The 113805-nt window shown below is 72.1% G+C and carries 104 protein-coding genes and 2 tRNA genes (1 of these 106 cut by a window edge); 48 read left to right on the top strand and 58 right to left on the bottom strand.

Annotated features, from left to right (window positions below; all coding sequences use genetic code 11):
• Positions 1-55: 55 nt before the first annotated feature.
• Positions 56-4567: a cation-translocating P-type ATPase gene (locus tag GA0070562_RS01045; RefSeq protein ID WP_091413589.1), complete on the top strand. Its 4512-nt coding sequence runs from the start codon at positions 56-58 to the stop codon at positions 4565-4567.
• Complete coding sequence (locus tag GA0070562_RS01040; protein WP_091413587.1) at positions 4557-5345, top strand: MBL fold metallo-hydrolase; 789 nt, start codon at positions 4557-4559, stop codon at positions 5343-5345. The genes GA0070562_RS01045 and GA0070562_RS01040 overlap by 11 nt, the downstream gene beginning before the upstream one ends.
• Before the next feature lie 8 nt (positions 5346-5353).
• Here GA0070562_RS01040 and GA0070562_RS01035 read toward each other — a convergent pair whose 3' ends face one another.
• Positions 5354-6301: an L-threonylcarbamoyladenylate synthase gene (locus GA0070562_RS01035; RefSeq protein ID WP_091415970.1), complete on the bottom strand. Its 948-nt coding sequence runs from the start codon at positions 6299-6301 to the stop codon at positions 5354-5356.
• 109 nt (positions 6302-6410) lie between these two features.
• On the bottom strand, positions 6411-7001 hold the full coding sequence (locus GA0070562_RS01030; protein ID WP_091413585.1) for a winged helix-turn-helix domain-containing protein: 591 nt from the start codon (positions 6999-7001) through the stop codon (positions 6411-6413).
• A 65-nt stretch (positions 7002-7066) separates the two neighbouring features.
• Here GA0070562_RS01030 and GA0070562_RS01025 point away from each other — a divergent pair, with 65 nt between their 5' ends.
• Entirely contained in the window at positions 7067-7657 is a 591-nt protein-coding gene (locus GA0070562_RS01025) for a dienelactone hydrolase family protein (RefSeq protein WP_091413583.1), read from the top strand.
• Positions 7658-7660: 3 nt separating this feature from the next.
• On the opposite strand, the gene GA0070562_RS01020 is transcribed toward GA0070562_RS01025, so the two are convergent.
• The 3 genes from GA0070562_RS01020 to GA0070562_RS01010 are packed head-to-tail and all read right to left on the bottom strand — an operon-like array spanning position 7661 to position 9098.
• A complete protein-coding gene (locus GA0070562_RS01020) occupies positions 7661-8356 on the bottom strand; it encodes a hypothetical protein (protein ID WP_091413581.1) in 696 nt (231 codons plus the stop codon).
• Between the two features lie 53 nt (positions 8357-8409).
• Entirely contained in the window at positions 8410-8796 is a 387-nt protein-coding gene (locus GA0070562_RS01015) for a VOC family protein (protein ID WP_091413579.1), read from the bottom strand.
• Positions 8793-9098, bottom strand: coding sequence for an ArsR/SmtB family transcription factor (locus tag GA0070562_RS01010; RefSeq protein ID WP_091413576.1), 306 nt, complete (start codon positions 9096-9098; stop codon positions 8793-8795). The genes GA0070562_RS01015 and GA0070562_RS01010 overlap by 4 nt, the downstream gene beginning before the upstream one ends.
• A gap of 51 nt (positions 9099-9149) precedes the next feature.
• Here GA0070562_RS01010 and GA0070562_RS01005 point away from each other — a divergent pair, with 51 nt between their 5' ends.
• Positions 9150-9701: an AAA family ATPase gene (locus GA0070562_RS01005; protein WP_091413573.1), complete on the top strand. Its 552-nt coding sequence runs from the start codon at positions 9150-9152 to the stop codon at positions 9699-9701.
• Between the two features lie 135 nt (positions 9702-9836).
• Here GA0070562_RS01005 and GA0070562_RS01000 read toward each other — a convergent pair whose 3' ends face one another.
• Positions 9837-10229, bottom strand: a complete 393-nt coding sequence (locus GA0070562_RS01000) for an ester cyclase (protein ID WP_091413571.1) — start codon at positions 10227-10229, stop codon at positions 9837-9839.
• Between the two features lie 223 nt (positions 10230-10452).
• On the opposite strand from GA0070562_RS01000, the gene GA0070562_RS00995 reads away from it, so the two are divergent.
• Positions 10453-11034 (top strand): DUF4240 domain-containing protein, encoded by a 582-nt coding sequence (locus tag GA0070562_RS00995; protein ID WP_254663729.1) that lies wholly within the window; start codon positions 10453-10455, stop codon positions 11032-11034.
• A 14-nt stretch (positions 11035-11048) separates the two neighbouring features.
• Here GA0070562_RS00995 and GA0070562_RS00990 read toward each other — a convergent pair whose 3' ends face one another.
• Entirely contained in the window at positions 11049-11519 is a 471-nt protein-coding gene (locus GA0070562_RS00990) for a nuclear transport factor 2 family protein (RefSeq protein ID WP_091413567.1), read from the bottom strand.
• A gap of 119 nt (positions 11520-11638) precedes the next feature.
• On the opposite strand from GA0070562_RS00990, the gene GA0070562_RS00985 reads away from it, so the two are divergent.
• Complete coding sequence (locus GA0070562_RS00985; RefSeq protein ID WP_091413565.1) at positions 11639-12235, top strand: TetR/AcrR family transcriptional regulator; 597 nt, start codon at positions 11639-11641, stop codon at positions 12233-12235.
• Between the two features lie 33 nt (positions 12236-12268).
• On the opposite strand, the gene GA0070562_RS00980 is transcribed toward GA0070562_RS00985, so the two are convergent.
• Positions 12269-12904 (bottom strand): TetR/AcrR family transcriptional regulator, encoded by a 636-nt coding sequence (locus tag GA0070562_RS00980; protein WP_091413563.1) that lies wholly within the window; start codon positions 12902-12904, stop codon positions 12269-12271.
• Positions 12905-13031: 127 nt separating this feature from the next.
• Here GA0070562_RS00980 and GA0070562_RS00975 point away from each other — a divergent pair, with 127 nt between their 5' ends.
• Positions 13032-13811 carry an SDR family NAD(P)-dependent oxidoreductase gene (locus GA0070562_RS00975; RefSeq protein WP_091413561.1) on the top strand — a complete coding sequence of 260 codons (780 nt, stop codon included), beginning with the start codon at positions 13032-13034 and terminating at the stop codon, positions 13809-13811.
• A gap of 76 nt (positions 13812-13887) precedes the next feature.
• Positions 13888-14112, top strand: a complete 225-nt coding sequence (locus tag GA0070562_RS00970; protein WP_254663702.1) for a tyrosine-type recombinase/integrase — start codon at positions 13888-13890, stop codon at positions 14110-14112.
• A 55-nt stretch (positions 14113-14167) separates the two neighbouring features.
• On the opposite strand, the gene GA0070562_RS00965 is transcribed toward GA0070562_RS00970, so the two are convergent.
• The 6 genes from GA0070562_RS00965 to gyrB all read right to left on the bottom strand — a co-directional run bounded on the left by GA0070562_RS00965 (position 14168) and on the right by gyrB (position 20168).
• Positions 14168-14243, bottom strand: a tRNA-Ala gene (locus tag GA0070562_RS00965).
• A gap of 10 nt (positions 14244-14253) precedes the next feature.
• Entirely contained in the window at positions 14254-14382 is a 129-nt protein-coding gene (locus GA0070562_RS30450) for a DLW-39 family protein (RefSeq protein ID WP_013283222.1), read from the bottom strand.
• 43 nt (positions 14383-14425) lie between these two features.
• Positions 14426-14499 (bottom strand) — tRNA-Ile (locus GA0070562_RS00960).
• Positions 14500-14642: 143 nt separating this feature from the next.
• On the bottom strand, positions 14643-15569 hold the full coding sequence (locus tag GA0070562_RS00955; RefSeq protein ID WP_091413559.1) for a DUF3566 domain-containing protein: 927 nt from the start codon (positions 15567-15569) through the stop codon (positions 14643-14645).
• 3 nt (positions 15570-15572) lie between these two features.
• A complete protein-coding gene (gyrA, locus tag GA0070562_RS00950; protein WP_091413557.1) occupies positions 15573-18092 on the bottom strand; it encodes a DNA gyrase subunit A in 2520 nt (839 codons plus the stop codon).
• Between the two features lie 129 nt (positions 18093-18221).
• Positions 18222-20168 (bottom strand): DNA topoisomerase (ATP-hydrolyzing) subunit B, encoded by a 1947-nt coding sequence (gene gyrB / locus GA0070562_RS00945; protein WP_091413555.1) that lies wholly within the window; start codon positions 20166-20168, stop codon positions 18222-18224.
• Between the two features lie 545 nt (positions 20169-20713).
• Between gyrB and GA0070562_RS00940 the strand changes: the two genes are divergently transcribed.
• A complete protein-coding gene (locus GA0070562_RS00940) occupies positions 20714-21268 on the top strand; it encodes a hypothetical protein (protein WP_091413552.1) in 555 nt (184 codons plus the stop codon).
• On the opposite strand, the gene GA0070562_RS00935 is transcribed toward GA0070562_RS00940, so the two are convergent.
• Positions 21253-21753 (bottom strand): MarR family winged helix-turn-helix transcriptional regulator, encoded by a 501-nt coding sequence (locus GA0070562_RS00935; RefSeq protein ID WP_091413550.1) that lies wholly within the window; start codon positions 21751-21753, stop codon positions 21253-21255. The genes GA0070562_RS00940 and GA0070562_RS00935 overlap by 16 nt on opposite strands.
• Before the next feature lie 84 nt (positions 21754-21837).
• Here GA0070562_RS00935 and GA0070562_RS00930 point away from each other — a divergent pair, with 84 nt between their 5' ends.
• Positions 21838-22077 (top strand): hypothetical protein, encoded by a 240-nt coding sequence (locus GA0070562_RS00930; RefSeq protein WP_013283216.1) that lies wholly within the window; start codon positions 21838-21840, stop codon positions 22075-22077.
• Here GA0070562_RS00930 and GA0070562_RS00925 read toward each other — a convergent pair.
• The 5 genes from GA0070562_RS00925 to dnaA all read right to left on the bottom strand — a co-directional run bounded on the left by GA0070562_RS00925 (position 22068) and on the right by dnaA (position 29258).
• Positions 22068-22673, bottom strand: a complete 606-nt coding sequence (locus GA0070562_RS00925; RefSeq protein WP_091413548.1) for a DciA family protein — start codon at positions 22671-22673, stop codon at positions 22068-22070. The genes GA0070562_RS00930 and GA0070562_RS00925 overlap by 10 nt on opposite strands.
• Positions 22663-23796 carry a DNA replication/repair protein RecF gene (gene recF / locus GA0070562_RS00920; RefSeq protein ID WP_091413546.1) on the bottom strand — a complete coding sequence of 378 codons (1134 nt, stop codon included), beginning with the start codon at positions 23794-23796 and terminating at the stop codon, positions 22663-22665. Before recF ends, GA0070562_RS00925 begins: the two co-directional genes overlap by 11 nt.
• A 16-nt stretch (positions 23797-23812) precedes the next feature.
• On the bottom strand, positions 23813-24685 hold the full coding sequence (gene gnd, locus GA0070562_RS00915) for a phosphogluconate dehydrogenase (NAD(+)-dependent, decarboxylating) (protein WP_091413544.1): 873 nt from the start codon (positions 24683-24685) through the stop codon (positions 23813-23815).
• A gap of 40 nt (positions 24686-24725) precedes the next feature.
• Complete coding sequence (dnaN, locus tag GA0070562_RS00910) at positions 24726-25859, bottom strand: DNA polymerase III subunit beta (protein WP_091413542.1); 1134 nt, start codon at positions 25857-25859, stop codon at positions 24726-24728.
• Positions 25860-27413: 1554 nt separating this feature from the next.
• Complete coding sequence (gene dnaA, locus GA0070562_RS00905; protein ID WP_091413540.1) at positions 27414-29258, bottom strand: chromosomal replication initiator protein DnaA; 1845 nt, start codon at positions 29256-29258, stop codon at positions 27414-27416.
• A gap of 574 nt (positions 29259-29832) precedes the next feature.
• Here dnaA and rpmH point away from each other — a divergent pair.
• The 9 genes from rpmH to GA0070562_RS30510 all read left to right on the top strand — a co-directional run bounded on the left by rpmH (position 29833) and on the right by GA0070562_RS30510 (position 38842).
• Positions 29833-29970, top strand: a complete 138-nt coding sequence (gene rpmH / locus GA0070562_RS00900) for a 50S ribosomal protein L34 (protein WP_091100492.1) — start codon at positions 29833-29835, stop codon at positions 29968-29970.
• 34 nt (positions 29971-30004) lie between these two features.
• A complete protein-coding gene (gene rnpA, locus GA0070562_RS00895) occupies positions 30005-30418 on the top strand; it encodes a ribonuclease P protein component (RefSeq protein ID WP_091413538.1) in 414 nt (137 codons plus the stop codon).
• 44 nt (positions 30419-30462) lie between these two features.
• On the top strand, positions 30463-30699 hold the full coding sequence (yidD, locus tag GA0070562_RS00890) for a membrane protein insertion efficiency factor YidD (RefSeq protein WP_208577689.1): 237 nt from the start codon (positions 30463-30465) through the stop codon (positions 30697-30699).
• Entirely contained in the window at positions 30700-31686 is a 987-nt protein-coding gene (gene yidC, locus GA0070562_RS00885; protein ID WP_091413534.1) for a membrane protein insertase YidC, read from the top strand.
• 210 nt (positions 31687-31896) lie between these two features.
• Positions 31897-32487 (top strand): Jag family protein, encoded by a 591-nt coding sequence (locus tag GA0070562_RS00880; RefSeq protein ID WP_091413532.1) that lies wholly within the window; start codon positions 31897-31899, stop codon positions 32485-32487.
• Between the two features lie 341 nt (positions 32488-32828).
• Positions 32829-33581 carry a 16S rRNA (guanine(527)-N(7))-methyltransferase RsmG gene (gene rsmG / locus GA0070562_RS00875; RefSeq protein WP_307800321.1) on the top strand — a complete coding sequence of 251 codons (753 nt, stop codon included), beginning with the start codon at positions 32829-32831 and terminating at the stop codon, positions 33579-33581.
• A gap of 246 nt (positions 33582-33827) precedes the next feature.
• The gene (locus tag GA0070562_RS30845) at positions 33828-35165 is read left to right on the top strand and encodes a ParA family protein (RefSeq protein WP_091413527.1); all 1338 of its coding nucleotides are present in this window, start codon (positions 33828-33830) and stop codon (positions 35163-35165) included.
• 27 nt (positions 35166-35192) lie between these two features.
• A complete protein-coding gene (locus GA0070562_RS00865; protein ID WP_091413515.1) occupies positions 35193-36233 on the top strand; it encodes a ParB/RepB/Spo0J family partition protein in 1041 nt (346 codons plus the stop codon).
• A 1679-nt stretch (positions 36234-37912) separates the two neighbouring features.
• Positions 37913-38842 (top strand): hypothetical protein, encoded by a 930-nt coding sequence (locus GA0070562_RS30510; protein WP_254663701.1) that lies wholly within the window; start codon positions 37913-37915, stop codon positions 38840-38842.
• 2 nt (positions 38843-38844) lie between these two features.
• Here the strand turns inward: GA0070562_RS30510 and GA0070562_RS00855 are convergent, their stop codons facing one another.
• Complete coding sequence (locus tag GA0070562_RS00855) at positions 38845-39840, bottom strand: D-alanine--D-alanine ligase family protein (protein ID WP_013477531.1); 996 nt, start codon at positions 39838-39840, stop codon at positions 38845-38847.
• A 7-nt stretch (positions 39841-39847) separates the two neighbouring features.
• Positions 39848-41161 carry an aminotransferase-like domain-containing protein gene (locus tag GA0070562_RS00850; RefSeq protein WP_091415967.1) on the bottom strand — a complete coding sequence of 438 codons (1314 nt, stop codon included), beginning with the start codon at positions 41159-41161 and terminating at the stop codon, positions 39848-39850.
• Positions 41162-41444: 283 nt separating this feature from the next.
• Here GA0070562_RS00850 and GA0070562_RS00845 point away from each other — a divergent pair, with 283 nt between their 5' ends.
• Complete coding sequence (locus GA0070562_RS00845) at positions 41445-42110, top strand: GNAT family N-acetyltransferase (RefSeq protein ID WP_091413513.1); 666 nt, start codon at positions 41445-41447, stop codon at positions 42108-42110.
• Positions 42111-42118: 8 nt separating this feature from the next.
• Here the strand turns inward: GA0070562_RS00845 and GA0070562_RS00840 are convergent, their stop codons facing one another.
• The 7 genes from GA0070562_RS00840 to murJ form a co-directional block, all read right to left on the bottom strand.
• A complete protein-coding gene (locus tag GA0070562_RS00840; RefSeq protein WP_091415964.1) occupies positions 42119-43279 on the bottom strand; it encodes an N-acetylmuramoyl-L-alanine amidase in 1161 nt (386 codons plus the stop codon).
• 162 nt (positions 43280-43441) lie between these two features.
• The gene (gene trxA, locus GA0070562_RS00835; protein ID WP_013289375.1) at positions 43442-43765 is read right to left on the bottom strand and encodes a thioredoxin; all 324 of its coding nucleotides are present in this window, start codon (positions 43763-43765) and stop codon (positions 43442-43444) included.
• 35 nt (positions 43766-43800) lie between these two features.
• Entirely contained in the window at positions 43801-44754 is a 954-nt protein-coding gene (gene trxB, locus GA0070562_RS00830) for a thioredoxin-disulfide reductase (RefSeq protein WP_091413511.1), read from the bottom strand.
• Between the two features lie 176 nt (positions 44755-44930).
• Positions 44931-45872: a hypothetical protein gene (locus tag GA0070562_RS00825; RefSeq protein ID WP_091413509.1), complete on the bottom strand. Its 942-nt coding sequence runs from the start codon at positions 45870-45872 to the stop codon at positions 44931-44933.
• Positions 45869-46573, bottom strand: a complete 705-nt coding sequence (sigM, locus tag GA0070562_RS00820; RefSeq protein ID WP_091413507.1) for an RNA polymerase sigma factor SigM — start codon at positions 46571-46573, stop codon at positions 45869-45871. The genes GA0070562_RS00825 and sigM overlap by 4 nt, the downstream gene beginning before the upstream one ends.
• A 43-nt stretch (positions 46574-46616) precedes the next feature.
• Complete coding sequence (locus GA0070562_RS00815) at positions 46617-48227, bottom strand: protein kinase family protein (RefSeq protein WP_175438581.1); 1611 nt, start codon at positions 48225-48227, stop codon at positions 46617-46619.
• A 409-nt stretch (positions 48228-48636) separates the two neighbouring features.
• Positions 48637-50385 carry a murein biosynthesis integral membrane protein MurJ gene (gene murJ, locus GA0070562_RS00810; protein WP_091413504.1) on the bottom strand — a complete coding sequence of 583 codons (1749 nt, stop codon included), beginning with the start codon at positions 50383-50385 and terminating at the stop codon, positions 48637-48639.
• A gap of 132 nt (positions 50386-50517) precedes the next feature.
• Between murJ and GA0070562_RS00805 the strand changes: the two genes are divergently transcribed.
• Positions 50518-51978 (top strand): CCA tRNA nucleotidyltransferase, encoded by a 1461-nt coding sequence (locus GA0070562_RS00805; protein ID WP_091413501.1) that lies wholly within the window; start codon positions 50518-50520, stop codon positions 51976-51978.
• A 177-nt stretch (positions 51979-52155) separates the two neighbouring features.
• Positions 52156-54192, top strand: coding sequence for a S8 family serine peptidase (locus GA0070562_RS00800; RefSeq protein ID WP_091413498.1), 2037 nt, complete (start codon positions 52156-52158; stop codon positions 54190-54192).
• A gap of 58 nt (positions 54193-54250) precedes the next feature.
• Here the strand turns inward: GA0070562_RS00800 and GA0070562_RS00795 are convergent, their stop codons facing one another.
• Positions 54251-55759 (bottom strand): flotillin family protein, encoded by a 1509-nt coding sequence (locus GA0070562_RS00795; protein ID WP_091413495.1) that lies wholly within the window; start codon positions 55757-55759, stop codon positions 54251-54253.
• A gap of 27 nt (positions 55760-55786) precedes the next feature.
• Entirely contained in the window at positions 55787-56329 is a 543-nt protein-coding gene (locus tag GA0070562_RS00790; RefSeq protein WP_091413492.1) for an NfeD family protein, read from the bottom strand.
• A gap of 71 nt (positions 56330-56400) precedes the next feature.
• On the opposite strand from GA0070562_RS00790, the gene GA0070562_RS00785 reads away from it, so the two are divergent.
• Positions 56401-56880 (top strand): methylated-DNA--[protein]-cysteine S-methyltransferase, encoded by a 480-nt coding sequence (locus GA0070562_RS00785; protein WP_047892731.1) that lies wholly within the window; start codon positions 56401-56403, stop codon positions 56878-56880.
• A gap of 63 nt (positions 56881-56943) precedes the next feature.
• Here the strand turns inward: GA0070562_RS00785 and GA0070562_RS00780 are convergent, their stop codons facing one another.
• Together GA0070562_RS00780 and GA0070562_RS00775 are read right to left on the bottom strand one after the other, a co-directional pair.
• The gene (locus GA0070562_RS00780) at positions 56944-58023 is read right to left on the bottom strand and encodes an inositol-3-phosphate synthase (RefSeq protein WP_013289364.1); all 1080 of its coding nucleotides are present in this window, start codon (positions 58021-58023) and stop codon (positions 56944-56946) included.
• Between the two features lie 23 nt (positions 58024-58046).
• Positions 58047-58685, bottom strand: coding sequence for a PadR family transcriptional regulator (locus GA0070562_RS00775; protein ID WP_013289363.1), 639 nt, complete (start codon positions 58683-58685; stop codon positions 58047-58049).
• A gap of 174 nt (positions 58686-58859) precedes the next feature.
• On the opposite strand from GA0070562_RS00775, the gene GA0070562_RS00770 reads away from it, so the two are divergent.
• From GA0070562_RS00770 to GA0070562_RS00760, 3 genes are all read left to right on the top strand, one after another.
• Positions 58860-59306, top strand: a complete 447-nt coding sequence (locus GA0070562_RS00770) for a DUF5318 domain-containing protein (RefSeq protein WP_091413490.1) — start codon at positions 58860-58862, stop codon at positions 59304-59306.
• 194 nt (positions 59307-59500) lie between these two features.
• Positions 59501-62326 (top strand): transglycosylase domain-containing protein, encoded by a 2826-nt coding sequence (locus GA0070562_RS00765; RefSeq protein ID WP_091413487.1) that lies wholly within the window; start codon positions 59501-59503, stop codon positions 62324-62326.
• A 120-nt stretch (positions 62327-62446) separates the two neighbouring features.
• Complete coding sequence (locus tag GA0070562_RS00760; RefSeq protein WP_091413485.1) at positions 62447-64003, top strand: glycosyltransferase family 87 protein; 1557 nt, start codon at positions 62447-62449, stop codon at positions 64001-64003.
• Positions 64004-64024: 21 nt separating this feature from the next.
• Here GA0070562_RS00760 and GA0070562_RS00755 read toward each other — a convergent pair whose 3' ends face one another.
• Positions 64025-66034, bottom strand: coding sequence for a hypothetical protein (locus tag GA0070562_RS00755; protein ID WP_091413482.1), 2010 nt, complete (start codon positions 66032-66034; stop codon positions 64025-64027).
• Positions 66031-66813 carry a deoxyribonuclease IV gene (locus GA0070562_RS00750; RefSeq protein WP_091413479.1) on the bottom strand — a complete coding sequence of 261 codons (783 nt, stop codon included), beginning with the start codon at positions 66811-66813 and terminating at the stop codon, positions 66031-66033. The genes GA0070562_RS00755 and GA0070562_RS00750 overlap by 4 nt, the downstream gene beginning before the upstream one ends.
• 635 nt (positions 66814-67448) lie before the next feature.
• Here GA0070562_RS00750 and rpsF point away from each other — a divergent pair.
• From rpsF to rplI, 4 genes are all read left to right on the top strand, one after another.
• Positions 67449-67739, top strand: coding sequence for a 30S ribosomal protein S6 (rpsF, locus tag GA0070562_RS00745; protein ID WP_013289357.1), 291 nt, complete (start codon positions 67449-67451; stop codon positions 67737-67739).
• Positions 67740-67819: 80 nt separating this feature from the next.
• Positions 67820-68350 carry a single-stranded DNA-binding protein gene (locus GA0070562_RS00740; protein WP_175438580.1) on the top strand — a complete coding sequence of 177 codons (531 nt, stop codon included), beginning with the start codon at positions 67820-67822 and terminating at the stop codon, positions 68348-68350.
• Positions 68351-68391: 41 nt separating this feature from the next.
• Entirely contained in the window at positions 68392-68631 is a 240-nt protein-coding gene (rpsR, locus tag GA0070562_RS00735) for a 30S ribosomal protein S18 (protein ID WP_007073789.1), read from the top strand.
• A 14-nt stretch (positions 68632-68645) separates the two neighbouring features.
• On the top strand, positions 68646-69092 hold the full coding sequence (gene rplI / locus GA0070562_RS00730; RefSeq protein ID WP_091413477.1) for a 50S ribosomal protein L9: 447 nt from the start codon (positions 68646-68648) through the stop codon (positions 69090-69092).
• Positions 69093-69158: 66 nt separating this feature from the next.
• On the opposite strand, the gene GA0070562_RS30505 is transcribed toward rplI, so the two are convergent.
• Complete coding sequence (locus GA0070562_RS30505; RefSeq protein WP_254663700.1) at positions 69159-69926, bottom strand: hypothetical protein; 768 nt, start codon at positions 69924-69926, stop codon at positions 69159-69161.
• Positions 69927-71228: 1302 nt separating this feature from the next.
• On the opposite strand from GA0070562_RS30505, the gene GA0070562_RS00720 reads away from it, so the two are divergent.
• Positions 71229-73910 (top strand): replicative DNA helicase, encoded by a 2682-nt coding sequence (locus GA0070562_RS00720; RefSeq protein WP_091413473.1) that lies wholly within the window; start codon positions 71229-71231, stop codon positions 73908-73910.
• 6 nt (positions 73911-73916) lie between these two features.
• Here the strand turns inward: GA0070562_RS00720 and GA0070562_RS00715 are convergent, their stop codons facing one another.
• The 5 genes from GA0070562_RS00715 to GA0070562_RS00695 form a co-directional block, all read right to left on the bottom strand.
• A complete protein-coding gene (locus GA0070562_RS00715) occupies positions 73917-74597 on the bottom strand; it encodes a maleylpyruvate isomerase N-terminal domain-containing protein (RefSeq protein WP_091413472.1) in 681 nt (226 codons plus the stop codon).
• Positions 74598-74691: 94 nt separating this feature from the next.
• Positions 74692-75087, bottom strand: coding sequence for a TFIIB-type zinc ribbon-containing protein (locus tag GA0070562_RS00710; protein WP_091413470.1), 396 nt, complete (start codon positions 75085-75087; stop codon positions 74692-74694).
• 23 nt (positions 75088-75110) lie between these two features.
• A complete protein-coding gene (locus tag GA0070562_RS00705; protein ID WP_091413468.1) occupies positions 75111-75743 on the bottom strand; it encodes a phosphoribosyltransferase in 633 nt (210 codons plus the stop codon).
• Positions 75740-77083 (bottom strand): glycosyltransferase 87 family protein, encoded by a 1344-nt coding sequence (locus GA0070562_RS00700; protein ID WP_091413466.1) that lies wholly within the window; start codon positions 77081-77083, stop codon positions 75740-75742. The genes GA0070562_RS00705 and GA0070562_RS00700 overlap by 4 nt, the downstream gene beginning before the upstream one ends.
• 40 nt (positions 77084-77123) lie before the next feature.
• A complete protein-coding gene (locus GA0070562_RS00695; protein ID WP_419779963.1) occupies positions 77124-79610 on the bottom strand; it encodes a putative bifunctional diguanylate cyclase/phosphodiesterase in 2487 nt (828 codons plus the stop codon).
• 635 nt (positions 79611-80245) lie between these two features.
• Between GA0070562_RS00695 and GA0070562_RS00690 the strand changes: the two genes are divergently transcribed.
• The 5 genes from GA0070562_RS00690 (at position 80246) to GA0070562_RS00670 (ending at position 86210) form a co-directional block, all read left to right on the top strand.
• A complete protein-coding gene (locus GA0070562_RS00690; protein WP_091413464.1) occupies positions 80246-83260 on the top strand; it encodes an AfsR/SARP family transcriptional regulator in 3015 nt (1004 codons plus the stop codon).
• Positions 83261-83493: 233 nt separating this feature from the next.
• The gene (gene moaC, locus GA0070562_RS00685) at positions 83494-83985 is read left to right on the top strand and encodes a cyclic pyranopterin monophosphate synthase MoaC (RefSeq protein ID WP_091413463.1); all 492 of its coding nucleotides are present in this window, start codon (positions 83494-83496) and stop codon (positions 83983-83985) included.
• The gene (locus GA0070562_RS00680) at positions 83958-84452 is read left to right on the top strand and encodes a MogA/MoaB family molybdenum cofactor biosynthesis protein (RefSeq protein WP_192580700.1); all 495 of its coding nucleotides are present in this window, start codon (positions 83958-83960) and stop codon (positions 84450-84452) included. The genes moaC and GA0070562_RS00680 overlap by 28 nt, the downstream gene beginning before the upstream one ends.
• Before the next feature lie 37 nt (positions 84453-84489).
• Positions 84490-85749 carry a molybdopterin molybdotransferase MoeA gene (locus GA0070562_RS00675; protein ID WP_091413461.1) on the top strand — a complete coding sequence of 420 codons (1260 nt, stop codon included), beginning with the start codon at positions 84490-84492 and terminating at the stop codon, positions 85747-85749.
• Positions 85750-85784: 35 nt separating this feature from the next.
• Positions 85785-86210, top strand: a complete 426-nt coding sequence (locus tag GA0070562_RS00670) for a molybdenum cofactor biosynthesis protein MoaE (protein ID WP_175438624.1) — start codon at positions 85785-85787, stop codon at positions 86208-86210.
• A gap of 4 nt (positions 86211-86214) precedes the next feature.
• On the opposite strand, the gene GA0070562_RS00665 is transcribed toward GA0070562_RS00670, so the two are convergent.
• Positions 86215-87639, bottom strand: a complete 1425-nt coding sequence (locus tag GA0070562_RS00665; protein ID WP_091413457.1) for a glycosyltransferase 87 family protein — start codon at positions 87637-87639, stop codon at positions 86215-86217.
• 206 nt (positions 87640-87845) lie between these two features.
• Positions 87846-88391 (bottom strand): DoxX family protein, encoded by a 546-nt coding sequence (locus GA0070562_RS00660; protein WP_091413455.1) that lies wholly within the window; start codon positions 88389-88391, stop codon positions 87846-87848.
• 135 nt (positions 88392-88526) lie between these two features.
• Here GA0070562_RS00660 and GA0070562_RS00655 point away from each other — a divergent pair, with 135 nt between their 5' ends.
• Complete coding sequence (locus GA0070562_RS00655) at positions 88527-89072, top strand: GNAT family N-acetyltransferase (RefSeq protein WP_091413453.1); 546 nt, start codon at positions 88527-88529, stop codon at positions 89070-89072.
• 37 nt (positions 89073-89109) lie between these two features.
• Here the strand turns inward: GA0070562_RS00655 and GA0070562_RS00650 are convergent, their stop codons facing one another.
• The gene (locus tag GA0070562_RS00650; protein ID WP_091413451.1) at positions 89110-90345 is read right to left on the bottom strand and encodes an ATP-binding protein; all 1236 of its coding nucleotides are present in this window, start codon (positions 90343-90345) and stop codon (positions 89110-89112) included.
• A 185-nt stretch (positions 90346-90530) separates the two neighbouring features.
• Positions 90531-91346 carry an LppU/SCO3897 family protein gene (locus tag GA0070562_RS30965; protein WP_091413449.1) on the bottom strand — a complete coding sequence of 272 codons (816 nt, stop codon included), beginning with the start codon at positions 91344-91346 and terminating at the stop codon, positions 90531-90533.
• Positions 91347-91431: 85 nt separating this feature from the next.
• Between GA0070562_RS30965 and GA0070562_RS00640 the strand changes: the two genes are divergently transcribed.
• Entirely contained in the window at positions 91432-92439 is a 1008-nt protein-coding gene (locus GA0070562_RS00640; protein ID WP_225853288.1) for an EamA family transporter, read from the top strand.
• A gap of 11 nt (positions 92440-92450) precedes the next feature.
• Complete coding sequence (locus GA0070562_RS00635; protein ID WP_091413447.1) at positions 92451-93077, top strand: prepilin peptidase; 627 nt, start codon at positions 92451-92453, stop codon at positions 93075-93077.
• Between the two features lie 87 nt (positions 93078-93164).
• On the opposite strand, the gene GA0070562_RS00630 is transcribed toward GA0070562_RS00635, so the two are convergent.
• The 5 genes from GA0070562_RS00630 to GA0070562_RS00610 form a co-directional block, all read right to left on the bottom strand.
• A complete protein-coding gene (locus GA0070562_RS00630) occupies positions 93165-96350 on the bottom strand; it encodes a UvrD-helicase domain-containing protein (protein WP_091413445.1) in 3186 nt (1061 codons plus the stop codon).
• A 94-nt stretch (positions 96351-96444) separates the two neighbouring features.
• Positions 96445-97707 (bottom strand): metallophosphoesterase, encoded by a 1263-nt coding sequence (locus tag GA0070562_RS00625; RefSeq protein ID WP_091415948.1) that lies wholly within the window; start codon positions 97705-97707, stop codon positions 96445-96447.
• 20 nt (positions 97708-97727) lie between these two features.
• On the bottom strand, positions 97728-97973 hold the full coding sequence (locus tag GA0070562_RS00620; RefSeq protein WP_091413443.1) for a MoaD/ThiS family protein: 246 nt from the start codon (positions 97971-97973) through the stop codon (positions 97728-97730).
• A 2-nt stretch (positions 97974-97975) separates the two neighbouring features.
• Complete coding sequence (gene moaA, locus GA0070562_RS00615; RefSeq protein WP_091413441.1) at positions 97976-98989, bottom strand: GTP 3',8-cyclase MoaA; 1014 nt, start codon at positions 98987-98989, stop codon at positions 97976-97978.
• Positions 98986-99900 carry a fructosamine kinase family protein gene (locus tag GA0070562_RS00610; protein ID WP_091413439.1) on the bottom strand — a complete coding sequence of 305 codons (915 nt, stop codon included), beginning with the start codon at positions 99898-99900 and terminating at the stop codon, positions 98986-98988. Before GA0070562_RS00610 ends, moaA begins: the two co-directional genes overlap by 4 nt.
• Before the next feature lie 152 nt (positions 99901-100052).
• On the opposite strand from GA0070562_RS00610, the gene GA0070562_RS00605 reads away from it, so the two are divergent.
• The gene (locus GA0070562_RS00605) at positions 100053-101255 is read left to right on the top strand and encodes a DUF4192 domain-containing protein (protein ID WP_091413437.1); all 1203 of its coding nucleotides are present in this window, start codon (positions 100053-100055) and stop codon (positions 101253-101255) included.
• A 44-nt stretch (positions 101256-101299) separates the two neighbouring features.
• Here GA0070562_RS00605 and fdhD read toward each other — a convergent pair whose 3' ends face one another.
• Entirely contained in the window at positions 101300-102154 is an 855-nt protein-coding gene (fdhD, locus tag GA0070562_RS00600; protein ID WP_091413435.1) for a formate dehydrogenase accessory sulfurtransferase FdhD, read from the bottom strand.
• A 123-nt stretch (positions 102155-102277) separates the two neighbouring features.
• Between fdhD and mobA the strand changes: the two genes are divergently transcribed.
• From mobA to GA0070562_RS00585, 3 genes are all read left to right on the top strand, one after another.
• The gene (gene mobA / locus GA0070562_RS00595; protein WP_091413434.1) at positions 102278-102934 is read left to right on the top strand and encodes a molybdenum cofactor guanylyltransferase; all 657 of its coding nucleotides are present in this window, start codon (positions 102278-102280) and stop codon (positions 102932-102934) included.
• Positions 102931-103188, top strand: a complete 258-nt coding sequence (locus GA0070562_RS00590; RefSeq protein WP_091415945.1) for a DUF6457 domain-containing protein — start codon at positions 102931-102933, stop codon at positions 103186-103188. Before mobA ends, GA0070562_RS00590 begins: the two co-directional genes overlap by 4 nt.
• 65 nt (positions 103189-103253) lie before the next feature.
• The gene (locus GA0070562_RS00585) at positions 103254-104381 is read left to right on the top strand and encodes a T3SS (YopN, CesT) and YbjN peptide-binding chaperone 1 (RefSeq protein WP_091413432.1); all 1128 of its coding nucleotides are present in this window, start codon (positions 103254-103256) and stop codon (positions 104379-104381) included.
• A 7-nt stretch (positions 104382-104388) separates the two neighbouring features.
• Here GA0070562_RS00585 and GA0070562_RS00580 read toward each other — a convergent pair whose 3' ends face one another.
• Together GA0070562_RS00580 and GA0070562_RS00575 are read right to left on the bottom strand one after the other, a co-directional pair.
• Positions 104389-105345 carry a zinc-binding dehydrogenase gene (locus GA0070562_RS00580; protein WP_091413430.1) on the bottom strand — a complete coding sequence of 319 codons (957 nt, stop codon included), beginning with the start codon at positions 105343-105345 and terminating at the stop codon, positions 104389-104391.
• Positions 105346-105400: 55 nt separating this feature from the next.
• A complete protein-coding gene (locus GA0070562_RS00575) occupies positions 105401-105859 on the bottom strand; it encodes an Lrp/AsnC family transcriptional regulator (protein WP_091413428.1) in 459 nt (152 codons plus the stop codon).
• A gap of 59 nt (positions 105860-105918) precedes the next feature.
• On the opposite strand from GA0070562_RS00575, the gene ddaH reads away from it, so the two are divergent.
• Positions 105919-106752, top strand: coding sequence for a dimethylargininase (gene ddaH, locus GA0070562_RS00570; protein WP_336624794.1), 834 nt, complete (start codon positions 105919-105921; stop codon positions 106750-106752).
• 65 nt (positions 106753-106817) lie between these two features.
• Here the strand turns inward: ddaH and GA0070562_RS00565 are convergent, their stop codons facing one another.
• On the bottom strand, positions 106818-108038 hold the full coding sequence (locus GA0070562_RS00565) for an ABC transporter substrate-binding protein (protein WP_091413423.1): 1221 nt from the start codon (positions 108036-108038) through the stop codon (positions 106818-106820).
• Between the two features lie 49 nt (positions 108039-108087).
• Positions 108088-108915 (bottom strand): alpha/beta hydrolase family protein, encoded by an 828-nt coding sequence (locus tag GA0070562_RS00560; protein ID WP_091413420.1) that lies wholly within the window; start codon positions 108913-108915, stop codon positions 108088-108090.
• Between the two features lie 57 nt (positions 108916-108972).
• Here GA0070562_RS00560 and GA0070562_RS00555 point away from each other — a divergent pair, with 57 nt between their 5' ends.
• Complete coding sequence (locus tag GA0070562_RS00555; RefSeq protein WP_091413417.1) at positions 108973-109569, top strand: bacterial proteasome activator family protein; 597 nt, start codon at positions 108973-108975, stop codon at positions 109567-109569.
• Between the two features lie 35 nt (positions 109570-109604).
• Here GA0070562_RS00555 and GA0070562_RS00550 read toward each other — a convergent pair whose 3' ends face one another.
• The 3 genes from GA0070562_RS00550 to GA0070562_RS00540 all read right to left on the bottom strand — a co-directional run bounded on the left by GA0070562_RS00550 (position 109605) and on the right by GA0070562_RS00540 (position 112137).
• Positions 109605-110417: a Cof-type HAD-IIB family hydrolase gene (locus GA0070562_RS00550; protein WP_091415940.1), complete on the bottom strand. Its 813-nt coding sequence runs from the start codon at positions 110415-110417 to the stop codon at positions 109605-109607.
• Positions 110417-111238, bottom strand: a complete 822-nt coding sequence (locus GA0070562_RS00545) for an HAD family hydrolase (protein WP_091413415.1) — start codon at positions 111236-111238, stop codon at positions 110417-110419. The genes GA0070562_RS00550 and GA0070562_RS00545 overlap by 1 nt, the downstream gene beginning before the upstream one ends.
• A gap of 167 nt (positions 111239-111405) precedes the next feature.
• Positions 111406-112137: a hypothetical protein gene (locus GA0070562_RS00540; RefSeq protein ID WP_091413413.1), complete on the bottom strand. Its 732-nt coding sequence runs from the start codon at positions 112135-112137 to the stop codon at positions 111406-111408.
• 118 nt (positions 112138-112255) lie between these two features.
• Here GA0070562_RS00540 and GA0070562_RS00535 point away from each other — a divergent pair, with 118 nt between their 5' ends.
• The 3 genes from GA0070562_RS00535 to GA0070562_RS00525 form a co-directional block, all read left to right on the top strand.
• Positions 112256-112684 (top strand): OsmC family protein, encoded by a 429-nt coding sequence (locus tag GA0070562_RS00535; protein WP_013289315.1) that lies wholly within the window; start codon positions 112256-112258, stop codon positions 112682-112684.
• 89 nt (positions 112685-112773) lie between these two features.
• Positions 112774-113118, top strand: coding sequence for a metallopeptidase family protein (locus tag GA0070562_RS00530; protein WP_175438623.1), 345 nt, complete (start codon positions 112774-112776; stop codon positions 113116-113118).
• Between the two features lie 95 nt (positions 113119-113213).
• A protein-coding gene (locus tag GA0070562_RS00525) for an AIM24 family protein (RefSeq protein ID WP_091413409.1) crosses the window boundary here: on the top strand, positions 113214-113805 show its 5' portion. Its footprint extends 128 nt past the window's final position; 592 of the gene's 720 nt are visible here — the first part of the coding sequence; its start codon is at positions 113214-113216; its stop codon lies beyond the right edge, outside the window.

The following is a 113805-nucleotide window of genomic DNA, read 5'->3' as shown; positions in this document are numbered from 1 at the left end:
CATAACGGACGCCGCGCCGGGAAGTCGGGCCGCCGGGACGAGACCGGGAGGCGAGATGGCGCTGGGACGGTTCGCCGGTCTCCTGCTGTCGCCGACGGTCGTACCGGAGGCCGCCGCGCGCGTCGCGCGTACCGTCGGTTCGGCCCTGCCCACGGACGCCGTGCCGGCCCGGGTCACCGAGGTCGCGGGCAGCGTCGGTACGGCCGCGGCCCGGCTGGCCCGCCTCACCGGGCTGACCAGCCGCCGGGTGTGGTCGCAGGACGGCCGCCACCACATCGAGGTGCACGGCGTCTGCCAGGACGGCGGCGACCGGCTGGCCCGCCAGGTCGAGGCGGCGCTGGAGTCGATGCCGGGCGTGACCTGGGCGCGGGTGAACGCGCCGTCCGGCCGGGTGGTGGTGGCGACCGGCGATCCGGCGCCGAAGCTGCGCGACCTGATCGCCACAGTGGCGCGCGTCGAGCGGACCTGCCCGTACGAGCCGGACCCGGAGATCGAGCCGCCACAGCCGCCCGAGGACGGCCCGCGTACCGCGCGGACGTTCGGCGCGCTGCTGTCCGACGTGCTCGGGCTGGGCATCTCCGCTGCCACCCGGGTACTGCCGCTGACTCCGATTCCCGCCGAGGTGGCCGGGCTGCTGGGCGCTGTCGACCTGCACCCGAAGCTGCACGCGCTGGCCGGGCTGGGCATCCGCGCCGACCCGCGCGCCGAGCTGCTCTTCCCGCTGGCCGAGGCGGTGGTGCAGGGTCTCACCGGCGGCTGGGCCGGCATCGTGCTCGACGGCGCCCAGCGCGTGGTGCAGTGGGGCGAGGGTGCCGCTCAACTGACCGCGTGGCGGCGGGCCGAGCCGCACCTGACCGGCGACCCGGAGCGGGCGGTCGCCCGGGTGCCGGACGGCGAGCGGCCCTGCCCGGTGCCGGACGGACAGCCCGAGCGGTACGCCAAGCGGGCGCTTCCGGCCGGCGCGGTCGCCGGGGCGGCGGCGCTGCCGGTGCTGGGACCGAAGCGAGCCGCCGCACTGGCGCTGTCCTCACTGCCGAAGGCGCCCGGCTCCGGCCGGGAAGGGTACGGCGCCCAGCTCGGCCGGATGCTCGCCCGGCGCGGTGTGATCGCGATGGACCGCAGCGTGCTGCGTGAGCTGGACCGCATCGACACGGTGGTGCTGGACGCGGCGGTGCTCGGCTCGAACCGGGGAGTCCTGGCGGACCTCGCGCCGCTGGCCCACGCCGACACCGAGCAGGTCGCCGCCCGGGCGTTCGCGTTGTTCGACCCGGCCGAACCGGACGCGGTACGCGCCGACGGCGGCTGGCGGATCGGCCCGCTGGACCGCCTCGGCACCGACGATCCCGGGGACACCCCGGACAGCGCCCGGCTGCGCGCCGACGGTGGACGGCTGCTCGGGCTGGCCGAGAACGGCCGGCTGGCCGCCGTACTGCGGGTCGAGCGGGAGCCCGCGCCCGGCGTGGACGCGCTGGCGTCGGCCGCCCGGCAGGCGGGCCTGCGGCTCGTGGTCGGCGGCGCGGACGACGGCCGGTACGACTTCGCGGACCTGCTCGTACCCGGTGGTCCCCGGCTCGCCGACGCGGTGCACGACCTGCAACGCGAGGGCGCTGTGGTGATGGTGGTCTCCGGTGAGCGGTCGGCGCTCGCCGCGTCCGACTGCGGCCTCGGCGTGTACGGCCCGGACGACCTGCCGCCGTGGGGCGCGCACCTGCTCGTCGGCGACGACCTGCGGGTACCCGCCCTGCTCGTCGACGCCGCCGGGGTGGCCCGCCGGATGACCGAGCAGAACGTCCGGATCGCCATGGCCGGCAGCGGGCTCGGCGCGCTCGCCGCGTTCACCGCCGACCGGCGGCGGCTGCCCCGCCCGACCCTGGCAGCGGTGAACGGCGCGGCGGCGCTCGCGTTCGCGCACGGCGTGTTCCGGGCGCACCGGCTGCCGGACCGCACCGGCGCGCCGGTGCCCGCGCTCACCGCCTGGCATCTCATGCCGGCGCAGACCGTCCTCGACCAGCTCGACACCGGCCCGTCCGGGCTGGCCGAGGACGAGGCGGCCCGCCGTCGGCGCGTCGAGGTCGGGGACGAGCACGGGCCGGCCGGGCTGCTCCGCTCGTTCGTCGAGGAGCTGTCCAACCCGCTCACCCCGGTGCTGGCCGCCGGCGCGGTGCTCTCCGCCGCGTTCGGCTCGCTCGTCGACGCGGCCCTGGTCGGCGGCGTGGTGGGCGGTTCGGCGCTGGTAGGCGCGGTGCACCAGCGCAACACCGAACGGTCGCTGGCCGAGCTGCTGTCCCGCTCGGCGGTCACCGCACGGGTGCTGCGCGACGGCGAGGAGCGGGTGGTGCCCGCCGAGGAGCTGGTACGCGGCGACGTGATCACGATCAGCTCCGGTGACGCCGTACCGGCCGACTGCCGGGTGCTGACCAGCGACGGGCTGGAGACGGACGAGTCCTCACTGACCGGCGAGTCGCTGCCGGTGGCGAAGAGCCCGGAACCGGTCGTGGCGGCGGCCATCGCCGAACGGCGCTCGATGCTGTTCGAGGGCACCACTGTCGCCGCCGGGCACGGCACCGCGGTGGTGGTGGCCACCGGCGCGGAGACCGAGGCCGGGCGGAGCCTCGCCATGGCCCGGGAGGCTCCGCCCGCCAGTGGCGTGGAGGCGCGACTGGGCAAGTTGACCAGCAGCGCCGTACCTCTGGCGGCCGCCTCGGCGATCGCGGTGGCCGGGGCGGGGCTGCTTCGGGGCGTACCCCTTGCCGAAACGGCGGCGACCGCCGCGAACCTGGCCGTGGCGTCGGTGCCCGAGGGGTTGCCGTTCCTGGTCAGCGCCGCGCAGCTGGCGGCGGCGCGGCGGCTGGCCGAGCACGGCGCCCTGGTCCGCAACCCCCGGACCATCGAGGCGCTGGGCCGCGTCGACGTGCTCTGCTTCGACAAGACCGGCACGCTCACCGAGGGGAAGCTGCTGCTGGCGGGGGTCGGCGCGGGCGACGACAGGTACGCGTCGCTGGATCAGCTCGACGACGCGCTGCGGTTGACGCTCGCCGCCGCGGTGCGGGCCACCCCGGCGGCGGACGACCCGGACGAGTTGCCGCAGCAGACCGACCGGACGGTACGCCACGGCGCGGACGCCGCCGGGGTGGACGAGCGGACCGGTGCGGCGGGCTGGACCGCCACCGCCGGGCTGCCGTTCGAGCCGTCCCGCGGCTACAGCGCCGCTGTCGGCCGCACCGCCGGCGGGCTGTTGCTGAGCGTGAAGGGCGCCCCCGAGTCGGTGCTGCCGCGCTGCGCGTCCCGGCGCACCGCCGAGGGTGACCGGCCGCTCGATGCGGCCGGACGCGAGGAGGTGCAGGCCATGCTGGCCGGGCGGGCCGGTGCCGGGCACCGCATCCTCGCCGTGGCCGAATGCCCGGTCGCCACCGAGCAGGTGAGCGACGAGCAGGTCGACGGGCTGGTCTTCGTGGGTTTCCTGACGCTCGCCGACGGGGTGCGGGAGAGCGCCCGGCCGGCGGTGGCCCGGATCCGGGCCGCGGGCGTGCACACCGTCATGATCACCGGCGACCACCCGGCCACCGCCGAGGCGATCGCCGCCACGATCAGCCCGGACGACGGCGGGCAGCGCGTGGTCACCGCCGGCGACCTGGACCGGCTGGACGACGCCGCGCTCGCCGAGCGCCTGATGGCGACCGACGTGGTGGCACGCTGCACGCCCGCCCACAAAGTACGGATCATCCAGGCGTTGCAGCGCCAGGACCGGACCGTCGCGATGACCGGTGACGGCGCCAACGACGCGCCGGCGATCCGGCTCGCCGACGTCGGTATCGCTCTCGGTCAACGCGGCACTCCCGCCGCCCGCGCCGCCGCCGACCTGGTGGTCACCGACGACCGGCTGGAGACGATCATCGCCACGCTCGTCGAGGGACGGGCCATGTGGTCGTCGGTACGGCACGCGCTGAGCATCCTGGTCGGCGGCAACCTCGGCGAGATCGCGTTCAGCGTGCTGACCGCCGCCGCGACCGGCCGGTCCGCCCTGAACGGCCGGCAACTGCTGCTGGTCAACCTGCTCACCGACCTGGCGCCCGCGCTCGCCATCGCGGTCCGCCCGCCCGCCGACGACAGCGCCGACCACCTGCTGCGGGAGGGGCCGGACTCCTCGCTCGGCGTCACGATGACCCGGGAGATCGGCCTGCGCGCGGCGTCGACCACGCTGGGCGCGACCGCCGGCTGGACGATCGCCAGGTGGACCGGCACCCAGCGGCGCGCCAGCACCGTCGCGCTCGCCTCGCTGATCGGTACGCAGCTCGGGCAGACCGTGCTGGCCGGCGGCACCAGTCCCAGCGTGCTCGCCGCCACCGCCGCGTCGGTGGGTGTGCTGGTGGCAGTGGTCCAGACGCCTGGTGTCAGCCAGTTCTTCGGCTGCACCCCGCTCGGCCCGGTGGGCTGGACCATCGCCACCGGCTCGGCGCTCGGCGCGACGTTCGCCAACGGCACGCTGACCAAGCTGGTGGACCGCCTGCCGCAGCCCGGTTCGCATGGGCGTCCCGATCAGGGGTACGGCGAAGGACATGACGCCTGAGGTGACGTTCGTCGGTACGGCGACCACTGTGCTGCGGATCGGCGGCTTCACACTGCTCACCGACCCGAACTTCCTGCACCGGGGGCAGCGGGCGTACCTGGGCCGGGGGCTGTGGTCGAAGCGGAGCACCGACCCGGCGCTGACCATCCCCGAGCTGCCCCCGCTGGACGCGGTGGTCCTGTCCCACCTGCACGGCGACCACTTCGACCGGGTCGCCCGGCGCGGCCTGGACCGGTCGCTGCCGATCCTCACCACACCGCAGGCGGAACGGAAACTGCGTCGCTGGGGCTTCGGCGCGGCGGAAGGGCTGCCCACCTGGCGCGCGTACGAGCTGCACCGGGGCGACGAGACGCTGCGCCTGACCGCGCTGCCCGGCCAGCACGGGCCCGGCCTGCTGGACCGCGCGCTCCCTGACGTGATGGGCAGCCTGATCGACCTGGAACAGGGCGGGGAACGGCGCTTCCGCCTCTACGTCACCGGGGACACGCTGCGCCGCCCGCAGCTCGCCGAGATCCCCGCCCGATTCCCGGACATCGACGCCATGCTGATCCACCTCGGCGGCACCCGGATCGCCGGCATCCTGCTCACCATGGACGCCCGGCAGGGCGCCGACGTGGTGGAGCTGATCCGTCCGCGGCTCACCGTGCCGATCCACTACGACGACTACCCGGTGTTCCGGTCGCCGCTGCGGCACTTCGTCGAGGAGGCCCGGCGACGCGGCTTCGCCGGCCAGGTCCGTACCGTCCTTCGTGGCGAGACGGTCCCGCTGACGCCCTGACCGGTTCCCTAGTGCCAGGTGGCGGCGGCCCGGCGCAGGCGGTCGTTTATCGCCCGGCCCACGCCGGTCTCCGGCACCGGCTGGGCGACGATCTCGGTCACCCCTGCCGCGTCGAGCCGGTGCAGCGCGTCGAACAGGCGCGCCGCCGCGGCCGTCACGTCGCCGTCGGGCGAGAGCACCTCCACCGCCGCCCAGTCGCCGTCCGCCGGCGGCTCCCGGAAGGCCAGGAATCCCCGCCGGGCGCCGCCGGGTTCGGCCGCCGCGCCCAACCGCAACGGGGTACGCGGGGCGTAGTGCGCGGCGAGCGTCCCGGGCGCGACGGGCTGACCGGAGCTGCCCTGGCGCACCTCGACCAAACCGACCGCCTCGGCGAGCGCCTCGATCGGCAGCGCGCCCAGCCGCAGCACCACCGGCCGTTCACCGCGGGCGTCCACGATCGTCGACTCGATCCCGCACCGGGTGGGGCCGCCGTCGAGCACCACGTCCACCGCGCCGCCCAGCCCGGCCACCACGTGTTCGGCCCGGGTCGGGCTGAGCTGGCCGAACCGGTTCGCGCTGGGCGCCGCCACCGGTACGCCGGCGGCCGCGATCAGCGCCCGCGCGGACGGCTCGTCCGGTACGCGTACCGCCATGGTGTCCAGGCCGGAGGTGACGATCGGCGGAATGATCTCCGGCCGGTCCACGATCAGGGTGAGCGGACCGGGCCAGAACCGCTTCGCGAGCGCGGCCACCGCCGTGGGCACCTCGCCCACCAGCGCGGCGAGGTCGGCGGCGTCGGCAAGGTGGCTGATCAGCGGGTCGAAGCTGGGCCGCGCCTTCGCCTCGAAGATCCGCGCCGCGGCTCGGGCGTCGAGCGCGTTGGCGCCCAGCCCATAGACCGTCTCGGTGGGAAAGGCGACCAGCCCGCCGGCGCGCAGGACGGCGGCGGCCTCGTCGATGCCGCGCTCGGCCGGCAGGACGCGCGGAGATCCGGTACTCACGCTCCGACGCTAGCCTGCCCGGATCGCCGACCTGGCAGGACCCCGTCGTGGCGCGGCCCGGGCACGACGGTCGTGACGGCCGGAGTCAGTCGGCCGAGTGCCCAGCGGCGTCCACGTCGGGAAGCGTGGGCGCGTCGGTCGGGTAGAGGCCGGCGGCGAAGCCGTACACCTGATCTCCGGCCCGGGGGATCTGCGCGAACCGCCTGGCCAGTTCCTGGACCTCCGCCCAGAACTCGCGGACGTCCTCGATCGGGATGCGCGCGTGCAGGAGCGTGCACCGCAGCTCGTCGGCGGCGTGCGCGGCGGCCGCTTCCGCGGCGGCAGCGGCGAGCCCGTTGATCCCGGCCACGACGCGCTTGTCCTCGGGCCGGCTGAGCGCACCGACGTAGAACGTGCGGGCGACACGCCCGTAGAACCGTTCCTCGATGGCGCGTACCCGGCGGGTCCGCACCACGCGCAGCAGCCCGGCGTCGACCAGTTGGTTCACGTGGTACGCGACGCTGCTCTTCGGCCGGTCGACAGCGCGGGCCAGCTCGTTCACAGTGGCAGCGCGTTCCAGGAGCAGCTCCAGCAGCGTGCTGCGCAGCGGGTCGGCGAGCGCACGCAACTGCTCCGGTGCGCTGACCACGAGCAGGTCGTCGAGGTCGTAGTCCGGGATCCGCTGATTGACCGACATTTCTCGACCGTTCTAAGATTCTGGTTCGTTCGATAACTCTGGTCTGACAACTCAGGAGTGTAGTGATGGCCGAGATCATGCTCTTCCACCACATTCAAGGGCTCACAGACGGGGTCCGCGCGCTCGCCGACTCCCTGCGCTCCGGTGGGCACACCGTGCACGCCCCGGACCTCTTCGACGGCGAACTCCCGGGCACCATCGAGGACGGCGCCGCGCTGACCAAGCGGATCGGCGGCGACGTGCTCGACCAGCGCGCCGACGCACTCGTCGCCGACATGCCGGCCGACCTCGTCTACGCGGGCATCTCCTGGGGCGCCGCCATCGCCCAGCGGCTCGCCCAGACCCGGGCCGGCGCCCGGGCCGCCCTGCTCTACGAGGCCTGCCTGCCGGTGACCGGCGAATGGGCGATCGGCCCCTGGCCCGACGGCGTGGCGGTCCAGGTGCACGGCATGGAGCAGGACCCGTTCTTCGGGCTGGAAGGCGATGTGGACGCCGCCCGTGAACTGGTGTCGATCGTCGGTCCCGAGCGCGGCAAGCTGTACGTCTACCCCGGCGACCGGCACCTCTTCACCGACAGTTCGCTGCCCTCGTACGACGCGGAGGCGACCGCGCTGGTGGTGAGCCGCAGCCGCGAGCTGCTCGACCGGCTCGGCTGACGCCTACTCGTCACCGCGCAGCCGCGCCAACGCGGCCGCGTACTCGGCGCCGGTCAGCGCCCCGCGCTCGTACTGCCTGGTCAGCGCATGGATGTCACGCCGCTGCGCGGCGCTCGGAGCCGGCCGCCGGACCTGCTCCGGCGGGCCCGGACGGTCGGCGCGGACCGGATCCGGCGCCGGGCTCGCCGGCGGGCGCTGCTCCGAGGGCCGGGCGTTGCGGTGGCACTCCCGCAGGGTCGCGAGGATCTCGTCGTAGTGCTCCGGCCAGGTGACCAGCCGGGTCAGCTCCGGGCGGAAGTTGAACGGCCGGATGAAGTCCCCGCGCTGGATCGGTGTCTGCACCGGATCGCCGTCGATCCGCTCGATGACGATCGCGACGCGTCCCATGTCGAGGCCCACCATGGAACCAGTACCGTTGTGGATCTCCACGACCGACGCCCACGACACCGTGGTCGTGTGGAACAGCGAGCGCGAGCGTACGCCGATGTGGCTCACCCAGACGCCGAGCATCGCGCGGCGGACTGCGACGGCGAGACCGGCGGCGGTCCACGCCCCGACGAACGCCGCCATCGGGCCCGGCAGCCATCCGCGTAGGCCGGCGACCGTGTAGAACACCAGGTGGCCGCCCGTCCCCACCACCGCGAAGATCGCGCCGACGGTGGTCAGGTCCAGCGAGTACGGGCGCCGCCACACCATCATGCCGCCAGAGTGACCGATCGTGTCGAGCGGTTCCGCGCGGAGTCAGCGCCCGGCTACCGGTACTGTGCGATCTGGATCAGGTTGCCGCAGGTGTCGTCGAACACCGCAGTGGTCACCGGGCCCATGTCGACCGGCTCCTGGGTGAACAGCACGCCGAGGCCCCGCAACCGGTCGTGCTCGGCGGCCACGTCGTCCACCGCGAACTGCGTCAGCGGGATGCCGTCGGCCGCGAGCGCCTCCTTGAACGCCTTGGCGGCCGGGTGCGCGTCGGGCTCCAGCAGCAGCTCCACGCCGTCCGGGGCGTCGGGCGAGACCACTGTGAGCCAGCGGTACTCCCCGGTCGGCACGTCGGTCTTCTTCACGAAGCCGAGCACGTCGGTGTAGAAGCGCAGCGCCTTGGCCTGGTCGTCGACGTACACGCTGGTGAGGTTGATTCTCATGGGTTCTCCTGGGTGGGTTCGGCGGACCTGAGCCATCGCTCGGTGATGGACCGCAGCGGCCGGGTGTCGAGGTGGTGGAACTTGTAGCGACCCTGCCGCCGCGTGACGATCAGGCCGGCGGCCTCCAGGACGTCGAGGTGCTGGGAGATCGCCTGCCGGGACGAGCCGACCTGGTGCTTCGTGGCCAGCCGGCCGCAGATCTCGAACAGGGTCTGACCGTCGCGCTCGGTCAGCTCGTCGAGGATCAGGCGGCGGGTGGGATCGGCCAGCGCCTGGTACAGATCGCCCACGTCACCCACCATATGCAAGTAGCAGCTTGCCTATCAAGAGGCTGCCCGACATCGGAGGACGTCATGCCCGGCTACATCCTCACCGGCGCTCCCGGCTCCGGTAAGACCGCGATCCTGCGCCACCTGGAAGTCGACGGCCACCCCGTCGTGGAGGAGGCCGCGACCGACGTGATCGCGCTTCACCAGGCGCTCGGTCTGCCCGAGCCGTGGCGGGAGCCGGACTTCGCCGAGCGGGTGCTGGATCTCCAGCGGAGGCGTCGGCGTCGAGCCGAGATGTTCGGCGACGACGTGGTGTTCCACGACCGCTCACCCGTGTGCACGCTCGCGTTGTGCCGCCACCTCGGCATGACACCACCGTCGGCCCTGCTCGACGAGATCGAGGGCATGACGACGGAACGGACCGTCTTCTTCGTCCGGAATCAGGGCTTCGTCGAGGCGACCGCGGCCCGGCGGATCAGCTTCGAGGAGTCGATCGTCTTCGAGCGGGTCCACGAACTGACGTACCGCGAGGCGGGATTCGATCTGGTCGACGTGCCGGCGGGACCGCTCGCGACCCGGGTGGCGACGATAAAGCAGACGGTCGATCGACTGCACGCGGTCAAGGCGCCGACATGACGTTCCGGGCGGCGACGACAACGGAGAATCCCGTGCGCAGGGATGTTCCCCCCGACCGTGGGGCGAGGAACCGCCGCCGGCCTCGACGAGCGAGGGCCGGCGGCGAGGTCGCGACGCGCCGTTCGGGGTGACGGATCAGCCGGCGAGCTGCCGCCGCACCGAGTCGGCGTCCATCAGGTACGACATGAACTTGAACTTGCCGTCCTGGACCCGGTAGAAGGCGGTCTCGGTGAACGACACCGACTTGCCGGTGGGGGTCAGGCCGTTCCACTCCTTGACCGGGGTGCCCGTGTCGACGAGGCGGGCGGCGATCCGGTCGCCCTCGACGACGACGTCCTGGATCTCCCAGTGGAGGTCCGGCACCGCCTCCACGTGCTTGTAGAACTCGGCCACCATGTCCGCCATCTTGACCGGGGTGCCGTTCATGATGACCTCCTCGTGGGCGAAGTCGGCCATGCGGGCGAACTCCCGCTTGTTCGCCAGGTCGACGTACCGCAGGTAGAAGTCGCGCAGTTCCTGAGTGGACATACCCGCATCAGTCACGGTGGCGCTCATGATCGTTCTTCCTCATCTGTTGATGCCGGCCCGTTTCCCCGGGCTGGTCGTTGCGGGAGCGGAACCACGTCCAAGTTTTGTACCGCTCGGTTCTGCAACGACCGTAGCAGGCTTCTGTACCGATCGGTTCATGATCAGGGTCACGTTCTGTACCAAGCGGTACGAGGCCGGGCCCGTTACCGTCCTCGACGTGGACATGGCGGAGTTCTGGACGCTCCTGGAGCGGTCAGCCGGCGAAACGACCGGCCCGGACCACAGGCTGGACTGGTTGACGCACCAGCTCAGCCAGGTCTCTCTGGAACACGTCGTGGACTTTCAGATCAACCTGGAGGCCGCGCGTCGCCCGATCGACACGTACGCCATGTGGGGAGCCGCCAACCAGATCCTGGACGGGCTCTGCAGCAGCGACGCGTTCTGGTACTTCCAACCGTGGCTGATCGGCCAGGGGCAGCGCTTGTGGCATCACGTCGCCCAGAACCCGGACAACCTCGCCGACCTGGTCGCCGTTCGTGTGCTCGCCGGTCGCAGTCACGAGGAGTGGGCCGACGCGGAATGGCCACAGTGGGAGGAACTCGCCTACGCGGCGGCCGACGCCTACGAACGCGCCACCGGCCGGCGTGACGGGCTCTACGAAGCGCTGGACGCCCGAGGTCACCGCGCGTACGCGGACCCGGAACCGAACGATCAGCCATGGAACAGCGACAGCCTCACCGAGATCGCACAACGCCTGCCGCGCCTCGCGCGCCTGTTCCCCCGCCGGCATTACGTGACGCCCTGACGCGGAGCGTAGGGCTACGCCCCTGGGGCGGCTGTCCCGGCGGTCTCGATTGCCGACTTGAAGTCGGGACCGGCCCCGATCTGAGCGAGCAACACATTCGCCGCGTTGTAACAGTTGAAGCTTTCGATTTTTCCCTCACGGAGATACCAGAGATCTGCCGTCGGCACGTCGATACGGTTACCGGTCGGACGGATCTCGCCGATCGGAGTCGGAAAACCGCCGAGATGCGTTCCCTGGATTCGCAGCTCGACAGCAACAACGTCACCCATCACATGCATTTCGAGTAGCTCCCGGTGAACGTCGGGGAAGATGCCGGCGAAGCCCGTCAGCGCCTGCGGAATCTGGTCCCCGCGGAACGTCAGCGAATTCGGCATGTCGTTGAAGGTTCCATCCTCGGTGAACAAGGCGCGGAAACCATGTCCGTCGAGCACGCTCCCTTCCGCCAACCGGTACGCCTCGCGCACAACCTCTTCGTTACTTCTCACTTCTGCTCCTCCTGGGCGGCGACCGCCCACGTCGATGACGCCTGACCTGGTCGCATCAATGCACTCCAACGAAGCTAGCAAGTTATTGACCGCTTGGTCAATAACGTAGGCTTGGTCACATGCCGCGGCCCCGCAAGTTCGTCGAGAGTGATGTCGTCAGCAGCGCCAGCGAGGTGTTCGCGGCGCACGGCCTCGCCGCGACACTGGACGACCTGGTGCGGGCGACCGGCCTGGGGAAACAGAGCTTGTACAACGCGTTCGGCGGGAAACGGGAACTGTTTTTCCGGGCCCTCTCCGAGGATCGGAAGGAGGCGACGCGCGCCGTCTCCGAAGCACTCGGACACGACGGCGCCTCGCCGCTGGAGCGAATCCGGGGTCACATGCTCAGGATGGCGATCGAGTTCAGCAGCAGCGACCGGCGAGTCTCGCTCACCACTCGCGCGCTGGTCGAATCGACCGGCGAGGAGGATCCACTCTCGACCGCCACGAAGGCAAGCATCGAGCAGCTCGCGGGGATCTACGCCCAGTGCCTGGAACATGCGCGGGAGAACGGGGATCTCCCGGAGGACGCGAACGTGCAGTCACTGGCGGTCTACTTCGTCGCCATCACCCGAGGAATGGAGTTGCTCGGCCGCGCCGGCGTGGGCCGCGCCGTTCTCACCGCGGTCGCCCTCGATGCGCTTCGCGTGCTCCACGGTCAGCGGATGGGGGACTGACCTTCATCTGACCAAGGTGGTTGCCAGGACTTCTCAGTGACCCTGCGCGTCTTCGGTGCCGTATCGCGCCACCATCGTTCGGACGGCTTCTTCCACAACCTCGGACGCGCGGGCGGGCGTCACCGTCCAGTCCGGGAGCAGAAGGCCCGGCCAGAACAGGTAGTTGGAGATCATCCCGAGGAACTGCGTAGCGGCCATCTCCGGGTCGGCGATGTCCGCGGCTCCCGCGTCGTGCTCGGCCAGGAGGTAGAGCCGGACCGACTCGAAGTACGGCAGCTTGCCCTGCGAGAAGTGCGCCTTGCCCAGCTCGGGAAAGCGTGGCAGTTCCGCGATGACGATGCGGAACAGATCGGCCATCTCCGGCTGGCTCACCAGGGTCGCGTAGCGCCGTCCCAGAACGGTCAGGCCGGCCGTCAGGTCACCGGCGGGCGGCACGTCTGCGACGTCCTTCTCGGCCCACGAGTCGACGACGATGGCATCGAACAACGCCGCCTTCGTCGGGAACTGCTTGAACAGCGTCGCCTTCGACACGCCGGCACTGTCGGCGATACGCGCCAGTGATGCCCGGTCGTAGCCCAGCTCGAGGAAGAGCTCAGTGGCGGCCTGGACGATGAGCGCGCGCTTCTCCTGCGCCACGCGCTGGTGATAGGTCGACGGCGCTGACGTCATCCGCCCATCATAGCGAGGTGAGTGGGTTGACTCACCACTCGCACAGGCGTAGCTTCGGCGTGGTGAGTTGCTCGACTCACCACCCGGTTTCCGGGTTGACGTCCCTCGTACACACTCGGAGGATCCGATGTCCCGCTTCGCCAATCAGACCGTTCTCGTGACCGGCGGCACCGGTGGACAGGGGGCCAGCCACGTGCGCGCCCTGCATGCCGAAGGCGCCAACGTCGTCATCGGTGACATCGACGCCGAGCGTGGTGCCGGCCTCGCCGCCGAGCTGGAAGACAGGGCGCGTTTCGTCCGCCTCGACGTGTCCCAGGAGGAGTCGTGGGCCGCCGCCGTCGCGGAGACCGAGAAGGCCTTCGGTGCGCTCACGATCCTGGTCAACAACGCCGGGGTGCAGAACCCACCAGCTCTCATCGAGTCCACCGACCGGGCTACGTGGGCTCGCATCCTCGACATCAACCTCACCGGCACCTTCCTCGGCATCAAGGCAGCCGCCCCGTCACTGCGTCGCGCGGGAGGAGGAGTGATCATCAACATCGCCTCCACCATGGGCATCGGCGGTACAGCCTTCTACGCGCCCTATGTCGCCAGCAAATGGGCCGTTCGAGGGCTCACTCAGACCGCTGCCCTTGAGTTGGGGCGCGACAACATCCGCGTCAACGCGATCCACCCCGGCGTGATCGCCACTCCGTTCATCACCGAGCCGGCGGCCGGCAGCGACGCCCCGATCGCCGACTTCTACTCGCCCGAGCCGTACGCCGTCCCGCGACTCGGGCAGCCCGCCGACATCACCGCGCTGCTGTTGTTCCTCACGTCGCCGGACGCGGCCTTCATCACCGGCGCCGAATACACCATCGACGGCGGACTGCTCCTCGGTCCCGCACTGCAGAAGGAAGCCGCATGAACCCCGCAGACCGGCATGGTGAGCGCAGCGGGCCTGACCCGCTGGCGCACCTGCCGAAGCCAAGGGACTGCTCTCGGTGCTGACCGGGGGCGGGCTGGAATGGCTGCACCTGCACGACCTGCGCCACGCATTCGCCACGTTCCTGCTCGACCAGGGCGAGGAGCTGCGCACGGTGATGGAGCTGCTGGGGCACTCCACGATCCGGATGACGGCCGACACCTACAGGCACGTCCTGCCGGCGCGGGCTCGTCAGGCTGCCCCGGCCATCGATCGCGTCCTCGGTGAGGAAGGGACGGCGTGACCGCTTGGCTGTACGAATGGCTGTACTCGGACCCGAGATCAACCAAGGAAAGTGCTGGTGGAGCCCAGGGGACTCGAACCCCTAACCCCTGCCTTGCAAAGGCAGTGCTCTGCCAGTTGAGCTAGGGCCCCGTGACGGCGTTCAGCGCAGGTCGGGCGCCGTGGTCGCCTCGTGCCACAGGGCGCGCTCGTCGTTCGAGGCCTTGACCTTCTTGGCCACGACGGCGGCCACACCGACGATGCCGGCCAGGATCAGGAGCTTCTTGAACATGTGCTTGACCCCTCGCGCTCGACTGTCGTCGGACGATGTGCGGTGGGGCTAGCTGGAATCGAACCAGCGACCTCAGAGTTATCAGCTCTGCGCTCTAACCGACTGAGCTATAGCCCCGCGTAGCGACGAGCTAGGTTAACCCATCGCCTCCACCGCGCCCAAATCGGGGGTCTGTGGTGGAAGCACCCGCGCCATCTCGAACCTACCCGGACGCACGACGCCGGGGCGACCGCTTTACGCGGTGCCCCGGCGTCGGTCGATCAGTCCCGCTCGGCGAGCGTCAGCTCGATCCCGCCGACCAGGTCGGCGCAGACGTTGTAGACGAACGCGCTGAGCGTGGCCAGCGCGGTGAACAGCACGACGTTCACCAGGCCGATCAGCGCCGACGTCAGGATCACGCCCTTGGCGGTGATCCGGAAGCCGCCGCCACCCTGGCCGCCGCCGGCGTTCACCAGGTCGGTGAGGCTGTCGTTGACGCTCTTGAACACACCCATGGCGTCAAGCGCCAGGTAGAGCACCGACGTCGCCACGACGACCACGATGAAGAGCACCACGGACACCGCGAAGGCGAACTTCATCACCGACCACGGGTCGATGCGCTTCAGGTTCAGCCGGGCCCGTCGCGGTCCGCGCGACGCGGCCGAGCTGACCGAGGTACGCGCGGCGCGTACCGCCTCACCCACGCGCGCGGCGCCGACGGCCGCCGCGCCGCTGATGCCCGGCGGCAGGCCGCCACCGTTGGCGGGCCGTGCCTGGGGGCTCGCGGCGCCGCTCGGGCGCGAGCCGTCGGGCGACGCCTGCGGGGCGGTGCCCAGGCCGGCGCCGATCCGCGGCTGCGTGCCGGTCGTCCCGGTGGAGGCCCGGCCGGTGGCCGACGGGGGCTTGATCGGCTGAGTGCTCGTGGCGTTCGCGGGCTTGGCGGCCGGAGCGGCCAGACCGTCGGCCGACGTCGGAGCGTCGACCTTGGTCTCGGCCGAGTCCCGGGAATCGGAGTCCTCTCCCGGCTTGTCCGGAGGCGGCGCCATGCCGGGAGCCCGGGTGAACTTCGGGGCAGGCGCGTCGGCGGGAACCGTGGCCCGGCCCACAGCCGCGCGGCCGGTCGCTGGTGTGCCGCCCTGCGCGGCCTCCTCCTCGACCGGAGTGGCCGAGGTCCCCTTGTTCCCCGACTTCGCCTGTGTCTCCGTCATCAACTAGTCCTGTTCGTCAGGCTCGTCGGCATTGCGAGCAATCGCCACGATAGTCACGCCGTCCGGGAGGTCCATCAGCTTGACCCCCATTGTGTTCCGGTCACGCGTACGGCGTACAGGCTTCACCGGAGTCCGGATGACGCCGCCGTTGCTCGTGATGGCGAACAGCTCGTCCTCCGGATCGATCACGACCGCGCCGACCAGGCCACCGCGTCGCTCGGTGATCTTCGCGGTCAGCACGCCCTTACCTCCCCGGCCCTGGACCGGGTATTCCTCGATCGGGGTACGTTTCGCGTAACCCCCGTTCGTCGCGACCAGAACGTCCCGACCCTCTCGCACCACCTCGACGGCGAGCAACTCGTCCTCGCCGCTGAAGCGCATGCCGATCACCCCGGAAGTCGCCCGGCCCATCGGGCGCAGCGCCTCGTCGGTGGCGTTGAAGCGGATCGCCTGGGCGTTCTTCGACACGAGCAGCAGGTCGTCCTCCGGAGCGACCAGGACCGCACCGACCAGTTCGTCCTCATCGCGCAGGTTGACCGCGATGATGCCGCCGGAACGGTTGGAGTCGAACTCCTCGAGCCGCGTCTTCTTCACCAGGCCGTTCTTCGTGGCCAGTACCAGGTAGGGAGCCACCTGGTAGTTCGGGATTTCAATGATCTGCGCGATCTGCTCGTCGGGCTGGAACGCGAGCAGGTTGGCCACGTGCTGGCCCTTGGCCACCCTACTGGCCTCGGGAAGCTCGTACGCCTTCGCCCGGTAGACCCGACCCTTGTTCGTGAAGAACAGGATCCAGTCGTGGGTAGAGCATACGAAGAAGTGGCTGACGATGTCGTCCTGGCGGAGCGTCGCCCCGCTGACGCCCTTCCCGCCACGCCGCTGCGACCGGTAGAGGTCGACCTTGGTCCGCTTCGCGTACCCGGTGCGGGTGATCGTCACCACCACGTCCTCGCGGGCGATGAGGTCCTCCATCGAGACCTCGCCGTCGAACGGGATGATCTTCGTACGCCGCTCGTCGCCCCACTTCGCGACGATCTCGCCCAGCTCCTCCGACACGATCCGCCGCTGCCGCTCCGGCTTGGCCAGGATGTCCTTGAGGTCGGCGATCTCCACTTCGAGCTTCGCCAGGTCGTCCAGGATCCGCTGCCGTTCCAGAGCGGCCAGCCGGCGCAGCTGCATGTCCAGGATCGCGGTCGCCTGGACCTCGTCGATGTCCAGCAGCCGGATCAGGCCCTGCCGGGCGTCCTCCACCGTGGGCGAGCGCCGGATCAGGGCGATCACCTCGTCCAGCGCGTCCAGCGCCTTGGACAGACCGCGCAGGATGTGCGCCCGCTCCTCGGCCTTGCGCAGCCGGAACGCGGTCCGCCGCCGGATCACCTCGATCTGGTGCTCGACGTAGTAGCGGATGAACTGGGCCAGGTTGAGCGTGCGCGGCACGCCGTCGACCAGCGCCAGCATGTTGGCGCCGAACGTCTCCTGAAGCTGGGTGTGCTTGTAGAGGTTGTTCAGCACCACCTTGGCGACCGCGTCGCGCTTGAGCACCAGAACGATCCGCATGCCGGTACGCCCGGAGGACTCGTCGCGGATGTCGGCGATGCCGGCGAGCTTGCCCTCCTTGATCAGCTCGGCGATGCGCTCGGCGAGGTTGTCCGGGTTGACCTGGTAGGGCAGCTCACTGACCACGAGCGCCGGCCGCCCGCGCTTGTCCTCCTCGACCTCGACCACGGCGCGCATGCGGATCGAGCCCCGCCCGGTCCGGTACGCGTCCTGGATGGCCGCCTGCCCGACGATCAGGCCGTGGGTCGGGAAGTCCGGGCCCTTGACGATCTCCAGCAGGGCTTCCAGCGTGGTCGCCTCGTCGGCCTCCGGGTGCTCCAGGCACCACTGCACGGCCGCGCCGATCTCGCGCAGGTTGTGCGGCGGGATCTTGGTGGCCATGCCGACCGCGATGCCCTCGGAGCCGTTGATCAGCAGGTTCGGGATCCGCGACGGCAGGATGGTGGGCTCCTTGGCCCGGCCGTCGTAGTTGTCCTGCAGGTCGACGGTGTCCTCGTCGATGTCCCGCAGCATCTCCATCGCCAGCGGGTCGAGCTTGCACTCGGTGTAACGCATGGCGGCTGCCGGATCGTTACCGGGCGAGCCGAAGTTGCCGTTGCCGTCGACCAGCGGGTAGCGCAGCGACCACGACTGCGCCATCCGGACCAGCGCGTCGTAGATGGCCGAGTCGCCGTGCGGGTGGAACTGGCCCATCACGTCGCCGACGACGCGGGAGCACTTCACGTACCCGCGGTCCGGCCGGTAGCCGGAGTCGAACATGGCGTAGAGGATCTTGCGGTGGACCGGCTTGAGCCCGTCCCGGACGTCCGGCAGGGCCCGCCCGACGATCACGCTCATCGCGTAGTCGAGGTACGAGCGCTGCATCTCGACCTCGAGGCCGACCGGCTCGATCCGGTCGTGCTGGACGACCGCGGCCAGGGCCTCCGGGGCCTCCGGCTCGTTCGGGGTGGACTCGGGGATATCGGTCACTGTTAACCCTTATCAGACTCAGAGTCGTGGTCTCGCTGTGGATAACGGCTGTGGAAAGCGGCCAGACTGTGGATAACTCTGTGGACTTCCGGGCCGGCCGGTGGATGACCGGCCGGCCCGGCGCATCCGTCAGATGTCCAGGAACCGCACGTCCTTGGCGTTGCGCTGGATGAACGACCGGCGTGCCTCGACGTCCTCACCCATCAGGACGCTGAACAGCTCGTCCGCGGTTGCGGCGTCGTCGAGGGTGACCCGGCGCAGCGTGCGCGTCGCCGGGTTCATCGTGGTCTCCCACAGCTCGGGGTAGTTCATCTCGCCGAGACCCTTGAACCGCTGGATGTCGTCCGGGCGGGCGTTGGGCTTCTTCTGCTGGCGCAGCGCGATCAGCCCGTCGCGCTCGCGGTCCGAGTACGCGTACTGGGCGTCGTCGCCCTTCTTGTTCCACTTGATCTTGTAGAGCGGCGGTGCGGCCAGGTAGACGTGGCCCAGCTCGACCAGCGGCCGCATGAAGCGGAACAGCAGGGTGAGCAGCAGCGTCTGGATGTGCTGGCCGTCCACGTCGGCGTCGGCCATCAGCACGATCTTGTGGTAGCGCAGCTTCTCGATGTCGAAGTCGTCGTGGATGCCGGTGCCGAGCGCGGTGATCAGCGCCTGCACCTCGTTGTTCTTCAGCACCCGGTCGATGCGGGCCTTCTCGACGTTGAGGATCTTGCCGCGGATCGGCAGGATCGCCTGGACGCGCGGGTCGCGGCCCTGCTTGGCCGAGCCGCCGGCCGAGTCGCCCTCGACGATGAAGACCTCGGACTCACGCGGGTCGGTGGACTGGCAGTCGGCCAGCTTGCCGGGCATCGACCCGGACTCCAGCAGCGACTTGCGCCGCGCGAGCTTGCGCGCCTGCTGGGCGGCGATCCGGGCACGCGCCGCCTGGGACGCCTTCTGGATGATGATCTTCGCTTCGGCCGGGTTGCGGTCGAACCAGTCGACGAGCGACTCGTTGCAGACCCGCTGCACGAAGCCCTTGACCGGGGTGTTGCCCAGCTTGGTCTTGGTCTGACCCTCGAACTGCGGGTCGGTGAGCTTGACCGAGATGATCGCGGCCAGGCCCTCGCGGATGTCCTCACCCGAGAGGCGCTCGTCGCCCTTGAGCAGCTTCTTCTCGGCGCCGTAGCGGTTGACGACGCTGGTCAGCGCGGCCCGGAAGCCTTCCTCGTGGGTGCCGCCCTCGTGGGTGTTGATGTTGTTGGCGAAGGTGTAGACCGACTCGCCGTACGACTCGTTCCACTGCATGGCGATCTCGACCGACATGCCCGTCTCCTCGGCGCCGAACTCGACCACCGTCTTGTGGATCGGGCTCTTGGAGGCGTTGAGGTGCCGGACGAAGTCGGCGATGCCGCCCTCGTAGTGGAAGGTGACCTCGCGGGTCTTGCCGTCCTCGTCCTCCGGGACCCGCTCGTCGAGCAGGTGGATGGTGAGACCCCGGGTGAGGAAGGCCATCTCCTGGAGGCGCCGGTAGATGGTGTGGAAGTCGAAGTCGACGGTCTCGAAGACGTCCGGGTCGGGCCAGAAGGAGACGGCCGAACCGGTGCGGTCGGTCTCCTCGCCCTTCTCCAGCGGCGTCGGCTTGGAGTGGTTGTACTGCTGGCGCCAGACGAAGCCGTCCTTGTGGATCTCCACGGCCATCCTGGTGGACAGCGCGTTCACCACGGAGACGCCGACGCCGTGCAGGCCGCCGGAGACGGCGTACGCCTTGCCGTCGAACTTGCCGCCCGCGTGCAGCACGGTCAGGGCGACCTCGACACCCGGCTTCTTCAGCTTGGGGTGCAGGTCGACCGGGAAGCCACGGCCGTTGTCGGTCACCCGGACGCCGCCGTCGGCCAGCAGCACCACGTCGATGGTGTCGCAGTGCCCGGCCAGCGCCTCGTCCACCGCGTTGTCGACGACCTCCCACACCAGGTGGTGCAGACCGCGCTCACCGGTGGACCCGATGTACATACCGGGCCGCTTCCGGACCGCTTCCAGGCCCTCGAGAACGGTGATGGACTCGGCACCGTACTTCTTGTTGTCCTCCGCTGCCACGCTCGGCCACTTTCTCGCACCGGCCGCGCATGGGCGCGGGGGCGCGGGTTCGGCGGACAGGACGCGACGTCGGCGCGCATGGACCGCCCCTGGGATCGCCAGGTCGGATCATGCACGCCGGGCGCCGCGGTTGCCCGCGGATCGCGATCGGCTCGGACCCGATGCGGGACTATGATCGAGGGCCCACCGGGCCCATGTCCGTCGCTCCGTCTCGGGTCTTTCGTCTCGCCCTCAATCTTACTGTGCGGAGCCGACCAAACCGCCACTCGGCACCCTCTCCGAGGCGGCTGAGAATGCCGTAGCCGGACGAACCGCGCCGCCCACGACTCCCCCTACACGCCATTGGGGCGGTACCGCGCCACCGGCCACCGTGCGCTGCGACGGTCATCCGACCGGTGATCGGCGGTGCCCGGACCGGGGGTCGCGGCCGGCCCCGGCGTGCCGTAGCTTTTGCGGCGCCGCCGTTGCGGTCTTGATCTTTTGCGCCCGGAACCGGGACGATCGTCGGAGACGGTCCGAAAAAGCTTGGTGAGAGGTGACGCCAGATGGGGCTGGACAACGTCGCGGTGCACTGGCCGCGGACCGGCCGCTTCTACGATCCGGTCGCGCCGGCTGAGTTCGTGGACTTCGGCGAGATCGTGGACGTGCCCCGGATCTCCGCGCCGACCGCGGCGCTCGCCGAGCTGATCGCGAAGACCGGCACGGTGCGCGCGACCGCGTACACCGAGTTGGTCGACCTGATCCTCGGGCTGGAGAATGTGCTCTACGCCACGGAGAACGCGGTCGAGGACGAAGACCCGGTGATCGACCCGGACGGCTGCTCCTGGATCGCCGAGGGCGTGGAGAAGTTCGTCGCGCGGCACCGGCCGTACGGCGAGTCGGTCACGTTCGAGTCGGTGAGCGAGGTGCTGCGCGCGCTGCTCGGCGACGGCCGGCTGGCCGAGCAGCAGCTCCGCTGGCTGGACAGCCGGCTGGACCGGCTGCGGGACGAGAACGGCGACCCGCCGCAGTGGAACTTCACCTGCGCGGAGCTGAGCGTGCTCGCGGCCTTCTACCGACGCTGCGCGGAGCGGGGCTTCGCGGTCTACGCCGACGTCTGACCGGGCGCAGCCCCGGGAGAAGCCGCGGCCCCGGTCGTCGTGGCCCGGTTGGCAGCCGCGATCACCTCGGTCAGCGCCGTGTGCAGGTGCCGCAGGTCGGCCAGCGGCAGGCCGAGGCGCTGCACGATGGCCGGCGGGATCCGCTCGGCCTGCGCCCGCAGCGCCTGCCCGGCGGCGGTGAGCGAGACGGCCAGGCTGCGCTCGTCGGCGGCGTCCCGCTCCCGCCGGATGTAGCCGGCCGCCTCCAGCCGCTTGAGCAGCGGTGACAGCGTGCCCGGGTCGAGCTGGAGCAGCCGGCTCAGATCCCGCCCGGACAGCGGCGCGTGCTGCCAGAGCGCCAGCATCACCAGGTATTGCGGATGGGTGAGCCCCATCGGCTCCAGCAGCGGCCGGTAGACCGCGACGACGCTCCGGGCGGCGACGGACAGCGCGAAGCAGACCTGCTGCTCCAGCGCCAGGGGGTCCTCCTCGATGCCGTCGGTCACCCTCGTCCTCCTCGTCGTCGTTGCGATCCTAGCAACGATTGGTGTACCAATGGTTTGCACACAAAACAGCGAGAGGGCGGCGGGATGAGCGACGACGAGCAGGTGGGCGACGCCTCCGGCAAGGGCGGCCGCCTGTTGGGCTGGGTCTTCCGCAACCTCGCCGGCCCGTCCCAGGTGCAGGGCGCGGTACAGGGCGGCTCGAAGCTGGCCCGCGACGCGTGGAAGGAAGACCTGGAGCGCCGCAAGCAGTGGAGCCGCGAGCAGCGCGAACTCAAGCGCGCCCGGCGGGAGGCGCGGCGTTCCGGCGGTGTCGGTCAGCCGTAGGTGTCGCGGGGGCCGCGCCCGCGTACCCGTCGAGGGCCGCGCGACCACGACGGTGCCGCCGGGCCGTGGATGTGCAGCTTGCGCACCACGTTGTGGCCGACCTCGCGGCCGATCTGCTGCAACAGCGAGCCCGCCAGCAGGCGCAACTGGGTCGCCCAGGCCGTCGAGCGGGCCTCCACCGTCAGCTCGCCGTCCTCCAGCTTGACCGGGCGGCTGTGCTGGGCGACCTCCTGGCCGACCACCTTCTCCCACGCGCCGAACACGGTCGCCTCGGCCGCCGGCTGCTGCCAGCCCCGCGCCTTGACCAGCTTGTCCAGCACCGCGCCGAGCGGCTGCGGGTCGCGCGGGTCCGGCCCCGGGCCCGAGTAGCCGCGCAGCCGCTTCTCGCCGTCGCCGCGGACCGCGCCGCGCCGCCGGGGGGCCGCCGCCTGACGCCGGGCCTTCGCCGCGTCCAGCACCGCACGGGCCAGTTCCGGCCCGGTCGCGCCCTCCGGCGGGTTCGCGGCCGGCTCGCCGTCCGCCGGCTTTCCCGGGGTACGCGCGTCGCGTCCCGGCCCGAGCCGTGCGGGCGGGAGCTGCACCTCGTCATCCGGCACGTCGCACCGTCCCCTCGCCCACCGCGTACCGGGTGCCGCGCAGCGTCGTCGGCACGTCGTCGTCCACGGCGCAGGTGACGAGCAACTGGCTCGCGCCGCCCACCAGCTCGGCCAGCCGTTCCCGCCGGCCGGTGTCCAGCTCGGCGAAGACGTCGTCGAGCACCAGCACCGGCTCGATCCCGTCGGCGCGCAGCAGGTCGTACCCGGCCAGCCGAAGCGCCAGCGCGTACGACCAGGACTCGCCGTGGCTGGCGTACCCCTTGGCGGGCAGCGGGCCGAGGGTGAGCGCCAGGTCGTCGCGGTGCGGGCCGACGAGCGTGGTGCCGCGCTCGATCTCGGCGGCGCGGTTCGCGGTCAGCGCGGCGGCGAGCGCCTCCGCCAGCGCCGCCCGGTCGGCGCCGGGTTCGGGCAGCTCGACCGAGGGCCGGTACGCGATGCCCGCCGCGCCGCGGCCGGCGGCCACCGCGTCGTACGCCTTCGCGACGTGCGGGGTGAGCGCGGCGACCAGCTCCAGGCGACCGGCGAGCAGATCCGCGCCGTGCTGGGCCAGATGCGCGTCCCACACGGCCAGCGTCGACAGGTCGCCGCCGCGTGTGCCGCCGGTCTTGCGAGCGAGGTACGACGTACGCAACAGCGCGTTGCGTTGCTTGACCACACGCTCGTAGTCGGCGCGTACCCCGGCGTAGCGGGGCTGGCGGGTGACCAGCAGGTCGTCCAGGTAGCGGCGGCGTTCGGCCGGGTCGCCGCGGACCAGTTCCAGATCCTCCGGCGCGAACAGCACGAGACGCAGCGCGCCGAGCACGTCCCGGGCGCGCCGGGCCGGGGACCGGCCGAGGCGGGCCCGGTTGGCCTTGCCCGGGACGATCTCCAGCTCGATCAGCAGCTCCCGGCCCTCGTGCACCACCGCGCAGCGGATCACCGCCGAGGTGGCACCCATCCGGACCAGCGGGGCGTCAGTGGCGACCCGGTGCGAGTCCAGGGTCGCCACGTAGCCGAGCGCCTCGACCAGGTTGGTCTTGCCGACGCCGTTGGCGCCGACGAGCACGTTCGGACCCGGCTCCAGGTCGACGCCGACGCGCTCGTAGGAGCGGAAGTCGACCAGTTCGAGCCGGCGGACGTACACAGGCTGTGGATACCGGTCAGCGCTTGTGGACGGCGTGGCCGCCGAACTGCTGACGCAGCGCGGCGACGGCCTTCATCGCGGGCGAGTCGTCCTGCCGGGAGGCGAACCGGGCGAAGAGCGACGCGGTGATGACGTTGAGCGGTACGGCGAGCCGGACCGCCTCGTCCACGGTCCAGCGGCCCTCGCCGGTGTCCTCGGTGTAGCCGCTCAGCTCGGCCAGCTCCGGGTCCTCGTCGAGTGCCCGGTCCAGCAGGTCGAGCAGCCAGGACCGCACGACGGTGCCCTCACGCCACGACTTGAACACGCCGGGGACGTTCGTGACCAGCTCGGAGGCGGCCAGCAGCTCGTAGCCCTCGGCGTAGGCGTGCATCAGGCCGTACTCGATGCCGTTGTGCACCATCTTGGCGTAGTGGCCGGCGCCGACCGGGCCGGCGTGCACGAAGCCGAACTCGCCCTCGGGCTTGAGCGCCTCGAAGATCGGCATCAGGCGCTCGACGTGCTCCTGCGCACCGCCGACCATCAGCGCGTACCCGTTCTGCCGACCCCAGACGCCGCCGGAGACGCCGACGTCGATGTAGCCGATGCCCTGCTCGTTCAGCCGCTCGGCGCGCGGGGCGTCGTCGCTGAACCGGGAGTTGCCGCCGTCGATAATGATGTCGCCCTCGCCAAGCACACCGGCGAGCTCGTCGATGGTGGCGTCGGTGACGCCGGCGGGGACCATGACCCAGACCGCGCGGGGCGACTGGAGCTTCTCGGCCAGCTCGGCCAGGCTCGCGGCGTCGCTGATCTCCGGGTTGCGGTCGTAGCCGACCACCTCGTGCCCGGCGGCGCGCAACCGCTCCCGCATGTTGCCGCCCATGCGGCCGAGTCCTACCAGGCCGAGCTGCATCTGCTCCTACCTCCGTACGTCAGGGTCGTGCTGCCTGCGATCAGCGGGACACGCGGATCGGCATGATGAGGTACCGGTACCCCGGGATGACCTCGCCATCCTCGCCGGCCGGGGAGATGACCGCGGGCTTGAACGCGTCGACGAACCGGAGCAGGGCGTGCTGCGCGCCCAGGTTGGCCAGACCGTCGATGAGGTACTGCGGGTTGAAGCCGATGGTGAGCGGCTCGCCGGTGAAGGTGGCCTCCATGGCCTCGCTGGCCCGGGCCTCCTCGGTGCCGCCCGCCTCGACCACGAGACCGTCGGCGCTGAAGCTGAGCAGGACCGGGGTGGTGCGCTCGGCGACCAGCGCGACGCGCTTGACCACCTCGATGAGCGCGGCGACGGCGACGCGGGCCTCGGCGTTGTGGTCGGCCGGGAACAGCGAGCGCACCGGCGGGTAGTTGGCGCCGTCGAGCAGCCGGCTGGTGGTCCGGCGGGTGCCGCCGGAGAAACCGATCATGCCCTCGCCGGCCTTGCTGGACGACAGGGCCATGGTGACGTGGCCGCCGAGCGGGCCGAGCGCCTTCGCGGTGTCGTGCAGCGTACGGGCCGGCACCAGCGCGTTGAGGCTGATCTCCGGGTCGTCCGGGTTCCACTCCATCTCGCGCAGCGCGAGGCGGTAGCGGTCGGTCGCCAGCATGGCCATCGTGCCGCCGCTCAGCTCGATCCGGACGCCGGTCATCATCGGCAGCGTCTCGTCGCGACCGGCGGCCACCGCCACCTGGGCCACGGCGGAGGCGAAGGCGGCGGCGTCGACGGTTCCGGCGCTCTCCGGCATCTCCGGCAGCGTCGGGTAGTCCTCCACCGGCATGGTGGGCAGCGTGAACCGGGCGCTGCCGCAGACCAGTTCGAGGTGGGCGCCGACGGCGGCGATGTCCACCGGCTTGGCCGGCAGGGCCTTGGTGATCTCGGCGAGCAGGCGGCCGGAGACCAGGGCGGCGCCGTCCGCGTCACCCTGCACCTCGACGGTGACCTGGCTGGAGACCTCGTAGTCGAAGCCGGAGACCTGGAGGTTGCCGTCGGTGACCCGGAGCATCACCCCGGCCAGCACCGGTACGGAGGGTCGGTTGGGCAGGCTCTTGGCGGTCCACGCGACCGCCTCGGCGAGCGCGTCGCGCTCCACTCGGAACTTCATCAATGCCTCCGCGTCGACGTCAGCGACAACTCTCTCATGCCGACCGCTGCCACCCGTCCCGCCCGACCGTGCGGGTACCCATCGCACCTTAAGGCGCTGGGGCATCGGCTGTGCGCCCGACCCCGTGGATCCAGATGCCCGGGCGACTGCCGACGGCAGTGCTTCGGCCCGATCCACAGGAAGTCCAACGGTGATGATTGGTTTTTGTTGTTTAGAAGAGATAACTCATCGTCTTCATCGCACCTGTGCAAACTGTGGAGAACCCGCGTCCGCGCAGGTCAGACACGTTATCCACCGGTGGTTTGGCTGTGGAGAACCAGGGGTAAAACTCGTGTCCCGGTCCACAGCCCCCGCCTGCCGCCGGGTTTTCCACGGCTGTCCACCGGTTGTCCACCGGTAATCCACCGGTTTTCTCCCCAGCGCTGTGGACAGCGCCGGCAGCGTCCACAGCCGTCATCCCCAGAACCTTCAACAGCCTGCCCACAGGCAGGCCGTCTTCTGGGGACAACGTGATCGTCATCCCCAGGCATCCACAGCTTCGTCCCCAGGAGTTGTCCACAGTCTGTGGGTAACCGGTCGAGTGCGACGCGTGGTTGTCCACCGCCTGTGACACAGGGGCTGTGGACAACGGGTACGAGCTGTGGACGAGCACACGACCGATCCTCGGCCCTCGACCGGGTCGAGGGTCAACCCGTTCCCTCTGTCGGCTACTTGCCACCGGTCTCAACCGCCCGCCTCCGCCGCGCGTCCGCCGCCGATGGTCACCTTCATCACCTCAACCGCCCACCGAGCCCACCTCCTCCGCCGCCGGACTCCCGCCCGCCCGCTCCCGCCCTCACTCCCGCCCCCGCCCTCACTCCTGCCCCGCTCGTGTCGATCATGAAGTTGGCGGCATTGGGCGTCCGGTTTGTCACCGTCAACTTCATGATCGACGGGGAGGTCGGGGGTGAGGGCGGGACCGTGGCGGTGGGTGGGTCGCAGAGGCGGCCGGTCGTCCCGACGGGCCCGCGGCGGTCCGCAGGAGGCCCGGGCTGCCGGCTCCTGTCCCCGGGCTCCTCCCGGCTCCGCCCTTGGGCTCCTGCCTCCGGGCTAGCGGGTGCCGACCTAGCGGGTTCGGCCTAGCAGGTCGTTCGGGGCTAGCAGGTCGTTCGGGGCTAGCGGGTCGTTCCGGCTCGCGGCTCTCTGGCTGCCGGCCGTCCGGGGGTGCCTGCCGTGGCCGCGATCCGGAAACGCTGAGGTTCGGCGCTCAGCTCCCGAAAGATCTTGGTAGGAAACGGCCCCTATGGGGGCGCAAAGCTTCCAAGATCTGCAGTGGAGTCTGCGCGTAGATGCTGGCCGAGGGGTGGGGCCGGTCGTGGAGTTGCCGGTGCAGTGGGACACCGACGCTTCCCCGCTCGGCGACGTCCGCGCGTTCGCCCTGCCCCACTCTGTTGACCAAGGAGTTTGGGGCAGGAATGTCGTCTCTCCCGACACAAACTCCTTGATCACCGCGGAGCAGCGGGACCGGGGAGGTGAGGGAGGCGGGAGGCGAGGGAGGCGGCGCAGAGGGAACGGTCAGGTGTTCTGCTTGATGCGGTTGGTCAGCTCGGCGATCTGGTTGTACAGCGAACGCCGCTCCGCCATCTGCTGGCGGATCTTGCGGTCCGCGTGCATCACAGTCGTGTGGTCCCGGCCGCCGAACGCCTGCCCGATCCGGGGCAGCGACAGGTCGGTCAGCTCGCGGCACAGGTACATGGCCACCTGACGCGCGTTCACCAGCACCCGTGAGCGGGAGTGGCCGCGCAGGTCCTCCAGACTCACGCCGAAGTAATCGGCGGTGGAGACCATGATCTGATCCGCGGTGATCTCCGGGCCGGTGCCGTCGGGAATGAAGTCCCGCAGCACCTCCTCGGCCAGCGACAGCTCGACCGAGGAGCGGGTGAGGCTGGCGAAGGCGGTGACGCGGATCAGCGCACCTTCCAGTTCGCGGATCGAGTTCGACACCCGGGACGCGATGAACTCCAGGACGTCCGGCGGGGCGAACAGCCGCTCCTGAGCCGCCTTCTTCTGGAGGATCGCGATCCGCGTCTCCAGGTCCGGCGGCTGGATGTCGGCGAGCAGGCCCCACTCGAACCGCGTACGCAGCCGGTCCTCCAGCGTCGCCAGCTGCTTCGGCGAGCGGTCGGAGGTGATCACGATCTGCTTGTTGGCGTTGTGCAGCGTGTTGAAGGTGTGGAAGAACTCCTCCTGCGTCCGCTCCCGGTTCTCCAGGAACTGGATGTCGTCGATCAGGAGGATGTCCACGTCCCGGTAGCGGCGCTGGAACGCGCTCGTCTTGTCGTCACGCAGGGAGTTGATGAAGTCGTTCGTGAATTCCTCGGTCGAGACGTACCGGACCGAGCGCGCGTTGCCGAGCGTCGTGGCGTAGTGCCCGATGGCGTGCAGCAGGTGGGTCTTGCCCAGTCCGGAGCTGCCGTAGATGAACAGCGGGTTGTACGCCTTGGCCGGCGACTCGGCCACTGCCACGCTCGCGGCGTGCGCGAACCGGTTGGACGAGCCGATGACGAACGTCTCGAACATGTACTTCGGGTTGAGCCGGTTGCCGCCGCTCTCCGTACCGCCGGGGAGCCTTCGGTCGGCCTGGCCGCCGCCGGGGCGGTGGTGGTCGGTGCCACCCCGTCCGGGGCCGTTGTCGGTGGCGTCGTCGCGGGGCCGGCCGCGCATCGGCGCGGGGTCGGCGGCCGGGCTCTCCCGGTAGCGGGGCTCGTATCCGCCTGCGTCGGGCACCGAGGGCTCGACCCGGGTGCGCTCGTCGAAGGCGCGGCGTTCGGGCGCGGTACGCACCGGCTCGGCGAACGCGGCGCTGAAGAGCGTGTCCTGCGCGTCGCGGCCGGCCGGGATCAGGTGCGGGCGACCGCCGTCGGCGGTCCGCTGGCGCGGCGCCGGCTCGTCGAGCGGCTGCTCCGGGTGCGGTTCGGCGTACCCGGGCTCGGGGCGGGACTCGGCGTACCCGGATTCCGGGCGCGGCGACGGGTAGGCCGGGGCGGACGCGTGCGGGCCGGGCTGGTCGAAGCCGGGCAGCGGGGCGGCGCCGTCGTGCTCGGGCAGCGGCTCGGGGCTGCTGCGGTAGACCGTGCCGGCCGGGCGGGCGCGCGGGTCGTCGGCGACCCGTACGGTGACCGCCACCTGGATCGGCCGGCCGAGCCGGCGGCTCAACGCCTCGGTGATGGCCGGGCGGAGCCGGGACTCGATCACGTCCCGGGTGAAGGCGTCCGGCACCGAGAGCAGCGCGGTGTCCTCGACGATCGCCCGCAGCCGGGTGAGCCGGAGGTACGCCCGTTGCTGCGCGGAGATGATCTCGTCGGCGAGTTCGTCGGTGGTCGCCGCCCACACCGCGGCAAGGTCGGTCGCTCCGGTCACCGTCGTGCCACCCCCTCGCCTGCTCCTTCTCACGCCCGCCCGGACGGCTGACCGGTCGTCATCCACAAGTTATCCACAGCCTGTGTACCGACCGATTGTGGCCGCCCACCGGACGCGGGTCGGACCTGCCCCCCTCGATCCATGGAGGCGTTGAAGCGGGTTCACCGTGCCGAACGATTCAACAGCGTGTCCGGTCTTGCCGATCGGCGACAAACCCCGGACCCCCGACGCCGACCGCAATCGCGCACGCTAACAGCGCGGACCCCACAGCATCAACCGGCGACACCCTGACGACCTTGGCAACATCAGTGAAAACCGCCCCTTCGGTCGCGCTTGCCCGCAGGTCGGACGCCCGAGTGTGACGTTGACGGTCATTGCGCCCCTGCGTAGGCTGGAGCGGCTGCTCTCTCGCCCTCTGCTAGGGTGATTGATGCTTGCTGTCCGTGGCTGTCACCCGCATCGCCGGGGAGAGTGTCACGGCAGCGCCGATCGGAGGTCACCGACAGGTGATCTGGACCAGCACACGACCCCGGGCGATCCGCCGCGCGGGGCGTACGACAACGGAGAGCCTGACGTGAGCAAGCGCACCTACCAGCCGAACACCCGCCGGCGCGCGAAGACCCACGGCTTCCGGCTGCGCATGCGCACCCGTGCCGGCCGCGCCATCATCTCGACCCGTCGCTCCAAGGGCCGCGCCCGCCTGTCGGCCTGACGCCGACAGGTCCGGTCCGGGGACGTGGGCAGTCGTGCTGGCCGCCGCACAACGACTGCGGCGCAGTAACGACTTCGCCGCAGCGGTTCGCGGTGGCCGACGCGTCGGCCGTGGCGCCGTCGTGGTCCACCTGACCCTCCCCGAGCCGATCGGCACCACCGCGACACTCTCGCCGGAGCCGGCGCGAAGCATCGGTGCGGAGACCTCCGCACCGAGCCGCGCCGGCTTCGTCGTGTCCAAGGCCGTCGGCGGCGCGGTGGTCCGCAACAAGGTCCGCCGTCGGCTCCGGCACCTGGTCCGCGAGCGGCTGGCCGAGCTGCCCGCCGGCACCACCCTCGTGGTACGCGCACTGCCCGCGGCCGCCGACGCGACGTACGCCCGGCTCGGGGCCGACCTGGACGCCGCCCTCGCCGCCGCGCGGGCGCCCCGGGGACGGCGGTCGCGGTGACCGGCCCGACGACGGCGACTCCGTCGCCCACAACCGGTGCCCGCATGCTGCTGGCGCCTATCATCGCGTACCGTCGGTGGATAAGTCCGGCACTGCCGGCCCGCTGCCGGTTCTACCCGTCGTGCAGTGCCTACGCCGTGGAGGCGGTGTCCCGGCACGGTGCGCTGCGGGGAGCCTGGCTGACGGTCCGTCGGCTGTCGCGCTGCCATCCCTTCCACCCTGGTGGACACGACCCGGTTCCGGAGCCGGGCGACCGCCGTTCCGACGTGACTGGAGCCTGAGTGTTTAGTCTCGACTGGATCTACTACGCGATCTCGTGGATCCTGCTGGCCTGGCACTCGGCCTGGGACGCCATCGGAGTTCCGGTCGGGGCCGTGATCGGTACGAACTGGGCCTGGATCCTCGCCATCATCTTCCTGGTGGTGACGGTCCGGGTGATCCTGTTCCCGGTCTTCGTCAAGCAGATCAAGTCGCAGCGTGCCATGCAGGCGCTCCAGCCCAAGGTGAAGGAGCTCCAGGAGAAGCACAAGGGTGACCGGGAGACGCTCCAGAAAGAGATGATGGAGCTCTATCGGAAGGAAAAGGCCAACCCGCTCATGGGCTGCCTTCCGATGTTCCTCCAGATCCCGGTCTTCCTGGGCCTGTTCCACACGTTGCGCCGCCTCAGCCCGGACAACCAGGGCAAGACCCTGTACGGCTGGACCGTCGACCAGTTCAACAGCGCCTCGAACGCGACGCTCTTCACCGCGCCGATCTCCGGCAAGTTCGGCTCCACCGCCGAGGAGCTCAGCCGGCTGGGCGCGAGCACCGGCACCGTCAAGGTCGTCGCCGGCATCCTGGTGATCATCATGATCGCCACCACCTACCTGACCAGCCGTCAGATGATCCTCAAGACCGGGTGGGCCGAAGACCCGCAGCAGCGCATGGTGCAGCGGCTGATGCTCTACGGCATCCCGCTGTCGCTGCTGATCTCGGGGGCGATCTTCCCGATCGGTGTGATCATCTACTGGGTCACCAACAACCTCTTCACGCTCGGTCAGCAGCAGTGGGTGCTGCGGAAGTTCCCGCCGCCGCCGACCGCGAAGAGCACCAGCGCCGCCAAGAGCCCGGCGCAGCCGACGAAGGCCGGTGGCCTGTTCGGCCGCAAGGCGGCCCAGCCGCCGGCGAAGGCTCCGGCCGCCGCGCCGAAGGTGGCCGGCCCCAAGCCGGGCGCCAAGCCGGTCAACCCGAAGAAGGGCGGCAGCAAGCCCGCCAAGCGACAGGGCTGAGCCCACAGGGCCACCGTCGCGACGCCGGCGGTGGCCCGTTCCGGCCGTGTGCTGCCATCCGAGGAGTCGGCGCCGGGCCGGAATCGCCGCGCGGAGCGCGGACACGGGCGAAACTGGCCCGTACAGACGTGCCCGAGGGCACCCGGCGAACCTCCCGCCGGCCCCGGGAGACCAGCGGACCCCCGACGGTCCGGCCGAGCGAGTACGGAGATGAGACCCGTGACCGAGACCAGCATCCCCAGCGCCGACCAGTCCCTGGACGAGGAGACCCCCGTTACCGCCGCCACCGAGACCGAGGACGCCGCAGGCGAGGCCCGGGAGAAGAAGGCCCCGGCCGAGAGCGACCTGTTCCGGCAGAGCGAGATCGCCGCCGACTACGTCGAGGGTCTGCTGGACATCCTCGACTACGACGGCGACATCGACGAGCTGGTCTCCGGTGGCCGTCCGGTCGTCGAGGTGGTCGGCGGCCGGCTCCAGAACCTGGTCGGCCAGCGCGGCGCGACTCTGGAGGCGCTCCAGGAGCTGGCGCGGCTGGCCGTGTTCCGTCAGACCGGCACCCCGAGCCGGCTGCTGCTCGACGTCGGCGGCTACCGGGCCGCCCGTCGCAAGGAGCTGGCCGCCGTGGCGAAGAACGCGGTTGAGAAGGTCAAGGAGCACGGCGAGCCGGTGCGCCTGGAGCCGATGTCCGCGTTCGAGCGCAAGTGCGTGCACGACGTGGTGAACGCGATGAGCGGGGTGGAGAGCGAGTCCGAGGGCGTCGAGCCCAACCGCCGCATCATCGTCCGGCCGGTGGCGGACTGAGGTCCGTGATCTCCGACGAGACGACGGCAGGAGCCGCGACCGGCCCGGGCGGTACGCCGCCCGGGCCGTCGGCTGTGCGCCCCGACAACACAATCGACCCGGTCTTCTCCGACGAGGACGGTCCGGCCGACCCGGCGTACCCGGGAAAGGCCGGGACCGACCCCGGCGAGCCCGCCTTCTCCGCCGAGCCGGCGGTGGTGAGCGGGATCGAGCCCGCCGACCCGGCGGTGGACGTGACACCCGCCTTCTCCGGTGAGCAGGCGGCGGATGTGACGCCGACCGACCCGGCCGCGGTGGCCGACCCGGTCTTCGCGGAGCCGTCGGAGGACGCACCGTCCCTCGTGGACGGTGACGCCGCGCCCGATCCGGCGTCGGCGACGCTGCCGCCCGAACTGGCGGAGGCCGCCCGCGCGTTGTTCGGCGATCGGCTCGACCTGGCCGCCGCGTACGCCGAACTGCTCGCCACCGACGGCGTGGTCCGCGGCCTGATCGGCCCTCGCGAGACGCCGCGGCTCTGGGAGCGGCACCTGCTCAACTGCGCGGTGGTGGCGGAACGGATCCCGGAGGGCGCCAGCGTGATCGACGTCGGCTCCGGTGCCGGGCTGCCCGGTCTGGTGCTGGCGATCGCGCGTCCGGACCTGACCGTGACGCTCGTGGAGCCGCTGGCTAGACGGACCACCTTCCTGATCGAGGCGGTACAGCGTCTCGGCCTGACCCGGGACGTCCGTGTGTTCCGTGGGCGGGCCGAGGAGGCGGCGGCCGGCTCGCGTGACCGGGAACCGCTGAGCGCCGACATCGTGACGGCCCGCGCGGTGGCGCCGCTGGACCGGCTCGCCTCCTGGTGCCTGCCGCTCCTGGCTCCCGGCGGCCGGCTCGTCGCGCTCAAGGGCGCATCGGCGGCCGACGAGATCACCGAGCACGCCGAGGCCGTGATCCGCCTCGGCGGTGGGACGCCGGAACTGCATCGCTGCGGCGAAGGGGTGATCGAACCCCCGGCGACGGTGGTCGAGGTGGTCCGGGAGCGCGTGGTCAACCCGCGTCGTCCGAAGAAGCCGAAGCGGTCGCGCGGCGGTCGCCGTCGCGGTGACCGCTGAGGGGTACGCCATTCCGCACGCCCCGTCCGGTCGTTGGACCGGTGGGGCGTGACGCGATCGATCGCAACCCGACATGGACCCACCGCGCCCGTCGGCCGTAGGCTGACCGCGCGTCGATAGTGTGGAACGGCGGTGCCGGGCGGCACCCGAACCCGACGGTTTCCCGCCGAGCCGACAGCGCCACGCGAGGCGCGGACGCGATTCGACGGGTGCGGACCGACCATCCGGAGCGGGTAGGGATGACAGGTGCATGACGACGGCAGGTACGACGATCCACGGTTGACCGGACCAGGGGGCCAGCCCTCCGCCGACCCCGTTTCACGTGAAACCAACTACCAGGAGTGGACGGTGAACGAGTCCGGCGAACCGTCTTCCCCGCACCCGGCTCAGCCGTCCAAGCGACGGGAGTCGCCGGCCGCCGGGCCCGTGCGTCCTGTCTCGTCCGTGCCGGCGAACGTACCGCCGGCCCGCGACCCGCTCGACCCGGCCGACGGTCCGGTGAACGCACCGACCCCGCGCCCGCCCGCGGTGCGGGCGAACGCCGCGGTGCCCACCCGCTACGAACCCCAGCCGCCCGTCTCGGCCGTGCCGCACCAGGCCGTCCCCGAGGTCACCGTGGCACCGTCCGACACGCCACAGGCAGACGGGTACGGGGACGAGGTAGACGCCAGCACGTACGTTTCACGTGAAACCCCGACGCGCGAAGAGGATGATCCACCGTTGGCTATGGAGGCGATGCGCGCCGTGCAGATCCTGAATCCCAGTGGCGAGGTCACCATGCCCCGCCCCGACCGGACCCGGGTGATGTGCGTCGCCAACCAGAAGGGCGGCGTGGGTAAGACGACCACCACCGTGAACCTCGCAGTGGCGCTCGCCCTGCACGGCAACCGGGTTCTCGTGGTCGATCTTGACCCCCAGGGCAACGCCTCCACCGGTCTGAACGTGCCACACCACACGGGCGTGCCCGACGTGTACGACTGCCTGATCGACAGCGTGCCGCTGGAGGAGGTGGCTCAGGCCGTCGAGGGCATCCCGAACCTGTGGTGCGTACCGGCCACGATCGACCTGGCCGGTGCCGAGATCGAACTGGTCTCGGTGGTCGCCCGGGAGTCCCGCCTGGCGCGGGCCATCGCCGCGTACCCGGGGCACTTCGACTACGTCTTCATAGACTGCCCGCCGTCGCTCGGCCTGCTCACAGTCAACGCGCTCGTGGCCGCGCAGGAGGTGCTGATCCCGATCCAGTGCGAGTACTACGCGCTGGAGGGCCTCAACCAGCTGATCAACAACATCAACCTGGTTCGTCAGCACCTCAACCCGAAGCTCGAGGTCTCCACCATCCTGCTCACCATGTACGACAGGCGTACCCGGCTGGCCGACGCGGTGGAGCAGGACGTCCGGAACCACTTCGGCGACAAGGTCCTCCAGGCCGTCATCCCCCGCAACGTGCGTGTCTCCGAGGCGCCGAGCTACGGCCAGTCGGTGATGACCTACGATCCCGGTTCGCGGGGGGCCACGAGTTACTTCGAGGCCGCCCAGGAGATCGCGGAGCGAGGCGTCAAGGAGCCGGTGAGCCGGAATGCGTAGTGCGGAGATGTCGCTGGGAGGCGTCGCATGAAGAACCGTCCCCGCGGCGGACTGGGCCGAGGGCTCGGTGCCCTCATTCCCACCGGACCGGTACCGGGCGCCGAGCCGGCGGCAGCCGAGCCGGAGTCGTCGGCCGCTGCCGCGTCGCCGTCGGCTCCGGTCGCAGGCGCGACCGCTGCCATTACCGGCGGCGTCGGAAGTACCCCGCTTCCGGCCGTGGAGCCCGAGCCTCAGCTGAGCCCGGTGCCCGGTGCCCGCTTCGCGGAGATCCCGGTCGACGCGATCGTGCCGAACCCGAAGCAGCCCCGGCACGTCTTCGACGAGGAGGCGCTGGAGGAACTGAAGACCTCGATCCAGGAGGTCGGCTTCCTCCAGCCCATCGTGGTTCGCCAGCTCGACCCCGAGAAGTTCGAACTCGTGATGGGCGAGCGGCGCTGGCGTGCCGCCCAGGCGGTCGGCCGGGAGACTATCCCCGCGATCGTCCGGGACACCAAGGACGACGCGATGCTCCGGGACGCGCTCCTGGAGAACATCCACCGCGCCAACCTCAACCCGCTCGAAGAGGCCGCGGCGTACCAGCAACTGCTGGAGGAGTTCGGTGCCACGCACGAGGAGCTGGCCCGGCGGATCGGCCGCAGCCGCCCTCAGATCTCCAACACCATCCGGCTGATGAATCTGCCGCCCGCCGTGCAGCGCCGAGTCGCTGCCGGTGTCCTGTCCGCCGGCCACGCCCGGGCTCTGCTCAGCCTCGACAACGCCGAGGCGCAGGAGGCGCTCGCGGAGCGGATCGTCCGTGAGGGCATCACCGTCCGGGGCGCCGAGGAACTGGTACACCTGGCGCTCGCCGAGGAGCCGGCGAAGTCGGCCGCCGCCAAGCGCCGGCCGAAGCCGCACGCCCCGGCGCTCACCGATCTCGCGGACCGGCTCTCCGACCGGTTCGACACTCGGGTGAAGGTCGACATCGGCCGCAGCAAAGGCAAGATCACGATCGAGTTCGCCACCGTCGACGACCTGGAACGGATCGTCGGGATCATCGGTGTCGGCGAGGACGGGCAGCCCCAGGCGTAGCCCGGTTCCTCCGGTTGTCGATCCGGCCGCACCGCCCGATGAGGGGGTGCGGCCGGATCTGTGTTCGAGGGCCGCTGTCGGTGCCGCATCTGCGCGACCGGATCGGGCAGCTCGTCTCCCTGATCGTGCCGGGCTCGTCGGCTGCCAACCGCCGCCCGTGGTTTCACGTGAAACGGGGAGAGGCGGATGAGGCGTGCTGCACTCGTCGAGGATCTTGTGGGCTTGGCCGGGTGCCGGGTGCCGGGCGACAGGCGACAGGCTGAACGGCCGGACATTCCAGAGGGCGCTCGACGTCACTCGGGCCGGTGCCGGCCCCGCGATGAGAGTTGGTGCCAGCCGGCAGGCAGCGATGAAGGCCGGCACCAGCCGGTCGGTGCCGATAGGAGCCGAGCCGGCTTCAACGGGTGAGGAACCCGTCCCTTGACTGACTGGCTCGTCTGCCCGATCCACGGCTTGGTCGTCGGCCCGGAGCGCGCCGCCGATCCGCCGCGAACCGAGCGTGCGTCGGAAGAACCACCCAGGGGGCGAACCCTGGTCTCCCCCCGGTACGGAGGGGCTCATTCCTTCAGGGCCGCGCCCGTCACGCGGACTCGGCCGCAGTGCTGAGCGCCGGGGCCTGACGGCTCCGGCTCGCGGTGAAGCCGGGTTCCACCGGCAAGTAGCACTCGGCACTCGGCACCGGGCACCGGGCACTCGGCACTCGGTCCGACTGGCCGGAGCCGGCTGGGCCTCGCTGCGCCGCAGGGCCGGCCGTGTGCGCTTCGTTCCGTCCTGCCGGATGAGGCGGGGCCCTCAGGATGTCGGATGAGGAGTGGACCTCAGGCCGTCGGATGAGGCGGGGACCGCGAGCGCCTGAGGTGAGCCAGAGGGCCGGGCGCTGCTGGCGAGCCTCACGCATCGGATCGGTATGACGAGCGCCGTGTACGACGAGCCCCGGGCACGACCACCTCCGACCATCGGGCCGGGCACGACGACCCCGAACCGTCGAACCGTGCGCGGTAAGCCCGGCCTCTCGACTCCCGCGGACGGTGCCGTCCTAGCGGACCGTGCCTGGCCCACAGCCTCATCAGCGCACGCGAACCCCGTGAGGTTGGCGTTCCGTTTCACGTGGAACGGCGGCGCTCCACTCCCGTCCGCGCGTTGAGCTGCGCCGAGCACAAATGGATGAGGCGCGGCGCTCGGAGTATGAGGGTTGAGCGGTAGTCCTCGCGGAACGCCACCGCCTCCCCGAGGGCGGCCGTCTCGCGGCCCGTTCCAGCCGGCGTTCTCCCGATGACTCGTCTGTCTTGCCGCCAGCCCGAAGAAGCCAGCCCGAAGAAGCAGTACCCGGGAAGGCGCCGGCTCGGCGTAGGGAGCGAGGCGACCCGCGCCCGACGGAGGGCCAGTACGTCCCGCCGTTTCACGTGAAACACGCACGAGAAGAAGCCGCCGGCGCCCGGTGCGGATCGGTCGTCGGATCGTTGGAAGAACGGGCCCAGACGCGTTCAGGGTTATCCACAGGGTTTGTCCACAGGCCCGCTTCGTTTCACGTGAAACGAAGCGAGGAAACCCTTGCTGAGCAGTGCATGACGCGCTGTACTGGTGATCTCGGCAGCCTGTGGACAACGTGGTGGACAACCGGTGCGCGGCCTGTGGAACAGGTAGGGACAGGCGTCGCCAACTCGGTTAGGGTCAGCGTCGTGCCGGACACCCCTCCCTCAGTTCCCGACTTCACCCAGTGGCCGTCCTTCCCCTTCGAGGGCGATCTCCGCGTCAAGCAGCTCGACGAGCCCGTACCTTTCGAACCTCCCCGCCGCGGCGAGGCGGACCGGGAGTGCACCGCCTGCAACGCGCCCGACGAGGCGTACATCTGGGTCGGTGAGCGGTGGCGCGTCCGCGCCATGGACCGGCCCACCGGCCTGCCGATGGTCCTGATCCTGGAGTCCCGGTCGCACCTGGATCTGGGCGACCTGCCGAATCTGCTCGCCGCCGAGCTGGGCGTGATGACCGTCCGCCTGGAGCGGGCCGTCCGCTCGCTCGACGGTGTGGCCCGCGTCCACGTGAACCGGTGGGGTGACGGCTCGGCACACCTGCACCTGTGGTTCCTGGCCCGGCCGTACGGGCGGCTGCAACTGCGGGGCACGTTCCTGTCGCTGTGGGACTCGATCCTGCCCCCGATCTCCGAGGCGCAGTGGCGGGAGAACCTGGCGATGGTGGCCGCGTGGCTCGCCGAGTTCGGCGGCCGGCCGCTCGCCGAGCCGCCGCGCATCCAGTGGCAGGCTCCGTCGAGCTTCTCCCCGACCGCGTCCGCGGACGCCGCTGAGGAGCCCGAGGAGGAAGCCGCGTCCGTGATCGAGGCTGCGGACGAGATCCCCGAGTCCGAGGCGGCAGAGGCCGTCTCAGACCCCTCGGTGGGCCCTCCGGCATCGAACCCGGCATCGAACCCGGCATCGAGCCCGGCGTCGAGGCCGGCGCCGGACGCGGTGTCCGACCCGGTTTCCGACCCGGCAACCGACACCGGAGACGAGTCCGACGAGCAGGAGCGGGCGGGAAGCGCGCCGGACGAGGACGGCACGACAGCGGAGAACGCGCGACCGGGTGAGGGCGCGGCGCGTACCGCGCAGAGCTGAGGTCAGCGACGGCGGGCGGCGGCCCGGGTGACGAGCGTGCCGAGCACCCGGCCGAAGTCCAGCCCGGCCGCCTGAATCGCCAGCGGCAGCAGCGACGTCTCGGTCATGCCCGGCGAGACGTTGACCTCCAGCACGTGCGGGTCGCCTCCGGCGTCGACGATCAGGTCGACCCGGGACACGTCGCGCAGGCCCAGCGCGGTGTGCGCGGCGAGCGCCACCTCGGTCACCCGGGCGGTCGTCGCGGCGTCGAGCCGGGCAGGCGCGTGCCAGGTGGTACGCCCAGCGGTGTAGCGGGCCGCGTAGTCGTAGACGCCGTTGCGCGGCACGATCTCGACCGGGGGCAGGGCCTGCGGCCCCTTGCCGAGGTCGAGCACGGAGACCGCCACGTCCATCCCGGGGACGTAGCGCTCCACGAGCGCGGTCTGGTCGTACGCGAAACAACCCACCATCGCGGCCGGCAGCGACGCCGCCTCCCGGACCACGGCGGCGCCCAGTCCGGAACCGCCCTGCGCCGGCTTGACCATCAGCGGCAGCCCGAGGCGGTCGACGATCCGGTCCAGGACTGCCACCGCGCCCAGCTCGGAGAAACGGTCGTGCGGCAGCGCCACCCAGTCGGGCGTCGGGATGCCCGCCTCGCGCAGCACCGCCTTCGCAGAAGGCTTGTCCCAGGCGAGGCGGGACGACCGTGCGTCGCAACCGACGTAGGGCACGTCCCAGAGGTCGAGGACGCCGCGCAGCGAGCCGTCCTCGCCGGTGGCGCCGTGCAGGGCGATCACCACGGCGTCCGGCGGGTCGGCGGTCAGCGCGGGCAGCAACGCCACGTCGGCGTCGCGCAGTTCCGCGTCGACACCGACGGCGCGCAGCGCGTCGAGCACCCGGCGCCCCGACCGCAGTGAGACGTCCCGCTCGTAGGAGAGGCCGCCCGCGAGCACGAGCACGTGCAGCTCGTCGGCGGCGGATCCGGTCACGGGAGGCGGTGCGGCAGGGCTGTCGGACATGCGGGCATCATGCCAAGTCGGGACCGGGCGCGTCCGAGCCGCCCTGCCGACGGCGGGGTCCGGCACCGCCGACCGCGCCGAAGACCTTGCGCATGGCGATCTCCTGCTCCATCACCCCGGCCAGCCGGCGGACGCCCTCGCGGATGCGCTCCGGCGTCGGGAAGGAGAAGTTCAGCCGCATGTTCCCGGTGCCGGTGCCGTCGGCGTAGAAGCCGGTTCCCGGCACGTACGCGACGCGGGCGGCCACGGCGCGCGGCATCATCGCCTTGGAGTCGAGCCCGTCGGGCAGCGTCGCCCAGACGAACAGGCCGCCGCGCGGCGTGGTCCAGGTGGTGCCCTCGGGCATCAGGTCGGTCATCGCGTCGAGCAGCGCGTCCCGGCGCTCGCGGTAGACCTCGCGGTAGACCTTGAGCTGCTGCCGCCAGGGCATGGTGCCGAGGTACGTCGAGACGGCCGACTGCGCGTAGGCGCTCGGGCAGAGGATCTGCGCCTCGCTCGCGATGACCAGCTTGTCGCGGACCGCGTGCGGGGCCAGGATCCAGCCCACCCGCAGGCCCGGCGCGAACGTCTTGGAGAACGTGCTCAGGTAGAACACCCCGTCGCGCCGCCGGGCCCGCAGCGGCCTGGGCGCCTCGCCCTCGAAACCGAGCTGACCGTACGGGTCGTCCTCCACTACGAGCAGCCCGGCGCGCTCGCAGATGTCGAGCACCCGTTCGCGCCGCTCCTCGCTCAGCGTCACGCCGGCGGGGTTCTGGTAGGTGGGGATGGTGTAGAGGAACTTCACCCGCCGGCCGGCGCGCGCCAGGTCGGCGATGGCCACCTCCAGCGCCTCCGGGATGAGCCCCTCGTCGTCCATCGGCACGTGGGCGACCTGGGCCTGGGCGGCCTGGAACACCCCGAGCGCGCCGACGTACGTCGGGCCCTCGGCGAGCACCACGTCACCCGGGTCCAGGAAGAGGCGGGACACCAGGTCGAGGGCCTGCTGGCCGCCGACTGTGACCACCACGTCCTCGGGGGAGGCGCCGCAGAAGGCGTCGATCCCGGACAGGGACATCACCTCGCAGATCCGCTCGCGCAGCTCGAGGGTGCCCTGGCCGATGCCGTACTGGAGGGTGGTGGCGCCGTGCTCGGAGCCGAGCCGGCCGAGCATCTCGCCGACCGCGTCCAGCGGCAGCGCCGCGATGTAGGGTGCCCCACCGGCGAGCGAGACGACCTCCGGCCGGCTGGCCACCGCGAAGAGTGCCCGGATCTCCGAGGCGGTCATCCCGCGGACGCGCCGGGCGTACCGGTCGGTGTAGTCGTCGAGCGTCGTGCCGGTCATGGACATCACCTCGATCGGGTGTCGGCGGGGCTGCCGCCCGGTGTGGTACCCGCGATGCCGACATCCATTGGCGGCGGGGGCCGGTTGGTCGATCGTAGTCCCCGGTGACGGTCGCGGCACCGGCCGTGTGGACACGTCCACATCCCGGACCCGCCGGTCGGCCGTCCGGGCGGGGGTTCGCGCGTTCCCTCCCGTACCGCCGGACAGGGGCGTACGATCGCTCGTCGGGAGTAGGAGGGCGCGGGACTCACCGGCGCTCCGAGCCTATTGGTGGGGTGCGCTCATGTCGCGACGTCTGGTCAGCCTGACCCTGGACACGCTGGAGGACCTGCCTCGATCCTGCCGGCAGTGCGTCTACTGGGAGCTGGATCCGGTCTCCGCCGAGCGGGCCTGCGCAGCAGGTGACCCGGGCCTGGAGAAGGAGGCGTGGGTCTCCCAGACGCTGCTGGAGTGGGGTTCCTGCGGCAAGCTCGTCTACGTCGACGGCATGCCGGCCGGTTTCGTCATGTACGCCCCGCCGGCGTACGTCCCGCGCTCGATGGCGTTTCCCACCTCGCCGGTCTCGGCGGACGCGGCGCTGCTGATGACGGCGCACGTGGTGCCCGCCTTCGCCGACGGCGGCCTGGGCCGGATGCTCGTGCAGGGCGTGGCCCGCGACCTGACCAAGCGCGGCATCAAGGCGATCGAGGCGTTCGGCGACGCGAAGTTCGGCGACGACGCGAACGACCCGGCCCGCGCGTGCGTGGCGCCTGCCGACTTCTTCCTCTCGGTGGGCTTCAAGACGGTCCGGCCGCACCCGCGCTACCCCCGGCTGCGGCTGGAGCTGCGGACGGCGCTGAGCTGGAAGTCGGACGTGGAGTACGCGCTGGAGAAGCTGCTCGGCTCGATGAGCCCGGAGACGCTGCTGCGGCCGGTCCGCCCGGCGCCCGCCACCCGCTCGACGAGCTGAGCCGCGGGTCAGTCGACCACGGTGCCGGCGGCGACGATCGCCCGCAGTTCGCTCACGTCGATCGAGCCGGTCGGCACGTCCCGCTCGATCGGCAGGTACATCCGCTGCACGCCGGCCACGATGGCCTCGACGACCCGGTCCCGGAAGCGCGGGTCGACGAGCCGCGCCCGGTCGTCCGGTGAGGTGAGGTAGCCGACCTCGACGCGTACCGCTGGCATCCGGGTGAGCCGGAGCAGCTCCCACGCCTTGGCGTGGGAGCGGCAGTCGCGCAGCCCGGTGCGGGCCACGATCTCCCGCTGCACGAGCCCGGCCAGGCGTTCGCCGGTCGCCGACGTGACGCCGTTGTCGGTGCCGTAGTGGTAGGTGGCCACGCCCTCGGCCTCCGGGTTGGCGTGCCCGTCGGTGTGCAGGGAGATGAACACGTCGGCGCCGAGAGAGTTGGCGAGCTGGGCCCGGTCCGCGTCCGGCAGGCAGTCGCCGGGCGACGGGCCCCGGGTGAGCTGCACCCGTACGCCGGCGGCGGCGAGCCGCCCCTCCAGCCGGCTGGCGAGGTCGTGCACGAGGTCCGCCTCGCTCCAGCGCAGCGTGCCGTCGGGCACCACCACGCCCGGGTCGGTGCCCCCGTGGCCCGGGTCGATCACCACGGTCCGCCCGACGAGCGTCGGCCCGGCCTGCCGGATGGCGTCGGACTCGCGCAGCCACTGCGGGCGCCCGCCGACCACCTTGCGGCCGAGACGGCGCAGCGCGTTGACGGTGTGCGGCCCGCACGAGCCGTCCGGTTTGAGGCCCATCTCCCGCTGGAACTGTGCCACCGCGCGGGAGGTGCGGATGCCGTAGATGGCGTCGGCGCGACCCACGTCGTACCCCATCTCCAGCAGGCGTTCCTGGAGCGAGCGGACGTCCTCGCCGGTCAGCGGCTCGGGTACGGCGTGGTAGAGCGCGCGGGCGCCGAACCGCCAGCGGGCCGCGTCGAGCGCCCGCCAGGTCTCGGCGCCGACCCGCCCGTCGACGCTGAGGCCGCGGGACTGCTGGAAGGCCCGTACCGCGCGTTCGGTCTCGGCGTCGTAGTCGTCTCCGCAGGCCTCGGCGGGAAGAAGTTCCAGGCCGGCGAGGACGGTACGGATCTCGGCCACCGCCGGTCCCTGGTCACCGGGTCGGATCGGACGCACGACGACCCCCTCTGCACGGACGTTGGCGGACCGGAACTCCGACGGATGCCTACGGAGCGTACCGTGGCCGATACCCAGCGGGTTCGTGTTCATGCAGGTCAGGGAAGCCGCAACCCCCGCCACCGGGTGCGGTGACGGGGGTCGCGGCGGTGTCGGTACGGCTCAGAGCGCCGACTCGATGAGCTTGACCAGCTCGCCCTTCGGCTTGGCGCCGGCGATCGACTGCACCGGCTGGCCGTTCTTGAAGATGGTCAGCGTCGGCACCGACATCACCCGGTAGGCGCGCGCCGTCTCCGGGTTCTCGTCGATGTTGAGCTTGACGATGGTGACCTGGTCCTTCATCTCGCCGGCGATCTCCTCCAGCAGCGGCGAGACCTTGCGGCAGGGGCCGCACCACTCCGCCCAGAAGTCGACCAGAACCGGCTTGTCGGACTGCAGCACGTCGCTGACGAAGCTGGCGTCGGTGACCGCCTTGGTTGCTCCCACTATGAACTCTCCTCCGAACCTTGCTCGTGGAACTCTCAGCCCTGGATGGTGGCGATGAACCGCTCGGCGTCCAGCGCGGCGGCGCAGCCGGTGCCGGCCGCCGTGATGGCCTGCCGGTAGGTGTGGTCGACGAGGTCACCCGCCGCGAACACACCGGGCACGCTGGTACGGGTGCTGGGGGCCTGCACCTTCACGTAGCCCTCGTCGTCCAGTTCCACCTGACCGCGGAACAGCTCGCTGCGCGGGTCGTGACCGATCGCCACGAACACGCCCGTGACGTCGAGCACCTTGCTCTCGCCGGTGTGCACGTTGCGCACCCGTACGCCGTTGACCTTGCCGTCGTCGCCGAGGATCTCCTCGACCACTGTGTTCCACTCGACCTTGATCTTCTCGTTGCTCAGCGCGCGGTCGGCCATGATCTTGCTGGCGCGGAACGAGTCGCGGCGGTGGAGGATGGTCACCGACTCGGCGAAGCGGGTGAGGAAGCTGGCCTCCTCCATCGCCGAGTCGCCGCCGCCGACCACCACGATGTGCTGGTTGCGGAAGAAGAAGCCGTCACAGGTGGCGCAGGACGACACACCGTGGCCGAGGTATTCCTGCTCGCCCGGGACACCCAGCGGACGCCAGGCCGAACCGGTGGAGAGGATGACGGCGCGGGCGCGGTACGCGGTCTCGCCCACCCACACGGTGCTCACCGCGTCGGAGCCGATCTCGCCGGTGTCCTTCAGCTCGACCCGCGTCACGTCGTCGGTGAGGAACTCGGCGCCGAAGCGCTCTGCCTGCTTGCGCATGTTGTCCATCAGCTCGGGGCCGAGGATGCCGTCGGCGAAGCCGGGGAAGTTCTCCACCTCGGTGGTGGTCATCAACGCGCCACCCGACTGCACGCCCTCGATCACCAGTGGCTTCAGGTTGGCGCGGGCGGCGTAGACCGCCGCCGTGTAGCCGGCCGGACCGGAGCCGATGATGATCAGGTTGCGGACCTCGTCCACTGCCGTCTCCCGATGTGTGTGTTCGTCACCGGCCGCACCGATGTCGATCCCGAGGCCGACGGCTCTAGGGGCGCCGGCGCCTGACTTGCAGAACGTCATCGTACGAAGCGGGGATTCCCGAGCCGGTCATCCGGTGGGTCAGGTCACGTGGCGGGACAAGCGTCGTGACCGCGTTTTCACCCTACCCGCGTCCGGAACCGCGTGTCCGCGCCGGACCCGGGTACTCCGCACTCCGGCCCGCTCACCCAGCCCCAGCGGGCGCCGCCCGCGTCCGCGAACGTCACCACGAGCGCCGGGGCGCCTTGGAACCGGGCGTAGTCGACCATGTTCACGGTGAGCGGCCCGCCGGCGTGCTCGGCCCCGATCGCGGTGAGGCACGCGGCGAGCGTCTCCGGCCGGGTCAGCCGGTCCAGCCCGCCGAGCGCGCCGACGCGGTACTTCTCGGTGTACAGGGGCGTCTCCGCGCGGTCCTTCGCCGCGCCGGACGGCCCGGCCATGTCCTCCGGCATCGACTTCGCTCCGGCGGGCATCCGGCCGCCGGCGAGGCGTTCCGGCGTCCAGTCGGTGCCGCTGCGCACTGCCGGTCCGGTGGTCCGGTACGGCGCGTCGACCATCGGCGCCGCCTCCCGGGCCGCCTGGTCGGCCGTACCGCTGTCGCCCGGGTCGGCCAGCCGGCCGACACCGAGCCCCACCGCGGCGACCGAGGCGGCGGCCAGCGCCACCGGCCCGGCGATGCGGGCCCAGCGCCGGGGACGACGGCCGGGGCCGCTGTGCCGGTCGGGACGGGGGGCCGTGCCGGGTGGTCGGCTCGCGCCGACGGGCTGCGCCGGGACGACCGGCGTGCCGTCACGAAGCGCGGGGCCGGCCCCGGCGAGCGCCGCGGTGATCCGGTCGGCCACCACCTGGGGCATCTCCGGCGCGGGGGCCGCGGCCCAGCCGGCCAGGTCGGCGCCGACCAGGTCGACCGCGTCGGCGAGATTCTCGTACGCGGCACGCCACGCCGGGTCCTGCTCGACCAGCCGGGCCACTGTCGCCTGCTCGGGGGTGCCGTCCAGCGCCCCGCCGAGGTAGTCGGCGAGCAGGTCGTGGTCGACCTCGCTGAACTCCCGGGAAGTCACGGCTCCTCCTGGCTGACGGCCTGACGGGACACTCCCGACGAGGATCCGACGCCCTCGGGGCGCCTGCGGTTCCCGGAGGTGAGCCGCGGCACTTCGCCGGCCGGTGCGTCGGTGCCGGTACGCAGGTGGCCGAGCAGCGCGGCGAGGCGGGCCCGGCCCCGGGCGCACCGGCTCTTGACTGTTCCCTCGGCGACGCCGAGCATGGCGGCGACCTCGGCCACCGGGTAGCCCTGCACGTCGACCAGCACCAGCGCGGCCCGCTGTTCGGCGGGCAGTGCCGCGAGCGCCTGCCGGACCACGAGCGCGGTGTCGTGGTCGCGGGCCGGCGCGGCCGGTTCCGGACCGCCGGTGTGCCGGCCCGGTTCGCCGTCTGTGTGCACGCCGTCGGGCAGCGGGACGGTGGCGTGGGTCTGCCGCCGCCGGATCCGGTCCAGGCAGGCGTTCACCACGATGCGGTGCAGCCAGGTGGTGACCGCCGAGTCGCCCCGGAACCGGGCCGCGGCGCGGTGCGCCGACAGCATGGCGTCCTGGAGGGCGTCGGCGGCCTCCTCGCGGTCGCCGATCGTCCGCAGCGCGACCGCCCAGAGGCGGTCCCGGTGCCGCTGGAAAAGCTCGGTGAAGGCGTCCCGGTCACCCGCCGCGTGCGCCCGGAGCAGCTCCAGGTCGGAGCGGCCGGGCTGCGCGCCGTCGCGTTCCGCCATCACCACATCCGGAGGAGGTGGCGCGGCGGGGACGGCGGCCGGGTCACGAGCCCTGGACCACGATCTCCTGGACGCCGAGCTTCCAGCCGCTGCCGCTGTCCTTCGCCGGCAGCTTGGTGATCCAGAACAGCAGGTACTGGTACTTCTGGTCGGGCTCGAACGCGTTGAAGATCATCTTGGTGCCGCCGTCCTCGTTCGGCGGCCCGATCAACGTCGAGTAGGCGTTGACCAGCTGCTTGTCGCCGGCGGAGGTGGACGGGAAGTCGCCGCGGGCGCCGGTGCGCAGCTCGACGGTGGCGCCCGTGGCGGACAGCGTGGCCTCCAGCTGCTTGACCGAGTGCGGGGCGCCCAGGTCGATCCAGACGCCCATGCCCTTCTTGATCCCGCCGAACTTGCCGTTGTTGCGGTAGCTGTTGGTCTCCCAGCCCTCGTCGTCGTTCCCGTCGATCACCTTCTCGGCGTTGCGCACCTCGGCGCGGTCGCCGTCCGGGTCGATGATCCGTACGTCGTCGATGGTGAGCTTGCGGACCTGCGCGGCGGGCTCGTCCCCGCCCCCGGTGGCCGGCGCGCTGTTCGACGGCTGGGCGACCGGCTCCTTGCCGCCGTCGTCGCCACCACCGAGCGCGTTGATGCCGATGAGCAGCCCGACCAGGGCCACAGCCAGCAGACCGGCGATGCCGATGGCGACCTTGCGACCACCGGCCGCGGCCAGCGGGGAGGGCTCCTCGCCGGGCTCGGCGGTGAAACGCAGCGGGCCGGCCTGCTCCAGGAACTGCTCGTCGGCCGGGATGTCGAGCCGGCTCAGCTCGGCGGCCAGCACGTCCGACGACGGCGGCGCGATCTCCGAATCGAGCAGGTCCATGGTGAGGTCGTCGAGGTAGGCGGGCACACCGGCGCGCATCTGCCGGGGCGCGGCGATCGCGCCACCGGCGTCCCGGACGGCGTCCGGCAGGGCGGCGCGGCCGTGCCCGGCGGTGGCGCCGTGCAGCGGGGCCTCGCCGTGCGGCCAGTGCCCGGTCAGGGCGAAGTAGAGCACCCCGCCGACCGCGCGCAGGTCGTTCTCCTGGCTGTCCGCCCCGTCGGTACGCGCGTCGGCGAGCACCACCCGGCCGTCGTCGCTGATCATGACGGTGCCGGGGTGGAGGTTGCCGTGCACCATGCCGGTGGCGTGCACGGCGGCGAGGGCGCTGGCGACGGCATTGCCGATCGCGGTGGCCCGGGCCGGGTCCAGCGGCCCGTCGGCGGCGACCATCTCGCGCAGCGACTGCCCGTCGACCCACTCGCGGACCACGTAGGCCCGGTCGTCCTCGTCGATCGCGTCGTAGACGCCGACCAGGTTGGGGTGGATGACGCGGCTCGCGGCGACCGCGGCCTGAAGCATCTCGGTGGCGGAGTCGCCACCCGGGTAGCGGAGGACCACGGCGACGGGACGGCGGAGCACCACGTCGACACCGCGCCAGACCAGCCGGCCCGCGCTGTCGTTGTTGATGTGCTCGACCAGTTCGTACCGCTCCGCGAGCAGCTCACCGACCGTGGGAGCACCGAAGGTCACGACCGCAGGAGAGGTCTCCTCCGCTTCCTGACCCTCGCCGACCTGGGTCACCCGTCCTCCCTCGGTGATCGCGTCGATCGATGGACCCGTGCTGCTGGGCATGTGGCTTCCCGCTCTGCCTTCGGTGGAACGGCCGCGGTGTCGACACCCGCGTCGATCCCGGTCGTACCCGTCGAGAGCGACCTTACCCGGGATGCCCGGTTCTCCGACATGTCATCTTCCCGCTGTGACCGGCCGGAAGGCCAGTCGCCACGGGCCCCGGCCGGGTCGCCCGCCCACCCGGCGGGCAAGCCGGACACGCACCGCCAATCTAGAGGTTGACGGCAACGAAGCGGCACAGGGGCGTACCGGTGCGGCGGCGGGGAGGTTTTCCCCGCCCCGGCCTGCGCTCCCTCGTCCGTACGGTTGGTTGTCCACAGGCCGAGAGGCCCATTGGACGGCGGAATTCCAAGTTATCCACAGCCGTATCCCCAGCCTGGTGATCCTCGTTCACCGTCGGTCACCGAGCGGGTCAACGCCCGAGGCGCCGCCGGACCATCCCGACCACCTCGGTGATCTCGCCGATCCGCAGCACCATGGCGAGCCCGAGGTAGGTCGCGCCGATCGCCGCGCCGCCGATCACCAACTGGACCGCGGCGGCGAGCCAGCTCAGACTCGCCGGGTCGCCGGGGAGCACCGCGACCACGAGCACGCCGACGAGCGCGGCGCCGAGCGCCGCCACGACCACCCGGCCGAGCGTCCGCATGATCCCGCCCAGCCCGATCCGGCCCACCCGGGGCCGCAGCAGCATCGCCGAGATGATCGCCGCCGCCAGGTACGACACCGCGTTGCCGAGCATCATTCCGGCCGCCGCGAACGTGTTCGAGAAGAGCAGGAACAGGCCCACCTGGAGCAGGACCCGCAGCGCCACCACCGGAATGTTGATCAGAGCCGGGGTGCGGGTGTCCGGCAGCGCGTAGAACGCGAAGGTGAAGAGCTGGCTCACCGCGAACGGCACCAGGCCGATCGCCGCCACCAGCAGGACGGTCGAGGTGGCCACCGCGTTGTCGCCGGTGAACGCGCCGTACCGGAACACCACCACCGAGATCGGGGCGGCCAGCACCGCGTAGCAGACCGCGATGGGTGCGAGCACCGCGGTGACCATCCGGGTGCCCCGGGACAGGTCGGCGGTGACGTCGTGGAACCGGTTCTCGGCGGCCGCCGCGCTCATCCGGGGCATCAGCGCGGTGATGATCGAGACGGCGATGATGCCGTGCGCCATCATCAGCAGCAGGAAGACGTTGTTGTAGATCAGCAGGCCGGCGTTCTCGCCGTCCCCGCCGGTGGCCCGGTTGAGCAGGTTGACCACCACGAAGAGGCCGAGCTGGTTGACCGCGACGTAGCAGAACATCCAGGCGCCGAGCCGGGCCAGCTCGCGCAGCCCCAGCTCGCGGAAGTCGAACCGCGCCTTCCACCGGAAGCCGACCTTGCGCAGTGCGGGCAGCAGGCCGATCGCCTGCACCGCCACGCCCAGCAGCGTGCCGCCGCCGACCAGCAGGATCCGGTCCCAGCCCACCTCGTCGGGCCGGAGGCCGGTCGCGCCGAAGACGACGATGTACAGGCCGAACGTGCCGATCGACACGAGGTTGTTGAGGATCGGCGCCCACATCGGGGCGGCGAAGTGCCCCCGGGTGTTCAGCACCGCGGCGATCAGCGCGCTGATGCCGGTGAAGAACAGCATCGGCAGCATCAGGTACGACAGCCGGGTGACGAGCGTGGTGTACGCCGCGTCGTCGCCACCGGCCGCGTACACGGCGGTCAGCACCGGGGCCAGCAGCACCGCGATCAGCGCGGTCGCGGCCAGTGCCAGCACCGCGAGGGTGAGCAGGCGCTGCGCGTACGCCTCGCCCCGGTCCGCGTCGATCTTGCGGCGGCGGACCAGCACCGGAACCAGGACGCTCGTCAGCACGCCGCCGAGCAGGAACTCGTACACCTGGTTGGGCAGGAACTGGGCGGTGGTGAACGCGTCGCCGACCATGGTGCCGAGCGCGGCGCCGATCATCAGGTTGCGGACGAACCCCGTACCGCGGCTCACCAGGCTGCCGATGGCCATCACCGCGCTGTTCGCCGCGGCGCTGGTCTCGGCGACCACCTCCTGCGGCGGCGCGACGGCCTCGACGGCGGGCTGGTTCAGCGGCTCGGCCGAGATGAAGGTGGCGCCGTCGTCCGGCGGCAGGCCGCCGCCGTGCGCGTTCGCGCTGCGGTAGAGCCCGCCGCTCATCTGCCAGCCTCCAAGGGGTACGTGGCGACCGGGCCCGGCCGGCCCCGCCCAACCGGAACCTTAGTCAACCCGGGCCCGTTACCCGCGCCCGGCGCGGTCGATCCACCTCCGGCCCGATAGGCTGGCGATCCCATGTCCGAAGCCTCCGCCTCCCACGCCGCCGACCGCCGCGAACTGACCGCCGCGCAGCGCAACGCCGTCGCCGAACTGCTCCGAGTCTCACCGGTCGCCGACGAGCTGGGCCGGCGCTTCGCCCAGGCCGGTCACGAACTGCACCTGGTGGGCGGATCCGTCCGCGACGCGCTGCTCGGCCGGCTCGGCAACGACCTCGACTTCTGCACCGACGCCCACCCGGACGAGACCATCAAGGTCATCCGCGGCTGGGCCGAGTCGATCTGGGAGACCGGACGCGAGTTCGGCACCATCGCCTGCCAGCGCGACGGCCTCAACCTGGAGATCACCACGTTCCGCGCGGAGGTCTACGACCAGGTCAGCCGCAACCCGGTGGTGCAGTACGGCACCAGCCTGACCGAAGACCTCAAGCGCCGCGACTTCACAGTCAACGCGATGGCGGTCAGCCTCCCCGACCACCGGTTCACCGACCCGTACGGCGGGCTGGCCGACCTGGCCGAAAAGGTCATTCGTACCCCCGGAACGCCGCAGGAGTCGTTCCGCGACGACCCGCTGCGGATGCTGCGCGCGGCCCGGTTCGCCGCCCAGCTCCGCTTCGCCGTCCACCCGGACGTCCGCGCGGCCATGACCGAGATGGCCGGCGACCTGGACCGGATCACCGCCGAGCGGATCCGGGACGAGTTCACCAAGCTGCTCTGCGGCGCCGACCCGATCACCGGGCTGCGCCTGCTGGTCGACAGCGGGCTGGCCGAGCGCTTCCTGCCCGAGCTGACCGGGCTGAAGCTCACCATCGACGAGCACGCCCAGCACAAGGACGTCTACGAGCACACGCTCACAGTGGTCAGCAACGCCATGTCGATGGAGTCCGACGGCTGCGACTTCGTGCTGCGCATGGCCGCGCTGATGCACGACGTCGGCAAGCCCGCCACCAAGGCGGTCGGCGCGGACGGCCGGGTCAGCTTCCACCACCACGAGGTGGTCGGCGCCCGGCTCACCAAGAACCGCATGAAGGCGCTGCGCTACTCCAAGGAGATCACCTCCCAGGTGGTCAAGCTGGTCGGGCTGCACCTGCGCTTCTACGGGTACGGCCGCGGCGAGTGGACCGACTCGGCGGTGCGCCGGTACGTCACCGACGCCGGTGACCTGCTGTCCCGGCTGCACAAGCTGACCCGCTCCGACTGCACCACCCGCAACCGGCGCAAGGCCGCCCAGCTCGCGGCCGACTACGACGCGCTGGAGGAGCGGATCGCCCGGATCGCCGCCGAGGAGGACCTGGCCCGGGTCCGGCCCGACCTGGACGGCAACGCGATCATGGAGCTGCTCGGCGTACCGCCGGGGCCGGTGGTCGGCCGCGCCTGGCAGTACCTGAAGGAGCTGCGTCTGGAGCGCGGCCCGCTGGACCGCGACGAAGCCGAGGCGGAGCTGCTGCGCTGGGCACGCGACGAGGGCATCACCAGCTGAGACCGGCGTCCGTGATCTGACGACGATACGGCGGCGTGTCGACCGAACGGTTGACCCGTTCCGGTCGATGTCTCCCGCATGATGAGTCATCGGCAGCCGCCGAATCGACAAATGCGGCTGTTCCGATCTCATCCGCCCGTCCGCTCCGGACGGTCGCTGGATACGGGGAGTCAATTCATGACACGTCACGGCGGCCTGCGCCGCTCCGCGCTCGTGGGGCTCGCCCTCACCAGCGCCACCTCCATCCTCTGCGCCACAGTCGCCGGCCCCGCCCTGGCCGACCCGAAGCGACCGTCGCTCCGCGGCGCCGGCACGGCCGAGGCGGTGTCCGGCCGCTACATCGTGGTCCTCAAGAAGGGCAAGACCACCCCGGCCAAGGTGAAGTCCGCCGCCTCCGCGCTGGCCGGCGAGCACGGCGGCACCGTCCGCCGGGTCTTCGGCAAGGCGCTGAACGGCTACTCCGCCACGATGGACGCCCGGCAGGCCGCGCGGCTCGCCGCCGACCCGGACGTCGAGTACGTCCAGCAGGTCCAGCGCTGGAGCACCGCCGGCACCCAGACCACCCCGCCGTGGGGCTTGGACCGCATCGACCAGCTCAAGACCCGGACCGACGGCAAGTACACCTATCCGGCGACCGGCGCCGGGGTGACCGCCTATGTGATCGACACCGGCATCGACATCGACCACCAGGACTTCGGCGGGCGGGCCCGCAACGGCTACGACGCCGTCGAGCAGGACAACGTCGCCCAGGACTGCCACGGGCACGGCACCCACGTGGCGGGCACGATCGGCGGTACGACGTACGGCGTCGCGAAGGCCGTCGAGATGGTCGCCGTCCGGGTCCTCAACTGCGACGGCGAGGGCGACAGCGAGCAGGTGATCGCCGGCATCGAATGGGTCACCACCAACGCCACCGGGCCGTCCGTCGCGAACATGAGCCTCGGCGTCGGCCGCGTCGACCAGGCCGTGAACGACGCGGTCGCCCGCTCGATCGCTTCCGGCATCACGTATGCGGTCGCCGCCGGCAACAGCATGTCGAACGCCTGCGAGTCCTCGCCGGCGAGCGTGCCCGCCGCCATCACGGTCGGCGCCACCGACCGGGTGGACATGCGTGCCTGGTTCTCCAACTACGGCCGCTGCCTGGACCTGTTCGCCCCCGGCACCGGCATCGTCTCGGCCAGGGCCGGCACCAGCGCCGGTACCGAGTCGATGAGCGGCACCTCGATGGCGTCCCCGCACGTGGCGGGCGCCGCCGCGCTGCTGCTGGAGGAGCACCCGGGCTGGTCGCCGCAGCAGGTGCGGGACTCGGTCGTGACCACCGGCATCGGCGGGGCGGTGCACGACATCATGGGCTCCACCGACCGGCTGCTGCACATTGGCGCGGCGGCGACGGCGCGCGGCTCGTACGGGCTCAAGGCCCGGGGCAACGGCCGGTACGTCACGGCGGAGAGCGCCGGGGCGAAGCCGCTGATCGCCCGCGGCACCACCATCGGGGCCTGGGAGAAGTACGACGTGGTCGACGCCGGCGGAGGGCTGTTCGGCCTGCGGGCGCGGGTCACGAACAAGTTCGTCACGGCGGAGAGCGCCGGCGTGAAGCCGCTGATCGCCCGCGCGGCCACCATCGGCGCCTGGGAGAGGTTCCAGATCATCGACAACACCGACGGCACGATCAGCCTGAAGGCGGCGATCAACGGCAGGTACGTCACCGCGCCCAGCACCACCTCGCCGCTGATCGCGAGCAAGACCGCGATCGGCACCGCCGAGAAGTTCGACTTCGACGCCCCGGCGCCGCTGGTGAGCATCAAGTCGGTGGTCAGCGGCAAGTTCGTGACGGCGGAGAGCGCCGGGGCGAAGCCGCTGATCGCCCGCTCCGCGACCGTCGGCGCCTGGGAGAAGTACGAGCTGGTGAACGTCGGTGACGGCTTCGGCACCTTCGGCCTGAAGGCCCAGATCAACGGCAAGTTCGTGACGGCGGAGAGCGCCGGGGCGAAGCCGCTGATCGCCCGGGGTGCCTCGATCGGCGCGTGGGAGGGGCTGTCGCTCCTCCACTACAACGCCGACGGCTCGGTCTACCTCTACGCGAACATCAACGAGAAGGCGGTCACCGCCGGCAGCGCCGGCACCAGCCAGCTCATCGCCAGCCGGACCATCGACTGGGGCGGCCCGCCCTACGATCTGGGCGAGGGCGAGAAGTTCGTCATCGCCGTGCTCTGATCCGCACCACCGCACGACGCCCGCCGGCTCCCCGAGGGGAACCGGCGGGCGTCCGTCGTCACTGGGTGACGGCGGTGCCGTCCACAGTGGTCTTGCCGTTGTTCTGCGCGCTGCTGCCCAGCCGCGCGAGGAGCCCGGCCAGGTCGATGCCGGTCAGGTCGCTGCCGAGCTGGAGGCCCTGGGCGACGTTGCCGGCCACGGACTTGGTCAGCGACGAGGCGCCGTCGGTGGAGATCACTGTCATCTTGTCGATCGCGCCGATCGGGGCGCTGGCCGCGCCGACCACCTCGGGCAGCACCTTGACCAGCAGGTCCAGAACGGCCGCCTCGCCGTACGCGGCGAACGCCTCGGCCTTGCGGGCCATCGCGTCGGCCTCGGCCTGACCCTTGGCGAGGATGGCCGCCGCCTCGGCCTGGCCCTCCCGCTCGACCGCCTCGGCGATCGCGGAACGACGGCGCTGCTCGGCCTCGCCCTCCTTGGCGCCCTCGATCGCGTTCGCCTCGGCCAGCGCGGCCCGGCGGGCCCGCTCGCCCTCACCGGTGAGGCGGGCCTGCTCGGCGGAGGCCTGGGCGGCGGCGATGGTGGCCTGCCGCTGCGCGTCGGCGTTGAGCACCGCCGCGTTGCGGGCCGCCTCGGCCTCCTGCTCGACCTTGTACCGGGCCGCGTCGGCCGGCTTGCGCACCTCGGTGTCGAGCTGGCGCTGCTTCAGCTCGGCGTTGCGCTCGGCCACCTTCTGCTGCTCGGAGAGGATCGCCTGGTCCCGCTCGGCCTGCGCGAGCGGCCCGGCCGCGGCCGACTTCGCCTTTGCCGCGTCGATCTCGGCCTGGATGCCGGCCTGCTTGAGCGCCAGGTTCCGGTTGGCCTCGGCGATCGCCTCCTCGGCGAGCAGCCGCTCCTGCTCGGCCTGCTGCCGGGCCCGCGCCTCGGCGATGGCCGCGTCCTTGAGCACCCGGGCCGCCTCCGGCCGCCCCAGATCCTGGAGGTAGGAGCCCTCGGCCAGGATGTCCTGGAGCTGGAACGTGTCCAGCACCAGGCCCTGGTTGGTCATCGAGTGCTCGGCCTCCTCGGCGACCGCGCTGGCGAACGCCGCCCGGTCCCGGATGATCTCCTCGACGGTGAGCCGCCCGACGATCGAGCGCAGCGCGCCGGCCAGCACCTCGCGGGTGAAGTTGTCGATTTCCTCCTGCTGGTTCAGGAAGCGCTGGGCGGCGGCGCGGATCGCGTCCTCGGTGCCGCCGACCTTCACGATCGCCACGCCGTGCAGCTCGGTGCGGATGCCCTGCTTGCTCACCGCGCCCCGGATGCTGACGTCGATCCGGCGGCTGGACAGGTCGAGCGACTGGAGCTTCTGCACCACCGGCAGCACGAACACCGAGGCGCCGAGCACGACCTTCTGCCCGGACATGTCGGTGGAGCGGGCGCCGTCGGCGGTCTGGGTGGTGCGGCCCTTGCGGCCGGTGACGATGAACGCCTGGTTCGGCCCGGCCACCTTGATCCGGGAGAGCACGAATAGGACGAGGACGACGGCGAGGAGGACCGCGCCGCCGATGGCGACGAGCAGGGGCATGGGCGTTCCCGTCTGTGTGGTGGTGTGTCAGTAGGTCTCGACGTGCACGCTGGTCTCGCTCAGTGCTTCGACCACGAAGATCCGGGTGCCGACCGGGATCGGCCCGTCGGCGCGGGCGTTGAGCTTCACCGGCTGGCCGGCGAGGCGTACCCGCACCTCGCCGTAGCCGCCGCTGGGGATCGGCGTCACCACCAGGCCGATCGCGCCGGCCAGGTGGTCGCGGGTGGGTGTGGCGTCCGTGCGCATGTTGCGGGCCGCGCGGCTCAGCCGCGCCGCCAGCCAGCCGGTGGGCACGGCGGCGAGCGCGCCGGCGGCCACCGCCGCCGCGATCATTCCGGGGGTACGGCCCCCGAGCAGCTCGTTGACGATCGCGCCGCCGAAACCGAACGCCCCGGTGAACCCGGCGGCCGCCTCCAGCGACACCGGCCCGTCGACGTCCGGCTGGCCGAGGTGGAGCACTCCCGAGCCGAGCAGGGCGAGCGTCAGCACGCCGACACCGACCCCGCCGATGATCAGGAAGATGAGCGTCCCGGTGGCCATGACCTGCACGGTATCGACGCCGTGCAACATCGACTTCGCTCAGCGGTCGTCCAGCCCGCCCTCAGCGAGGCGATGCCGGCGGGCGCGCGACAATGGATGCCATGCGCTGGACCGTGCTCGACTCGCCGATCGGGGAGTTCTCCGTCGGCACCGACGACGACGCGGTGCGCGGCGCGCACTTCGGCCGGGTGGACGGGGCGGCCGACGAACCCGGTGACGCGGTGGCCCGGCTGGCGGTGGCGGAGCTGCGGGCGTACTTCGCCGGTGAGCTGACCGAGTTCACGGTGCCGGTGTCGGCGCCCCGGGGCTCGGAGTTCGAGCGCGCGGTGTGGCGGGAGATGACCCGCATCCCGTACGGGGAGACGAAGACCTACGGCGAGGTGGCGAAGGCGGTCGGAGATCCCGGCGGCGCCCGGGCGGTCGGGGTGGCCTGCAACCGCAATCCGGTGCCGGTGATCGTGCCCTGTCACCGGATCGTCGGCGCGGGCGGCAAGCTGGTCGGCTTCGGTGGCGGGCTGCCGCGCAAGGTGACGCTGCTGGAGCTGGAGGCATCAGTGGCGCTGCGGCGAGCCTGGTCCTGACGTACGCGAGGAAAGAAGGCCGGGTCCGCACGGACCCGGCCTTCTTTCTTGCGTGTCAGCGCGTCAGCGCTCGATCTCGCCGGCGATGAACGCCTCGACGGCGGCGTGCGCGTCGTGGTCGGCGTACTGCTCCGGCGGGGACTTCATGAAGTACGAGGAGGCGGAGAGGATCGGGCCACCGATCTTCCGGTCCAGCGCGATCTTCGCGGCGCGGACGGCGTCGATGATGACACCGGCCGAGTTCGGCGAGTCCCACACCTCGAGCTTCAGCTCCGCGTTGAGCGGGGTGTCACCGAAGGAACGGCCCTCCAGGCGGATGTACGCCCACTTGCGGTCGTCCAGCCACGGCACGTGGTCGGACGGGCCGATGTGCACGTCGCTCTTGCTCATCTCGTGCGGGATCTGGGAGGTCACCGACTGGGTCTTCGAGATCTTCTTCGAGACCAGGCGGTTGCGCTCCAGCATGTTCATGAAGTCCATGTTGCCGCCGAAGTTGAGCTGGTACGTGCGCAGCAGCTCGACCCCGCGGTCCTCGAAGAGCTTCGCCAGGGCGCGGTGCACGATGGTGGCGCCGACCTGGCTCTTGATGTCGTCGCCGACGATCGGCAGACCGGCGTCGGTGAACTTCTTCGCCCACTCCGGGTCGGAGGCGATGAAGACCGGCAGGGCGTTCACGAACGCGCAGCCGGCGTCGATCGCGGCCTGGGCGTAGAACTTGTCGGCCTCCTCGGAGCCCACCGGGAGGTAGGAGACGACCACGTCGACCTGCGCGTCGCGCAGCGCCTGCGCCACGTCGACCGGCTTGGCGTCCGACTCCTCGACGATCTCGCGGTAGTACTGGCCGAGACCGTCGAAGGTCGGGCCGCGCTGCACGGTGACGCCGGTCGGCGGCACGTCGCACAGCTTGATCGTGTTGTTCTCGCTGGCGACGATCGCCTCCGCGAGGTCCATGCCCACCTTCTTGGCGTCCACGTCGAACGCCGCGACGAACTTCACGTCCGAGACGTGGTAGTCGCCGAAGGTGACGTGCATGAGACCCGGGACGCGGTCGTTCGGGTCGGCGTTCCGGTAGTACTCCACGCCCTGTACGAGGGACGAGGCGCAGTTACCCACACCGACGATGGCGACGCGGACGGAGCCCATAGCGTCTGCCTCCTTCTTCTTCATCACGGCCGCTCTTTCCTGGACGTTCCAGGCGTGGGCGGGCTGTCGTTGTCTCCTCGGCCACCGGCCGTCCCGGGTCGCGGGTCGGCGGGGGCCCGGCCGGAGCGCTCGTTGGCGATGAGCTCCTCCAGCCAGCGGACCTCGCGCTCACAGGCGTCGAGCCCGTGGCGTTGCAGTTCCAGGGTGTACGCGTCGAGGCGCTCGGCTGCCCGGCCGAGCACGTCACGAAGACCTTCGCGACGTTCCTCGATCTTGCGGCGACGACCTTCCAGGATCCGGAGCCGGGTGGCCTGGTCGGTCCGGGCGAAGAACGCGAAGTGCACGCCGAAGCCCGTGTCGTCGTACGTCTCGGGTCCAGCCTGCGCTATCAGCTGGGCGAAGCGTTCCTTGCCCTCCGCGGTAATGGTGTAGACCACCCGACCGCGTCGGCTGGTCAGCGCGGGAACCTCCTCGGCGGTCGCGGGTGTCTCGGCCGCTTCGGCGATCCATCCCGCCGCCTGCAGCCGACGCAGGGTCGGGTAGAGCGAGCCGTAGCTGATCGCCGCCCGGATGGCACCGAGCTTGGCGGTCAGCTCCTTGCGCAGCTCGTAGCCGTGCATCGACGCCTCCTGCAGGAGGCCGAGGATGGCGAGCTCGAGCACGGGCCATCCCCTCTTTCCCCCTGCGCGGAGCGCTAACCACCGCGATGTATCGAACCGATACATCGCACGTTAGCGGAGAGGGAAGGGTGGGGCAAACCCCTGCTTACGCGACGCGGTCCTCACGCATCGTGACCATGGTCGCCTGGGTTCGCCGGAGCGCGTACCCTTTGCCGCATGCGTACGCAGCGCCAGGTCGTCGACTACTCGCTTCAGAAGCGGGCTGTGCTGCGTGAACTGCTCGCCGGGCGGATCGGCACGTACGACGTCTGCGACGCCTCGCCGTACCTGAAGAACGCTGCTCGCTTCCACGGCGAGCCGACCGACCGCCGCTGCCCGATCTGCCGCAGCGAGAACCTGATCCACGTCCACTACATTTACGGTGACGAACTCAAGCAGTCGGCCGGCCAGGCGCGTACCCGGGCCGAGTTGCCCGTCCTGGCCATGACGCTGCGTGAGTTCCAGGTGTTCGTGGTGGAGGTCTGCCCCGGCTGCGACTGGAACCACCTGGTCGAGCAGTTCCTGCTCGGCCGGGACGGTCTCGCGGGCGAGGCGGAGGACGCGGACGAGTCGGTCGCGGCCAACGGCTCCACCCCTCGGCGAAGGCGAGAGGCGCAACGGTGAACGCGGCTGTCCCGATCACTGCCGGCCCATTCCCCGGGCGGCAGGATCGACAGCCCTTACGCGTAATTGGTCCGAATAGATCGGATTTGACGGGCGATCGCTGGCGCGGCCGGCGGGTAACGTCCCGTGTTCCAGCTCACGGCAACCCGGTGGCGGCGCCCCCGCGCCCCACCGCGACCGGCAGGGTGTGAGGAATGAACTACGGCGATCCCAGTTCTTCGCGTGGGCGGGCCCAGATCCCGGGCCCGAACGGCGACCCCGGTTCCGAAGGGAGCCGGGGCGGGAACGGTTGGTCCGGCGCGGCCCAGGGCGGCGCCTCGGCGCGCGCCTCCGCGACACCGTACGGCGCGGGCGGCCGGGCCTCGGTCGGTGGCGCCGCTCCGGCGCCGCGCGGAGCGGCAGGCGCGGCCCCGGTCGGCCGGGCCGGCGCGGGCGGCCGGGCCTCGGTGCCCGTCTCGCCGGCACCCGGCGCCTCCGGACGCGCGGGCGCCGGCCGGGCGTCGGTGCCGGTCTCCCCGGCCGCTCCGGCCGGACGTGCCTCGGTGGGCGCGGCGAGCGTCGGCGCGGCCGGCGTCGGCGGGCGCGCGAGCGTGGGCGCACGCGCGAGCGTCGGCGCGGCGGCGGTCGGTGGCCGGGCCCGGGTGCCCGGCGCCTCCGGCGGCGGCCCCGGTGGTCCCGGTGGTCCGACCGGCCCCGGCCGGCGTGGCCGCGGTGAGGACCCGGCGCGGGCGAAGAAGCGCCGCCGGATCAACATCCTGATCGCCGGCTTCGCCGTGTTCATCATGCTCGCCGGCATCGGCGTGGTGAGCTTCACCTGGTACTCCACCAAGGTGGTGCTCCCGGAGGACACCATTCCGCCGCTGTCCACCACCATCTACGACTCGAGCGGCAAGACCGCCATCGCCCGGATCGGCGACCAGAACCGCCAGCTGGTCACCATCGACCAGATCCCGGAGCACGTCCAGCACGCGGTCGCCGCGGCTGAGGACCGGAACTTCTACAAGCACTCCGGTGTGGACTACAAGGGCATCGCCCGGGCCGCGTGGAACAACCTCACCGGCGGCGACAAGCAGGGCGCCTCGACCATCACCCAGCAGTACGCGCGCAACGCGTTCGAGAACCTGAACCAGGACACGTACGGCCGCAAGGTGAAGGAGGCGATCCTCGCCTCCAAGCTGAACGACAAGTACGACAAGCGCGTGATCATGCAGCACTACCTGAACGTCATCTACTTCGGCCGCGGCGCGTACGGCATCCAGGCGGCGGCGCGGACCTACTTCGACAAGGACGTCAAGAGCCTGACCGTGGCCGAGGCCGCGGTGCTCGCCGCGCTGATCAAGCAGCCGGAGCCGAGCGCCACCCACCAGGGCTACGACCCGGCGATCAACCCGACCGCCGCACTGGACCGGTGGAACTACGTGGTCAACGGCATGATCACGGAGAAGTGGCTGGATGCGCCGAACACGCCGCAGCACCCCACCGAGTACCCGAAGAACATCGCGAAGCCGAAGAAGAACAGCGGCGGCGGCTTCGGCATCGACACCCCGTACGGCAACATCGTCAACTACGTCTCGCAGGAACTGCGCGAGATGAAGCTCTGCACCGACAACGAGGCCGAGGCGACCGAGAAGAAGCCGCTGTGCGCCAAGGCGCTCAGCCGCGGCGGCTACAAGATCACAACCACCATCAGCCAGAAGATGCAGGAGGCGGCGCTCGCCGCGGCCCAGCGGGCCAAGAAGGGCTCCGAACTCGCCGGCCAGCCGCCGAACCTGATGGCCGCCGTGGTGGCCATCGACCCGAAGACCGGCCGGGTGCTGGCCTACTACGGCGGGGACAACGGCACCGGCACCGACTACGCCGGGAAGAACGTCGACAACGGCGTGGTCAGCGGCGGTCACTCGCCGGGTTCGAGCTTCAAGATCTACACGCTCGCCGCAGCGCTCAAGGAAGGCATCTCCCTCAAGTCCCGGTGGAAGGGCACGGCGTTCACGCCGAAGGGCACCAAGTTCAAGGTCAGCAACGCCGGCGCGGACAAGGTCTCCTGCGGTGACTCCTGCACGCTCGAACTGTCGACGCTGAAGTCGCTGAACGTGCCGTTCTACTACATCACCGAGAAGATCGGCCCGGACAAGGTGCTCGACATGGCCAAGCAGGCCGGCGTCACCACCATGTGGCAGACCGACACCAACCCGGCCAAGGCGCACGACCTGACCAAGGCCGACCCGAAGGACCTGGCTCCGTCGCCGTTCTTCCACGTCCTCGGCTACGGCCAGTACCCGATCACGGTGCTCGACCACGCCAACGGCGTCGCCACGTTCGCCAACCAGGGCGTCTACCACAAGGCGCACTTCGTGAAGCTGGTGCAGAAGCAGAACCCGGACACCGGCAAGTGGGACACGGTCGGCGGGGAGAAGCTCAAGGGGCAGCAGCGGATCGACAAGGACATCGTCGCCGACGTGACGTCCGTGCTGAAGCAGTACCCGGGCCAGATCAACAAGAAGCTCGAGGAGGGCCGCCAGGTCGCCGAGAAGACCGGCACCTGGGAACTCGGTGACAAGACCACCCGCAACGGTGACGCATGGATGATCGGCTACACGCCACAGCTCGCCACCGCGGTCTGGGTCGGCAACGCCAAGGACCGCAAGGCGATCAAGTACAAGGACGGCCGGGACATCAGCGGCGCCCGGATGCCGGGTGACATCTTCCAGCGCTTCATGAACGACGCGCTCAAGGGCAAGGACAAAGAGGAGTTCCCGCCCGCGGCGAACGTCGGCGAGGACGACACCGGCAACGGCGAGGCACCGCCGCCGACGAACGAGCCCGGCCAGCCGGGCGGCCCGAACTGCGACCCGCTGGGCCTGTTCTGCCCCGGCGGCACGCCCGGCGGCGGCACCCCCGGTGGCGGTGACCAGGGTGGAACGCCCGGCGGGGGCGGGCTCCCCGGAGGCGGCGGACGTCCCGGTGGCGGCGGTGGTGGCGGCGGGCTGCTACCGAGCACACCACCGACACGACAGAACTGACGCGTACCACCTGACGGCGGCGGCCGGACCTCGGGTCCGGCCGCCGCCGCGTTTCGCGTACCGGAATTTCTCCGCGCGCGACGGGACGGCGACCCCCGGTGTACGGCAGGATGCCTCTCCATGAGCACCCAGTCGCCCGCAGGCATCGATGAGCCCGGCGCGTCCGAGGCGGCGCCACGATCCGCAGAGACGGTGGACCACCCGTCCCGCTCGGACTGGTTCGTCCGGGGCGCCTCCGGTCTGATCGGCGGGCCGCTCGGCGACCACGCCGTCGCCCTGGACCGGCCCGCCGACCGGGAGAGCCGCTTCTGGACCGCCGGCCGGATCGTGCTGGCGCTCGTCTGCCTCACGCTGGCCCTGCACTGGGTGCAGAAATCGCCCTGCCAGGACGGCGCCTGGCAGAACAACATCCAGTACACCCGGATGTGCTACACGGACGTGCTCGCCCTCTACTACGCCGAAGGGCTCAACGAGGGCAAGGTGCCCTACGCCGACCATCCGGTGGAGTACCCGGTGCTGACCGGTTACTTCATGGGCGCTCTCGGTCTGCCGGTGCACGCCCTCGGTGCCGACAACCCCGCCATCAACCAGGGCCAGTGGTTCTACAACCTGAACGCGCTGGTGCTCGGCGCGCTCGCGGTCGCCACCGTCGCCGTGATCCTCAGCCTGCGCCGACGACGACCCTGGGACGCCGCGTTGTTCGCGCTCTCCCCGGCTCTGGTGCTCACCGCCACCGTCAACTGGGACCTGCTCGCCATCGGCCTGGCCGCGTTCGGCCTGCTGGCCTGGGCGCGCGCCCGCCCCGACCGGTACGCGCTGCTGCTGCCCGGCGTGGCCGGCGTCCTCATCGGACTGGGCGGCGCGGCCAAGATGTGGCCGCTGTTCCTCCTCGGGCCGATCCTGGTCCTCGCGTTGCGCGCCGGCAGAATGCTGGCCGGGCTCGTCGCCACGGCGACCGCGCTGGTGACGCTCGTGGCGGTGAACCTGCCGGTGGCGATCCCCTACCGGGAGAACTGGGAACGCTTCTTCGACCTGAACACCACGCGCCCGATCGACTGGGGCACGCTCTGGTACATCGGCCGCTACCTGGACGGCCGGATCAGCCCGTCCGCACCGGGCGAACTCGGGCCCTTCGAGTGGCTCAACGCGAACATCCCCACCCTCAACTGGCTGTCGTACCTGCTCTTCGGGCTGGCCTGCCTCGGCGTGGCCGGGCTGGCCCTGCTCGCGCCGCGCCGCCCCCGGCTGGCCCAGCTCGCCTTCCTGGTGGTCGCCGCGTTCCTCATCTTCAGCAAGGTGTGGTCCCAGCAGTTCGTGCTCTGGCTGCTGCCGCTCGCGGTGCTCGCCCGGCCGCGCTGGGGCGCGTTCCTGGCCTGGCAGGTCGCCGAGGTCTGCTACTTCGCCGCGTTCTACGGCGAACTGCTCGGCACGGCCATGTCCCGGCCGGTCTTCCCCGAGGGCGTCTTCGTGCTGGCGTCGAGCCTGCGCCTGATCACCGTGGTGGTGCTCTGCGGGTTCGTGATCCGGGACATCATGCGGCCCGAACTGGATGTCGTCCGGCACACCTACGACGACGACCCGGACGGCGGGGTGCTCGACGGCGCGCCCGACGCGCCCTGGCATCAGCGCTGGCGGGCACGAGCCGCCGAACGGCCCGCCGAACCCGTGCCGGTGTGACCGAGACGGTCGTGTTCCGGTCTACAGCCGGAACACGACCGCCTCGCCGACCTGCTCCCGGGTCACGCCCGGCGTGTCGACCGGCCGGTCGAGCATCCCCTCCCACGGGGTGCCCTCCAGCTCGTCGCGCAGCACGACCACGTTCTTCACGCCGATCTGCCGCAGGTAGTCGACGCTCGCGTAGTCCGGGAAGCTGACGGTCGCCTCGCGGATCTGAGCCTGCGAACGCGGCGTGAAACCGCTGCCGCCGTTGACCATCGGCTGGAACCGGTCGGTGGACCAGAGCATCACCGGCTGGTCCAGGTTCTGGCTGCTCGGCAGCACCAGCATCGGGCCGTCGACGGTCCGCATCGCCGCCGGCTGCCGCGGCACCACCGGCTGCGGCGTGGCGTTCAGCCCTTCCACGAGCACCAGCGCCAACGGCAGCAGCGTGGCCAGGCGCAGCCACGGGCCCGGCCACGGCGGCACCCGTTCGGCGGCCAGCTCGCGTACCCGCATGCAGAACGCGGTGACCGCGCCGGCCGCGAGCAGACCCAGCAGCAGCGTGGTCCAGAGCATCATCCGGCCCGGCGTGCGCAGCCCGCTCCAGCCCGGCAGGTAGTCGAACAACGGCACGTAGGTGAACCGGCCGCCGAAGAACCGGGTGCCCATCGCCAGCGCCATCGTCACGAGCACCCCGGCGAGCAGGAAGATCCGGTGCCGGACCCGCCAGACCGAGAAGAACAGGCCACCGGCGGCGAGCGCGTAGAGCGCGAAGCCCGGCAGCAGCGTCATCTCCGGGTGCCAGGGCAGCACGGCGCGGGCGCCCTCGTGCAGCCCGCCCCAGACCCGGGACTCGGCCGGCGCGGTGAAGAAGCCGCTCGCCGGCGGCGAGTAGAGCCCGATGTCACCGAGCGTCCGCTCCGCGTTCGGGTGCAGCTCGGCGACCTTGAAGTACGGCACCGCCAGCGCCGCGCCCACCGCGGCGAAGGCGAGCCCGCCGAACACGTCGGCCAGGAACAGCCGCCGCCCGAACGGACGCTTCACCCGGCGTCGCCGCACGAACCACAGCACCACCGAGACCACACCGGTCCCGGCCAGCATGTACGCGAACGGCAGCCCGATGCCGAACCCCAGGCTGAGCTGCCACGCGGCCACCAGCCACCCGGCGAACGCCCAGCCCGCGTGCCGGCGGCGCGGCCGGTAGCCGTACCGCAGCGACCAGCCGTGACCCCGGGCCAGCATGGCCAGCGCCAGCGGGATGCCGCCGTTGGAGAGGATGTGCAGGTGCCCCGCCTGGGCCAGCAGCCACGGCGCGTAGGCGAAGCTCGCCCCGGCCACCGCGCCGCCGATGCGGCCCGCGCCGAGCTGCCGGGCCAGCACGTACGCGCCGAACGCTGCGAGCGCGTGCGCCAGCACGAACATGATGTTGTAGCGCAGCACGGCGTGCTCCGGGCCGACCCCGATCAGGCCGGCCGGGGCGTACCCGAGGAGCGTGTCGGAGAACGCGAAGCTCCAGTTCTCCGGATAGAACGTGTTCGCGTGCCACAGCATCGCCGGGTCGGTCCGCAGGATGTGGCCGGACCACGCCATCTGCCACGCCTGCAGGCTCGGATCCCAGTAGTCCTGCGGCAGTGTGTGCCGCGGATAGCGCAACGTGGGCCAGGTCATCGCCGCGGCCAGCGCCAGCGCGGCGACGGCGGCGAGCGTCCACTCGTGCGCCAGGAACCGGCCGACCGCGCGGACCGCCCGGCGGGCCCGGCCGAGCACCGGCTCCGGCGCGGGCCCGAACGCGGACCAGGGATCGGCGGGCTTCTCGCCGGCCGTGCCCGTTGCGCTCTTGTCCCCGCTCTCGGCCTTCTTCGCGGCGGCCTCGTCCGTGGTTCCGGCCCCGGACCCGGCGTCCGCCGTGTCGGTCGCCTCGGCCTTGCCGGACGAGGGCGCCTCAGCTGCCTCCTTCGCGTCCGGCCGGTCCTGCGCAGCCGCGCCGCCGTCCTCACGGGACTCGGCGCCGGGCCGGCGGCCGGTGGTGCCGGACTGCTCGGTCGTCACGCCGCCGCGCCCAACTGCCCGCGCAGGAACGCGATGTCGGCGGTCTGGCCCTCGACGCCGCCCGGAGTCTCCACGATCACCGGCGCGCCCGCCGCGCGGATCACCGCCACCAGCAGCTCCGGGTCGATGGTGCCGCCGGTCAGGTTGTCGTGCCGGTCCTGGCCGGAGTTGAACGCACCCTTGGAGTTGTTGGCGTGGATCAGGTCGATCCGGCCGGTGATCGCCTTCACCCGGTCGACCAGGCCCAGCAGTTCCTCGCCGCCGGCGTACGCGTGGCAGGTGTCCAGGCAGAAGCCGACCTCGTGGTCGCCGAGCGCATCCCAGAGCCGGGCCAGCGAGTCGAGGTGCCGGGCGCAGGCGTTGTCGCCGCCGGCGGTGTTCTCGATCAGCACCGGCAGCGGGAAACCGCCCGAGTCCGCCGCGTACGCGAAGGTCTTGCGCCAGTTGTCGAAGCCGACGGCGACGTCGTGGCCGGCGTTGACGTGGCCCCCGTGCACGATCAGCCCTCTGGCCCCGACGTCCGCCGCGGCGGTGGCGTGGGCGAGCAGCAGCTTGCGGCTGGGGATGCGGATCCGGTTGTTGAGCGTGGCCACGTTGATCACGTACGGCGCGTGCACGTAGAGGTCGACGTCGGCGGAGCGCAGGCGCTCGGCGTCCTCGCGCGGCTTCGGGGCCTTCCAGCCCTGCGGGTCGGCCAGGAAGAACTGGACCGCCTCGGCCTGCCGGGCGGCCGCCTCGGCCAGCGGGTCGGTCGGATCGACGTGGGCTCCGATTCGCATGCAGGGCAGCCTACGTCGCGCCTGCGACGGTCGGCGCGCTCGCGGGAGGCCCCCGGCGGGTCGAACGCGTCACCACCCGGGCCGGCGGTCGTTGTCCGAGGTGGGATCGATGGTCGACGCTCCGCCCGCACGTGGTCCACAGCACGGACGGGCGAGGGTGGACCCCCGGAAACGGGACGCCCCGCCGTGCGGCCCGGCACGACGGGGCGGGATCCGCTCGTCGTCCCGGTACGCGAGGCCGGCAGCCGGATCAATTCTTCCATTTGCCCCAAGTGGTGACGAGAGCCATTGTATGGTCAAACCACGTGACAACACGATAAAGCTCCGCGGGGCGTCTTCGATCCAACCTCATCGGTGTGGTCGTTCCTCCCCAGGTCCCACCCAAGGAATGCGGACGGGACGCCCCGCGGTCCCGTGGACAGGGGTCCACCTGCCGGCTCGCCGGAGGTGGGCCCCTGTCGCCGCACCCGGCTCGCCGGGACCACCGGCCCGGCCATGATCGTCCGGACCGGCTATCCTGGTCCGGTTGTCCGTGTGTCCGACCGGGTTCCCCCGGCACCGGCCTCGGGCAGCGACGCACGACCTCCTGCCACGGAAGGACCGTGGCCGCTTAGCCCACAGGAGGTGAGCACGTCTTGCGTCATTACGAAGTAATGGTGATCCTCGACCCCAGCCTCGAGGAGCGCACCGTCGCCCCGTCGCTCGACACGTACCTGAACGTGATCCGGACCGCGGGTGGCTCGGTGGAGAAGACCGACGTGTGGGGCCGCCGGCGCCTCGCGTACGAGATCAACAAGAAGGCCGAGGGCATCTACGCCGTCATCGACCTCCAGGCGACGCCGGAGGCCGTTGGCGAGCTGGACCGTCAGCTCCGACTCAACGAGTCGGTGCTGCGCACCAAGGTCATCCGTCCGGAGATGCGCTGAGCATCTAGACCCGGCACGTCCGGATCAAGCCTCATCCACGCTGTCGTACGGCTCTGAGAGCCTGTACGGCACAACGATGAGTGCGCGAGGAGATGGTCATGGCAGGAGACACCACCATCACGGTCATCGGCAACCTGACCGATGACCCCGAGTTGCGATTCACCCCCTCCGGCGCTGCGGTCGCCAAGTTCCGGGTCGCTTCGACGCCCCGCTTCATGGACAAGGCCTCCGGCGAGTGGAAGGACGGCGAGCCGCTGTTCCTCTCGTGCACGGTCTGGCGCCAGGCCGCCGAGAACGTCGCCGAGTCGCTGCAGCGCGGCGCTCGCGTGATCGTGTCCGGCCGGCTGCGCCAGCGGTCGTACGAGACCCGCGAGGGTGAGAAGCGCACCGTCATCGAGCTGGAGGTCGACGAGATCGGCCCGTCTCTGCGCTACGCCACGGCGAAGGTGCAGAAGATGTCCCGCTCCGGTGGCGGTGGCGGCGGCTTCGGTGGTGGTGGCGGCCAGGGCGGCGGCGGAGGCAACTTCGACGACCCCTGGGCCTCTGCTGCCCCGGCCCCCTCCCGCGCTGGTTCGGGCGGCGGAAACTTCGACGAGGAGCCCCCGTTCTGATGGCGCCGAGCGCCCGCGATCGCAAACCAGGAGCAAGAGCAATGGCGAAGGCTGCGGCACTGCGCAAGCCGAAGAAGAAGGTGAACCCGCTCGACAAGGACGGGATCACCTATATCGATTACAAGGACACCGCGCTGCTGCGCAAGTTCATCTCCGACCGCGGCAAGATCCGCGCTCGGCGGGTGACCGGCGTGACCTCGCAGCAGCAGCGGCAGATCGCCCGTGCGGTCAAGAACGCCCGTGAGATGGCGCTCCTGCCGTACACGGCCACGGCCCGCTGAGAGGAGGCACGGACATGAAGATCATCCTGACTCAGGAGGTGTCCGGCCTCGGCTCTCCGGGCGACATCGTCGAGGTGAAGGACGGCTTCGGCCGTAACTACCTGCTGCCGCAGGGCTTCGCGATCGCCTGGACCAAGGGCGCGGAGAAGCAGGTCACGGTCATCAAGCGGGCCCGCTCGGCCCGCGAGATCCGCGACCTGGGCCACGCCACCGAGGTCAAGACCCAGGTCGAGGGTCTGAAGGTCAACCTGAAGGCCCGCGCCGGCGACGGCGGTCGGCTCTTCGGCTCGGTCACCCCGGCCGAGATCGTCGACGCCGTCAAGGCCGCCGGCGGCCCGACCCTGGACCGCCGCCGGCTGGAGCTGCCCGGCCACATCAAGTCGCTCGGCTCCTACCCGGTCAGCATCCGGCTGCACCCCGAGGTGACCGCCAAGTTCGACCTGAACGTGGTCAAGGGCTGACACCCCGAGCACGACGCGAAAGGCCCGCACCGGTCGCCGGTGCGGGCCTTTCCGCATCCTCGCCGCTCAACCGAGCGGCTTGCCCGTCACCGCGCTGATCACCACCGTGGACAGGCCGCCACCCACCACCGCGGCCGCCAGCGCCACTGTCGCCGACCGCCACGTCGTCCCGACCTGCCGCAGCAGCACCGCCACCACCAGACTGCTCACCATCGCCAGCCCGAACCGCGGCGCCGCCGACACCAGCGACTCCAGCGCGTGTGTGCGCGGCGAGTCACAACCACCGCCGATGATGTCCGTGACGCAGCCCGCCGGAGGCTGGCCGCTCAGGAACAGCAGACCGACCACGAGCAGCACCGCCGGAACCAGATAGCAGGCCGCCGTGTAGACCAGCGGCCGCAACGGACCACCCGGATCCGGGTCCAGCAGGTCGTCCTCCAGCCGCCGGCCCCACGAACCGCCGCCGATCGTCTCCACCCGCCGCCGCAACGTCGACGGCGCCGGCTCCAGCGGGCGACGGCGAGGCACGGTACGCGGACGCGGCGCCGAGTACGCCACCGCGGGCGAGCGGGGAGCCGTCGACGGCGTCTCCATCCACCGCGGATCGTCACCGGAGAGCCGGGTACCCGACCAGAACGCCTCGGCCCGTTCCGGTGACGCCCAACCCTCCCGCACCGGGGGCGCCGAACGGTGCCACGGATCGGCCTCCGCGTACCGGTCGTCGGTGTCCCGCACCGGCTCCAGGAAACCGGTGTCGGTGAACCGGTCCCACTCACCCGTGTGCTCCGTACGGTCCCACCGGCTCTCCGCCCGCTCCCAGCGGTTCGCAGGCACCGGCCGGTCCCAGGCGTGCACCCCTGACGCGTCCCACGGGTCGACAGCGGGCGGCTCCACCTGCTCAGGCGCGGCGCTCCGGCGGCGCTGCCACGGATCCGCCGCAGCCCGCGGCGGCGCCGACTCCGACGACGCCCGCGACCAGGCCGACTCCGACTCCGCCGCCCGTCTCCAGGTCGGCTCCGGTTCCGTGGCGTTCGACGGTGACCGGGCCGCATCCGCCGCCGGCCACCCGGCATCCGTCCCCGATCGGGACCACGCGCCGTCCGGCGCCGCCGTTCGCGACCGGGCGGAGTCCGGCCCCGACGGCGGCGGCCAGGAGGAACCCGACGCCGAACCGCGACGCCGACCCGCCGGCCGTTCACCGTCCGATCCAGCCGGCACCTCGCTCGAACCCGCCGGCTCCGGCAGCCCGGACCAGGTCACCTGCGGCTGGCGCGTCGCCGCCCGGCGCGGACGACTTCGGGGCGCCGCCCCCGACACCGGCTCGTCGTCCTCGTCCGCCCGCCGGTTGCCCACGTACCCCCGCTCGTGCGGGGCGTCCATCGTCCACTCGGCGGTGTGGTCCGACAACGGACCCGCACCGATCGCGCGCAGATCGCGACGCGGGCCGGCGTCCGCCCGCCAACCACCGCCGGAGGACGGGGCCTCCACCTCGTCGTCCGGCGCGGCATGCCGCCCGCCGCCGTCCGCGCGACTCACCCCGGACTCCAGGGCCCAACGGGGAAGGTACGTCTCCACCGGCTCGTCCTGGCCACGCTCGACCGCCCGCCGCCGGCTCGCCGTGCGGTAGCCCTCCGGTGCGTACGAGTCGACCCGGCGCGGCCCGGCGGGTTCGTCCCAGGAACCGCTCGGCCGTCGCTCGCGCGGGCTGTCCTCCCCGCTTCCCCAGTCCCGGTGTCTCACGGCCGGAGCGTGACCTCTCTCAAACCCGAAAGTAAACCCGCTGTCCCAGGTGTCGCCGTTCGCAGCGATAGTACGGGACGAACGACGACAAAGCTCGGCCGGAAATCTTCCGTCCACAGGGTGGGGATAGGAAAAGCCCAGGTCAGAGGCGATACGCCCGGAATTCCCCATCACTTTTCCACACCCTGTGCACACCCTGCGCACATGCAGGCCCCCAGGCGTCCACAGGTTGTCCCGAGGCTCGTCCACTGGCCTTGTTGAGTCGCTGACCTCGGGTTCCGTATCGTGGTCCCCCGACCGCCGGACGATGACCCCCGATCGACCGGAGGGTCGGCGGAAGTTGTCACACCCCGGCGATAAAGCTGGACTCGATCCGACGCAGCGAGGGGGGAACCCGTGTCGGTCACCGACGGGACGCGTGCGGAACGGACCGGGGGGCAACCGCCCGAGCCGCCACCGCGCGATGCGGCGTTCGAGAAGACGCCACCCCAGGACGTCGCCGCCGAGCAGTGCGTACTCGGCGGCATGCTGCTCTCCAAGGACGCCATCGCGGACGTCGTGGAGATCCTGAAGACCAACGACTTCTACCGTCCGGTCCACGCCACCATCTTCGACGCGATCCTGGACATCTACGGACGCGGCGAACCCGCCGACCCGATCACCGTGGCGGCCGCGCTCGCCGACTCCGGCGACCTCGCCCGCATCGGCGGCGCGCCCTACCTGCACACGCTCATCGCCAGCGTGCCTACCGCCGCGAACGCCGCCTACTACGCCCGCATCGTCGGTGAACGAGCAGTGCTCCGCCGGCTGGTCGAGGCCGGGACCCGGATCGTGCAGCTCGGCTACGGCACCGGCCCGAGCGGCAGCCGCGACGTCGACGACATCGTCGATCTCGCCCAGCAGGCCGTCTACGAGATCACCGAGAAGCGCGTCAGCGAGGACTTCGCGGTCCTGGCCGACATGCTCCAGCCGACGCTCGACGAGATCGAGGCGGTCGGCGCTCAGGGCGGGGTGATGACTGGTGTGCCGACCGGCTTCACCGACCTCGACCGCCTGCTCAACGGCCTGCACGCCGGCCAGCTCATCATCGTGGCCGGCAGGCCTGGCTTGGGCAAATCGACCGCATCTATGGACTTTGCTCGAAATGCAGCGATTCGAGCCAATCAGGCGGCGGCGATCTTCTCGCTGGAAATGAGCAAGGTCGAGATCGTCATGCGACTGCTCTCGGCCGAGGCACGCGTACCGCTGCACGTCCTGCGGAGCGGGCAGCTCTCCGACGACGACTGGACCAAGCTGGCCCGCTGCATGGGTGAGATCAGCGAGGCGCCGCTCTTCGTCGACGACACGCCGAGCATGAACCTCATGGAGATCCGGGCGAAGGCGCGGCGGCTCAAGCAGAAGCACGACCTGAAGCTGATCGTCGTCGACTATCTCCAGCTGATGACCTCGCCGAAGCGCACCGAGAGCCGGCAGCAGGAGGTCGCGGACCTGTCGCGTGGCCTGAAGCTGCTGGCCAAGGAGGTCGAATGCCCGGTGATCGCGGTGAGTCAGTTGAACCGTGGCCCCGAGCAGCGGACCGACAAGCGACCACAGCTTTCCGATCTGCGTGAATCGGGCTGCTTGACGGCAGATACGAGACTCGTCAGAGCCGATGACAACTCGGAGATCACCCTTGGGGCACTCCTGGCCGGGAATGTCAGGGACATCCCAGTCTGGGCCCTCGACGAAGGTCTCCGCTACACCCCCCGGACGCTCACGCACGCCTTTCCCAGTGGGACACGCGAAGTGTTCCGGATGACACTTTCATCCGGGAAGCAGGTGGAGGCAACCGCCAACCACCCATTTCTCACGTTCGGCGGTTGGCTGCCGCTGGGCGAACTCACGGTAGGGACGCGGCTTGCCGCACCTCGGCACATTCCGCCGCCGCTGAACATCCAGCCGTGGGCCGAGCCGGAGGTGGTGATGCTGGCTCACCTCCTCGGAGACGGCTCGTTCGTCCGCCGACAGCCGATCCGCTACGCCAGTTGCGACGAGGCCAACCTGGCGGCCGTGACGGAGGCCGCCACGCACTTCGGGATCACGGCTGTGCGAGACGACTACCCGGCTGCCCGAGTGACCACGCTCCGGCTGCCGGCGCCCTTCCGGCTCGCCCGCGGGCGGCGCAATCCGATCGCCGAGTGGCTGGACGGGTTGGGGCTGTTCGGGCTGCGGTCCCACGAGAAGTTCGTACCGCCAGCCGTGTTCGGCCTGCCCAAGGAGCAGATCACGCTCTTCCTGCGGCACATCTGGGCGACGGACGGGTCCGTAACCGTCAACAAGTCCGGTCGAGGCGGACGGGTCTACTTCTCATCGACCTCCCGGCGCATGCTGGAGGACATCTCACGCCTGTTGCTTCGCTACGGCATCTCGGCTCGATTGCGACAGGTGCCGGTCGCTCGACACCGTCCGCAGTACACCCTGGACATCTCTGGTCGCGATGACCAGCTCCGTTTCCTTCGGGAGATCGGTGTGCACGGCGAGCGCGCCAACGGTTGCGCAGCGCTGCTGGTGGTTCTCGAATCCGTCGTCAGCAACCCCAACGTGGACACCGTGCCCACGGAGGTGTGGTCACGGGTTCGAGAGGTTCTGGCGGAGCGCAAGATGAGCCACCGAAAGTTCGCGGCCGCAGTCGGCACCCAGTTCTCCGGCAGCGCGATGTGGAAGCATGCACCCAGCCGGTCCCGTCTCGCGAAGGTGGCCGCGGTGCTGGACTCAGCGGATCTTGATCTGCACGCGACGAATGATGTCTTCTGGGACGAGATCGTCTCGATCGAGTCAGTTGGCGAGAAGGACGTCTACGACGCCACCGTGCTTGGCACACACAACTTCATCGCCAACGGCATCGCCGCCCACAACTCGATCGAGCAGGATGCGGACGTTGTCATCCTTTTGCACCGGGACGACTACTACGACAAGGAGTCACCGCGAGCGGGCGAAGCGGACTTTATTGTCGCCAAGCACAGAAATGGTCCTACCGACACGGTCACCGTAGCGGCCCAGCTGCACCTGTCGCGCTTCGTGGACATGGCGATCGTCTGAGCGGCGTCAGCCGAGCAGCGGGAACCAGCCGGCTGCCTCGCCCAGCTCCAGCCGGTCCCGGTCGGTGAGCGGCACCCGCCCGGCGGCCTTCAGCAGATAGTCGTGGTCGTCCCAGCCGGCCGGCCGCACCGCGTCGTCGCTGAGCAGGCCGTCCATCGTGGTCACCGCGACCCGCGTCGGGTCCGCCGCCGGCCGCGGCGCGTCCGGCAGGTCCACCACCAGGTCCAGGTGGTGGATGACCGCCTCGGTGGTCAGGGTGGCGAGCAGATGGGGTACGCGCAGCACCTTGCCCTGGGTGGTCACGTACCCGTCGGGGTCGGCTGCGGCGGCCGCACGGACGGCGGCGGGCGCGGTGTCGGCCCAGAGGCGGACCACGCCGGTGGGCCGGTCGAAGGCGGCGGCGAAGCGGCGTGCCCACCAGGCGTGCCCGGCGCCCGCGTCGTCGTCGCCGGGAGTGAAGGCACGCCAGTAGCTGACGTCGTCCACGTCGGCCGGTCCGGGTGCCGGGCTGGCCAGGGCGACGAGCGCGCGCTGGGCGTCGCAGAGCACGTGGAAGAGCAGGTCGGCGACGAGCCAGCCGCGGCAACGGGTGGGCCGCTGCAGGCCGGCGTCGTCGAGCGGGGTGACCACGGCGGTGATGCCGTCGTACGCCTGGGCCAGCGCCTCGTGCTGCCGGATCGGGCTCATGTCGTGCAGCCTGCCACGGTGTGGCAGGCGCGGCACGGCGACGAGCGCGCCGGGTCGATGCGGTGCACCGGCCCGGCGTGCGCGTGCTCGGCGGTCAGTCGAACAGTTCGCCGAGGAAGCCGTGCTTCTTCTTCCGCCGGTAGTGGCCGTGGTAGCCGTAGTGCTGCTGCTGGCTGTGGCCGTACGCGGGCTGCGCGTAGCCGTGGCCGGGCGGCGGCGGAGGGGGCGGGGGGACGGCGCCGTAGCCGGGCTGGTGCGGCGCGGCGGCGGGCGGGGGCGGCGGGGGTGGCGGGTAGCCGGCACCGGCCGGCGCGGCCTGCTGCGGGGCGCCGCCGTGCTGCCGGTTCCAGCTGGCCTCTGCCTCGAACAGCTTCTCGAGCTCACCGCGGTCGAGGAAGATGCCCCGGCATTCGCCGCACTGGTCGATGACGACTCCGCTGCGCTCGTACTGGCGCATCTCTCCGCGGCATTTAGGACAGGTCATCTGCATGACAACGACGGTACCGGGTGTTTTCACGCGGTGGCGGTCAGCGCCTGCGTGACCTCGTCGTCGGAGACCTCGTGGAAGTCCTCGTAGTACGCGCCGACGGCGGCGAAGTCGTGCGGGAGTTGGCTGCTCACGACCGTGTCGGCGTCGGCGGCGAGCATGTCGTACGCCTGCTCGGAGCCGACCGGGACGGCGACCAGGACGCGGGCGGCGCCGAGGTGGCGGGCGACCTGGACGGCGGCGCGTGCGGTGGCGCCGGTGGCGAGCCCGTCGTCCACGATGACGGCGGTGCGGTCGGTGAGGTCCAGTGGTGGGCGGCCACCGCGGTAGCGCTGTTCGCGGCGTTCCAGTTCGGCCTGTTCGCGGCGGCGGACCTGGGCGCGGTCGTTCTCGCTGATCCGGCCGGCGACCATCTCGTTGAGGACCTGTACGCCGCCGGGGCCGAGTGCGCCGTACGCGACCTCGGGTGCCCAGGGCACGCCGAGCTTGCGGACGACGAGCACGTCCAGTGGCGCGCCGAGCCGGTCGGCGACCACCCGGGCGACGGGTACGCCGCCGCGGACCAGGCCGAGCACGATGACGTCGGGCCGGCCGGCGAGGTCGGTGAGGCGTTCGGCGAGTTCGCGTCCCGCCTCGGCCCGGTCGCGGTAGGTGGTCATCCCTCAGGTGTACGCCTTCCGGCCGGATCGCGCGGGGCGGTTGCCGGGAATGTCGCCGGGTCGTCCGGTCGGGTGAGCGCCAGCGCGGGGGCGAGGACGAGCAGGGCGGCCGGGTAGAGCAGGTACCCGAAGCGGGTGGACGGCATCAGCAGAATCGCGGCGAGCAGCCCGTACCCGCAGATGAGGGCCGTGGCGGCGGCGGTGCGGGGCGGGCGGCGCAGCAGCCGGACGGCGATGGCCAGTCCGGCGGCGACGAGCAGCGCGGCGGCGACGGCGCGGCCGGCCGGGAGTGTCTCGGCGATGAGGTGCCCGGGGAACGGTGACTGGGCGGGGCTGGTGACGAGGCCGTGGCCGAGCGGGAAGCGCAGCACGTTCTCGACGAGGGCGTCGCGGTCGACGAGCAGCACCGGGACCAGCGCGAGGACGGGCAGGCCGATGGCGCCGAGGGCGGTGCGGGCCGCGGCCTGGCGGGTGGCGGCCCAGAAGATCAGCACGATGGCGACCGGCCAGGCGAAGAGTTTCAGGGCGCCGGCGGCGCCGACCGCGAGGCCGGCCCGGCCGGGTCGTCCGGCGGCGGCGAGCGCGAGGGCGAGCAGGCAGAGCGCGAGTACGGGAAGGTCGTCGCCGCCGGTGGCCAGGGTGAGCGCGCAGACGGGCAGGACGGTGGCGGCCTGGACGGCGCGCAGTACGGCGGCGTCGCGGCCGGGTGCGGCCGGGCCGCGGCTTGCGCGCAGCGTGGCGACGAGGGCGACGAGGGTGAGCGCGGTGACCACCGCGAACCAGACTCGGGAGTCGGTCCACCAGGCGTCGACGGCGGCTCGGGGCAGCCCGAACAGCGCCATGCCGGGCTGGTAGGGGGTGTAGCCGAGGAGTTGCTCGCCGGGGGGCAGGGCGGCGATGGCGTCGGGCCCGAGGTAGGGGGTGCCGTGCTCGGCCAGGCGGGCGCCGGCGTGCTCGACCACGATCACCTCCTCCTGGGCGCGGTCGGTGCGTCCGCCGGCGCGTTCGATGCTCTGCGTGACGATCGGCAGCAGTGCGGTGGCGGCCCAGGCGAGACCGGCGACGATCCACCGTGCGGGCAGGCCGGCCAGGGGTGTGCCGGGGTGGCGGCGGCGGGCGAGCAGTTGGGTGGTCGCGGCGAGCGTGGCGAGCGCGTACCCGATGGTGGCGACGGTGCCCCAGGCGCGATGCGGCGGGAGGGTGGAGGTGGCGGCGGTGACCGCGGCGAAGACGGTGGCGGCGGCGTAGAGGCCCAGGTCGAGGGCGAGGCCACCGGCGGCGTTGTCGAGTGCCGACCAGCGGCGGGAGACGGAGGTTGCCGGGTCGGCGTGGGCGGTCACGCGGGCCAGTGTGGCAGACCGGCGGTGTGTCCCGGCCGGGTCAGGGCTGGCGGGCGTCGGTGGCGGCGGGGGGCGAAGGGCGGGTGCGGCCGGCGCGGCGACCGGGGAGGCGGATGACGGCGCCGGCGTCGTGCAGCGCGGGTGCGAGCGCGCCGGTCCGGCCGCCGTGGCCGCGCTGGAGGGCGGCGAGCAGCGCGGCGGCGGGCAGCGGCCGGGCGAACAGGTGGCCCTGCCCGGCGGCGCAGCCGAGTTCCCAGAGCGCGCGGCGTTGCGGTTCGTTCTCCACGCCCTCGGCGACCACCGTGAGGTCGAGGCTGCGGCCGAGGTCGAGGGTGGAGCGGATCACGGCGGCGGCTTCGGGCGCGGTCTCCATGGCGCCGACGAAGCTGCGGTCGATCTTCAATTCGTGTACGGGAATGCGGGACAGCAGAGAGAGCGACGAGTAGCCGGTGCCGAAGTCGTCGAGTGCCAGCCGGACGCCGGAGTCACGCAGGCGGCTGAGTACGCGGTCGACCACGTCGAGCTGGCTGAGCGTGAGCGTCTCGGTCAGTTCCAGCACGAGCCGGTCCGGCGGGAGGTCGTGGGCGCGCAGCCGGGCCAGTACCGCACCGGGGAAGCGGGCGTCGAGCAGGCTGCGCGGGGACACGTTCACCGAGACGGGCAGGTCGAAGCCGGCGTCGCGCCAGGAGCCGGCGGCGATGAGCGCCTGGTCGAGGATCGCCTCGGCGAACGCGGGGAGCAGCCCGGAGCGTTCCACCGCTTCGAGGAAGCGCAGCGGGTCGATGAGCCCGTGGGTGGGGTGGTGCCAGCGGGCCAGGGCTTCGGCGCCGATCACCTCGCCGCCGGCCAGGTCGACGATGGGCTGGAAGTTGACCGTGAACTCGTGGTCGGCCACGGCACGGGGCAGTTCGCCGCCGAGGGTGAGCCGGCTCAGGTCGGCGGTGTCGCGGGCCGGCGCGTACGTGGCGACGCGTTGGCCGGCGCGTTTGGCCTGGTACATGGCCACGTCGGCACGGCGCAGCAGTTCCGCCATGCCGCCGGTGGCGGGGGCGACGGCGATGCCGCCGCTGGCCTCCACGCTGATCCGCATGCCGTCGAGGTCCAGCGGGTCGTGCAGCGCGGCGAGCAGGGCCTCGGCGCGGTGGGCGGCGACGGCCGGGGCGGGCAGGCCGCGCAGGAGTACGGCGAACTCGTCGCCGCCGAGCCGGGCGACCAGGTCGTCGGGGCGGGCCGCGCCGCGCAGCCGTTCGGCGACCTGGATCAGCACCCGGTCACCGGCGCCGTGCCCGAGGGTGTCGTTGACCTCCTTGAAGTGGTTGAGGTCGATCAGCACCAGCGCGGTGACGCCGTCGGCGTGCCGGGTGGTGAGCTGGGCGCTGCCCTCGTCGAGCAGGTGCCGCCGGTTGGACAGGCCGGTGAGGGCGTCGTGGGTGGCGGCGTAGGCGTGGTCCTCGGCGATGCGGGCGAGTTCGGCGTACGCCTGGGCGTTGCGGACCGCCGTGCAGAGGGCGGAGGCGAAGGTACGCAGGGTGTACTGCTCGCGCTCGGAGAGTTCGACCGGGCCGGCGAACCGCAGCCGCAGCACGCCGACATCGTCGGTGCGGTCGTGGCCCTCCAGGGGGACCGGCATGACCTGACCGTCGACGGCGCTGGGCTGGGGGGCCGTTCCGTCGTACGCGATGTCCGTGCCGTTGCCCCGGACGGTGCGTCCGCCGTCGCGCAGCTCGATCTCGACCTCGTCGGCGGAGAAGAGTTCGCTGGCCTCGGTGACCGCTGTGGTGAGTACCTGGTCGAGGTCGACCACGTTGAGTGCGTCGGTGGCGCGGGCCAGGCGCTGCCAGGCCTGCTGCTCGGTGCGGGTGCGGATCCGGGCGGAGTAGGCCAGGTGCAGGCTGAGGACGAGCGGTGGCACGGCGAGCAGCAATCGGGGGTCTGCCCGCAGGATGAGTACTGTGCACGCGGCGACGAGGAAGCGGACCGCGAACCCGGCGACTCGAAGATCGAGGTCGGTACGGAACTGGCGGACGACGGGCGTCCCGGACGCGAGCGCGATGACCGGAATCGCGAGTACGTCGTCGAGCACCGCCGCCACCAGGTAGACGACTCCCAGCAGCAGCACGATATGGAGCGGCTCGCGGGGCGGCCATGCCTCGCCGAGCAGCAGGATGACGAGAGTGCTGCCCCCGGCCACCAACGTGTGCTTCGCGACGCCGAATGCGGTCTTGATGGGAGCGAGTCGCGTGACTGATCCGCAGGCTACGCCGATGCCGGTTGCCAGAATCAGCCAGGAGGCCGGCGCGACGGCGAGACCGATGACGATCGCGGTCTCGACCCAGGCGAAGGCCACGGTGGTGGACCGGATCCGCACCGGGGTCTTGATGATTGTGGCCAGGGCGACCGTCACTACCAGGGTCGTGACGGTTACGAGGTCACGAACGGAGTCCGGTGGCTGCCTCCAGACGGCGATCAGTGCGGCGAGCGCGACGAACGCCGCGCACACGCTCAAGGTGTACACGAGTGCGCGCAGCGGAGGTTCGACGGCTTGTCGGCCGTCCGCTGTTCGGCTCAACCGGCATCACCCGCCGCTCACCGTCGGAATGCGATGAGCGGCAGCCTACCCCTTCGCCGGGAATATGAGAACTCTCAGTTCCATTCGGTGCTGCGCATTTGTTGCCCTCCTCGGATATCGAGCGGGTCGTGGTTGCCGATGACCAAAGGGTTCGTCAGTTCCATTCGGTGCTGCGCATTGTCACGACCCTCCTCGCACATCTCTCTCGGCGCTTTGTGGCGCCCCCTGCCTTGGAAGAGCAGGTTAGAGTGCAGGAAGGGAGATAAGAAAGCATTAATGTCGGTATGCGCAATATAAGTAACTATTGCCGATTAAATGACGTTCTGTCCACGAGTGGTGTGCGGAGCGGAGCCGATCATCTCCCTCACGTACCCGCGTGGTCGCTCAGCGCCATGGGAATGGGCTGGATGCTTTACGTCGCCTGTAGCGTCGTCGCGGCGGCGGAACATTACAACCGTGCTTTCTGGCGGCTTCTCCAGTCGGGTCGGACGAGGGCCGGCAATGCCTCTTGACGGCGGGGCAACGCCTCTGTGACAAATCGATTACGCTGCGGCCTGGCGTGGACAAGAGCCGACTGAGGCTGGAACAGCAGCATGCAAATCCAAGTTGTCGGTGGTCTGGCGGTGCGGCTCGGCGCGGCCGACCTGTCGCTTGGAACACCCAAGCAGCAGCTGGTGCTGGCGCTCCTGGTCGTGCGGGCCAACCAGTTGGTCCCGCTGCACGACCTGGTGGACGAGCTGTGGCCCGACGAGCCACCCCGCTCCGCGATCGCCAATGTCCGGACGTACGCCGCCAATCTGCGCCGGAGCCTCGACTCGTGCGCGGGCGACAGGCTCAGGATCGTCCGTGAACCAGGCGGCTACCGGCTTCTCACCGACGAGAGCCTGATCGACCTGCACCGGGTGACCGGGCGCTGGCGCCACGCCCGAGGCCTGATGCGAGCGGGAGAGCCCGCGCGGGCGATCCCGTTGCTCGAGGACGTCGTCCACGGCGCGGCCCCGCTGCTCGCGGGACTGACGCTGGGGCCGGCGCTGACCGCGCGGCGAGAGGCTGTGAACCAGGAGCGCCGAGCAGCGCTGGAACTGCTGGCGGAGGCACATCTCAGCCTGGGGCGCCCGGAATCGGCCGTGTCGTTGCTGCGTGACGAGGTCTCGCACGAGCCTCTGTGGGAACGAGCGCAGTGCCTCCTGATGCGTGCCCTCATCGCGGCCGGTGACGCGGGGGGTGCGCTGGCCGTCTACCGCGCCGCACGCGAGGCACTGACCGATCAACTGGGGGTGCCGCCCAGCGAGGAGATGGAGCGACTTCGAAACGCGGCCACCCGCGCGCGACGCCGGATTCCGGAATCGGCGCGCGAGGTGGAGACGATCCGGAGTGGCGCTCATAAGCGCAATTGGCTGCCGCGAACGGTGATGAATTTCGTCGGCCGGGAGGAAATGGTCGATCGATTGTTGTACGAAGTGCGCGAGGCATCCGGGCAGGGTCCGGGGATCCGGGTGATCGACGGCATGGCGGGCTGCGGCAAGACGACTCTCGCCCTGCACGTGGCCTCCCGGTCGGCCGAGCGCTTCCCCGACGGGCAACTCTTCGTCGACCTGCGGGGACACAGCGCGCGAACACGGATGCGTCCGGCGACGGCACTGGAAACGTTGCTTCGCCAACTGGGTGTGCCGGCCGGCCGGATCCCCATGGAACTGCCCGACCGGCAGGAGATGTGGCGGCGCCAGCTGGCCACGCGTTCCGTGCTTGTAGTGCTCGACAATGCCGCCGACAGCCGGCAGGTCGAACCGCTGCTGCCCGTATCCGGATCGGCCGCGGTGCTCGTCACCAGCCGGCGGCGTCTGCTGGCGCTCACCGAACGACCGCCGGTGTCTCTCACCGTCCTCGCCGAGGCCGAGGCGCTCGAACTGCTCGCCACCCTCGTCGGGGGCGGGCGGGTGGAGGCCGAACCGGAGGCCGCGCGCCGACTGGTCGGCATCTGCGGCTGCCTGCCTCTCGCTGTCGGATTGGCCGGCACCCGGCTGGCGCACCGCCCCGACTGGCGGATCTCCGACCTCGTCGACAGATTGAGCAACAGGTCGATGTTCCTCCCCGCTCTTCGTGCCGAGGCTCGCAGCCTGATGGAGGCGTTCGCCGAGTCGTACGAGCCGCTCGACGAGGCCTGCAGGAAAGGTTTCCGATCGTTCGGCCTGGTGGCCGGAAACCACCTCGACACCGCGATGGTGGCAGCCCTCACCGATCTCCCTCTGCGGGACGCGGCCGACGTTCTCGACGAACTGGTGGACCGCCACCTCGTGCAGGAGACCTCGGCCGGCCGCTATCGCCTGCACGACCTGATGAGGCGTTACGCCGCCGAGCTGGCCCGCCAGGAGGGCGAGGCGACGGCCAGGCGATCGGCCGTCCAGAACCTGCTCGATCATGTGCTGCACTCGGTGGTGCGGGCGTCGGCGTCGATCGAGGACGGCCGCGTACTCGCGCAGCACTTGCGGCTCGCGGAACCGCGTCGACCGGATCTGCTCGCGGGACGCGTCAACCGCGACCTGGACTGGCTGGAGGAGCAGCGGCCGAACCTGGACGCGTTCATCCGTCAGGCGGCTGACGAGGGTCATGAACCGATGGCGTGGCGGCTGGCTCGTGCCAGTTGGCGGTTCTTCTACATCCGCGGCTACTTCGACGACATATCGGCCACGAACGGGGTGGGTCTCGTCGCGGCGCGGCGGTGCGGGGACCGTCACGCCGTGGCCCTCATGCACAACTACCTCGCCTCGGCGTGTGTGCGCACCGGTGCCTACCAGGACGCCTCCGCGCACCTGCACGAGGTCGTGTCGATCCTCACCGGGCTCGGTGACGAACCGGGCGCACAGCGGGCACGGTTCAACCTCGGTGCCGTGCACTGGCTGACCGGGCGACTCCACCAGTCGCTCGAAGCGAGCCGCGAGACGCTGCGCAGCCATGTGCTGGACACCCTTCCGGTTCTGCCCAACCTGGGCCTCACGCTTCGCTACCTCGGCCGTTATGACGAGTCGATGGCGGTTCACCGGCTCCATCTCTTCGTCGCCCGTATCAAGCACGACCTGTTCCACATGTCGAACGCACTGGGGCATCTCGGTGGCGTCAGATACCGCCTGGGGCAGAACGCGGCGGCAGAGCGCCTGCTCCGAGCCTCGCTCGCGCTCCGGGACCGCACCGGCAACGGCTTCGCCCGCGCCGAGACGCTCAGCGACCTCGCCGGCACCTACCGGCAACTGGGCCGCTACGAGGACGCGCTGCGGCACCACGAGGCGGCCATCGAGGCCGCCGCCGCCTCCGGGGAGCGGGGTGTCCAGGCGCAGGCACGTAACGAGCTGGCCGTCACCCTGGGCGTCACGGGGAGGGCCGACGAGGCCGTTCTCGTCTTCGAAGAAGCGCTCGCCATCGCCACCCGGATCGGCCACCCGTACGAGCAGGCCCGCGCCCTCGACGGCCTGGCCGGACATCTGGCGGAGAAGCAGCCGACCGAAGCGCGACGCTACCGGCAGCGCGCGTCGGCGATCTTCGAACGGATGGGTGCGCCCGAACGCCACGACCTGCGCCGACAGCTCGCGGAGCCGTCGTCCCCGCCGACCTGAACCGGCTTATCGATTTCTTATCGCGGCGTTCGCTAGCGTCCCCGGCATCGGCCACGGGGTGGGTTCCGCCGGAGCGGACCCGGCCGAACGAGGCCCCCACCGTCAGTTCCCCCCAGCGAATCGGCGGTGGGCAGGTGAGGGAGGGGCGTCGTGCATCGGCACCCGACACGGCGCTCCTCCCCGCCGCAGGCCGGCGCACCCGCGGCGTCGTACCCGGCGGATAGGGTCGGGCCGTGACCGAACCCGCGCAGCTCACCCACGTCGACCCGGCCGGTGCGGCCCGGATGGTCGACGTCTCCGCCAAGCCGGTCTCGGGCCGGCTCGCGGTCGCCGCCGGCCGCCTCCGCACCACCGCCGAGGTGGTGGACCTGCTGCGCCGCGACGGCCTGCCCAAGGGCGACGCGCTGGCTGTCGGCCGGCTCGCCGGCATCTTGGGGGCCAAGCGCACGCCCGACCTGATCCCGCTGTGCCACCCGATCGCGCTGCACGGCGTCACCGTCGACCTGGAGCTCACCGCCGACACGGTGGAGATCACGGCTACGGCGAAGACCGCCGACCGCACGGGCGTCGAGATGGAGGCGCTGACCGCGGTGGCGGTCGCCGGCCTCGCCCTGGTCGACATGGTGAAGGCGGTCGACCCGGCCGCGTCGGTGGACGCTGTGCGGGTGCTCCGCAAGGAGGGCGGCAAGACCGGCGAATGGGTCCGGCCGGAGGACCGGCCGTGATCCGGGCCCGGGTGATCGTGGCGTCCAACCGGGCCGCCGCCGGGGTGTACGAGGACACCAGCGGCCCGCTGCTCGTGACCGGGCTGCGCGAGCTGGGGTGCGAGGTCGACGCGCCGGTGGTGGTGCCGGACGGCGAACCGGTCGGTGACGCCCTGCGCGCGGCCCGTGCCGACGGCGTCGACGTGGTGCTGACCAGCGGTGGCACCGGCATCACCCCGACCGATCGCACGCCCGACGTGACGCGCGCGCTGCTCGACTACGAGATCCCCGGCATCGCCGAGGCGATCCGCGCGCACAGCCGCGACACCGTGCCGACGGCGGCGTTGTCCCGAGGGCTGGCCGGGGTGACCGGCCGGACGCTCGTGGTCAACCTGCCCGGCTCGCGCGGCGGCGCCCGGGACGGCCTGGCCGTGCTCGGGCCGATCCTGCGGCACGCCGTCGACCAGCTCCGCGGCGGCGACCACTGAACCCGCGAGACACGTGCCCCGGCGCTAGGCTCGCCGGATGAGCACGGAAACCGAAGCCGCCACGGCCGAGGCGGGCACGCCACCCCCGGCCGGGTGGGAGGAGGCCCGCTCCCGGGTGTACGCGGTGGGCCTGTCCGCCGCGCTCCCCGCGGTCGCCCGTCCGCTGGCCGAGGCCGACGGGCACACCCTGGCCGAGCCGCTGACCACACGTACCGACCTGCCCGCGTTCCCCACCTCCAGCGTGGACGGCTGGGCGGTGCGCGGCCCGGGGCCGTGGCGGGTGGTCGGACGGGTGCTCGCCGGGCACACCGCACCTCCGCTGGACGCCGACGGCAGCACCGTGGAGATCGCCACCGGCGCGATGGTTCCCGAGGGCACGACCGCGATCCTGCGGATCGAGGAGTCGACGCGTACGGCGGACGGCCTGGTGTCCGGCACGCCCCGCTCGGCGCCGGAGTGGCGGGAGCCGGGCGAGGAGGCGAACCTCGGGGAGGAGCTGCTGCCCGCCGGCACGCCGGTGGACCCGGCGGTGATCGGCCTGGCCGCCTCCTGCGGGCTCGACACGCTGCGGGTCCGCCGTCCACCCCGGGCCGCGCTGCTGGTCTTCGGCGACGAACTGCTCACCTCGGGTCCGCCCGGCGCGGGCCGGGTCCGTGACGCGCTCGGCCCGTCGGTGCCGGCCTGGCTGCGCCGCTACGGCTGCCAGGTGCGCGCGGCCGACGTGGTCGGCCCGGTCGCCGACACGCTGCCCGCGCACGTGGCGGCGCTGCGGGGCGCGCTCGCCAACGCCGACCTGGTCTGCACCACCGGTGGCACCATGCACGGCCCGGTCGACCACCTGCACCCGACGCTGGAGGCGCTCGGTGCCGACTACGTGGTGAACACCGTGGCGGTGCGCCCGGGTTTCCCGATGCTGCTCGCCCGGCTGGTGGACGGCGACGGGCGGGTGCGGTTCGTGGCCGGTCTGCCCGGCAACCCGCAGTCAGCCGTGGTGGCGCTCGTGTCGCTCGTCGCGCCCCTGCTCGCCGGTCTCACCGGCCGGCCGATGCCGGTGCTGCCGCACGTGACACTGGCTGAGCCGATCCCCGGGCGCGGCGACTACACCCATCTGGCGCTGGCCCGCTGGGACCGCGTCGCCGGCACCGCATACCCGGTGCGGCACGTCGGCTCGGCGATGCTGCGAGGGCTGGCCGGCGCGGACGGTTTCGCGGTGATCCGGCCCGGCGCCAGCGGCGCGGCCGGCGACCGGGTGCCGCTCGTGCCGCTGCCACTGACCCCCGGGGAGCGATTCGGGTGAGCGCGACGAACGAGCCGACGGGAGACGTCGTGACAGTGGAAGCAGGCGTGGTGCTCGGCGCGGTGACCGACCGGCCGCTCGACCTGGCCGCGCACGAGGCGGCGGTCGCCGACCGCCGGGCCGGCGCGGTGGTGTCCTTCCAGGGCGTGGTCCGCGACCACGACCACGGCCGGGGGGTCACCCGGCTGGAGTACGAGGGCCACCCCACCGCCGAGGCCGTGCTGCGCGAGGTGGCGGCCGAGATCGCGGCCGACCCGCAGGTGTACGCGGTGGCGGTGTCGCACCGGATCGGCCCGCTGGAGATCGGGGACGTGGCACTGGCGGCGGCCGTCAGCACGGCGCACCGGGCGGCCGCGTTCGCCGCCTGCGCACGCCTGGTGGACGAGGTGAAGGCGCGGCTGCCGATCTGGAAGCGCCAGGTCTTCGACGACGGCACCGAGGAATGGGTGAACTGCCCCTGAACGCTCAGCGCCGGGCGGTGAGCGCGGCGGGGCGGCCCAGCCGCTCGTGGTAGAACGCCGGCTCGGCGCCGGGGCGCCACGGCAACGCCGCGACGAGCACGATCAGCGCGATGGCCAGGGAGTTCTCCATGAGCGCGCCGAACAGGCCGTCCTGGTAGTGGGACACCTCGGGGAGCTGGTGCTCGTACGGCCAGATCGGTGAGATCAGGAACAGCAGGTAGAGCCCGAGCGCGCCGACGCCGTGGCGGAGCCCGGTCAGCGTCGGGTACCAGATCGGCGGGCGCAGGGCCGGCACGCCGTTGGCCGAAGGGCCCCCGGTGCCGCGCGGCGGCAGGCCGCGGCTCGCTTCGCGGCGGCGTACCGCGGCGTCGGCCAGCACGATGATCGCCGGGATGACCCAGATCAGGTGATGCGACCAGGAGATCGGGCTGATCACGTTGGCGGTGAGCCCGACCAGCGTGAACGCGGTCAGCTCGTCGCCGTCGGCGCGGGCACTCATCGCCCGGGACAGGCCAAGCGCCAGGAGCAGCACCGAGAACGCCAGCCAGAGCAGGCCGGGCGTCTCGATCGAGTCGTAGAGCCGCGCCAGCAGGCCGGCGAGGGACTGGTTGGCGGTCATGTCCGCCGCGCCGACCCGCTCGGTCTGCCAGAGCACGTCGGCGAAGTACGCGCGGGACTCCTCACCGAGCACGCCGAACGTCGCGATGGTCACGCCGATCGCGGTGCCGACGGCGGTCAGCGCGGCCCGCCACTGCCGGGTGAGCATCAGGTAGGCCACGAACAACGCCGGGGTGAGCTTGACCGCTGTGGCGAGCCCGATGCCCACACCGGCCCAGGCGCCGCTGTAGACGAACCGGGCCAGTGGCGAATCCGCCGTCTCGTAGTGGGTGCCCCGCTTGGCCCGCCAGCGCAGGCCCACCATGTCCGCCATGATCAGCGCGAAGAGCAGCAGGTTGACCTGTCCGTAGCCGAGCGTCTCCCGGGACGGCTCGATGGCGACTGCGAGCGGGGTCGCGATGCCGACGGTGAACCAGAGCGGCCAGCCGAGCCGGTCCACGATGGGGCGTAGCAGCGCCGCGAGGACGACAGCGAGCGCGCCGATGCTGGCGAGCGCGTTGACGAAGCCGGCACCGTCGACCGGCAGCCAGGACATCGGCAGCATGACCAGGGCGGCGAACGGGGGGTAGGTGAAGCCCAGCGTGGTGGAGGGCGCGACGAAGTCGTACAGCTCGTTGCCGCCGGCCCACCACAGCACCGCGCCGTGGTAGATCTTCATGTCGAAGAAGTTGTACGGCCGTCCGAAGGCGCCGACGGCGAGCCACGCGGCGTACGACACGGCGGCGACGACGCCGAGACGCACCACGATCCGGCGGTCGACGCGGGAGGTCGGGGCGAGGCGGTTGGTCCGTCTACCGACTGTCGTCGGCATGGCGTGGCCACCCCCGTACCAAGGTCGTCGTACCCGTCCAGGTCCAGAACGGAGCCTAGAACGGCGCCTCACGTTGCTGCCTCCCGCGTTACGCGACCGTGTCCGATCCCACACGTGTTTTTGACATTTCCACCGCGTTAACGGGTCTCGGACGGTTCAGGTGATTGGTGGCCTTGCGGGGGGTGGAGGCCGTACGAAAACGCTTGTCAGCCGGGCATGCGGCGGGCGGTCGCCGCGGAGCGTACGGCGATTTTCGCCTCGCGCCGCGCGGTGCGGACCGCGCGCTTGACCGACCGGCGCGAGTGGTCGATCCGGTGGCCGGCGCGCCAGCGCAGGCCCGGCTTGCCCTCGGTGTCGGCGGCGGCGAGGAGGAGGCCACCGAGCAGGCCGAGGTTCTTCAGGAAGTGGATCTGGTTGTTGTTGCGGGCGGCCGGGTCGTCGTTGTTCCAGAAGGCGTGACCGGCGGCGGTGGTCGGGATCAGCGTGGCCGCGAGCACCAGCGCGGCCGGACGGGTGAACCGGCCGGTGGCGAACATCAGGCCGCCGACGAGCTGGGTGGCGGCGTTGGCCCGGATCAGCGACACCGTGTCGGTGGGGATGCGGGGGTGCACGTTCTGGATCAGCGGGGCGACCTTCCCGGTGACCGGTTCCGCGGCCTGCACCAGGCGTTCCGGGTTGCGCAGGTTGCGGGCGCCGCTGACCACGAAGATGCCGCTCAACATGACTCGGGCGAGGGAGCGCACGGGCTTCATGGCTCAGTCTTACCCCGTCGGCGGCGTCGTCATCCCCGCAACACACGAAAGGTATCGGCCGACGTGGACGTCCGAACGGTATCGATTTCAGCGACCGTCGCGGATGGACCGGTCGCGTTCGGTAAGGTCGCGCGGGTGACGACGCTGCGACTGCGCCCGGAGGGCCCCGCCGACGAGGCGCCGGTGGCCCGGGTGCTGGCCGCCGCCTTCGCCCGGCCCGACGTGGCCACCCCGCCGGAGGTCGGCCTGGTCGAGGAGTTGCGGCACAGCCCGGCGTGGATCCCGGAGCTGGCCATGGTCGCCGAGTACGGCGGCGAGGTGGTGGCGTACGCGCTGCTCACGCGCGTCGGCGTACGCACCGACCGCGGCACGTTGCCGGCGCTGGCCCTGGGCCCGGTGGCGGTGGCGCGGCACCGGCAGCGGCTGGGGCACGGCACGGCGGCGGTGCAGGCGGCGCTGGACGCCGCGACCGAGCTGGGCGAACGGCTGGTGGTGGTGCTCGGCGATCCGGCCTACTACCGCCGTTTCGGGTTCGGCCCGGCGGTCCGGCTGGGCCTGACGAGCCCCTGGTCCGGGCTGGGGGAGCCGTGGCAGGCGCTGGTGCTGCCGCCCTCGGCGAGCGGAGAGCCGCCACCGCCGGCCGGCGAGGTGGTCTTCCCGGCGCCCTGGTCTCGGGTGTGAGCGGCCTGAGCGGTCGCGGCCCGAGCGGCCTGAGCGGTCAGGCCGGCTGGGTGCGCAGGTAGCGGCCGAAGTGCGGCACTGTGAACGCCACGGTTCCCCGCTCGCCGGAGTAGATCAGGCCCTTCTTGATCAGCGCGTCCCGGGCCGGGGAGAGACTGGCCGGCTTGCGGCCGAGCGCGCGGGCGATCTCGGCGGTCGGCACCGCCGCGTCCATGTCGTCCCGGCCGCCCTCCTCGCCGTCCACCAGCGCCAGCGTGGCCATCGCGCGCATGTACTCGCGTTCGGCGGGCGTGGCCCGCTCGAACCGGGACCCGAAGAACCCCACCGCCAGCTCGGCCTCCGCCTCGGGCGCGGCGACCCGGACGTCCGCCGCGGTGATCGGTGAGCGGGGCGCGTGGTCCCAGGTGGCCTTCCCGTACGCCTGGACGAAGTAGGGATAGCCGCCGGAGGACTCGTAGAGCAGGTCGAGGGCCTTCTGCTCGTACTCGACCTCCTCCCGCTCGGCCGGCGCGCAGAGCGCCTGGTCGGCGGCGATCCGGTCGAGCCGGTCGATGCGCTGGTAGCGGTAGAGCCGCTCGGAGTAGGACTTGGCGGCGCTGAGGACGGCCGGCAGGTGCGGCAACCCCGCGCCCACGACGATGAGCGGCGCGCCGAGCTGGGACAGTTCGTGGCAGGCGGCGCAGAGCGCGGAGACGTCCTCGGCGCCGACGTCCTGCATCTCGTCGATGAAGATGGCGATGCCGGTGCCGACGTCGGTGGCGACCGCCGCCGCGTCGCTGAGCAGCTCGACCAGGTCGATCTCGATGTCGCCGGAGTCGGCGCGTCCGCTGCTCGCCGGTACGTCGATGCCGGGCTGCCAGCGGTCGCGCAGCTTGGGTGCCGCGCCGCCCCGCCCGGTGGGAGTGGAGCGTTGCGCGAACGCCTTGAGGACGCCGAGGAACGCGTCGATCCGGTCCGGGGCGCGGTGCCGGGGCGCCAGTTCGCGGACCGCCATGTGCAGCGCGGCGGCGATCGGCCGGCGCAGCGACTGGTCCGGCCGGGCCTCGATCTTGCCGGTGCCCCAGAGGTGGTTGATCGCCTCGGAGCGCAGCGTGTTGAGCAGGACGGTCTTGCCCACTCCACGCAGGCCGGTGAGCATCAGGCTGCGTTCGGGCCGGCCGCGGGCGATCCGTTCCAGCACCACGTCGAAGACGTCCAGTTCCCGCCCCCGCCCGGCGAGTTCGGGCGGGCGCTGGCCGGCGCCCGGCGCGTACGGGTTGCGGACCGGATCCACGAATCGCACAGTATCGGGTTCTCTAGCGACCAGGCTAGACGCGCGTAGAGGCGGCTACCGCGTGTCGGCCTCGACCTAAAACTAGGGCTGTCTAGCGTGGATGCTAGACAGCCCTAGTTTTGGCTACCGGTCCTGATTCGCGGCGCGCCCGCGATGCTGCCGACGCTCAGCGACGCCGCCGACGCTCAGCGGCGCTTCAGGCAGAGCACGAAGTCGAGCGTGTCCAGCTCGCTGTCGAAGAAGTACCAGTCGGTGTAGCCGGCCACCTTCCCGCACTTCGCCTCCGCGTCCTTCTTGCCGCTCGTCGCGCCGTCGATGCGGCGCAGCACCTCGTACGTCTTCGGGGCGCAGTCGGCGATCACCAGCTTCGGCTGGCCGCCGCCGCCCTCGTTGGCGACGCACTGGCCCGCCTTGACGAAGCGCGGATCGGTCGAGGAGGCCGGGGCCGCCGTCGTGGGCGTGGCGTCGGCCGGCTCGCTCGGCGGCGCCTCGCTCGGATCCGCGGCCGGCTGGGTGGCAGCGGTCGTGCCGCCGGTCGGGGTCTGCTCGTCCCGGCCCAGCATCCAGTACGCCCCGGCGCCGCCCAGCAGCAGCACGGCCAGCACGATCACGACCACCAGCAGCGGGCCCTTCCCGCGCTTCGGCGGCATCGGCTCGGCGTACTGCGGCTGGCCACCGCCGTACGGCGACGCGGCGTAGGGGTCGGCCGGGTGGCCCTGCTGCGGCGGCCCGGGGGACCAGGCCGGGCCCGGCTCGTACTGCTGGGTGGGCGGCCCGTACCGGTCGGCGGACCCGTACTGCTGCGTGGGCGGGCCGTACTGATCCGCAGGCGGACCGTACGGCCGCGCGCCCGGCGGCGGGCCGTACTGCGGGCCGGGCTGTGGGGCGTAACGCGGATCGTCCTGTGCGGCGTAGCGGGGATCGGGCTGCGGGGCGTAGCCGTCGTCGGGCCGTCCCCAGGGCTCGGGAGAGCCGCCGCCCGGTGGACCGAAGTTCGACATGAACGCCTCCTGCGTACGCCAGTGCTGAGAGGCCGGCCACCAACTGGGGACGCCGACGCCGTGGTCACCGTAGCGTGGTCCCACGATGAGCTCACGCCCCACGAGTGCGACGAACGTTGTCGATTCCGCGACGCCGCCGGCCCGCACCGCGCTGATCTGGACCGCCCTCGTGCTGGTCTACCTGCTCTGGGGCTCGACCTACCTGGGCATCCGGGTCGCGGTCGAGTCCCTGCCGCCACTCATCTCCGCGGCGATGCGGTTCGCCGCCGCAGCGGTGGTGCTCGCCGTGGTGCTGCGCCTGCGGCGCGGACCCGGCGCCCTGCGGGTGCCCGCGCGCCGCGTCGGCTCCGCAGCGCTCGTCGGCGTGCTGCTGCTGGCCGGCGGGAACGGTCTGGTGGTGCTCGCCGAGTCCGGTCCGGCCGGGACCGCCGTACCCTCCGGTGTGGCAGCGCTGCTCGTCGCCACGGTGCCGCTGCTCGTGGTGCTGCTGCGGACGGCCGGCGGGGACCGGCCGCGACCGTGGACGTTCCTCGGGGTGGCGCTCGGCTTCGCCGGCCTGGTCCTGCTCGTGCTGCCCCGCGACGGGGTGGACGGCGTGCCGGTGGCGGGGGCGCTCACAGTGGTCGCCGCGGCGGCGAGCTGGTCGGTCGGCTCGTACCTGTCCGGGAAGATCCTGATGCCCGCCGACCCGTTCGTGGCCACCGTCTACGAGATGGTCGCGGGCGCGGCGGTGCTCGCGCTCGTCGGCGTGGCCCGGGGCGAGCTGCGCGGCTTCTCCTTCGCCGACGTGACCGGGCGGTCCTGGGCGGCGATGGCCTACCTGATGGTGGCCGGATCGCTCGTCGCGTTCACCGCGTACGTCTGGCTGCTCGCCCACGCGCCGATCTCCCTGGTCTCGACGTACGCGTACGTGAACCCGGTGGTCGCGGTGGCGCTCGGCGCGCTGTTCGTCGCCGAGCCCGTCACCTCGCAGGTGCTGCTGGGTGGCGCGGTCATCGTGGCCGGCGTGGCAGTGGTGGTGACCACCGAGCGACCCCGCCGGTCCCCGCCACCAGCCGTCGACGGGGCATCCGCGGAGCCGGCCGGGCGGTAGCGTCCCGGCCCGTGTCGGCGCTGCTGGTGACGGGGGCCGCGCTGCTGGGCGCGGCGGCCGGGTGGGCGGCCGTACCGGTCGCCCGGTCGTTCGTCACAGTGCCCGCCGCCGGCGCGCCGCGCCGGGACGCGTTCGCCCTGGTCGGCGCCGTGGTGTTCGGCGGGCTCGCCGCCCGTGGCGCCGATCCGGCGCTGCCCGCGTTGCTGCTGGTCGCCGCCGCCGGGCTGGTCCTCGCGGTCACCGACCTGACCGCGCTGCGGCTGCCCGACCCGCTCGTCGGCGTGGTCGCGCTCGGCGGTGGCCTCGGCCTGGCCGCTGCCACGGCGGCGACCGGCGAACCGCGCCGCCTGGCCGTCGCGGTGGCCGGCGCCGCGTTCTCCTTCACCGGGTACGCGCTGCTGGCGCTGCTGCCCCGTGCCCGGCTCGGCTTCGGCGACGTGAAGCTCGCCGCAGCGCTCGGGCTGCCGCTGGGCTGGCTCGGCTGGCCGACGCTGCGCCTCGGGCTGCTCCTGCCGCACGTGCTCGGCGGAGCCGCGGTGCTCGTCCTGCTGGCCGCCGGCCGGGTACGCCGGGACACGCCGGTGCCGTTCGGCCCGGCGCTGCTCGGCGGCGCGTGGCTCGCCGCCGTGCTGACCTGATCGGCGCGGCCCAGCCCGGCCCGCGTTCGTGACCCGGCCCGCGTTCGTGGCCCGGCCCGCGTTCGTGGCCCGCCGGAGCTGCGCCGGTCAGATCAACCGGAGCTGGTGGTCCTTCGGGCGGCGGGGTTCGGTCGCGTCCAGGCGCTCGAACAGCGCCGGATCGATCACGTCGAGGAACGGCGACGGGCGGGTGTCGCGTTCCGCGCCGTGCCGGGCGCGGCGGCCCGCGTGACTGACGTAGAGCCGGTCCTGCGCCCGGGTCAGCCCGACGAAAAACAGCCGACGCTCCTCGGCCACCGCGTCGTCGTCCGGCTCGGAGCCGGGCCAGCGCAGCGGTAGCAGACCGTCCTCGGCGCCGACCAGGAACACCACCGGGAACTCCAGGCCCTTCGCGGCGTGCAGCGTGAGCAGCGTGACCGCCTCGGCGCGCGGGTCGAGCGCGTCCACCTCCGCGCCGGTGGCGAGCTGGTTGAGGAACAGCTCGAGGTCGTCGCCGCAGCGCCGGGCCAGCGGGGTGAGCAGGTCCACCGCCGTGCGGACGTCCTCGGGGCGTACCGCGCCGGAGCCGTCGAGCGTGGGCACGGCGAAGCGCTCGGCCAGGATCTGCCCGGCCTGGCGTACCCGGGCGGCGAGCGAACCGTCGAGACCGGCGTGACGCAGCTCGCGGGCGATGGCCGGCACGCCGGGGCGGTCGCGCAGCCGGTCGTGCGAGCGCTTCTGCACCGGGATGTTCGCCCGGGCCAGCGCGTCCACGATCGGCGCGGCCTGGGCGTCGGTGCGGTAGAGCACCGCGATGTCGGAGAATGACAGCGACGTGGCCCGCCCGTCGATCCGCCCCGAGTCGAGCGAGCGGTGGGACAGCCCGCCGACCATCTCGTCCACGGTACGGACCACGAAGTCGGCCTCGTCGTAGGCGGAACTCGCCGCGTACCGGCCGACCAGCGGTGCCTCCGGGTCGAGCCGGGCCGGGTCGAGGCGACGGCCGCGCACCAGCGACGACGGCGCGATGGCCTGCACGGCGGCGGCCAGGATCGGCGCGGAGGAGCGGTAGTTGCGGTTCAGCCGGACCAGCCGGGCGTCGGTGAAGTCCTGCGAGAAGCGCAGGAAGTAGCCCACGTCGGCGCCCCGGAACGAGTAGATCGCCTGGTCCGGGTCGCCGATCGCGCACAGGTTCCCGTCCGGCGGGCTGAGCAGCCGCAGCAGCTCGTACTGCACCGCGTCGACGTCCTGGTACTCGTCGACGAAGATCCACTTCCACCGCTCGCGGTACTCCCGGACCAGCTTCCGGTCGCCCTTCAGCAGCGCCACCGGCAGCGTCAGCAACTCGTCCAGGTCGACCAGGTCCCGCTTGCGCAGCAGCGCCGTGTACCGCTCGTCGTCGTCACCGGCCTCGCCGCGCGCCGTCGCCCGGTCCGCGTCGTCGGCGATCCGGAAGTCCGCCGGCAGCCCGGCCGCCGCCGCGTTCTCCCGCAGCACGGTCAGGCCCAGCGAGTGGAACGTGCCCACAGTGACGTCCTCGGCGACCGGGCCGAGCAGCCCGTCCAGCCGGTGCCGCAGCTCCTCGGCCGCACGCCTGGTGAACGTGATCGCCAGGCACTGGTCCGGGAAGACGTTCAGCTCCGCGCACAGGTACGCGATCCGGTGGGTGAGCGTCCGGGTCTTGCCGGTGCCCGGGCCGGCCACGATCAGCAGCGGACCCCCCGGCGCGGACGCGGCCACCCGCTGCATCGCGTCCAGCCGGTCCAGCAGGCCGGTGCCGACCTCCTCCATCCCGGCGAGCATCGGCTCGAACGGTTCGTGCGGGGACGGCGCCGGCGCGATCGGGGGCGCGGGCGGCGGCGTCCGCTTCGGCTCCGGCCGAGCCGCCGCCGGGCGCTTGGCCTTCGGCTTCGGTGCCGGCTCCGCGGGCTGCCGCTGCGCGGGCACCGGTACGTCGAACAGCGTCTCCTGCCCGGCCCGGGCACCCGAGGCGCCCAGTTCGGCCGGATCGAACAGCGTGATCACGCCGTACTCCCCGTCGTAGCCCGGCACGCGGCGCACGTCGCCGCGGCGCAGCCGTCCGATGCCCTCCGCGAGCAGCTCGCCGCCGACGCGGCCGATCTCCTCGATCGGGGTACGCGTCAGGATCTCCAGCTCCGGGCCGAGCGCGGCGATCAGCTCGTTGAGCTTTCCCTCGACCTTCTTCGACCGCGCGCCGACCCGGTTCAGCTCGCCGAGGATCTCGGCCAGCGGCACCAGGTGGGTCACCTCGCGGGCGTGCGCCGGCCGGTGTCCGGCCGGCCGGTCCGCCAGCTCCTCGACCCGGCTGAGTACGCCCACCGTCAGCGGCTTGCCGCACTCCGGGCAGCGTCCGCCCGCCTCGCGGGTCCGCTCCGGCGACCAGTTCACGCCGCACAGCCGGTGCCCGTCGGCGTGGTACTTGCCCTCCTCCGGGAAGAACTCCACGGTGCCGGCGAGCCCGTCGCCGGTACGCAGCGCCTCGCGGATGGCGAAGTAGTCGCGGGCGGCCGTCAGGACCGTGGCCTCCCGGGCCAGCGCGGGCGGCGAGTGCGCGTCCGAGTTCGACACCAGCTGGTAGCGGTCCAGGCTGCCGACCCGCCAGTTCATCTCCGGGTCGGACGACAGGCCGGTCTCCACCGCGAAGATGTGCTCGGCCAGGTCGGCGTAGCAGTCGGCGATCGCGTCGAAGCCGGACTTCGAGCCGAGCGCGGAGAACCAGGGCGTCCAGATGTGCGCCGGCACCAGGTAGCCGTCCGGGCTCGCCTCCAGCGTGATCTCCAGCAGGTCGCGGGAGTCGAGCCCGAGGATCGGCCGGCCGTCCGACCCGAGGTTGCCGATGCGGCCCAGCGCGGTGTTGAACCGGCCCACCGCGTCCAGGTCCGGCAGGTAGATCAGGTGGTGCACCTTGCGCGTGCGGTCGTCGCGCTTGTAGATCGTGGAGATCTCCACGCTCAGCATGTACCGGACCGGGTCCGCCTCCGCCTCACTGGCGAGCCGGGGCGGCAGCCGCCGGGCGACGTCCCGCTCCGCCTCGGGCGAGAGCCGGTACAGGCCCGGCTCGGCCGGGTGCAGCGTCTCGCGCAGGTGGTCGTACCAGGCGGGATGGGTGAAGTCGCCGGTGCCGAGCACGCCGATGCCCTTACGCCGGGCCCACCAGGCCAGGTTCGGCAGGGTCAGGTCACGGCTGCACGCGCGGCTGTACTTCGAGTGGATGTGCAGATCCGCGACGTACGGCGGGAGGCCACCGGGGGGTGCGGCGCTGAACGGAGGCACGCCGCATCCTGTCACGTCCGGTCCCCCGCCCGCCCGTCGCCACGCGTACGGGTGACCTGAGCAATGCGGTGCTGGACTCGGCGGCCCATGCACGCTATTGAGCGCGCAGCTCGACGAGCGTCACCTGGGGAGGCGCGCCCACCCGCACCGGCGGGCCCCAGAAACCGGCGCCGTTCGTGACGTAGACCTTCGTGCCGTCGACCTCGCCGAGACCGGAGACCACCGGCTGTTCGAGCTTCACCGCCAGGTTGAACGGCACCATCTGGCCGCCGTGGGTGTGCCCGGAGAGCTGGAGGTCGACGCCGAACTTCGCCGCCTCCTGCGCCGCCACCGGCTGGTGCGCCAGCAGCACCACCGGCCGGCTCGGGTCGCGGTCGCCGAGGGCTGCGGCGTAGTCGGCGGGCGCGGCCACCCCGGTGCCGGCGGCGCTCACGTCGTTCACCCCGGCGAGGTCCAGCACGCCGCCCCGGGCCTGGATCTCCTGCCGCTCGTTCTGGAGCACGCGCAGGCCGAGCCGGTCCACCTCACGGACCCACTCCTCCACGCCGGAGTAGTACTCGTGGTTTCCGGTGACGAAGAAGTTGCCGTACCGGGACTGCAGGTCACGCAGCGGCTCGGCAGCCTCGCCCAGCTCGGCCACCGTGCCGTCGACCAGGTCACCCACCACGGCAACCAGGTCGGCGTCCATCCGGTTGATCATCGCGACGATCCGCTCGGTGTGCGCCCGGCCGCGCAACGGCCCGAGGTGGATGTCGGAGACGGTGGCGATACGCAGCCCGTCCATGCTCCGGGGCAGCTTCGCCAGCGGGATCTGCACCCGGTCGAGCTGCGGCGGACCCATCGCGGTGCGGACGCCGTACCCGGTGACACCGGCGGCGGTGAGCCCGGCGAAGATCGCCGCTCCGCGGGCGAGCAGCAGCCGCCGGGAGGGGTCGTGGTCCGGCGCGTGGGTGCCGGCCGGCGGCGCGTCGGCGCTGTCGACCGGCGGTGGCGTCGCACCCTCCGCCGTCGCCGCGCCGACGAGCGCGGGCTCGGGCTCCGGGCCGGCGACGACCGCCGAGCGGGCCCGGCGGCGCAGCACCAGCCGGACCACCGCGGTCGGCACTTCGAGCACCAGCAGCAGCACCAGCAGGTAGAACATCAGCGCGACCCAGAGGTAGCCGGGCCAGGCCAGCCAGTACCAGCCGTTGCGGGTGCCCGCCATGGTCAGCGGTACGAGCACCGCCAGCGCCGCGATCGCCACGCCACCGGCCCGACGCCACCGCCCGGGGCGTGTGGTGTCCCGGACCAGCCGCTTCCACAGGTAGAAGTGGATCAGGCCGATCACGAGCACGACGAAGCCCAGGAATGTCGCCATGGCCAGCACGTGTGTCCCCCTCAGCCGCCCGCGAAGGGCGGCAGCACGTCCACCGTCGCCCCGGCCGGCAACAGTGCCCGTCGATCATGACAGGCCACGCCGTCGACCAGGAAACTCGCCGCCTTCAGCACCACCGCGAGGCGTTCGCCGTGCCGGGCGGCCAGGTCATCGAGGAGTTCGTCCAGGGACCGCCCGGCGGATGCGGTCTCCTCGGATCGTCCGGCGGCCGCGCGGGCGCCGGCGAAATAGCGGACTGTCAGCTCCATCCTCAGCCTCCGATCGCCGACATCGAGCGAGCGGGCTGGAGGAAGGTCGGGTCGTCGATGCCGTGCCCGGCCCGCTTGGCCCACATCGCGGCGCGCCAGCGGCGGGCCAGTTCCTCGTCGTCCGCGCCGTCGCGCAACGCGCCACGCAGGTCCGACTCCTCGGTGGCGAACAGGCAGTTGCGTACCTGGCCGTCGGCGGTGAGCCGGGTGCGGTCGCAGTCGCCGCAGAACGGTCGGGTCACGCTGGCGATCACCCCGACGCGGGCCGGCCCGCCGTCCACCAACCACGTCTCGGCCGGTGCCGCGCCCCGTTCGGACGGGTCCGGCGTCAGCGCGAACGCGGCGTGCAGGGAGGCCAGGATCTCGTCGGCGGTGACCATGGTCGAGCGGTCCCAGCCGTGCTGGGCGTCGAGCGGCATCTGCTCGATGAACCGCAGCTCGTAGCCGTGCGCGAGCGCGAACCGGAGCAGCGCGGGCGCCTCGTCGTCGTTCGTGCCGCGCATGAGCACCGAGTTGATCTTCACTGGGGTCAGTCCGACTTCCGCCGCGCCGGCCAGCCCGGCGAGCACGTCGGCGAGCCGGTCGCGGCGGGTCAGCGCGGTGAACCGGTCCCGGTCCAGCGTGTCGAGCGAGACGTTGACGCGGTCCAGCCCGGCGGCACGCAGCGCCGGCGCCATGCGGGCCAGGCCGATGCCGTTCGTGGTCAGCGAGATGCGCGGCCGGGGCGTGAGCGCGGCGACCGCCGCCACGATGCCGGGCAGGCCCGGCCGGATGAGCGGCTCACCGCCGGTGAAGCGCACCTCGGTGATGCCGAGCCGGGACACGGCGACACCCACCAGCCGGATGATCTCGTCGTCGGTGAGCAGTTGCGGACCGGCCAGCCAGGGCAGACCTTCCGCCGGCATGCAGTAGGTGCAGCGCAGGTTGCACTTGTCGGTCAGCGAGACCCGCAGGTCCCGGGCGACACGGCCGTACCGGTCGGCGAGGACGCCGTCGCTCGTCCCGGGGGCGCTCATCTGTCGACCGTAGCGCGGTCGGGCCCCCGGAGGGCGGCACGGGCGGTGGAGCGCACCGCGTCCGCGTACGCCGCGCCGAAGATCGCGGTGTGCACGAGCAGCAGATGCAACTGGTGCAGCGGCACCCGTTCCCGCCATCCGTCGGCCGGCGGCCACGCCTCCCGGTAGGCGGCCATGATCCGGTCCAGGTGCGGCGGGCCGCCGAACAGGGCGAGCTGCGCCAGGTCGGTCTCGCGATGGCCGCCGTGCGCGGCCGGGTCGACCAGCCAGACCCGCCCGTCGGCGCCCCAGAGCAGGTTGCCGGGCCAGAGATCGCCGTGCAGCCGGGCCGGTGGCTCGTCGCCGCCGAACTCGCCGATCCGTTCGACGACCTGCTCGACGAGCGCCGCCCCGGCGCCGTCGAGCGCGCCGCCGTCGACCGACATGCGCAGGTAGGGCAGGAGGCGGTGCCGGGCGAACCAGTCCGGCCAGGGACCAGGGCCGGGCGTGTTGTCCTGCGGCAGCGCGCCGATGAACCCGGGCCGGTCCGCGCCGAACGCGGGCGCGCCGGCGCGGTGCAGCCCGGCCAGGTCGCGGCCGAACGCCTCCGCCGCCTCGGGCGTCGGTTCGCCGGGCTCCACCCAGTCGAGCGCCAGCAGGTCGGGCAGAGCGACGAGCACATCCGGTACGGGCACCGAGCCGGCCTCGCGCAGCCAGCGCAGCCCGGCCGCCTCGGCGGCGAAGAAGCCCTCCGGCAGGGGACGCGCCGCCCGTTCCGGCCAGGTCTTGGCGAACACCGAGTGCCCGTCGTCGAGCGTCAGCCGGGAGGCCGCGCAGATGTCACCGCCGGAGACCGGGGTCTCCCGGATCCGCTGGTGGGTCAGGAAGGTCGGCAGGTGCTCCGGGTGTGCCCGCAGGTACGCCAGGTCCATGAGCGCAAGGTAGCGGTTACCCCGGACATCCGTGTGCCGAGTGACGCCGCAGATCGCCGTTGAGCTGGGCCGATACGCTCCGTATCTGTGGACGGACCGCGTGTCGTCCACAGGGGCGGACGTGGCGGCCCGCGACCGCCCACGCTCCCGGCATGAACTCCACCGAGCCAGCGCGCCTCTCCGTCCGCTCGCCGGCCGACATGGTCGCGGCCGTGCCCTACCTGCTCGGCTTCCATCCCGCCGACAGCGTCGTGGTGGTCGCCGTACGCGGCCGGCGCGTCGTCTTCGCCGCCCGTGGCGACCTGCCCGCACCGGGCGCCGACCCCGGTCCGGCGGCCCGGCACCTGGCGCAGGTGGTGGCCCGGCAGGACGCCGACGCCGCCACTGTCGTCGGCTACGGTCCGGCCGCCTGGGTGACAGGCGTCGTGGACGCGATCGGCGACGCGCTGACCGCCACCGGGGTGGTGGTACTCGACGCGCTGCGGGTCACCGATGGCCGCTGGTTCTCGTACCTGTGCGTCGAGCCGTCCTGCTGCCCGCCCGAGGGCACCCCGTACGACCTGGCCGCCAGCCAGGTCAGCGCCGCTGCGGTGTTCGCCGGTCAGGTCGCCCTGCCCGACCGGGCCGCGCTCGCCGCGCAGGTGTCCCCGCTCGATGGGCCGGTCCGGCTCGCCATGCGCCGGGCCACCGGTCGGGCGCGCCTCCGCCTGGCCGCGCTCACCGGACGGCCGTCGACGCCGTCGGCAGGGAGCCCGGCCGGAGGCCTGCCAGCCGACAGTTCGAGGGCGGGCGGGGAGCCGCCGGTTCCGGCGGACGGTGCTGGGCCGGAGGGGAAGTCGTCGGTCCCGGTTGGCGGGCCCGGGTCGGGTGGCCAGTCCCAGGTGCCGGCAGGTGGTGCCGGATCGGGTGGGGAGCCTCGGGCCGTGCGGACGGCGGGCACGGCGGCCGTACGAGCCGCCTTTCGCCGGCAGCGGCGCGGCGAGCGGCTGGACGACGACGAGGTGGCCTGGCTGACAGTGCTCCTCACCCACGTCGCGGTACGCGACCACGCCTGGTCCCGCACCGACGGCCGGGACGAGGACATCAGCCTCTGGACGGACGTGCTGCGACGCGCCGAGCCGGACCTGATCGCCGCGCCGGGCTGCCTGCTCGCGTTCGCCGCCTGGCGCTCGGGGCACGGGGCACTGGCCGCTGTCACCCTGGAACGGGTGCTGTCCGCCCACCCCGGCTACTCGCTCGCGGTGCTGCTCGACGAGGCGCTCCGGCGCGGAGTCGCCCCGTCCGCGCTGGACGGGTGGCCCGGTTCCGACGACGGCGTGGTGCTGCGGCGCCGCCGACGCCGGCCACGCCGGTGACCGCTCACCCGCCTGCCGGGCCGACCAGGCCCGCGACGCCGCCGTCAGCCGCCGACGCGCGCCGCCCCGGTGTAGACGTTCATGGTCGGCCCGCGAAGGAAGCCGACCAGCGTCATCCCCGCCTCCTCGGCCAGCTCGACCGCGAGCGTGCTCGGCGCGGACACCGCCGCGAGCAGCGGCACGCCCGCCATCCACGCCTTCTGGGTGAGTTCGAAGCTGGCCCGTCCGGAGACCAGCAGCACGTGCCCGGCCAGCGGCAGCCGCCCTTCCCGGGTGGCCCAGCCGAGCACCTTGTCCACCGCGTTGTGCCGCCCGACGTCCTCGCGCAGCACGACCAGTTCCCCGTCGGGGGTGAAGAGGCCGGCGGCGTGCAGGCCGCCGGTGCGGTCGAAGGCGCGCTGCGCGGCGCGCAGCCGGTCCGGCAGCCCGGCGAGCAGGTCGGCGGTGACCACCAGCGGGTCGTCTTGCACCGCGAACTGCGAGCGGGTCCGCACGGAGTCGATGCTCGCCTTGCCGCACACGCCGCACGAGCTGGTGGTGTAGAAGTTGCGCGAAGGGTCGGTGACGGGTTCCGGCACGCCGGGCGAGAGCACCACGTCGACCACGTTGTAGGTGTTCGGGGTCTCCGCCCCGGCGCAGAGCTGCGCGGTGTGCACGTCCTCCGCCGACCGGATCAGCCCTTCGGTGAGCAGGAAGCCGATGGCCAGGTCCAGGTCGTCGCCGGGCGTACGCATCGTCACCGCCAGCGGCCGGCGTCGGCCCGGGCCGGCCGCGCCGACGCGGATCTCCAGCGGCTCCTCCACGGCCAGGGTGTCCTGCCGCCGGATCCGCCCCCGGCCGTCCCCGGCCGCGTCGAGGTCGATCCGCAGCACACCACGCCGATCCGTCGCCCGTCCCATGCCGCCATCCTCCCCGGGCGTCCCGCCGCCCGCACCTCGCCCCACACCTTCCCGCCCCCGGCGACATGTAGTCGATCAAGGCGGGAGAGCGGGCAGGGCCCGAGCCGTGGCTAGTGTGAGGCGATGACGGGGTACGCGGCGATCGTGCTCGCCGGTGGCGCGGCCCGGCGGATGGGCGGCGTGGACAAGCCGGCCCGCGCGATCGGCGGCCGGCCGATGCTGCACCGGGTGCTGGCCGCGGTTGCCGACGCGGACCAGCGGATCGTGGTCGGCCCGGCCGGCCCGGTGTCACAGGGAGTCCGGACCACCCGTGAGGAGCCGCCCGGTGGCGGTCCGGTGGCCGCCACGGCGGCCGGGCTGGCACTGCTCGATTCCGGTACGACGACTGTCGCCCTGCTCGCCGCCGACCTGCCGTTGCTCACCACCGCCGCGGTGGCCGAGCTGCGACGCGCGCTCGCCGCCCCGTCCGCCGGGCCGGCGGACGCTCGGACCGCCGGCCGACCCGGAGTCCTCGACGGGCAGCCACCCGCGCTCGCCTGTTACGTGGACGGCGACGGCCGCCGCCAGCATCTCTGCGCGGTCTGGCGGTTCCCGGCCCTGCGGGCGGCCCTCGACCGGCTCGCCGCGACGCGGGGCGGTTCGCTCGACGGGGCACCGGTACGCGGGCTGCTGGCCGGTGTCGCCGTACGGGAGATGTCCTGGTCCGGCTCGGGGCCGCCGCCCTGGTTCGACTGCGACACTGACGAGGACGTACGCCGGGCGGAGGAGTGGACGAGATGACGGTGCTGGACGACTGGGTCACGGCGGTCTGCGCCGAACTGGACCTGGACCCGGCGGGGGTGCCCGTGCCGACGGTGCTCGACGTGGCCCGGGACGTGGCCCATCAGGTGGTCCGGCCGGGTGCGCCGGTCACCGCGTACCTGTTGGGGCTGGCGGTGGGGCGCGGCGCGGACCCGGCCGCGGCGGCCGAGCGGCTCAGCGCCCTGGCCGGTTCCTGGCCGGTGGACCTGGGCGGTTCCACGCCTGGGGATTAGCGCCTTGCGCGGGATCCGGTCCCCTTGGCGCGTGGGTAGGGTGGCGGGAACGGACGGAGGCGATCATGACGGCTGACCACCCCTCGGCGCCGGTCGACGAGCCTGCCGGCGGCGCGCCGGAGCACCACGCCACCGGCGGCGCGCCGGAGCACCACGAGTCGATCCTGCTCGACGAGCCGACCACGGCCGATCTGCGGGCGAAGGTCACGGAGGCCTGGCGGGAGTTCGCCCGGGCGCTCGCCGACCGGGTGCGCGACCTTCCCTCCGGCGGTCACCTGGAGGTCACGCTCGACCCGACGGCCTCGGGCATCGGTGACGCCGTCTACTCGGTGAGTGTGGACGCGGGCGAGGAGGGTCGCCTCTCGGCCCGAGCGGTGGGCAACGCCACGCTGCCGCAGGGCTACCGGCTGGACCGGGCGGCGGTGGCCGACATGGTGGCGCTCGGCTGGTCGCCGCCGGGTGTGGTGCCGGGCTCCGGCGAGCAGTTCGGGCTGGACTGCGGCACCGACGAGGCCACCCGGCTGGCCGCCGTGCTGTCCCGGACGCTGCGTGACGTCTACGGTGCCCCGCATCCGGCCTTCCTCGTCTACCTGGTGCACGACGCCGAGGGCGAGGCGCTGCCGGTGGAACCGCTCGGTACCGCCCGCAGCGAGTTCGGTCCGGACCGCGACGTCGAGGCCGACCTGGACGAGGCGCTGGCCGCGGCGGCGGCCGCGCAGTCCGGCGAGAACGACGTGCTGGCCCTGGAGGAGCGGGTCCGCACGGTCGTGTCGACCATGCTGAAGTCGGCGTCCGACCAGCTTCAGGTCGACTCCGACGGCGACATCAACATCCGGGCCGGCTCGGCCATGGTCTTCGTGCGGGTACGCGACAACCCGCCGCTGGTGGACGTCTTCTCGCCGGTGCTGACCGAGGTCGAGCCGACCGAGCGCCTCTACGTGAAGCTCTCCGAGCTGACCAACCGGATGCCGATCGGCCGGCTCTACTGCGCCGACGACACGGTGTGGGCCTCGATCCCGGTCTTCGGCCGCAACTTCCAGCCCACCCACCTGATGCTCGCGGTGCAGGTGATGACCGGTCTCGCCGACGAGCTGGACGACCGCCTGCACGGCGAGTTCGGCGGCAAGCGCTTCTTCGGTGAGGGCGACAAGCCGGCGCGGGCCGAGGAGCACCGCACCGGCATGTACCTCTGAGCGCGGGTCAGCGTACGTCGAGCAGCGTCTTGCCCACTGTCTCCCGGGCCCCGATCGCGGCGTGCGCGGCGGCGGCCCGTTCCAGCGGGAAGCGCTGCCCGATCAGCGGCCGCAGCCGCCCGGCCGCGCCCTCGGCGAGTGCCGCCTCGGTGAGGGCGCGCAGCTCGTCCGGGCCGGGCCGGGGGCTCAGCAGCGTCACCCCGCGCGCGGCGGCGGACTCGGCCGGGATGTCCGCCCAGGCGCCGCCGGCCAGCCCGAAGCTGAGCATCCGCCCGCCGGGGTCCAGCAGGTCGAACGCCTCCCGGGCGAGCGGCCCGCCCACGCCGTCGAACACCACGTCGACGGCGCCCACGGCGTCCCGGACCCGGCCGGTCCAGCCGGCCTGCCGGTAGTCGACGACCACGTCGAGGTCGGCGGCGCGCAGCAGGTCCACCTTGCGGGCGCCACCGGCGGCACCCACCACCACCGCCCCGGCGGTCGCCGCCAGCTGCGTCAGCAGCGATCCGACGCCGCCGGCCGCCGCCTCGACCAGGACCCGGTCGCCGGGCCGCAGCCCGGCCGCCCGCGCCAGCATCAGGGCGGTCCGGCCGTCGGCCATCAGCGCCACCGCCGCGTCGAGCGCCAACCCCGGTGGTACGGGGACAGGCGCGCCCTGGTCGACCACGACGCGCTCGGCGTACCCGCCGGTGCCGCCGGTGGCGGTGACCACGACGCGGCCGGCGAGCGCGGGGTCGGCGCCCGCTCCCAGCGCGGTGATCGTGCCGCCGACCCCGTTGCCGGGGATCACCGGCAGTTCGGCGCGAAACGGCCCGAAGCCGCTGGCCCGGAACATCGTCTCGACGAACGTGATGTTCGCGTGTGCCACGTCGACGAGGACCTGGCCCGGTCCGGGTGCCGGGTCGGGTGCCGTCCCGGGCACGAGCACCTCCGGTCCGCCGAACTCCCGCAACCACACCGCACGCATACCGCCCCCTCGCTTCGAGCCGGTCACCAGTGCACGACATGAAGCCGGGTTGAGGTCAAACCGTCGACGGTCCGACGCCGGGGGACTCGACCAGCCGGGAGAGCACGATGGTGCTGCGGGACGAGGTGACGAACGATTCGGCGCGCAGCCGTTCCAGCGCCTCCTCCAGGTGGGAGATGTCTGCGGCGCGCAGGTGCACGAGCGCGTCCGCCTCGCCGGAGACGGTGTACGCGCCGACCACCTCGGGGTGCCGGCGGGCGGCGGCGCCGATCTGCGCCGGGGTGGTCCGGCCGGCGCAGAACAGCTCGACGAACGCCTCGGTGGTCCAGCCGACCGCGGCCGGGTCGACCACGGCGGTGAATCCCCGGATCACCCCGGCGGATCTGAGGCGGTCGACCCGTCGCTTGACGGCGGGGGCGGAGAGTGACACCCGGCTGCCGATGTCCGCGTACGAGGCGCGAGCATCCGCGACGAGTAACGCAATGATTCGCTGGTCGACCGCGTCTATCTGCAACGTTCCGCTCCCGGGAAGCAATGCTTGTGGCTGTTACCAAAGTTGTACCGTACCTACTCTTGGTGACCGTGAACCAGCAGCGAGTCTCGCGAAAGCGGACATATCTCATGTGCTCGCCCGAGCACTTCGCGGTCGAGTACGCGATCAACCCGTGGATGGACGTGACCACACCGGTCGACGCCGACCTGGCGGTCAAGCAGTGGGACCGGCTGCGGGAGACGCTCGTCGGGCTGGGCCACGAGGTGCACCTGCTCACCGCGGAGGCGGGCCTGCCGGACATGGTCTACGCGGCCAACGGCGCCTTCGTGGTCGACGGCACCGCCTACGGCGCCCGGTTCAAGCACGAGCAGCGGTCCGCCGAGGCCGCCGCGCACCGGGCGTTCTACGAGGAACAGGGCTGGCGGTTCATCGCGCCGAGTGAGACGAACGAGGGTGAGGGCGACTTCGCGTACCTCCCGGAGGCGCACGGCGGTCTGATCCTCGCCGGGCACGGCTTCCGGACCGAGCCGGCCGCGCACGCCGAGGCGCAGGAGGCGCTCGGGCGGCCGGTGGTCTCGCTGCGCCTGGTCGACCCGCGCTTCTACCACCTGGACGTCGCGCTGGCCTCGATCGACGACGAGAACATCGTCTACTACCCGGGGGCCTTCTCCGCCGCCAGTCAGAAGGTGCTGGCCCAGCTCTTCCCGGACGCGATCGTCGCGGACGACGAGGACGCGCTGGCGTTCGGCCTGAACCTGGTGAGCGACGGGCTCAACGTGGTGCTGAACAACGAGGCGACCCGGCTCGCCGGCAAGCTGAAGGCCGCCGGCTACCACCCGGTCCCGGTGGAGCTGGCCGAGCTGAAGAAGGGCGGTGGCAGCGTGAAGTGCTGCATCGCCGAGCTGCGGCACTGAGCGACGCCTCGACGCCGAGGGCGGCCTCCCGGTGGGAGACCGCCCTTGCGCGTGTACGGGGCCGGTCAGCCCAGCGTCGCCAGCTCGTTGATCACGACGTTGGAGAGCAGCCGGCCGTCGGTCTGCACCCGCCGCAGGTACCACTTCTGCTGCGGCGTACGGGTCTGGTTGAACTGCCACGTGCCGCGCGGGCTGTCCACCTGGCCGACCTTGCCCAGCGCCAGGTTGACCTGCTGCGGTGAGGGGTTCGACCCGGCCAGCCGGATCGCCTTGTCCAGCACCAGCGCGGCGTCGTAGGAGGCCATCGCGTACGTGGTGGGCGCCGAGTTGAACGTCTTGCGGTACGCCGAGGCGAAGATCCGGTTCGCGGTGTTGTTGAGGTCGGCCGAGTAGTTCAGCGCGGTCTCGATGCCGTACGACTGGATCAGCTTGCGCTCGCGGCCCTTCTCCCCGTCGTCGAGCTGGTCGAGCGCGGTGCCCTCGGTGAGGAACCCGGGGGCGTAGATCGGTCCCCGGTAGCCCAGGGCGTAGAGCTGCTTGACGAACTGCACGGCCTGCGCGCCGGAGTAGTGGCAGAACACCGCGTCCGGCTTGCGCTCGAGCGCCTTGCGGATCGGCCCGGAGTAGAGCGTCCGGGAGGGGTTGGGGTCGTCGTCGGTGAAGATCGGGTCCTCGGTGAGCCGGCGGCCCCGCTCGTACGCGCGCCGCAGCCCTTTGACGACGTCCTGGCTGCCCAGGCCGCGGGTGCCGAAGATGGCGATCCGGCTGGAGGCGTCCAGCTTCTGGCGCAGGTACTCGCCGAGCGCCTCGCCGGGCTCGGTCAGCACGTACGACGTGCGCCAGATGTAGACGACGCCCTGGAGCGTCGACGGGGAGGCGTTGGAGCCCAGCAGGGGCACCCGGGCTTCCTCGACCGCGTCCTTGATGCCTGTCATCACGGTCGGGCTGACCACGCCGGTGAGCGCGAGCACGCCCTCCTTGAGCAACCGGTCGACGGCGGCCTTGCCGGTGGCGGCGGTGTCGCCCTCCTCGGCGGTCACGAGCGTGACCGGGTGGCCGGCGATCTGCTGGCCGCGCATGCTGAGGAAGAGCTGGAAGCCGTTGGTGATCTCGTCGCCGATGGCCTTGTTCGCCCCGCTGCCGGGCACGATCAGCCCGACTTTGATCGGGCTGCCGGATCCGGTCTGCTCCCCGTCGTCGTTCCCGGAGCCGCAACCCGCCGCCAGTCCGGTGGTACCCAGCGCGGCCAGCAGTTGCAGCGCCCGCCTGCGGTTCATCTGTGCCACCGAGTTTCCTTCCCGACCGGGTGGCCATGGTGCACACCCCTTCGGCGTTCTACCTGGTCGACGACGCTGCGTCAATGCCCGGAAGATCATCGTGAAGCGACCGCAACGCCTCGACGACCCGGGGCCATGCGGTGGAGCCTGGTGCGATCAGCCCGAAATGCTCACATTTGGACAGCTCAATGAGCGTGGCTGAGCCTCCGGCGGCCTGATCTGCGGCTATCCAGGACCGGCTGATCGCGATGGGAACCTGAACATCTTGATCACCGTGAATGACTACTGTACGTGTTCGCATGGGTACGAGTTTCGACGGATCCGCGGTCGCGTACCGGTCCGGCACGTCGTCCGGGCCGCCGCCGAGCAGCGCGGCCACCGCACCGCCGTCCAGGTCCAGCCGGTACGCCTGCGCGAGGTCGGCCACCGGCGCCAGCGCGAGCACCCCGCCGACCGTCTCCGGGGCGTGCGCGGCCACGTACAGGGCCAGGTGCCCGCCCGCGGAGTGACCGACCAGGATCGGCGGCACGGGCGCCACCCGGCCGGGCAGCGCGGCGGCGGCGAGTTCCGGCAGCGCGGCGATCCCGGCGCGGACGTCGGTGAGCGTGTGCGGCCAGCCGCCGTCCGGCCGGCCGGTCCGCCGGTACTCGATCTGCGCGACCGGGTGGCCGAGCGCGGCGAGCGCCGCCGCCATCGGGCCGGTGTGGGTCCGGTCGTACTCCGCACGCCAGAAGCCGCCGTGCACCACGACGACGAGCGGCCGGGGCGGCCCGTCGCCCGCCGGGAGGCGCAGGTCGGCGCACTGGTCCGGGTGGTCGCCGTAGGAGACCGTGGCATCCGGGGGCGGGGACGGGCGGGTCAGCACCTCGCGCGGGTCGGAGAGCATGCCGCGACGGTAGCGTCCACCGGTCCGGCCGCGTGCACATGGTCGGCGTGGGTAAAGATGGGTGCCATGACCGAAGCGCACTCCGCCGGACACGACGACGAACAGGGCAACGATGGCATCCCCGGCACCGTGGTGGTGGTCGGGCCGGACGGCCGCCCGGTCGGCACGGTGCAGACCGACGAGGGCAAGGGCGAGGACCCGACCCGTCTGGTCGAGCAGCCGGCCAAGGTGATGCGGATCGGCAGCATGATCAAGCAGCTGCTGGAGGAGGTGAAGGCGGCGCCGCTCGACGACGCGAGCCGGCACCGGATGCGGGAGATCCACGAGCGCTCGATCGTCGAGCTGAAGGAGGGCCTCGCCCCCGAGCTGCGCGAGGAGCTGGAGCGGATCTCGCTGCCGTTCACCGAGCAGCAGGCGCCGAGCGAGGGTGAGCTGCGCATCGCGCACGCCCAGCTGGTGGGCTGGCTGGAAGGACTGTTCCACGGCATCCAGGCCGCGCTGGTGGCCCAGCAGATGGCCGCCCGCGTCCAGCTGGAGCAGATGCGTTCCGGCCGCCAGGCGCTGCCGAGCGGCCCGGGTGGCCCGGGCGGCGTGATTCCGGGCATGCCGGGGATGCCCGGCGGCGAGGGCCACGCGCCCGGCCAGTACCTGTGACCTGTCGGCCGGGGCGCCTCACCCGCCCCGGCCGCTCAGTCCACCCCGAAGACCTTCTCCAGGTACGCCGCGACGCCGTCCTCGGTGTTCGGCCCGGTGACCTCGTGTGCGATCTCGCGTACGGCCGGGTGGGCGTTGGCGACGGCCACCGCCCGTCCGGCCCAGGCCAGCATCGGTACGTCGTTGGGCATGTCGCCGAAGGCCAGCACGTCCCGCTCGTCGATGCCGAGCCGCTCCGCGTACCAGGCCAGACCGGCCGCCTTGGTCACGCCGGCGGCGGAGATCTCGATCAACCCGCTGTACGACGAGTGGGTTGCCTCGGCCAGCCCTTCCAGCGCGCCCGCCACCACCCGCACGAAGACGTCCGGGTCCTGCTCACCGGCCCGGGCCAGCAGCTTCACCGCAGGCGCGGCCAGCAGCTCCTCGGGCGACTCGACGGCCCGGATCGCGTCGAGGTCGGCGTCCCAGCGCAGCGGGTAGTGCGCCTCGTGTCGCATCTGCCGGCTGTCCACGATCTCCACCGCGAAGCTCACCTCGGGCACCTCGGCGCGCAGGCGCCGGGCCACCTCCGCCAGCAGCTCCGGGGCGAGCGGGTCGGCCCGCAGCACCTGGTCGGTGACCGGGTCGTACACCACCGCGCCGTTGGCGCAGATGGCCGGCAGCGGCTCGGCGAGCTGCTCGTACACCATCTGGAGCCAGCGGATCGGACGGCCGGTGACCAGGACCACCGGCGTGCCGGCGGCGTTGATGCGGGCCAGCACCGCGGCGGTACGCGGGCTGAGCGTCCGGTCGTCGCGCAGCAGCGTGCCGTCGATGTCGGAGGCGACGAGGCGAGGTGGATCTTCCATCACCGGGAGAGTAGCCGGTCCAGGTAGACCGCGACCCCGTCGTCGTCGTTGCGCAAGGTGATCTCGTCCGCCGCGGCGCGCACCTCCGGGTGGGCGTTCGCCACCGCCACCCGCGCCCAGCCCGCCCAGTCGAACATCGGCAGGTCGTTCGGCTGATCGCCGAAGACCAGCACGTCGGCCGGGTCCACGCCGAGGCGCTCGGCGATGACGCTCAGCCCGCTGGCCTTGTCGGTGCGGGGCGGGCAGATCTCGACGAAGTCGAGCCCGGCCTGGGTGAGCGTGGCCACGTCCGGTGGCACGATCGCCCGCGCCGCGGCCAGCAGCTCGTCCACGTGGTGGTCGGCGGTACGCGCGAACGCCTTGATCACGTCGCAGGACAGGCACTCGACCCGGCTGCGCGCCTCGAACCGGTCCGGGTAGGGCCAGCTCGGGTGGTAGTCGCCCCAGAGCGGCGCGTCGTGCTCGTCCGACGCCTCCACCATCACCGTCAGCGGCCCGACCGCTGCCTCCAGGTCGGTGAGGATCCGGGCCAGCACCTCGCCGGGCAGCCGCTCGTCCCGCAGCACCAGGGGCCCCTCCGGGTCGCTCTGGTCCACCACCCGGCCGCCACCGGCCATCACGAGGAAGTCCGCGGCCCGGATGTCGTTGCGGGTGAGTTCGGTCAGGCGGGGTCCGCGGCCGGTCGCGCCGACCACAGGGATCCCGGCGGACCGCACCCGGTCCAGCACCCGATGGGTGTACGCGGAGACGGTCTCGTCGCTGCGGACGAGCGTGCCGTCGAGGTCGGTGGCGATCAGCTTGGGCAGTCCCGGGCGGGTCATGGTTCCTCCTTCGCCCGCCGCCGTCACGCCGGCCGACCAGGTCCTCGGTGCCGCGACCATGGGACGGCGGGCAGCAACCGTATCTCGCGGAACGGTCGGCAACCACGGCTTTCCGGCGAATCGGCGGCGAAGCTCCGATGGCCGCCGGACGCGCTGCCGGACCTGGTTCAGTAGGACCGTTCGGGGCCGGCGAACGGCACCGTGGGCTGCACCGTCAGGTCCGCCGGGGCCGGGGGTACGTCGTCCTCGTCCGCCCGGCGGCGGTCGGGCCGGTCGTCGTCCGGCTCCCCGTCGGTGGGCGCCCCGCCGACCGCCCGGCCGGCCAGGTGCAGCGCGGCCGCCAGCAGCGCGACGGCGACGAACGCGCTGACCAGGCCGCGTCCGTGCTCGACCTCCAGGCGCTGCTCGCCGACGAAGAACAGGATGCGCCGGGCCAGTTTTTCGAGCGAGGCGGCGGTCGCGACCAGCACCCCGAGCACACCCGCCGCGAGACCCAGCCCGGCCAGCCGGGCGTGCTGCCGTACCGCAGGGGCGCCGCGCAGCGCCAGCCCCACCGCGACCGACAGCCCGAGCAGCCCCACGAGGTACGTCGTACCGAACCCGCCGATCTCGGAGATGCCGCTGGTCAGCCGCGCGGGCGCGTCGTCGCCCCGGGTCTCGGCCGGCACCGTGATCGCCAGCCACTCACCGAGCAGCGAGGCGATCGCGGCCACCGCGCCGAGCCCGGTGAGCACGGGCGGCAGGCGGCGGTCCCGGCCCAGCGCGGCGAGCGAGCGCGCGGCCCGGCCGGACGACTTCGGCTCGGCGTCGCCCCACTCGACGATCGTGGTGTCGTCGGACCGGTTGTCCTGCATGGGGATTCGCTTCTCCTGCCGGGGAACGGGGAGATCCTGCGACATGGCCACCCTTCCCGTGCGCGGGCCTGCGTCGAATCATGGCACAGCCCGCTCCCGACGGCCGGGATCGCGACCCCGAGGTCCGGTGCGGGGCGGCCCGCTTTCGGTTAGCGTCGGTGCCATGCCTATCCGTACCGCATCCGCTCGCTGGCAGGGCAACCTCACCGAGGGGTCCGGCACCGTCCGCACCGGCAAGGGCGGCCTGTCCGGCAACTACTCCTTCAAGTCGCGCTTCGAGGAGGGCGAGGGCACCAACCCCGAGGAGCTGATCGGCGCCGCGCACGCCGGCTGCTTCTCGATGGCCCTCTCCAAGCAGCTCGCCGACGCCGGCGCCCAGGAGACGGCGGTGGAGACCACCGCCAAGGTGCACTTCGACAAGACCGACGCCGGCATGACCGTGACCCGCATCGACCTGGAGACCGTGGGCCAGGTTCCGGGCATCGACCAGGCCGAGTTCACCAAGCTCGCCGAGGCGGCCAAGGAGAACTGCCCGATCTCCCGGCTGCTGTCCCCGGGCGCGCAGATCACGCTGAACGCCCGTCTGGCCTGACATCGCGTACGGCACGGCGGGGGTGTCCTGCGGGACGCCCTCGCCGTGCGGTGTGCCCGATCCGGAGGGAGTGACCGGGCGGCGTGGCCGTGGAGATGAGCCGGGACCGGTTCGAGGAACTGGTCGGCGAGGCGCTCGACGAGGTGCCCGAGGAACTGCTCGGGTTGATGAGCAACGTGGTCATCCTGGTGGAGGACGACCCGCCGCCGGGCGAGGACCTGCTCGGCCTGTACGAGGGGCATTCGCTCACCTCTCGCGGCTGGGACTACTCCGGCGTGCTGCCCGACCGCATCCTGATCTACCGCAACCCGATCCTGGCGATCTGCGACAGCGACGACGACGTCGTCGACGAGGTGGCGATCACAGTGGTGCACGAGATCGCCCACCACTTCGGCATCGACGACGAGCGCCTGCACGCGCTGGGCTGGGGCTGACCGGCCTCCGGCGCGTCGCCACCCGGCTGATTCCGGCGGTTGCGCCGGTCCCCTAACCTGCGGATCAGGCACATCCTGATGCAGGAGGAAAACCCATGCGCAGCGCGCTGTTCTCCGCGGAGAACCTTGAGAAGGAGTCCCAGCAGCCGGGCATGCGGTTGCAGAACGCCAAGATGCTGAAGATCGAGCTGAACGGCGAGGCGATGGCCCGGGTCGGGTCGATGGTCGCCTACCAGGGGCAGGTGCAGTTCCAGGCCCTCGGCTCCGGCGGCATCGGCAAGTTCATCAAGCAGCGGCTCACCGGTGAGGGCGTGCCGCTGATGAAGCTCTCCGGGCGCGGCGACGTCTTCCTCGCCGACTTCGCCAAGGACGTGCACATCATCGACCTGGAGCCGGGCGACGCGCTGTCCATCAACGGCTCCAGCGTGCTGGCGTTCGACTCGACGCTCCAGTACGACATCAAGATGGTCGGCGGCGCCGGTTTCGCGTCCTCGTCCGGCCTGTTCAACTGCGTCTTCACCGGCCACGGCCGGATCGCCATCACCACCAAGGGCACCCCGGTGGTGCTCAACGTGGACGCGCCGACGTACGTGGACCCGCAGGCGGCGGTCTGCTGGTCGGCGAACCTCCAGACCGGCTACCACCGCGCCGAGCAGCTCGGTCTCGGCACGCTTCTCGGTCGCAGCA

It is taken from the genome of Micromonospora tulbaghiae (assembly GCF_900091605.1).
Taxonomy (GTDB): Bacteria; Actinomycetota; Actinomycetes; order Mycobacteriales; family Micromonosporaceae; genus Micromonospora; species Micromonospora tulbaghiae.
Note: the sequence above shows the minus strand (reverse complement) of the source record. Positions and strands in the feature narration are given on the sequence as shown.

Excerpts from the sequence above, each read along its gene's own strand:
- GA0070562_RS00750 (WP_091413479.1), bottom strand. The coding sequence starts at position 66,813 with ATGCGAATCGGAGCCCACGTCGATCCGACCGACCCGCTGGCCGAGGCG.
- GA0070562_RS00765 (WP_091413487.1), top strand. The coding sequence starts at position 59,501 with ATGAACTACGGCGATCCCAGTTCTTCGCGTGGGCGGGCCCAGATCCCG.
- GA0070562_RS00715 (WP_091413472.1), bottom strand. The coding sequence starts at position 74,597 with ATGAGCCCGATCCGGCAGCACGAGGCGCTGGCCCAGGCGTACGACGGC.
- GA0070562_RS00815 (WP_175438581.1), bottom strand. The coding sequence starts at position 48,227 with ATGCCCAGCAGCACGGGTCCATCGATCGACGCGATCACCGAGGGAGGA.
- GA0070562_RS30450 (WP_013283222.1), bottom strand. The coding sequence starts at position 14,382 with ATGTTCAAGAAGCTCCTGATCCTGGCCGGCATCGTCGGTGTGGCCGCC.
- GA0070562_RS00705 (WP_091413468.1), bottom strand. The coding sequence starts at position 75,743 with ATGACCACCTACCGCGACCGGGCCGAGGCGGGACGCGAACTCGCCGAA.
- moaA (WP_091413441.1), bottom strand. The coding sequence starts at position 98,989 with ATGAGCGCCCCCGGGACGAGCGACGGCGTCCTCGCCGACCGGTACGGC.
- GA0070562_RS30965 (WP_091413449.1), bottom strand. The coding sequence starts at position 91,346 with ATGTCGAACTTCGGTCCACCGGGCGGCGGCTCTCCCGAGCCCTGGGGA.
- GA0070562_RS00845 (WP_091413513.1), top strand. The coding sequence starts at position 41,445 with ATGTCGCGACGTCTGGTCAGCCTGACCCTGGACACGCTGGAGGACCTG.
- GA0070562_RS00620 (WP_091413443.1), bottom strand. The coding sequence starts at position 97,973 with ATGGAGCTGACAGTCCGCTATTTCGCCGGCGCCCGCGCGGCCGCCGGA.
- GA0070562_RS00665 (WP_091413457.1), bottom strand. The coding sequence starts at position 87,639 with ATGCCGACGACAGTCGGTAGACGGACCAACCGCCTCGCCCCGACCTCC.
- GA0070562_RS00545 (WP_091413415.1), bottom strand. The coding sequence starts at position 111,238 with ATGACCCGCCCGGGACTGCCCAAGCTGATCGCCACCGACCTCGACGGC.
- GA0070562_RS01040 (WP_091413587.1), top strand. The coding sequence starts at position 4,557 with ATGACGCCTGAGGTGACGTTCGTCGGTACGGCGACCACTGTGCTGCGG.
- yidD (WP_208577689.1), top strand. The coding sequence starts at position 30,463 with ATGCTGCTGGCGCCTATCATCGCGTACCGTCGGTGGATAAGTCCGGCA.
- GA0070562_RS00610 (WP_091413439.1), bottom strand. The coding sequence starts at position 99,900 with ATGGACCTGGCGTACCTGCGGGCACACCCGGAGCACCTGCCGACCTTC.
- GA0070562_RS00660 (WP_091413455.1), bottom strand. The coding sequence starts at position 88,391 with ATGAAGCCCGTGCGCTCCCTCGCCCGAGTCATGTTGAGCGGCATCTTC.
- GA0070562_RS00555 (WP_091413417.1), top strand. The coding sequence starts at position 108,973 with ATGGGTGCCATGACCGAAGCGCACTCCGCCGGACACGACGACGAACAG.
- GA0070562_RS01020 (WP_091413581.1), bottom strand. The coding sequence starts at position 8,356 with ATGATGGTGTGGCGGCGCCCGTACTCGCTGGACCTGACCACCGTCGGC.
- GA0070562_RS01030 (WP_091413585.1), bottom strand. The coding sequence starts at position 7,001 with ATGTCGGTCAATCAGCGGATCCCGGACTACGACCTCGACGACCTGCTC.
- GA0070562_RS00880 (WP_091413532.1), top strand. The coding sequence starts at position 31,897 with ATGAGACCCGTGACCGAGACCAGCATCCCCAGCGCCGACCAGTCCCTG.
- mobA (WP_091413434.1), top strand. The coding sequence starts at position 102,278 with ATGACGGGGTACGCGGCGATCGTGCTCGCCGGTGGCGCGGCCCGGCGG.
- GA0070562_RS01000 (WP_091413571.1), bottom strand. The coding sequence starts at position 10,229 with ATGTCCACTCAGGAACTGCGCGACTTCTACCTGCGGTACGTCGACCTG.
- gnd (WP_091413544.1), bottom strand. The coding sequence starts at position 24,685 with ATGCAGCTCGGCCTGGTAGGACTCGGCCGCATGGGCGGCAACATGCGG.
- GA0070562_RS00855 (WP_013477531.1), bottom strand. The coding sequence starts at position 39,840 with ATGTCCGACAGCCCTGCCGCACCGCCTCCCGTGACCGGATCCGCCGCC.
- GA0070562_RS00560 (WP_091413420.1), bottom strand. The coding sequence starts at position 108,915 with ATGCTCTCCGACCCGCGCGAGGTGCTGACCCGCCCGTCCCCGCCCCCG.
- GA0070562_RS00710 (WP_091413470.1), bottom strand. The coding sequence starts at position 75,087 with ATGCAGATGACCTGTCCTAAATGCCGCGGAGAGATGCGCCAGTACGAG.
- fdhD (WP_091413435.1), bottom strand. The coding sequence starts at position 102,154 with ATGGGACGGGCGACGGATCGGCGTGGTGTGCTGCGGATCGACCTCGAC.
- GA0070562_RS00800 (WP_091413498.1), top strand. The coding sequence starts at position 52,156 with ATGACACGTCACGGCGGCCTGCGCCGCTCCGCGCTCGTGGGGCTCGCC.
- GA0070562_RS00805 (WP_091413501.1), top strand. The coding sequence starts at position 50,518 with ATGTCCGAAGCCTCCGCCTCCCACGCCGCCGACCGCCGCGAACTGACC.
- GA0070562_RS00675 (WP_091413461.1), top strand. The coding sequence starts at position 84,490 with ATGAGCACGGAAACCGAAGCCGCCACGGCCGAGGCGGGCACGCCACCC.
- GA0070562_RS00580 (WP_091413430.1), bottom strand. The coding sequence starts at position 105,345 with ATGCGTGCGGTGTGGTTGCGGGAGTTCGGCGGACCGGAGGTGCTCGTG.
- dnaN (WP_091413542.1), bottom strand. The coding sequence starts at position 25,859 with ATGAAGTTCCGAGTGGAGCGCGACGCGCTCGCCGAGGCGGTCGCGTGG.
- GA0070562_RS01025 (WP_091413583.1), top strand. The coding sequence starts at position 7,067 with ATGGCCGAGATCATGCTCTTCCACCACATTCAAGGGCTCACAGACGGG.
- GA0070562_RS00955 (WP_091413559.1), bottom strand. The coding sequence starts at position 15,569 with ATGACGGAGACACAGGCGAAGTCGGGGAACAAGGGGACCTCGGCCACT.
- GA0070562_RS00625 (WP_091415948.1), bottom strand. The coding sequence starts at position 97,707 with ATGGCGACATTCCTGGGCTTCGTCGTGCTCGTGATCGGCCTGATCCAC.
- GA0070562_RS00540 (WP_091413413.1), bottom strand. The coding sequence starts at position 112,137 with ATGTCGCAGGATCTCCCCGTTCCCCGGCAGGAGAAGCGAATCCCCATG.
- GA0070562_RS00760 (WP_091413485.1), top strand. The coding sequence starts at position 62,447 with ATGAGCACCCAGTCGCCCGCAGGCATCGATGAGCCCGGCGCGTCCGAG.
- GA0070562_RS00550 (WP_091415940.1), bottom strand. The coding sequence starts at position 110,417 with ATGGAAGATCCACCTCGCCTCGTCGCCTCCGACATCGACGGCACGCTG.
- GA0070562_RS00985 (WP_091413565.1), top strand. The coding sequence starts at position 11,639 with ATGCCGCGGCCCCGCAAGTTCGTCGAGAGTGATGTCGTCAGCAGCGCC.
- GA0070562_RS00785 (WP_047892731.1), top strand. The coding sequence starts at position 56,401 with ATGCGCTGGACCGTGCTCGACTCGCCGATCGGGGAGTTCTCCGTCGGC.
- GA0070562_RS00690 (WP_091413464.1), top strand. The coding sequence starts at position 80,246 with ATGCAAATCCAAGTTGTCGGTGGTCTGGCGGTGCGGCTCGGCGCGGCC.
- GA0070562_RS01005 (WP_091413573.1), top strand. The coding sequence starts at position 9,150 with ATGCCCGGCTACATCCTCACCGGCGCTCCCGGCTCCGGTAAGACCGCG.
- GA0070562_RS00770 (WP_091413490.1), top strand. The coding sequence starts at position 58,860 with ATGCGTACGCAGCGCCAGGTCGTCGACTACTCGCTTCAGAAGCGGGCT.
- GA0070562_RS00680 (WP_192580700.1), top strand. The coding sequence starts at position 83,958 with ATGGGTCCGGCCGGAGGACCGGCCGTGATCCGGGCCCGGGTGATCGTG.
- sigM (WP_091413507.1), bottom strand. The coding sequence starts at position 46,573 with ATGGCGGAACGCGACGGCGCGCAGCCCGGCCGCTCCGACCTGGAGCTG.
- GA0070562_RS00865 (WP_091413515.1), top strand. The coding sequence starts at position 35,193 with ATGAAGAACCGTCCCCGCGGCGGACTGGGCCGAGGGCTCGGTGCCCTC.
- GA0070562_RS00640 (WP_225853288.1), top strand. The coding sequence starts at position 91,432 with ATGAGCTCACGCCCCACGAGTGCGACGAACGTTGTCGATTCCGCGACG.
- rpsR (WP_007073789.1), top strand. The coding sequence starts at position 68,392 with ATGGCGAAGGCTGCGGCACTGCGCAAGCCGAAGAAGAAGGTGAACCCG.
- GA0070562_RS01015 (WP_091413579.1), bottom strand. The coding sequence starts at position 8,796 with ATGAGAATCAACCTCACCAGCGTGTACGTCGACGACCAGGCCAAGGCG.
- GA0070562_RS00605 (WP_091413437.1), top strand. The coding sequence starts at position 100,053 with ATGAACTCCACCGAGCCAGCGCGCCTCTCCGTCCGCTCGCCGGCCGAC.
- GA0070562_RS00980 (WP_091413563.1), bottom strand. The coding sequence starts at position 12,904 with ATGACGTCAGCGCCGTCGACCTATCACCAGCGCGTGGCGCAGGAGAAG.
- GA0070562_RS01045 (WP_091413589.1), top strand. The coding sequence starts at position 56 with ATGGCGCTGGGACGGTTCGCCGGTCTCCTGCTGTCGCCGACGGTCGTA.
- GA0070562_RS00790 (WP_091413492.1), bottom strand. The coding sequence starts at position 56,329 with ATGTTGCACGGCGTCGATACCGTGCAGGTCATGGCCACCGGGACGCTC.
- rplI (WP_091413477.1), top strand. The coding sequence starts at position 68,646 with ATGAAGATCATCCTGACTCAGGAGGTGTCCGGCCTCGGCTCTCCGGGC.
- GA0070562_RS00535 (WP_013289315.1), top strand. The coding sequence starts at position 112,256 with ATGCCTATCCGTACCGCATCCGCTCGCTGGCAGGGCAACCTCACCGAG.
- GA0070562_RS00780 (WP_013289364.1), bottom strand. The coding sequence starts at position 58,023 with ATGGGCTCCGTCCGCGTCGCCATCGTCGGTGTGGGTAACTGCGCCTCG.
- GA0070562_RS00590 (WP_091415945.1), top strand. The coding sequence starts at position 102,931 with ATGACGGTGCTGGACGACTGGGTCACGGCGGTCTGCGCCGAACTGGAC.
- GA0070562_RS00940 (WP_091413552.1), top strand. The coding sequence starts at position 20,714 with ATGGGGCTGGACAACGTCGCGGTGCACTGGCCGCGGACCGGCCGCTTC.
- murJ (WP_091413504.1), bottom strand. The coding sequence starts at position 50,385 with ATGAGCGGCGGGCTCTACCGCAGCGCGAACGCGCACGGCGGCGGCCTG.
- GA0070562_RS00975 (WP_091413561.1), top strand. The coding sequence starts at position 13,032 with ATGTCCCGCTTCGCCAATCAGACCGTTCTCGTGACCGGCGGCACCGGT.
- GA0070562_RS00795 (WP_091413495.1), bottom strand. The coding sequence starts at position 55,759 with ATGCCCCTGCTCGTCGCCATCGGCGGCGCGGTCCTCCTCGCCGTCGTC.
- GA0070562_RS00850 (WP_091415967.1), bottom strand. The coding sequence starts at position 41,161 with ATGACCGGCACGACGCTCGACGACTACACCGACCGGTACGCCCGGCGC.
- GA0070562_RS00930 (WP_013283216.1), top strand. The coding sequence starts at position 21,838 with ATGAGCGACGACGAGCAGGTGGGCGACGCCTCCGGCAAGGGCGGCCGC.
- GA0070562_RS00585 (WP_091413432.1), top strand. The coding sequence starts at position 103,254 with ATGACGGCTGACCACCCCTCGGCGCCGGTCGACGAGCCTGCCGGCGGC.
- GA0070562_RS00995 (WP_254663729.1), top strand. The coding sequence starts at position 10,453 with ATGGCGGAGTTCTGGACGCTCCTGGAGCGGTCAGCCGGCGAAACGACC.
- GA0070562_RS01010 (WP_091413576.1), bottom strand. The coding sequence starts at position 9,098 with ATGGTGGGTGACGTGGGCGATCTGTACCAGGCGCTGGCCGATCCCACC.